Raw genomic sequence first — 103,872 nt, forward strand, 5'->3', positions numbered from 1 at the left:
CATCCTGCAGGTGCTGGCGATCGGCGTTGGGGTTCTGCTTCTGGCCATCGGTGCTGCCTATTACGTGATCCGCAGCATTACCCAGCCGCTGGCTTCGATCCATTCGGCCCTCGAAGCCGTCGCCAACGAAAACACCTCGATCGCCATTCCCCACACCGACATGTCGAACGAAATCGGCATGATGGCGAAGGCGACCAAGGCGCTGCAGGAAAAGGTGCGGGAGCGCCACGCCATGGCCGAGCGCCAGAAGCAGCAGGACGCCGAGTTCGAAGCAGAACGTCGCCGCAACATGAGCCAGCAGGAGCAGGAGGCCGAACAGTCCGCCCATGTCGTCGCCACCGTCGGCAAGGCGCTGGAAGGCCTTGCCAGGGGTGACCTCACGGTCCGCTGCAACGATCTCGGTCAGAAATATATCGGCCTGCGCAACAACTTCAACGAAGCCATCGCCGGACTTGAGGATGCAATGGGTCGCGTCAGCACCAAGGGTGTCGAGATCGGCGCCAGCAAGGACGAGATCCGCCGCGCCTCCGGCCAGCTTGCCCAGCGCACCGAACAGCAGGCGGCAAACCTCGAAGAAACCTCGGCCGCCCTCGACGAACTCAGCGTCGCCGTCCGCCAGACCGCCGAAGGCGCCCATGAAGCGGCCAAGCGGGTCAGCAGCGTCAGCAAGGAAGCCTCGCGCAGCGACGACATCGTTTCCGAAGCCATCGGCGCGATGAGCGGCATCGAAAAGTCTTCCGATGAAATCGGCAAGATCATCGGCGTCATCGACGAGATCGCCTTCCAGACCAACCTGCTGGCGCTCAACGCCGGTGTCGAGGCCGCGCGTGCCGGTGAATCCGGCAAGGGTTTTGCCGTCGTCGCCCAGGAAGTCCGCGAACTCGCCCAGCGCTCCGCCGCCGCCGCGAAGGAAATCAAGGAACAGATTTCCCGCTCGTCCGGCCAGGTGGATGCCGGCGTACGCCTCGTCGGCGAAGCCGGCGATGCGCTGAAACGTATCTCCGACCAGGTGAAGGCAGCCAGCGACATCGTCGTCAAGATCGCCCACAGCGCCACCGAACAGGACACGACGCTGCGCAGCATCTCCGCCTCGCTCAACCAGCTCGACCTCGCCACGCAGCAGAACGCCGCCATGGCCGAAGAAACGACGGCCTCGGCCGAATCCCTGGCAATCGACACGGACGAGTTGCTGGGCCTGATCGGCAGCTTCCGTGTCGGCTCCGGCCAGGCACAGAGCCGTCATGCCGGCTACCAGGCGCCGCTGCGCAAGGCCAGCTGAGAAAGACCGCATCGAGAAACGAAGCCGCCGGGCGTAAGGCCCGGCGGCTTTTTTTGTCGGAAAACCCTTGGCCGCAATTGTCCCGCAAGCGGCGACCCGAAGCCTCCGATCAAGGCCAGGGCGATCGCATATGGCGCGACATCGCCTCTTTCCCCTTCTCCCCAGCGGGGAGAAGGTGGCCCGAAGGGTCGGATGAGGGGGAGCCGAACCGACAGGTCTTGCCGTGTGGCCCCCCTCATCCCGCTGCCGCGACCTTCTCCCCGCTGGGGAGAAGAGAGCAAGCCGGACCCTCTCGTCCCATACGCAATCGCCCTGCGATCAAGGTGGGAGGCGGCAAGGCCCCAGCGGCTGCCTGCTGACCCGATGTGGTTAACAGCCTGGTAATTTCAAAGGTTTAGATTGCGTGAAATCCAACAGGCCTGCGTTTCGGGCCGTATCCGTATTGCGTATCGTTTGGAGTTTCCTTCGTGTTCAAGTCATTGCCTTCATTTGTCTGCGCGACCGTTTTTCTTGCCTCCACGGGTGTCGTTTCGGCACAGGAGGGCCAGGCCTGGTGGTCGGGCGACTGGTATGTCTCGATCGGCGCCGCCGGTTTCGTGGCGCCGCGCTTCGAAGGCGCCGATAGCCGCAAGCTGCAGTTTTCGCCGCTGATCTCCATCGGCAAGGTCGGACCGGCCGTGCGCTTTTCCTCGCGCAACGACAACCCGTCCTTTGCACTTCTTGACAATGGCGGGGTCCGGGCCGGTATTGCCGGCAAGCTGATCACCAAGCGTGACGAAGATACCGATTCCGACTTGGCCGGTCTCGCCGAAGTACCGTGGGGGCTGGAAGCCGGTGCTTTCGTCGAAGTGTACCCGACCGACTGGATCCGCGCCCGTGCCGAACTGCGCCACGGCATCCGCAGCCATCACGGCGTCGTCGCCGATATCGCCGTCGATGCCTTCACCGACATCACCCCGGATCTCAGGCTTTCCGGCGGACCACGCGCCACCTTGGCCAGCGCCAAGTTTTTCGATGCCTATTACGGGGTCAACGCCGCCGAGTCGGCGAAGTCGGGCCTGAGTCAGTATTCGCCCGATGGCGGCGTGCATTCCGTCGGTGCCGGTGCGGCGCTGACCTGGCAGGCGTCAGAGGCGATCACCACCAGCTCCTTCGTCGAATATCGCCGCCTGACCGGTCCGGCCAGCGATTCCAGCCTGGTGAAGGAACGCGGCTCGCGCGACCAGTTGCTGTTTGGCCTGTCCGCCACCTACAAGTTCGGCTTCACCATCGATTGACGCCGCCAGCGGCAAGATTTGGGGTCCAGCATAAATTATCCGTTTCGGCACTCCGCCGGATCGGCTAGAGCATTGTCCGACGCCGGAGCGTTTCCGCTTCGGCTGGAAATGCTCTAGGAATGCGTCATGGAAACGAACAGTCTGACGTCCGGCCGCGTGGCCGATGCGCCCTCCGGCAATTTTGTCTATCAGATCCTGCCGCGGGCCTTGTGGCCCTATGCGCAGCTTGCCCGCTGGGATCGCCCGATCGGCTGGCAGCTCTTGATGTGGCCGTGCTTCTGGTCCGCGGCGCTCGCCGCCAACGTCGCCGCCGGCGAGGGGCATTTTTCGCTTGCCCGGTTCGCCGGCCACCTCGCGCTGTTCCTGATCGGCTCGATCGCCATGCGCGGCGCCGGCTGCACCTATAACGATATCGTCGATCACCGCATCGACATGGAGGTCGCCCGCACCCGCTCGCGGCCGCTGCCTTCCGGTCGGGTCAGCCGCTTGCAGGCCAAGGCGTTCATGGTGGCACAGGCGCTGGTCGGCCTCGTCGTGCTCCTGCAGTTCAATATCTTCACGATCGTCCTCGGCATCCTGTCGCTCGCCGTCGTGGCGATCTATCCCTTTGCCAAGCGTTTTACCGACTGGCCGCAGTTCTTTCTCGGCCTTGCCTTTTCCTGGGGCGCGTTGGTCGGCTGGTCGGCGGTTTTCGGCACACTCTCCTTTTCCTCTGTCGTCTTGTTCATCGGCGCCGTCGCCTGGACGATCGGTTACGATACGATCTACGCCCACCAGGACAAGGAGGACGACGAGCTGATTGGTGTCCGGTCGACCGCGCGCCTGTTCGGGGATGATACGCGCGCCTGGCTGGTCGGGCTCTACGGCCTGACCTTTGCGCTCATCCTCGTCTCGTTCATCGCCGCAGGCGTCGGTTTCGTTGCCTATCTCGGCCTGCTGGCCGCCGCCGTGATGCTCGCCTACCAGATCGCCGTTCTCAACATCCACGACGCGGCTGATTGCCTGGCGCTGTTCCGTTCCAACAACAAGGTCGGCCTCGTGCTGTTCGTCGGCCTGGTCCTGGCGTTGCCCTTCGCCTGAAAACGGCTGGAAGACAAAAAACCCGGCCTCTCGCAAGGCCGGGTTTTGTGTGTCCGAAAGATGGAGATCAGCCGCGTGCGATAATCTCGCGACCCTCGATCTTCATGCTGACGCCGAGCGTACCGGTGCGGCGGCGAACCAGGAAACGCGGGCGGCGGTTGGCGAAGAAGGAATGGCGGCGGCGGCTCTTGACCGGAGTGGCGCGCAACTCGCCGAGATGCTCCTCGAGCGGGCGGGCGACGCCGTCGGCTTCCACCATCAGCATCGGAATGCGGAAGGAGGCGGCCCAACTGCGCCAGTCGGCGGCGATGTCGCAGAGGTCATGGGCAACGAGCAGCGGAATGCAGAGGCTCGGATCGTCGTGATGCAGTTCCAGCGTCACCGTCACTTCGCCGTTGCCATGGTCGATGGCGCGGGCGGCGACGCCCTTGAAGGCGCGGGCCGGCAGGGCGATGGAAAGCGGCAGGCCGCTCGACGGCAGGATCTTGCGCATCACGGCGCCGCGTTCGTCGATGGTTATCGTGACATCACTGGAGGCACCATGCATTGCATAGGTGGCCTGCTGCGGAAAGCGGGCGGGGTCCAGTCGCAAGGTCGTTTCTGCCCAATCGGGCTTCATCACCGTGTTTGTCATCAATTCTTACCCTTGTTTTACCTGAGAGCCGGTTTTCCGGTCTTCCCTCGGGACTTTGCGTCCTCTGATGGCTGCACCATATGCGGCGCACATTCCGGACAGCTTAAAAATCGCAGTTAAAAAAACTTTGCGCTGTCAAATGGTTAGCGAAACCGAACGCGGTAAGGTTTTCAAAAGCTGAAGACCGCTCCCATTTGGCACGGCCGTTATGCCGTTCGGCGAGGGCCTGCCGGTGTAAAGCCCCATGCAAGGCAGCCTTCCTACAACGCTCCGTAGTGCGAATTAAAATGGGAGCAATGCGCGATGGTCTCGACGTATCTCAGCTACGATCTGGTCAACCGGGATATCCGGGCATCGCTGAAGCGTGTCGAACAGGAACAGCAGGTTGCCCGCGAGGCGACCTACTACAAGGAAAAGATCGGCACGATCAAAACTGTCGACGACTTCCTGAAGGACGACCGTCTCTACAACTATGCGATGACCGCCTACGGCCTGGAAGACATGATCTATGCCAAGGCCTTCATGCGCCAGGTCCTCGAAAGCGATCTCACCGATAGCAACTCCTATGCGAACCGTCTGACCGACGAGCGCTACAAGGATTTCGCCGCCGCCTTTTCGTTTGCCGGAAACGCGCCAGCCGCCCAGTCCAGCGTGCAGATCGACGAGATCATCGGCCTCTATACCAGCACCATCGAAAACACCGATGCGTCGATGCACGAGGAAACGGCCTACTACAATGCGATGATGGATCGCATCACCAGCGCCGACGACATCCTCAACAACGACCGCCTGCGCGCCTATGTGTTCAGCGCCTTCGGCATCGACGAAAGCAGCTATTCGCGCGTCACGATCCGTGGCTCCCTGATGAGCGATCTCAACGACCCCGCCAGCTACATCAATACGGTCTGGGGAACGAAGCTCGCCGAATATCAAACCAGGATCGACAACAACAACGCACAAATCACGACCCTGAATGCATCCTATGATGCGGACAAGGTGCAGCGGGACGCTTACATCGAGATGCTGGACGATCCCGGCGCCGACACGGCCTACCTGACGGGGGAAATCAACACCCTCGGCGACAGAATGAACACCAGTCTGACGACGATAAACACGCTGACCGCGTCCGTCGCCAGCGACAGCCGCTCGGTCACCGAAATCGGCAAATATTACGATCTGGCAGCCGCCTACAATTTCAGTGCGGACGGCACCCTTCCGGTAGGGGAAAAGGCCCAGTCGGACGAGATGAAGAAGCTGGTCAACGAGCAGTACATCCTGTCCAATTCGCGCACGACATCGTCGGCCGCCTTGCTCAACCAGGCATATTTCGAGCAGAAGGTTGCCGCGGCGACGAGCGTTGACGACCTGTTCGCCGATCCGTACGACGAACGCATCTACAGCTACATCAAGACGGCGTTCGGCCTGACATCGGCCGCGGTCATGCCGTCGACCATCGAGAATATCCTGACCAGCGACCGCGATCCGGACAATCCCTCCAGTTATGTCAACATGGCGGGCGCCAACAAGGAAGTCTACAAGGCGCTGATGGAGGCTTTCAACTTCAATCAGGACGGCAGCCTCGATGCCGGCGTGTCGGCGCAGACGTCCGATCAGGCGATGCAAATCAAGAACCGCTACATGTCGGGCTACAACGACAAGGACGATGCGGCGGACGAAAAGGCGATCACCCAGTACAAGAACAACATCGAGGCGATCACCACCGTCGACGAGTTTGTCAAAAGCGCCAGCGTCTATCAATTCGCGCTGAAGGCCGTCGGGCTCAATCCGGACAAGGTTTCGGTGCTGACGATCAAGAACGTGCTGAAAAGCGATCTCAACGATCCCAAAAGCTACGTCTATCAGCTGAAGGACGAGCGCTACGTCAAGCTCGCCAAGGCATTCAACTTCGATGCCAAGGGCCTGATCGTCGAGCCGCTGACGGCGCAGTCTTCTGCCGTCGTCACGCAGAACGCCAAGGACTACATCATCCTCAAAACCCGTTTCGTCGACGATAGCGAGGTCGATGCGGTCCGCAAGAAGGCGGAGGAAGAGGCGCAATACTACACGGACAACATCGGCAAGATCGATAACGTCAAGGAATTGCTGGCGGATCGCAAGATCCTGGATGTCGTGCTTTTCGCCAAAGGTCTAGACCCAACGAAGGTCACGGACCAAGATCTCAAGAAGATGTTCGAGTCGGATCTCGACGATCCCAAGAGTTACGTCAACGGACTGGACGACTGGCGCTTTGCCGAGGTGGTCGCCTCGTTCAACTTCGATGCCGCCGGCAACCGTGTACAGTCGGCGCAGGACGGTATCCAGCAGCGTGGCGAAATGCTCGAAACGGCCAACCGTTATCTGAACCAGATTCTCGAAACGGAGCAGGGCGCGGAAAACGCCGGCGTCCGCCTGGCGCTCTATTTCCAGCGCATGGCGGGCTCGATCACCTCCGCCTATGACATTCTCGGCGATACAGCGCTTCTCGAAGTCTTTCGCACCATGTTCAGCCTGCCGACCGAACTCAGCAACATGGACATCGACGCGCAGGCGAAGATCGTCGAAAAGAATCTCGATCTCTCCGAGCTCAAGGACCCGGAGGCTCTGGAGAAGCTCGTCAGGCGCTTCACCATTCTCTATGACCTCGAGAACGGCATCACCAATTCGCCGTCACTCTCGATTCTCCTTGGCGATGGCAGCGCGACGATCAGTGGCGATACGCTGATGGCCATCGCCCAGCTTCGACAGGGATAAGCTGCAAGGGATAACGCGAAAGAAGCGCCGAAACGCAGGCAGTTGAGGTTTCAGCCTTGCTGCCTGCGTTTCGGTCTTGTCTTTTCGTCACCATTGCAGAGGCGCCGCGCGGCTTTGAGCGGCATGGTCAGCCCGCCGCGATCACCTTGCCGGGGTTCATGATGCCGGCGGGGTCGAAGCTGTGCTTGATGCGCCGCATCAGGTCGAGTTCGATGCCGGTGCGGATAGCGGCCAGTTCGTCGCGTTTCAGCTGGCCGATACCGTGTTCGGCGGAAATCGATCCGCCGTAGGACAGCACGATGCCGTGGACGATGTGGTTGATCTCCCGCCAGCGGGCGATAAACGCCTGCTTGTCGGCACCGACCGGCTGCGAGATGTTGTAATGGATGTTGCCGTCGCCAAGATGGCCGAAGGCGCAGATGCGGGCGCCGGGAATGGCCGCGAGCACCGCCTGCCGGGCTTCTTCCATGAAAACGGGTATCTTCGAGACAGGCACCGAGACGTCGTGCTTGATCGAGCCGCCTTCTGGCTTCTGCGCATCCGACATGCTTTCCCGCATGTGCCACAGCGCCGCCTGCTGCGCAACCGAGGCGGCCACGACCGCATCCTCAACCAGCCCTTCCTCGAAACCGTGCTCCAAGAGCGCCTGCATCATGCGCTCGGCAGTCTCGGCGGAATCGGAAGTGGAGATGTCGATGAGCGCATACCAGTCGTGCGGCGAGGCCAGCGGATCGCGGACGCCCGGAATGTGGCGTGTGGTGAATTCCACGCCGAGGCGAGGCATCAGTTCGAAGCCGGTCAGCGCCGTGCCGCAGCGGTTGGAAGCCTCCTGGAACAGCGCAAGTGCGGCATCGGGCGAGGCCAGACCCGCCAGCGCCACCTGGCGGCCGAGCGGCTGGGGAAACATCTTCAGTACCGCGCCGGTGATGACGCCAAGCGTGCCCTCGGCGCCGATGAACAGGTCGCGCAGGTCGTAGCCGGTATTGTCCTTCTTCAGGCGCCGCAGCCCGTCCCAGATCTCGCCGGTCGGCAGCACCACTTCGAGGCCGAGGCAAAGCTGGCGCATGTTGCCGTAGGCGAGAACCGCCGTACCGCCGGCATTGGTCGACAGGTTACCGCCGATGCGGCAGGAACCCTCGGAACCGAGCGAGAGCGGAAACAGCCGGCCGGCATTGTCCGCCGCCCGCTGTACGTCGGCGAGGATGCAGCCGGCATCGACGACCATGACATTGGCAACGGGATCGACCTCCCGGATACGGTTCATCCGCTCCAGCGACAGGAGAAGGTCGCCACCGGTCTCGCGTGGCGTCTGGCCGCCGACAAGCCCGGTATTGCCGGTTTGCGGCACGATCGGGGTTTGGGTTTCGCTGGCAAGTTTGAGGATCGCCGCCACCTCGGCCGTCGAACCCGGCTTGAGCACCATCGGTGATGCGCCACGATAGAGTCCACGGTTCTCCACGAGCCGCGGTGCGATCTCGGCGGGGTCGCGCAGGACGTTGGCCTCGCCGATGATCGCTGCGAAGCGGTCAAGCAGGGCAGGGGACAGCGGCGTGGTCGTGGACATCATTTCCTCCATCCGGGCATCTCCGCTTTTCATCGCACCGCGAAGTTTCCCTATCCTTTTGTTTTCAAGCAGTTCCGCGCGCAAGACCTCTGCGCGCCTTGACGTAAATGCTCTATTCCCGCGGCGCGGCGGCGCGGCGCAGCCGGTCGTTGATCGCTTCGCCGAGGCCTGCTTCCGGAATGGCTGTGAAGGCGATCATGCCGGCGCCGGTGGCATCGGCCTTTTTCATATAGTCGAACAGGTTGGCGGCAGCCTCGGCAAGATCGCCGTCGGGGCTGAGGTCGAGCACGATGCGCGCCCGTTCCAGCCCCTCGACCTCGACGCCGCCGAACCGCACCAGCGCCTCGCCGGCACTGACGGAAACGGCATCCAGTCGCACCGCCGCGCCGGGCGCATAATGAGAGGCGAGCATACCCGGCGCTTCGATGGTGGCGCCTGCGGCAGACCGGATCAGCGGCCGGCCGATCAAGGCTTCGATCTCGGCGGCGCTCAGCCCGCCCGGTCGCAACAACCGCACATCGTCGCCCTCGACCTTGAGGATGGTGGATTCGACCCCGACCGTTGCTGCACCACCGTCGAGGATCAATGGAATTTTTCCACCGAGGTCGGCGGCGACATGCGCAGCGCTGGTCGGGCTGATCTGTCCGGAGGTGTTGGCGCTGGGGGCGGCCAGCGGCCGGCCGAAGGCACGGATGACATCGCCGGCAAATCCCTTGGGCGAACGGATGCCGACCGTATCGAGACCGGCGGTCGCCAGCGCGTGGATGGCGCTTTCGGCGCGGCGCGGAAGGATTAGCGTCAGCGGTCCCGGCCAGAATTTTTCCGCCAGCCGCCGCGACAGCGGATCGAAGACGACATGCCGCTCGGCCATGGCAAGATCGGCCATATGGCAGATCAGCGGGTTGAAGCGCGGCCGGCCCTTGGTTTCGTAGATGCGGGTGATGGCGGTGGGATTGGTGGCGTCGGCGGCCAGTCCGTAGACGGTTTCCGTCGGCAGTCCGATCGGCATGCCGTCGTTGAGGACATCGACGGCGGCGCGAAGGGCTTCCTGCCGGTCGGTTTCGATATGGATCAATCTGGCCATGGTGGTCCGGGCGCGGCTGCGGGCGAAAGGAGGAAGGCAGCAGAGGTTCTGTCTGCGTCCTGCTTTAACCCCTGGACCGTTCAGGATCAAATGGTCTTTGTCGCGATCGCGGAATTGCCTCAGAGCGAGCGGATGACGTCGCGCAGCTTTTCGTTGCGGGCGCCGAGCAGCAGCACGTTCTTCAGCGCCACCTTCGGATCGTTGGTGCGGAAGATGACGCCGTTGCCGCGGATCTTGCGGTCGATGGTCAGCTTCTTCTTCTCGTCGTCCGGCTGCATGGCGACGGCGAAATACATGCGCGAGCCGCGACGGCGCAGGTTGGAGATCATCTTCTCGTCTTCGCCGATATCGGCCATGAAGTTGGCAATGTAGAAGGCCCACTTCACCTCGTCGAATTCCGCAAAGCGGGTCTTCGAGGCCGTGACGTGACAGTAACCGAGATGCGGGCGATCTTCGAGCGTGCGATGAAAGATCATCTTGGGCAGCTGAATGGAGCGATGGAAGCTGTTGAGCCGGTCGTGCGCCTGCTGACCAGCGACTTCCAACCGCCGCCCGGTGCGCTCGGCGACTTCCTGGTAGGAAAGATAACGCCGCTCTTCGGGAACCCAGTTGTCCTTGTGCCGAATGATCCGGCCGGTGCGCAGAAAATCGGAATGGAGGGTTTCGAGAGCCGGAACATTGGGCTTCTTCTGCCCGCTTGCATCGAAATAACGGAGCTTGGACATGCCGGCACTCTTTGTTCGTGACAAGGTCTGCGTTGTGAAAGGCTAACGCAGCCTAGGTTAAGATCAGGTTCTCATGTCTAGAGCATGGTGGTTTCGCGAAACTTGCGTCGGTTATGCTTTCCATCGGTGCAATGCATATTGTTTCATTTGCGACGATCCGGTGCGGAACCCAGATTTATTCTGGCCATAAGACATTGTAATTGCCTAAAAAATAGCCGTATGCTGAAGGCAATTTCCTCCGTCGCAATCGTGTCGTCATTGTCGAAGCCGATGTCGTTTTGCGACCATGCGACATGGCGCGCGGATGCTTTAATGATGGTGTGCTCAAGGTGCCGTCGTGCTCATCCGCGACGGAGAATTGGGAAGCCGGTCGAAATCCGGCGCTGCCCCCGCAACGGTGGCGGAGTGAAGGCATGGCAACGGCCACTGGGAGGAGCCCGGGAAGGCGTCATGCTGCGTCCGATAGGACGGCTCCGGAGCCCGGAAACCAGCCTCGTGCCAGTGATAGAAACTGATCGCGGAGGGCGGTCGGGGGGCAGGAACCACCAGTTTTCGAGCTGGCGTGGCGCTGCGTCCCTGTTTTCCCTTGCGGTCGAATTCAGGCAAGGAAAACGCCATGGATCTCCGCAGCACCGTCTACCGGCAATTGAAGAACCGCCGCGAAGGCTTCAGCCTCGAGCAGCCCTTCTACATCGACCAGGATTATTTCAAGCTCGACATGGAGATGATCTGGTATCGCGACTGGCTGTTCGTCGGCCATGATTGCGAAGTCGCCAAGCCCGGCAGTTATTTCACCGTCCAGATCGGCGACTATCCCGTCGTCGTCGTGCGCGGTCGCGACAAGGCCATCCGCGCCTTCCACAACACCTGCCGCCATCGCGGCCACCGGGTCTGCACCGCCGAGCGGGGTTCTTCCGCCAAGCTGGTCTGTCCCTATCACAACTGGACCTACGAGCTGGACGGCTCGCTGGCCTTCGCCCGCCAGATGGCGGACGGCTTCGACAAGGCCGATTTCGGCATGAAGACGGTGCATTGCCAGAGTGTCGGCGGTTACGTCTTCATCTGCCTCGCCAACGAAGCGCCGGATTTTGCGCCGGTGCGTGCTGCGATCGAGCCCTACATGCTGCCGCATCGCCTTGCCGAGGCCAAGGTCGCCCATCGCACCACCATCATCGAAAAGGGCAACTGGAAGCTCGTCTGGGAAAACAACCGCGAATGCTATCATTGCGCCGCCAACCACCCGGAGCTTTGCCGCACCTACCCGGAAGCGCCGACGGCAACCGGCGTCCAGGGCGCCAAGGACGATCCGGTCATCGCCGCCCACTGGGAGCGCTGCGAGGCCGTCGGCCTGCCGAGCGAGTTCAAGATCTCTGCCGACGGCCAGTTCCGCGTGGCCCGCATGCCGCTGATCGAAGGCGTCGAGAGCTACACGATGAGCGGCCAGAATGCCGTCCGCCGTCCGCTGTCGCCGGATGTGCCCATCAACATGATCGGCACAATGCTGCTGTTCCATTACCCGACCACCTGGAACCACATGCTGGGCGATCATGCGCTATCCTTCCGCGTCATCCCTATCGGCCCGGAAGAGACAGCCGTCACCACCACCTGGCTGGTGCACAAGGATGCGGTTGAGGGCGTCGACTACGATCTCGAAGACCTGACGCATGTCTGGAACATGACCAATGACCAGGACCGATCGATCGTCGAGGAAAATGCCTTTGGCATCCGCTCCCCGGCCTATGAACCCGGCCCCTATTCGGAACTTCATGAAGGCGGCGTGATGCAGTTCGTCGAGTGGTACACCAATTTCATGCTTCAACGCCTGCAGGGCGACAAGAACAAGCTTTCGGCGGTGGCATAAGATGAACATGAACGTCTCCGTGCGCCACCTGGACGAGATGCAGCCTTGGAACGACCGGCAGCATCAACTCGAATGCGTCGCGGTTGCCGAAGAGGCCCCCGATGTCATGACCTTCACCTTCCGCTCCGACAAGGCCAACTGGTTCCGCTACAATGCCGGCCAGTTCGTCACGCTGGAACTGCCGGCCGGCGACGAGCCGCTGATGCGCACCTATACGCTGTCCTCCAGCCCTTCACGGCCGTTCTCGATTGCCGTTACGGTCAAGGCGCAGAAGGGATCGGTCGGCACCCGCTGGATGTTCGAAAATCTCCGGCCGGGCATGCGCCTGCGTGCTTACGGGCCACTCGGCGATTTCTCCTATGCCCGTCACAGCGGCCCGAAATACCTGTTCATCTCCGCCGGTTCGGGGGTGACGCCGATGGTGTCGATGACCCGTGACATGAGCGATCGTGCCCCGGACAGCGATATCGCTTTCCTGCATTGCGCCCGTTCACCCGACGACATCATGTTCCGCCGCGAACTCGATGGGCTGACGCATGTGATGCCAAAACTTTCGCTGGCCTATATCGTCGAGACGGCGCGTCCGCGCGACGGCTGGGCCGGGTTCCGCGGGCGGGTGGATCTCGCCAAGATCGCGTCGCTGGCTCCGGACTTCCTGGACCGCACGGTGTTCTGCTGCGGTCCCGAGCCGTTCATGGCGGCCGTCCGCGCCACGCTGGAAAAGGCCGGTTTCGACATGGGCCGCTTCCACCAGGAAAGCTTCCAGCCGGCGATTGCCGAGCCGATGGTCGTCGATGTCGCCGAGGGTGGCGAGCGTGCCGCGACAATTGGTTTTGCGCTGGCCGGCAAGGACATTCCCTGCAAGCCCGGCCAGACCATCCTGCAGGCATCGCGCGCCGGTGGCGTGCGCATCCCGGCGGCCTGCGAAGGCGGGATCTGCGGCACCTGCCGGGTGCTGAAACTTTCCGGCGAAGTCGAGATGAACCACAATGGCGGTCTTCTCGACGACGAGGTGGAGGAGGGGTACATCCTCGCTTGCTGCTCGCGGCCGAAGACGGATATCGTCATCGAGGCATAAATCTTTTGGCGCGCGCCCTTCCATCCCGCTCCCGCTCCCGCTCCCGCTCCCGCTCCCGGTTTCGTGAAGGGAAGGGCGGTTGCGCCAATCGTCGTAAACATGGTTAACAGGGGATGAACGACAAATTAATGCCGGGTTAATCTCGGCAACCTTAGATTTTTAATCTTGAAATACCCGTTGCCGGCGCGTTTCAGCTCCATTCGGAACCAAATAACGGTCGGCGCGTTAAACGATTATCCAAGAATTACTAGGGAGTCGAAACGCATGAACAAGTGGATGGCAAGGATTGCCACTGTTGGTTTATCCATGGCGGTGGTTTTTTCAAGTATGGTGCCGTCGTCGGCCATGCCGTTGCCGCAGGTTTCTCGCGCCGAGAGCCCGGTGGTCAATGTTGCCGAGCAGGGCGCCCGTGTCTATCCGAACGAATGGCGTCACAATCGCGGATGGCGCCATAATCGCGGTTGGCGCGGTGATCGTGGCTGGCGTCACGACCGAGGCTGGCGTCATGGCCGCAATTGGGACCGTCGCTGGGATCGCCGTCATGGCTGGTACAACGGTCACCGCGGCTATCGCGATTATCGTCGCGGCTATCGCCGGCACGGCGGATACTGGTTCCCGCTGGCAGCCTTCGGCGCTGGTGCCATCATTGGTGGCGCGTTGAGCCAGCCGCGTGTCTATCGCAACGTCGGGTCGGATCACGTCTCCTGGTGCCAAAACCGCTGGCGCTCCTACCGGGCTTACGACAACACCTATCAGCCCTATAACGGCCCGCGCCGCGTCTGCGTCTCTCCGTATAACTGACGAGACCGGAGCCAAGGTTTTCAAGCCCCGTCCGCAGCCGCGGGCGGGGTTTTTCGTTGCCGAAAGGCTTTTTAGAGAATGCCCGCTCGCCGCAGCAGCCACCAGGCGAGCGCAATCGACAGCATGATGAACCCGACGGCATAAAGCGTGCCGCCCACGCCCTCGGCAAACGGCAGGCTCGACGTGTTCATGCCGAAAAAACCGGTGACCAGCGATGGCGGCAGCAGGAAGGCGGTCATCAGCGACAGGATGTAGAGGTGCCGGTTGGTTTCCGAAGACAGTTTTGAATCGATTTCTTCGTGCAGCAGCCGCGCCCTCTCCTGCAGGGCATAGACGTCGTGATCGACCGCTTCCAGCCGGTTGGTCAGCCGCCCGGCAACCTCGTCGAAACCCGGCGGCATGTCCTCGTCGTCGGCCGCCGAGGCCCGGCGCATCAGCGTCAGCACCGTGCGCAGGTGGCGATGCAGGCGCACCACGGTGCGCCGCACCGGCGCCAGCCGCCGGCGTTCGTCGCGCGGCGCATTGTCGTAGACGAAGTCCTCGATGACATTGAGTTCTTCGGTCATTTCGAGAACGAGCGATATCAGCGTCCGCTGGAATTCCGCCACCAGCGTTTCGAACACATGGATCGGCTGGGCATATTTGCCGGCGTTCTTTTCGATCGCCGCCCGCGCCCGGTCGATGCTGCGCAGCGGCTGCAGCCGTGTGGTGATGATGAACGTGTCGGAAACGGCGAAATGCTGCCAGCCGATGTCGCGGGTATCGGCATCGAATTCGCGCTGGAAATCGACAAGCGTGCCGAACAGCAACTGGTCTTCGGCAGCGATGGCCGCATGCGTATCATGCGTCGTCAGCGCCATGCGGGCCTGGTCGGTCAAGCCCGGAAACGTCTCCAGGAAAGCCGGGACGCGGGCATCGGCGAGGTTGAGATGCAGCCAGACGAAACCGTCCTGGACTTCGAGCTGCGAGCGCGAACATTCGTTCGGCATCCGCAGCGCTTTTCGGTTGTCGGGCTGGAAATGATAGGCCCAGACCAGGCCGGGAATATCGGAAGTTTGCAGTACCATGGGCCGGCTTTCGAACACCGTAGGAAATCTCTGTCCCGGCCAATTGGCCGCGGCAGCGCCTCTATCTGCCCCGTATGACACAGACGCTTCAAGCAAAATCGTGCAGTGCAGTATCGACGGTGCGGCTGCAGGATGGCGGGTGTCCGGCAGGCCACAGCAATTCCGGTGGTGCAGCGGCCGTTCCTTCGGCTAAGTTCCAGGTAACGAACACATTTGAGTCGGGAGGAGACCTCATGTACCGGGCACCGGTCGCGGATATCGTATTCACGCTCAACCATGTCGCCGGCCTGTCCGAAGCGCTGGAGAACGGCACTTTCGGCGATCTGAGCGGCGATCTTGTCGAGGCGATCCTGACGGAAGCCGGCCGCTTCGCCAGCGAGGAAGTGGCGCCACTAGCCGAGATTGGCGACAAGCAGGGCGCGCGCCTCTCTGATGGCGCGGTCAAGCTGGCCGATGGCTGGGCCGATCTTTACCGTCGCTGGTCCGCCGGCGGCTGGAACAGCCTGACGGCGCCGGAGGCTTTTGGCGGCCAGGGCCTGCCGCACATGCTCAATGTCGCGGCCTTCGAGATGTGGAACTCCGCCTCCATGGCCTTTGCCATCGGCCCGACGCTCACCGTCGGCGCCATCGAGGCGCTGGAGGCGCACGGTAGCCAGGCGCTCAAGGATACCTATCTCGCCCGCCTCGTGTCCGGCGAATGGACGGCAACGATGAACCTGACCGAGCCGCATGCCGGCTCCGATCTGGGCGTGATGAAGACGCGGGCCGTGCCCCAGGGCGACGGCACCTACCGGATCTTCGGCCAGAAAATCTTCATCACCTGGGGCGAACACGATGCGGCCGAAAACATCGTGCATCTCGTGCTCGCCCGCCTGCCGGATGCGCCGGCCGGCACGCGCGGCATCTCGCTGTTCCTGGTGCCGAAATTTTTCGTCAATGCCGATGGCACGCCCGGTGCCCGCAACGACCTCTTCTGCCATTCGCTGGAGCACAAGCTCGGCATCCACGGCTCGCCCACCTGCACGATGATCTACGGCGACGGCCGCTTCGGCAGCGAGAAGGGGGCCGTCGGCTGGCTCGTCGGCGAGGAGAACAAGGGCCTCAACTGCATGTTCACGATGATGAACAATGCCCGCCTCATGGTCGGCATGCAGGGGGTGGCGATTGCCGAGGCGGCGACGCAGAAGGCGGTGCAATATGCCAAGGACCGCACCCAGGGCAAGGCGCCCGGCTGGCGCGGCGAGGGCATGAGCCCGATCATCGAGCACCCCGACGTCGCCCGTATGCTGCTCACCATGAAGGTGCTGACGCAAGGCGCACGCGCCATCGCCTACAGCTGCGCCCATGCCGGCGACCGGGCGCATCATGCCGAAGGCGAGACCGCCCGCCACTGGCAGGAGCGCTCCGCCTTCCTGACGCCGATCGCCAAGGCTTTTTCCACCGATGTCGGCGTCGATGTCGCCTCACTTGGGGTGCAGGTGCATGGCGGCATGGGCTTCATCGAGGAAACCGGCGCCGCCCGCCTGCTGCGCGACGCCCGCATCGCACCGATCTACGAAGGCACCAACGGCATCCAGGCCATCGATCTCGTCACCCGCAAGCTGCCGTTGTCCGGCGGCGATCACGTCCGTGGTTTCATCAGCGAATTGAAGGCGATTTCCGCCGATGTCCGAGCCTCCAACCATCCGGCCTTCGGGGAGACGGCCGGCCGGCTGGACGTCGCCATTGCCGATCTGGAAACGGCGACGGACTGGCTGTTGTCGCACCAGAAGGATGGCGACGTCACCGGCGTGCTTTCCGGCGCCACGGCCTATCTGCGCCTGTTCGGCCTGGTGCTGACCACGGCCTATCTCGCCAAGGGCGGGCTTGCCGCCGTCGACAATGGCGGGACGGAAAATCGCGTGGCGCTCTGCCGTTTCTCGGCGGAGAACCTGCTTGCCGAGACCCTGGCGCTCAAGGACCGGGTGCTGAACGGCGCCGATAGCCTTGCCGCCGCCCGCAGCCTCCTCGATTGAAAGACAGTCCCATGAGCGACACCCACATTCTCGTCGACCGCCCGCAGCAAGCGCCCGGCGTGCTGACGATCCGCTTCAACCGGCCGGAAAAGAAGAACGCCATCACCACCGCCATGTACCGGCGCATGGCAGCGGCGGTGGAAGAGGCAGGCGCCGACCCGGCCATCCGCGCCGTGCTGTTCCTCGGCACCGAGGGTTGTTTCTCCGCCGGCAACGACCTCGCCGATTTCCTCGCCTTTGCCGAAACCAATCCGACCGAGCCGCCGGCCGCCTTCGTCTTCCTCAAGGCGCTGGCACTCTGCGAAAAACCTGTTGTTTCCGGTGTCGATGGCCTGGCGATCGGCATCGGCACGACGCTGAACCTGCATTGCGACCTGACGTTTGCCTCCGACCGCAGCCTGTTCAAGACGCCGTTCGTCGATCTTGGCCTGGTGCCGGAGGCGGGGTCGAGCCTGCTCGGGCCACAGGCGATGGGCCACCAGCGCGCCTTTGCCCTGCTCGCCGCCAGCGAAGGGTTTTCCGCCGAAGAGGCGCGCGCCGCCGGTATCGTCTGGAAGGTGGTTACGCCGGACCAGGTCGAGCCCCAGGCGCTCGCTGCAGCCGCAAGGCTCGCCTCCCGCCCCGCCGAGGCGCTGCGGATCACCCGCGACCTGCTGCGCGGCGACCGGACCGAGCTGCTGGCGCGTATGGACGAAGAGCTTCACCATTTTACCGAACGGCTGAGAAGCGACGAGGCGCGCGCCGCGTTCCAGACCTTTTTGAAGCGTTAGGCCGTCGCGGATTGTTTTTGGCCGATAAACGTCCTATCGCCAGGGACGGAACGGAGAGTTGAGCGATGACGGACGATGAGGCGCAGCGGCTCGCGAACCTGAAAGAAGCGCTCGAATTCGGCCGTTATGTCGGTATCTGCAATGCCATAGAGGCCCTGCGCACGACCATGCCGCCGGAGCTGGCGAGGGAAACGCTGGACCGCGCCGCCGGTGTCCACGATGAGTGGGACAGGTCGCAGATCCTCCTGGCGCTCGCCCGCCATCTCCCGGACGCGCTGTTTACCGAAGCGCTTGAACTCGCCGCCCGGCTGAGCGATCCGGACATCGGCAATCGCGACCATGTCCTGGTCGCCCTGGCGAAACGGTTTCCCGAAATCCATCATCCGCTTATCGCTGCCGTCGCGCGCCAGACGGAAGGCGCGGATGAGCGGGTTGCTGCATTGACGCGCCTCGTGCCGCTGATGCCCTCGTTGCTGCCGGAAGCCGTCGCTACCGCCAATCTCCCGACCATCCATGCAACCACGCGGGCGTGGGCCTTTACCAAACTTTTGCTTGAGGATGCTTCGCTGGCCGGGCAAACGCTTGAGGCTATTGCCGCCAATGCGGTCGAGACCGAGCGCGCATCGATGCTGACCGGAGTTCTCGACAGCATCGACGATCAGCATATTCCTGCCGTCTCTGCCATTCTCGCCAGCGTCCCCACGGCGACGTTTCGCGAGCCGCTGCTCGGAGCGCTGAAGAAGCGTTTTCCCGGCGTCCTCTGGTTCCCCTGATCCGCCGTTGGAGCAATTCCAGCAAAAGTGCGCAGCGGTTTGCGTATAAACAAAAAGATAGAGTGTTGTCGCGTTTCGGGGAAATGCGGAAATACTCTATTTCTCCAGTGTTGCCACCACTTCGACATGTGATGACCACAGGAACTGATCGATGGGAACAACCCGCGTGATCCTGTAGCCGCCCTCGACCAGCAAAGCGAGGTCACGGGCCAGCGTCAGCGGATTGCAGCTGACGGCGACGAGCTTTTTCACGCTCGACCTCGCCAGTTCCTTCACCTGCGCCTCGGCGCCGGCGCGGGGCGGGTCGAAGACGACCGCGTCGTAGACTTTCAGGTCCTGCATCGTCAGCGGCCGGCGGAACAGGTCGCGCTTTTCCGTCGTCACCGGCTTCAGACCCTGCGCACCGCGGGCGGCAAGATCGAGCGCCTTCAGCGCCTTATCCTCGGATTCCACCGCGTGCACCCGGCCTATGCGGGCGAGCCTGAGCGAAAACGTGCCGGCACCGGCAAAGAGGTCGGCGATGCGTTTTGCCTTGCCGACTTCGGCCAGCACCAGTTCGGCCATCGCATCCTCAGCCGGCTTCGTCGCCTGGGTGAAGGCGGCGGGCGGCGGGGAAACCTTGACGCCGCCGAAATCCAGCTGCGGCTTCTGCGGCTCGACCAGCGCCTCGCCGTTGACCGACACCCGGGCAACACCACGCTCGGCCAGCACCGCTTCGATCGTCGCGCGCCGCTGCTTGTCGGAAACCGCCTTCAGCCCGTCGATGGCGATGTCGAGGCCGGAGAGGGTTTCGAGCACCGTGATGCGGAACGGTTCGGCATTCGCCGCCGCTGCCCTGCCGATGGCCCGGATGGTGCCGAGCCGGGCGACGATGCCCGGCACGGCGATGGGACATTCCTCGATGGCGACGATATGATGGCTTTCCGCCTGGTTGAAGCCGAGCAGCAGGTCTTTTTCGGTCTTGCGCGCCGCCAGCGCCACGCGCCGCCGCTCGCCCGGCCGGGCGATGATCAGATCGTCGACAGCAGGCGTCAGTCCCTTTGCCTGCAGCGCCTCGACCACGAGGTTGCGCTTGAAGGCATGGTAGGGTTCGTCCTTGAGATGCTGCAGCACGCAGCCGCCGCAGGTGCCGTTGACGCCGTCAGGCCCGAAATGCCGGCAGGCCGGCTCCTGGCGCTCCGGCGAGGCCGCGGCAATCGACATGATCGTGCCGTGGCTTTTTATCCGTGCCACCGCCACCGTTTCGCCCGGCAGGGCGAACGGCACGTAGAGCGGGCCATCCTGCGTATGGGCGATGCCGTCGCCCTGGGCGCCGAGCCGGGCGATGGTGACGGTTTCGGTGCTCATGGTTTGGTTCCGGCGAGCAGGAATTCCTTGTTGCCATCACCGCCATCGATGGGCGAGGGGATCAGGCCGAGGCTTTCCCAGCCCATGTCCTCGACAAACCAACGCTCCAGTTCCGCGGCGACATCGGGCGCTGTCTCCGGTTCCTTCAGCAGGCCGGCCTTGCTGATCGCGTCGCGCCCGGCCTCGAATTGCGGTTTGACCAGCAGCACCGCCTTGGCGCCCGGCTCGGCAAGCTCCAGCGCCGGGGCGAGCGCCAGCTTCAGCGAGATAAAGGAGACGTCGGAGACGATGAACTCGATCGGCCGGTCGTCGATGTCTTCAGGCTCGAGGTAGCGGGCATTCAGCCCTTCGATATTCGTCACCTTGTCGTTGGCGAGCAGGCGCGGATGCATCTGGCCATGGCCGACGTCGATGGACGTCACGTGGGCGGCGCCGCGCAGCACCAGCACCTCGGTAAAGCCGCCGGTGGAGGCGCCAACGTCGAGACAGCTGGCATCCTTCGGATCGAGCCCGAAATGATCGAGCGCCGCCACCAGTTTCAAGGCGGCGCGCGACACGTAGTCCTGGGCCGGATCGTCGATGGTGATGATCACGTCGGAGGCGAAGACCAGGCTGGGCTTGGTCACCACCTTGCCGGCAACGGTGACGGTGCCGCGGGCAATGGCGTCGCGGGCGCGAGACCGGCTGGCCACGAGATTGCGGGATACCAGGAGCTGGTCCAGGCGCTGAGGTTCTGATGAGGTCGACATGTGCCGTCAATGACGGTCAAACGCCTTTCTTGCAAGCCTTTTGTTGCAACGCACCGGCTGTGGAACGATTCACGGCCGATGAAAGCGGCAACGCCCGGAAAACCGACCTTCCGGCAACTTTCGGTCGCGGCCGGCGTGCCTGGGCGGATCCAGTTTGCGCTGCGTCAATTTGAGCCGCCAAAATGTTCGAAACCGGTACGGTTTTCAACGCAATCTTAAGGGCTGCGCCTTCTTTTGGGCCGCGGAGGAACGACCCATTCGAATCGAACCGAGCGAACCCTATGTCTCTTAGAAATCTCTCTCTCAACAAGAAGTTGATCGGCACCTTCGCCGCCTTGATGTCGGTCTGCCTTTTCGCGTCCGCGGGGGTTTACTGGCAGGCCGCAGCCTCCCGGGAGGCGTCCCGGCAGCAATATGAAGCCCAGGGTATCCTCGGGCATGTCGACAATGCGCTCGAGGCGATGCTGGAGCAGGCCGTCAACCAGCGCGGCTTCCTGCTGTTCAAGAGCGACAGCACCTACAAGGACGTCTTCGTCAATCGTGAAAAGATGATTGCGGCACTGGACGCCGCAAAGGCGGCTGCGGCCGACCGGCCGGAGATGCTGGAATCGCTCACTGCCATGCGCGAGGCCGCCGACGTCTTCCACAAGGAGCTGACCGAGCCGCAGCTGGAAGCCCGCAAGACGACGGACATGCCGATCGAAGAGGTTGCCAATCTCAACCGCGACAAGTCGCGCGGCCAGCTCGACCGCTTCCGCGAGGCTGCCGCCAAGATCAAGCAGCAGTCGCTCGAATACAGCAACAGCCTGGTCGAGGTGCAGAAGGACGCCTTCCGCGATCTGCTGATGGCACTGCTCGTCGGCGGTGCGTTGGCCGGCGCCATCGCCGTCGCGCTCGTTTGGGCCCTGTCGCGTGCCATCGTCACGCCGATCGTCGGCATGACGGACGCCATGAGCCGGCTTGCCGGCGGCGACAACAATATCGACGTGCCGGCACTCGACCGTGGCGACGAAGTCGGCCGCATGGCGAAGGCCGTCGCCGTCTTCAAGGATGCGGCGATCGAAAAGATCCGCCTGTCCAAGGATGCCGATGCCATGCGCAGCTCCGCCGAGCGCGAGCGCCAGGCCAACGACGAGCAGAAGGCACGCGAGACCGGCGAGATCGAGTTCGCCATCGACGCTCTGGCCCGCGGTCTGTCCAGCCTCGCCAGCGGCGATGTCGCCTCGCGCCTCGATACGCCCTTCGCCGGCCGTCTCGAGCGTCTGCGGGTCGATTTCAACGGCGCCGTCGAGAAGCTGCAGTCGGTGCTGCGTTCGGTCGGCCAGAATGCCACCGCGATCAATTCCGGTGCCAACGAAGTCCGTGCCGCTGCCGACGACCTGGCGCGGCGCACCGAGCAGCAGGCCGCGTCCGTCGAAGAGACCGCTGCCGCGCTGGAACAGGTGACGACCACCGTCAAGGACACCGCCCGCGGTGCCGAAGAGGCCGGCCGCCTTGTCGAGCGCACCCGCGCCGGCGCCGAACGGTCCGGCGAAATCGTCCGCAATGCCGTGCTTGCCATGAATGAAATCGAAAAGTCTTCGGGCGAGATTTCCAACATCATCGGCGTCATCGACGAGATTGCTTTCCAGACCAATCTTCTCGCCCTGAATGCCGGTGTCGAGGCCGCCCGCGCCGGTGAAGCCGGCAAGGGGTTTGCCGTCGTCGCCCAGGAAGTGCGCGAGCTGGCGCAGCGTTCCGCCAAGGCAGCGAAGGAGATCAAGGCGCTGATCACCGCCTCCGGAACCCACGTGGCGACCGGCGTCAACCTCGTCGGCGAGACCGGCAAGGCTTTGGAAGCCATCGTCACCGAGGTGGCAGAGATCAACACCCATGTCAGCGCCATCGTCGTTGCCGCCCGCGAACAGTCGACCGGCCTGCAGGAGATCAACACCTCCGTCAACGCCATGGACCAGGGCACGCAGCAGAACGCCGCCATGGTCGAACAGCAGACGGCGGCAAGCCATTCGCTGGCTCGCGAAGCCCATGCGCTGGACGAGTTGCTGGCACAGTTCAACCTCGGCCATTCCATGCTGTCGGCATCGCGCCCGGTTGCCGCTTCGGCGAACGCCCGGCCGGTGGCGTCGGCCCCGCGCGACATGCGCTCCACCGTCGCCCGCGCCTTTGCTTCGCGCGGCGGTGCTGCGGTGGCGGTGAAGGAAGAGTGGTCGGAATTCTGAGCCATCGTAACCGAGGTCGGCGAGATGCCCCTCACCCTAACCCTCTCCCCGCAAGCGGGGAGAGGGAACTTGCCCCGCTCAATGTCGAGTGTGGCAGAAACGGTGCGGCGCACCCCCGTCTCCCCGCATGCGGGGAGAAGGTGCCGGTAGGCGGATGAGGGGGCCTCGCTCCAACACGACAAAGGCCGCCGGGATCACCGGCGGCCTTTGTCGTTTCAGGCTGGAATCGTCTGCCCTTACAGCCAGATGATCCGGCCCTTGTATTTCATGATGCTCGGCTTCAAGAGCTCGGCCCAGCCGGCGGCTTCGTCGTTTTCCGCCGGCGTCTGCGCCTCGGCGGTCACGTCGTAGCTGCTGCGCAGCTGCGGCAGCTTGGTCTGCAGCCGGGCGATCATTGCCGCTTCGAGCTGACGGTCGTATTTCGGGGCGTCTTCGGCAGCTGCCGAAAATGCTGTGGTCGCGAGAAATCCTCCCGCCAGCAGGATCTTGGTAAGCATTGGTCTGTCCCTGTCATTCTTGTTGTTTTGATGCTTGGAACTTTAGCAACGAGACATTCAAAAACCGCCAAGGAAGATGGTTACACGCCAGCCAACGGCCATGGTTTCGCGAAGGTTTCCAAAGGCGTCGCAGGCTGCGTCGGCGACTTTCTTTGGGCGCATCGCGTGCCGCTCCCGCACCGGTGTCGCCGGTCGCTTGCGTGGCTGCCCCGGCTTGTCTAACGCTTGTTCAGCCGGGGCGGAAACTGCCGTCCCGGCCGATCCTCGAACCGGGACTTGCGACGATGATGACCAGACTTTCTGCGGCACTGGCCGCCTGCCTGTTTGCTGCACCGGCACTCGCCAACGACACCATGGCCGAACTGAAGACCGGCGGCATCATCTATGTCGAGACGCTTGATGTCACCATGGAGGAGGAAGACCTGTTCATCTCGCCGGACGAGGTGCGGGTGAACTATGTCTTCGCCAACGACACCGACCGGGACATCCACACCGTCGTCGCCTTCCCGATGCCGGAGGTCACCGGCGGGCCGGGGCAGAACGTCGCTATCTACGACATGAATTCCGACAATATGTTGGGCTTCACCGTCAGCCAGGACGGCAAGTCGATCACGCCGGAACTGCAGCAGCGCGCCATCGCCAACGGCGTCGATATCACCGGCGACCTGATCGTCCACAAGATCCCGTTGCTGCCGCTGAGCGAAGCGACCAACAAGGCGCTGAACACGCTTCCCGACGACGTGCGCCAGGATTTCTTCGACCGAGGCCTGGCGATGGATTCGAGCTATGACGCCGGCGAGGGCATGCAGCGCGATACCTCGGCTTTGTGGACGATGAGTTCGGTCTACTGGTGGCGCACGACGTTCCCGGCGCATTCGAAGATCAAGGTGGCACACACCTACAAGCCGAGCGTCGGCGGCACGGTGGCGACCACCTATCTGAATGAAAACAACGAGGGCAAGGGCGAGCGCTACGAAGAATACGTCAAGCGTTTCTGCATCGATGACGCCATGGTCAAGATCGCCAAGCAGTCGAACGAGGCAATGGTGAGCGGCAAGCCCTATTTCATGGAAAACTGGATTTCCTATGTGCTGAAAACCGGCGCCAACTGGGGCGGCACCATCAAGAAGTTCAAGCTGACCGTCGACAAGGGCAAACCGGAAAATTACGTCAGCTTCTGCGGCACCGGCGTGAAGAAGACCGGTCCCACCAGCTTCGAAATGACCGCCGAGGATCTTTCCCCGGAAAAGGATCTCGATATCCTGCTTTTGGTGAAGGTGGAGAATACCCTGCAGCCGTAAGGGCTTGGTGCGGCTGAGCTTCTGGTGGTTGCGATTGGAGCCTGCCCCTCATCCGCCTACCGGCACCTTCTCCCCGTTTTGACGGGGAGAAGGGGTTATGCCGCGCCGTTTCTGCCACATTCGACGTAGCATGTGACGCGTCCCCTCTCCCCGCGCGCGGGGAGAGGGTTAGGGTGAGGGGCATCGCCGTATCGTAAAAACTGCCAAATCAGCCAGCGCGCCTGTCACCCCGCAGCGCCAACCTCGATCTGCTTCTGCCCCAGCGCCCGGAACACCGTCGAGACGATGCCGGCGCGGTCGAGGCCCGCCTTGGCGTACATGGCTTCGGGCTTGGCCTGTTCCATCCAGTTATCCGGCAGCACCAGCGGCCGTATCTTCAATCCGTTGTCGAGCAGCCCCTCGGTAGCCAGCAGCTGCATCACCTGCGCGCCAAAACCGCCGATCGAGCCTTCCTCCACCGTCACCAGCACCTGGTGATGGCGGGCAAGCTGGCGGATGAGATCGGCGTCCAGCGGCTTGGCAAAGCGCGCATCGGCAACGGTGGTCGAAAGGCCGGCGGCATCGAGATCTTCCGCGGCCAAGAGACATTCGGCCAGCCGGGTGCCGAAAGAGAGCAGGGCGACGGTCGTGCCCTGCTTCATCACCCGGCCCTTGCCGATTTCGAGGATTTCGCCGCGCACTGGCATCTCGACGCCGACACCTTCGCCGCGCGGATAACGGAAGGAGATCGGGCCTTCGTCATAGGCCGCCGCGGTGCGCACCATGTGCTTCAGTTCCGCCTCGTCGGCCGCCGCCATGACGACGAAGCCGGGCAGGGAGGCGAGGAAGGTGGTGTCGAACGAGCCTGCATGCGTCGGTCCGTCGGCGCCGACGAAACCGGCGCGGTCGATGGGGAAACGCACCGGCAGGCCCTGGATTGCCACGTCGTGAACCACCTGGTCGTAGGCGCGCTGCAGGAAGGTGGAATAGAGCGCCGCAAACGGCTTGTAGCCTTCGGCCGCAAGGCCGGCGGCAAAGGTCACCGCATGCTGCTCGGCGATACCGACGTCGAAGCAGCGGGCCGGAAACAGCTCGGCAAGCTTGTCGAGCCCGGTGCCGGAGGGCATGGCGGCGGTGACGCCGATGATTTTTTCGTCATGCCGGGCTTCCTCGACCAGCGCCTCGGCAAAGACGGAGGTGTAGGCAGGCGCATTCGGTTTGGCTTTTGCCTGCGCGCCGGTGATGACGTCGAACTTGTTGACGCCGTGATATTTGTCGGCGGCGGCTTCCGCCGGCGCGTAACCCTTGCCCTTCTGGGTGACGACATGGATCAGCACCGGCCCCTGCTGGTGGTCGCGGACGTTGCGCAGCACCGGCAGCAGGTGGTCGAAGGAATGGCCGTCGATCGGGCCGATGTGGTAAAAACCCATCTCCTCGAACATGGTGCCGCCGGTGACGTAACCACGGGCATGCTCGACGGCGCGGGTGATCGCCCGGTCGATGTTCTTGCCGAGATAGGCGGTCAGCTTCTTGCCGATCTCGCGAAAGCCCATATAGGTGCGCCCCGAAGCGAGGCGGGCGAGATAGGCGCTCATCGCACCCGTCGGCGGCGCGATCGACATGTCGTTGTCGTTGAGGATGACGATCAGCCGGGCATCCAGCGCACCGGCATTGTTCAGCGCTTCGTAGGCCATGCCCGCCGACATCGCGCCGTCGCCGATGACGGCGATGACGCGGCGGTCGGTCTGGCTGAGCTCCGCCGCTACCGCCATCCCGAGGCCGGCGGAAATCGAGGTGGAGGAGTGCGCGGCGCCGAAGGGATCGTATTCGCTTTCCGCCCGGCGGGTGAAGCCGGAGAGGCCGCCTTCCTGGCGCAGCGTGCGGATGCGGTCGCGCCGGCCGGTGAGGATCTTGTGCGGATAACATTGGTGGCCGACGTCGAAGATCAGCCGGTCGTCCGGGGTGTTGAACACCTTGTGGATGGCGATGGTCAGCTCCACCACGCCGAGGCCGGCGCCGAGATGGCCACCCGTGCTAGATACCGCATCGATCATCTCGTCGCGCAGCTCGCGGGCGAGCTGCGGCAGGTCACGATCATCCAGCTTTCTGAGGTCCACGGGCAGGTCGACCTGATTCAAAAGCGGAGTATCGGGAAGTTTTGTCACGGGCGATCGCCTCTTCTTGGTGTTATGGCAGGCATGCCGCCATACTGCAAAACTATCTGTGGCAAAAGCGGCAGGTTTCAACAAGTCATGTTTTTGTGGTCGAAACGCGGTCAACTCTGCGGCAACGGCACGAATTCTTCCTCGTCTCCCGGCACGATGTCGAAACGGCCGGTGCGCCACTCCTCCTTCGCCTGCTCGATGCGCTCCTTCGAGGAGGAAACGAAGTTCCACCAGATATAGCGTTTCGACGACAGCGCCGCGCCGCCGAATAGCATGATATGACAGCCTTCCTCGCCGCCCTCCAGGGTGATTGGATCGCCCGGCCGGAAGACCAGCAGCTGGTCGGCGGCAAACCGATCACCCGCGACGACCAGCGAGCCGGAGAGGATGTAGATCGCCCGCTCCTCGTGATCGGCAGGGAAGGGGAAGCGGGAAGCCGGTGCCAGCGTCAGGTCGACATAGAGCGTATCGGTAAAGGCCGCCACCGGTGACGACAGGCCCTCGAAGCTGCCGATCACCACGCGGCCGCTGGCGCCGTTGATATCGATCAGCGGCATCTCGCCCCTGGCGGTGTGGGCGAAGGCGGGCGCCATCTCTTCCATCTGGTCCGGCAAGGCGAGCCAGGTCTGCAGCCCCGACATCGACAGCGGCGAGCCACGCAGATTTTCTGGCGTGCGCTCGGAATGCACGATGCCGCGCCCCGCCGTCATCAGGTTGATGTCGCCTGGCCGGATCACCAGCTCGGTGCCGAGGCTGTCGCGATGCTTGATCTCGCCGTCGAACAGATAGGTGACGGTGGACAGGCCGATATGCGGGTGCGGCTTGACGTCGAGCGCCTCGCCGGCACGCAGCACCGCCGGCCCCATGCGGTCGAAGAAGATGAACGGCCCGACCAGCCGCCGCCGCGACGTCGGCAGGGCGCGCCGCACGGCAAAGCCACCGATATCGCTCGAGCGCGGGATGATCAGCTGCTCGATGGCATCGCAGGCAAAGGCATCGCCGGCAACGGGATCGATTCCGGGGAAAAAGGACATGGCATGGTCTCCTGTCGCAAGGGCTTGTGCCGAGCATAGGCCCCTGCGGCGCGCCGCGAAAGTCTTGCCGGTTCAGATCGCCGTGAAGCCGTTGTCGACGAACAGATGGGCGCCGTTCACGAAGCTGGATTCATCGCTGGCGAGATAGAGGGCTGCGCGCGCCACGTCCTCGGGTTCGCCGATCCGGCCCTGCTGGGCGGCGATGGCGGCATCGGACACATCGACGCCCAGCGCCTGCAGTTCGGCGACTTCTTTCAAGCCATGCGGCGTGCGGATGAAGCCGGGGCAGACGGCGTTGCAACGGATGTTGCGATCCCGGAATTCCACGGCGATGGCCCGGGCGAACATGTGCACGGCGCCCTTGGTGGTGTCGTAGAGCACTTCCATCGGCGTGGCGGCGACGGCGGAAATGGAGGAGGTGCAGACGATGGAGCCGCCGCCGGCCTCGATCATCTTCGGAAGAACGGCCTTGGTCATCAAAAACATCGAGCGGACGTTGACCGCATGCAGCCAGTCCCATTCCTCGACCGTCGTTTCGAGGAACGGCTTGATGACGATGGTGCCGGCGTGGTTGAACAGCACGTTGACGGCGCCAAAACGTTCCTGGACGCCGGCAACGGCGGCGTTGACCGCGCCCTCGTCGGAAACATCGGCCGTCCAGAAGTCGGCGTCGCCACCGGCATCGCGGATCGCCTTGACGGTCTCGGCGGCGGCGTCCGCATTGCGGTCGATGATCGCCAGTTTCGCGCCCTCGGCGGCAAACAGTCTTGATGCCGCCCCGCCCATTCCGGTCGCTCCGCCGGAGACGATGGCGACCTTTCCTTTCAACCTGTCCGTCATGATTGCAGTCTCCCCATCATGGATGGGGTTTCACCCGCATCCGTCCCCTCAATCGTATTTTATTCGCCGTCAAGCGCTTCGACGCCCTGCGGCTTGCCGGCGCGGTCGAGGCGGATTTTCTCGATTCTGTTTTCCGCCGCGTTCAGTAGCGTCTCGCAATGCTTCTTCAAGGCTTCGCCGCGCTCGTAGATGGCAATCGACTCGTCGAGGGCGACGTCGCCGCGTTCCAGGCGCTGCACGATGCTTTCGAGCTCAGCCACCGCCTTTTCGAATGTGTAGCTGGAAACCTCGGCCAGTGGGGTGCTCTCGCTCATCGTCAACCTCTCATCAAGCGTGAAATATGCAAACCGGCGGATTCCGCCAATCCTTCCAGGTCGTAGCCGCCTTCGAGGATGCTGACAATGCGATTGCCCGCGGTCCTGTCGGCGATCTCCATCAGCCGTCCGGTTGCCCAGTCGAAATCCTCGCCGATCAGGTTGATCTGTGCCAGCGGATCGCGGTGATGCGCATCGAAGCCGGCGGAGATGAGAATGAGATCGGGCGAAAAATCCTTGAGTGCCGGCAGCACGCGTGACTTGAAGGCCTCGCGGAAATGGTCGCTGCCGTCATTGGCCGAAAGCGGCGCGTTGACGATGTTGCCGCTTGCGCCCTGCTCGTCCTTCTTGCCGGTGCCGGGATAGAGCGGCATCTGGTGGGTCGAGCAAAACAGCACGTCAGGATCGTCCCAGAAGATGTCCTGCGTGCCGTTGCCGTGATGTACGTCCCAGTCGACGATGGCGACACGTTCGGCACCATGCGCCTTCCGGGCATGCCGAGCGGCGATGGCGACGCTGTTGAACAGGCAGAAACCCATGGCGCGGTTACGTTCGGCATGGTGCCCCGGCGGCCGGCTGGCAACGAAAACATTGTCGGCCCGGCCGGTAAACACATCGTCGACCGCCGCCATGGCGCCGCCGATGCCGGTCAGCGCCGCCTGCAGGCTTTTCGGGCTGGCATAGGTGTCGGACTCGATCTGGTTGATCTCGTCATCTTCTTCCGGCATGGCGCGCATGACGGAGAACAGGTGTTCCTCCGGATGCGCCAGCAGCACGGCATCCTCATTCGCCTGCGGTGCCTGCCGGCGTTGCAGGCCGGCAAAATTCTCGTGCCCCAGGGCAATGTTGAGCGAACGCAGCCGGTCGGCCCGCTCCGGGTGGCCGGGGGGCGTGTTGTGCTCCAGAAAAACGGGATGTTCGTAGAGACGCGTCGTCATGCCGGGTTCCTTTGCGGCAAGGATTGAAGCGCAGGCCGCCTTCTGTCCACAGCAGATGGGGCGGAAATCGCTGCTTTTCAACAGGAGATCTTGCCGCAACGGAACCGTTCGCGGGGCAATGCCGCTTGTTCCAAGATGAGAAAAATGCCTTAGATGAATTCTAAAGCATGTCGCGCAAAAGTGTGCAGCGGTTTTGCAGTATCGACATGCGCAAAGACAAGCATAAAGCATGTCTTTTTCCGGGCCGGGGACACGTCCGGAGGCATGATGTCAGGTATTCGGGGGTACGGGATGGCAGAAACGGGACGCATAGACATATCGGAGGTACAGGTTGCCTATCGGGATATAGATATGCACGGCTACCTGCACAGCCATGCCTATCTGGCCTATGCGGAAACCGCACTGCGGCAATTCTGGCGCCATCGGCCGAAGATCGAAGAAGAACCGCTGTTTGTCGTGCGCAAGGTGGAATGCGGTTATCACCGCGGCCTGCAGCTCGACGACCTCGCCCGCCTGACGGTGCGTATCGACAAGATCGGCGGTCGCTCGGTCGGCTTCAACGTGTTGATCGAGGTCGGCAAAGAGCTTGCCGCCGATGTCGAGATGACATGGATGGCCGCCGATCCGGAAAGCCGCGAACCGGCGCCGCTGCCCGAAGAGATCCGCGACTGGCTTTACCAGTTTTTGCCGTAACTGCGGCCTGCCTCAAGCGCGCTGCGGCAGCAGCGGATAACCGGCCATTACCGCCCTGCCGGCAAGCGCTGCAATGACAGCCTTGAGGATATCGCCTGGAACGAAGGCCAACGAGCCGAGGAACGCCTTGGAAATCCCGGTGCCGCCAATGGTGCCGAGATAGAGGATGCCGAAGAGGTAGACCACCACGACACCGCCGATGAAGCTGGCGAGGAAGAAGCTGACCGTTTGCACCAGTCCGGATTGTTCGGCGTTCACAAGCTTTTCGGAGAGGAAGCCGGTGACGAAGGCGCCCACCAGCCAGCCGAGCAAAAAACCCGCTGTCGGACCGGCAAAAACCGCAAGCCCGCCGCGGCCGCCTGACAGCACCGGCAGGCCGATGGCGACGAGGACCAGCACGATGAGAACGGCAGCGCCGGCACGGTAGCCGCCGAGAACCGTCCCGGCCATCATCACGCCGAGAGACTGAGCCGTGATCGGCACGGCAAATACCGCAATATAGATCGGCGGCAGCAAGCCGAGCGCGACGATGATGGCGGCGAAAAGGGACGACAGAACAAGATTTCGGGTGCTCATTGACGTCTCCTGTAGACCAGTTCCGGTATCGACTATTGCCGCCGAAAGCCCCGCGCGTCAATGGCGGCGGCGATGTTGTCGGCATCGCGCAGCGTCAGGATGATCAACGGCGTCAAAACGGTCAGGAAATGCACCTTGAGACCCCTCGCGGCATGGGCTTCGCTGATGGCGGCGTAACGATTGAGGATCTCCGGCACGAAACGAATCACCAGCCCGGCCGCCAGCCCGATATCGGCGGCCTGAAGGATGCCCAACCGTTCCAGCGGCCGGGCAAAAGCGGTAATTTCGTCAATGAAACCGGCAACGGTGACGGTGGCCGTCACCGTTGCCGCAAACAGCATCAGCGCCGTCAGCCGCAGCAGCGTGACGATTGCCTCTTCGGCCGAATTGAATGCGAAGTTGAACACCGCGACGGCGGCGATGGTGGCAAAGACTGGCAACAGCCGCCGAAGTCCTTCCCGGACCGGCAGGCCGACCAGCAGGTAGGAAAACGCTCCTGCCGCCGCTGCCGTTGCCAGCAGAGCGTAGGAACGCGTGAAAAACAACGCGATGCTGATAGCCGCGAGCGCAACGAGTTTTGTCCGCGGCGACAGCCGGTGCAGGATCGTATCGGTTTCGACGTAAAGCGATTTCACGCGGCGGCGATCTCCCGGTAACGGGCAATCGTTTCCGCCGGGCTGCCGTCGGCCACCAGCCGGCCGTCGTGGAACAGCAGCACCCGGTCGAAATCCTCGATCAAGGCGAGGTCGTGGCTGATGACGATCGCCGTTTCGTCGAGACCCGCGATGGTCTTCTCCACCCGCGCCCGGTTCTTCAGGTCGAGCTGGTTGGTCGGTTCGTCGAGGATCAGTACGTCCGGCCCGGTCGCCAGCACGGCGGCCAGTGCGGCAAGCTGCAACTCGCCGCCGGAAAGCTCGTGGGCGCGGCGCCCGGCAAGATGGGCAATGTCCAGCCGCGCCAGAACCGCATCCACTGCTGCCGCAATCTCGGTTTTGGAAAGCCCGCGGTTCTTCAGGCCGAAGCCGATGTCTTCGCGAATGATCGGCAGGATGATCTGGTTCTGTGGATTCTGGAAGATGAAGCCCACCTTGCCGAGCACGGCCTTGGCGTCCTTCACCGTATCCAGCCCGCCGACGCTCACCTTGCCCGTCGATGGCGTGACAAGGCCGTTGATCATCCGCGCGAATGTCGTCTTTCCCGAGCCGTTGAGGCCGATGATGCCGATCCGCCGTTCCTGCAGCGTCACCGTGAGCGGCTGGAGCGCGGTTTTCCCCGCAAAAGCGGCGCCGGCCTCCTGAAAGCGGATGTCCAAGTCATGTCCTCGCAAAAACGTCGTCGTTCTATAACCGAAGCGGCACGCTTTGGGAAACATCTAGCGTGGCGAACCGGATTGAAACTTGGGAATAAAAGCCTATCATCCATCCCATGACGATTCTTCTTTCCAATCGCGAAGCCCGCAGGATCTTCATGGCAAGGCAGGGGCTTTGCCAGCCGCCGAACCGTAGCCTTGACAAGGCCGGGCTGCTGTCGCTGATCGAAGATCTCGGTTTCGTCCAGGTCGACAGCATCCAGACGGTTGAGCGGGCGCATCACCTGATCCTGTTTGCCCGCAACCAGACCTATCGCCGCCAGCACCTGACCGAACTTCTGGAAACGGACGGCGATCTGTTCGAGCACTGGACCCACGACGCCTCGATCATCCCGTCGAGCTTTTTCCGCTACTGGAAACATCGCTTCGTCCGCCGCGAACCGATCCTGCGCGAACGCTGGGCGAAGTGGCAGGGGGAGGGGTTCGCCAGCGCTTTCGAGGATACCTTCCGGCGGATCGCCGAGAACGGCGCAACCATGTCGCGCGACGTCAAGGTCGAGGATCACAAGTCCGGCGGCTGGTGGAACTGGCATCCCAACAAGACGGCGCTCGAATATTTCTGGCATACCGGCAAGCTCGCCATCGCCGGCCGGCAGAATTTCCAGAAGGTCTACGATCTCGCCGAACGCGTTCTGCCGGCGCACCATTACCATCCGGAGGTTCCCAGCGAGGATTTTGTCGATTGGGCCTGCCGTAGCGCCTTGCAGCGGCTGGGTTATGCCACGACTGGAGAGATTGCCGCCTTCTGGGATCTACTGTCGCCGCAGGAGGCCAAGGACTGGGCGGCGGCGCACCGGGACGAACTGGTGGAGGTGTCCGTCGAACCCATCGATGGCGGCAAGCCGCGCGTGTCGTTCGCCTTTGCAACGTTTGCGGACGACATCCGCGATTTGCCCGAACCGCCCGCCCGCCTGCGCGTGCTCAGCCCTTTCGACCCGATGATCCGCGACCGCAATCGCACCGAACGCCTTTTCGGCTTCTTCTATCGCATCGAAGTTTTCGTTCCCGAGCCGAAGCGTGAATATGGCTATTACGTCTTCCCGCTGCTGGAAGGCGACCGCTTCGTCGGCCGCATCGACATGAAGGCCGACCGCAAGCGCGGCACGCTGGACGTCAAGCGCCTGTGGTGGGAAAAGGGTGTCCGGGCCTCCGCCGGCAGGCTCGAAAAGCTGGACGCGGAACTCTCCCGGCTCGCCCGGTTCTCCGGGCTGGAAAGCGTGCAGTATCTCGATGGTTGGCAGGGATAGGCGGCGGCTGGTTACAGCCCGGCCGCCATATGCGAGCAAGCGACTTTGCTTGCCGATTGGATACATCCGGAGACGAAATCCCTTTACCGTACGCGGCCCGTCTGGCCACGATCCCTGAGATAATGATCCGCGATGGCGCAGGCGACCATCGCCTCGCCGATCGGCACGGCGCGGATGCCGACGCAGGGGTCGTGGCGGCCCTTGGTGCGGACATCGACATTGTTGCCGTCGGCATCGATCGACTGGCGTTCGGTCAGGATCGACGAGGTCGGCTTGATGGCAAAACGTGCGACAATGGCCTGGCCGGTGGAAATGCCGCCCAGGATGCCGCCGGCATGATTGGAGAGGAACAGCGGCTTGCCGTCGTTGCCCATGCGCATCTCATCGGCGTTTTCTTCGCCGGTCAGTTCTGCGGCGGCAAAACCTTCGCCGATCTCGACGCCCTTGACGGCGTTGATCGACATCAGCAGGCTGGCGATATCCTGGTCCAGCTTGCCGTAGATCGGCGCTCCGAGACCGGCCGGCACGCCTTCGGCGATCACTTCGACGACGGCGCCGATCGAGGAGCCGGCCTTGCGGATGCCGTCGAGATACTCTTCCCAGACCGGCACGATTGCGGCATCGGGCGCAAAGAACGGGTTCTGGTCGACTTGCCCCCAATCCCAGTTGGCGCGGTTGATCTTGTGCTTGCCGATCTGCACCAGCGCGCCACGCACCGTCACACCCGGAACGACCTTGCGGGCGAGGCCGCCGGCGGCGACACGGGCAGCCGTCTCGCGGGCTGAGGAACGACCGCCGCCGCGATAGTCGCGGATGCCGTATTTGACGTCGTAGGCGTAGTCGGCATGGCCCGGCCGGTAGCGACGGGCGATCTCGCCGTAATCCTTTGAGCGCTGGTCGGTGTTCTCGATGAGCATGGAAACCGGCGTGCCGGTGGTGATCATCGTCTCGCCGTCATCGTCGAACATCACGCCGGAGAGGACCTTGACCAGGTCATCCTCGCGCCGTTGCGTCACGAAGCGCGACTGGCCGGGCTTGCGTTTGTCCAGCCATGCCTGCAGCTCTTCCAGCTTGAAGCGGATGCCGGGAGGGCAGCCGTCGACCACGCAACCGAGCGCCGGCCCGTGGCTTTCCCCCCAGGTGGTGACGCGGAAGAGATGACCGAAGGTATTGTGTGACATGAAACCGACCGATTGATAGCGCGCGGGCGGCGGAAAACGCCTGCCGCGCCGCGGGAAAGGAGCGGCCCACTCATAGTGGAAAACATGGCGAAGAGAAAAGCCTTTCTTTTCTCCCGCTATCAGCTGGCGTCCGAAGCATGTCGCGCAAAAGTGTACAGCGGTTTTGCGCGAACGACATGCGACAAATCAAAGACCTAAAGCGCAAGGAGCGAATCTGAAAGATCGCGGCGCGCTTTAGGAGACCTTGCGCCACTCGGCGGCTTGGACCATCGTGCAGAAATCCTCGAAGGACCGCGGTTTGGAGAAGGCATACCCCTGCAGCAGGTCGCAGCCGAGCTGGCGCAACATGGTCGCATGCTCGAAGCTTTCCACGCCTTCGGCAACCGTATCGACGCCCAGCGAGTGGGCGATCTCGATGATCGAGCGTACCAAAGCCCGCTCCTGCTGCGATTCCAGGATCGGCTGCACCAGCTGCCGGTCGATCTTCAGCCGTTTCGGCCGCAGCTTGAGCAGGCTGACGATCGAGGTGTGACCGGTGCCGAAATCGTCGATCTCGATGTCGATGCCAAGCGATTTGATCCGTTCGAGATTGTGCGAGACGATGGTGTCGCTTTCGTCGAGGAAGATCGACTCGATCAGTTCGAAGGAGATTTCGCCGGGGACGATGGCCAGCGCCGTCAGCGTTTCGAACAGGGCTTCATCGTTCAGCCGGCGCGAGGAAACGTTGACGGACACCTTTGGCACGACGATGCCGCGGGATGCCCATCGCATCTTGTCCTGCAAGGCCTTTTCCAGCACGATGCGGTCGAGCATCGGCACGACATTCAGTTCGTCGGCGATTTTGAGGAAACGATCCGGCGTCAGCACGCCCTTGGTCGGATGGTTCCAGCGCACCAGTGCCTCGACCCCGGTCAGTTCCATCGTCTTGGCGCAGAATTGCGGCTGGTACCAGGCGGTGAACTCGTCGTTTTCCAGCCCGGCGAGAATTTCGTCGGCGATGCGCTTGGTGGTGATGATTTCGGCCTGCAGGTTCTGTGTGAAGAACTCGTAGCAGTTGCGGCCCGTCGCCTTGGCGCGATAGAGCGCGATGTCGGCATTGACCAGCAATTGCCGTGTGTCGATGTTCATGCCATCCCCGTGGGCGATGCCGATGGAGACGCCGCAACGGCACGAAACGCCGTCGAAGGTCACTGGTTGGCGCATCTCCTCGAGGATGCGCCCGGCCAGGGCCGCCATCTTTTCGGGGTCGCAGCTGTCGCGGACGACGATGACGAACTCGTCGCCGCCGATTCGTGCCACGAGGTCGTTCTGGCGAATGTTGGCTTCCAGGATCTTTGCCGCATGGGCCAGCATCGCATCGCCGGCGGCATGGCCCAGCGTATCGTTGATCTGCTTGAAACGGTCGAGATCGATATGCAGCAGCGAGAGTTTTTGCGGTTGCTCGGCGCTGAGGCGCGACAGCATATCAAGTTCGACGTCGAGCTTGCGGCGGTTGCCGAGCATGGTCAGCGGATCGTGCAGGGAATTGTGCTCGATGCAGCTCTTGGCGAACTGCAGCTCGATGTTGCGCATGTCCGCCTCCGCCTTGGCGGATTTCAGTTCCTCCGTCAGCAGCGCATCGGTGGTGATGTCGAAGGCGATGCCGATGATTCGGCGGCTGCCGTCCTTGCCGGTGTGCAGCTTGCCGATGGAGCGGATGTAGTGCAGCGAACCGTCCGGATGAATGGCGCGGACCACCAGCGGTTCCGACATGTCGTGATTGGTGAATTCGGTCTCGCTGGCCTTTGCCGCGGCCCGGTCTTCGGGATGGATGAGCGAATGCCAGCGTTCGGAGGTCATCGGTTCGGTGCTATAGGGCAAGCCGTAGAGCTGATGCATGCGGTCGTCCCAGATCTCCGTATCCGTCGCCAGGTCGACTTCCCAGATGCCGCAGCGATAGGAATCGAGCGCCAGGCTGAGCTTGCGTGACAGCTCCTCCAGAAGCTGTTCGCGGCTGGAAAGCTCCATCAGCGCCAATTCCAGCTCGGCATTCTTGAGGTCGCTGGTTTCCTTGGCGTGCCGCAGGTCGTCGTTCATCAGCACATCGCCGGTGACATCCCAGACGATGCCGATCGTCTGCGTGCCGCTGGCGCCCCTGTAGTGGGATCCGACCGAGCGGAGGTAGCGTTCGAAACCGTTGTCGAAGATGACGCGGTACTGGACGCTGGCGGTGTTGCCGACGATAGAGCAGTTGAAAAAATGCGCTTCGGCGGCGGGCCGGTCGTCGGGATGGACCACGGCGATCCAGTCCGCCAGCTTGTAACCGTGGTCTGAGGGCAGATGGCCGTGCAACTGCGCGGCGCGATCGTCCCAGAAAAGCTGGGCACCGTCGCTGCCCATTTCCCAGATACCGATCTGCGACGTTTCCAACGCCAGGTCGAGGCGTTGCGACAATTCGCTGAGCTGCGTCTCGCGCCGCTCCAATGTCTTAACATTCTGGCTGCGTTCGAAAATCAGCAGGCTCGACATGAAGACGGGGAAGATGATGATGCCGCCGGCAAGAAATATGGCGACCCGCAGGAAGGTCTGGTTCGGCGGCGGCGCATCCCAGCCGACGGACGGCACGGCAGCCAGTTCCCAGGTGCCGCCGGGAAATCCGATCTTACGGCGCACGGGTTCCTTGTCCAGCACGGCGGCATCGCCGAAGAACGGCGTATTGTTGGCGGCCGGCAAGGAAAGGTCGCGGACGGCAAGCGACAGCCTGTCGAGATGCGGGTAGCGTTCCTGGTTTTCGCTGTTGCGAACAGGGCTCAATCCCGTCGCCTCGTAGAATTTGTTCTCGTCGATGACGGCTTCGATCGCGCCCCACAGCTTGTGGCTCCCCTGCTCGCTGCTGACGACCGGATAGAGGATGACGAACCCGCCTGCGCCGCTGGCCGTCGACACCGGTCCGTAGAACTTTGCGGCGAAGCGGTCGGAATTGCGGGCGTCGGACGGTCGCAGCAATTGTGCGCCGCGAACGTCCTGGCCGATGCGCGAACGGCCTTCACCGGCGGGGAACACCTTCTCCACGATAAAGCCCGGCGCGAAGGCGATGCTGGAAAGATGCGGGTTCTGCAGCAGCAGCCGTTCGATCTGCGTGTCCAGTTCCGGGCGAATCTCCCCGGCGGCGCTGATCGTATTGGAAAGATTGCGGACAAGCGCGAAATCGGTGTTGATCTGCCCCATCATCCGGGCGTGGATCAGGGCCGCATCATTGTCCGTGCGGATATGCATCTCGCGGAGATAAAAGGCTTGGTTCTGCTGATCAAGGACAAATCCCAACGTCATGACCATCGCGGCGACGAGAATCGCAGCAACGACCGACATGCGGGTGTCCGCAAGACGGCCGTCTTTCCCGCGGAAAGGCAACTTCCAAAACGTCAAATGGCCCGATCCTTTTCATATTAGAACATGAAGTTAAAGCGCAGAACGTTAATTTAGGATTGGCCTTCATGGAGCGGGCACCGCCGTGCGGTTGTTTACGTTAACTGCCGGATAACGCCACCGAATCCGGCCGAATACTTTGCAAGCCCCGCCCCCTTGATAACGGCAAATTTTCCGTTCATCAATTGGGCCGTAATTGTCACGTTTCAGGGCAAATTTTGCCACATTCGAGGGGCTTATCTTGTTTCAGAAAATCCTTTCCATGTTTCATAGCAGGTCCCGCAAAATGCGTCTGATGATCGCGGCTCTCCTGGCAACCGCCAGTTTCCTTTCCCCCTTGAAGGGTTTTGCGGAAAGCGCCGATGTCGAGGCGACGATCAAGAAGGTCGACATGGGCAATCTCAGCCTGACGCTCGACGACGGCAAGATCTACCAGGCGCCTGAGGAGTTCAATTTCGAAGGGCTGGCAGCGGGCGTGAAAGTGATCGTTTTCTATACGGAAGTCGACGGCCGGCGGGTGATCAACGATCTCGAAGTCGTTCAGTAAGCCGACCAGCAGGCTACGCGGTTGCCCGGCAGGTGAGCCGGGCAGGGGTTAGATCCACTCGATGATGCGGCGGTCCCGCTCCACCCTCAGGATACGATCCTGCGGGATGGCGATTTCGGCTGCTTCTTCCTTCGGCGTGTCGCCGACCAGCCGGAACAGGCTGCGAATGACGCCGCCATGGCTGACGCAGATCGTCGGGCGGTCCACCGACAACAGCCATGAGCCGACACGCCAGGACAGGATCTCGTAACTTTCGGCATCTTCGCCCGGCGGGATGAAATCCCATTTTGCCGCCTTGCGGGCGGCGACGCGTTCGGGCGTGTGGGCCTTGAGTTCTTTCAGCGTCGAGCCTTCCCAGGCGCCGAAGGATATTTCCATCAGCCGGTCGTCGATGCGGTAGTCTTCACGGGGAAGGTCCATGGCGTCGCGGACGCGCTCCATCGTCTCGCGGGCACGCGAAAGCGGGCTGACGACATAATCGTAGCCCGCTGCTTCATTTCCCAGAATGCCGGCCAGCATCTCGCCGTTGCGAGACGCCTGCCCACGACCGACATCGTTGAGCGGAATGTTCTTCTGGCCCTGAAGCCGCGCTTCGGCGTTCCAGTCCGTCTGTCCGTGGCGGATCACATAGATGAGCACGGGAAGCCTTCCGTTGCCGGTATCAGTCCTTGATGACGGAGATATCCGGCGCGTCAACGGCCTTCATGCCGACGACATGATAACCGCTGTCGGCGTGATGCACTTCACCGGTGACCGAACGCGACAGGTCGGAGAGCATGTAGAGGCCGACATCGCCGACTTCCTCGATCGTCACGGTACGGCGCAGCGGCGCGTTGTATTCGTTCCACTTGAGGATGTAGCGGAAGTCGCCGATGCCGGAGGCGGCCAAAGTCTTGATCGGGCCGGCGGAAATGGCGTTGACGCGGATGTTCTTCGGGCCGAGGTCGACGGCGAGATATTTCACGCTTGCCTCGAGGGCCGCCTTGGCAACGCCCATGACGTTGTAGTTCGGCATCACCTTCTCGGCGCCGTAATAGGTCAGCGTCAGCATCGAGCCGCCGTTCGGCATCAGCTTTTCGGCGCGGCGCGCCACCGAGGTAAACGAGTAGACCGAGATCTGCATCGTCTTGGCAAAATTTTCCGCCGAGGTATCGACGTAACGGCCGGTCAGTTCGTCCTTGTCGGAGAAGCCGATGGCGTGCACGACGAAATCGATCGTGCCCCAGCGCTGCTCCAGTTCGGCGAAAACGGCATCGATGGTCGATTCGTCGCCGACGTCGCAATGGCCGGCCAGCACGCCGCCGAGTTCGGCAGCCAGCGGCTCGACGCGTTTCTTCAGGGCTTCGCCCTGGTAGGTGAAGGCGATTTCGCCGCCCTGGGCGTGAATGGCCTTGGCAATGCCCCAGGCGATCGACCGGTTGTTCGCGACGCCCATGATGACGCCGCGCTTGCCCTTCATGAGGCCCGATGCTTCAGCCATGCTTTGCTCCCTCGCAGATCAGATGGATGTTGCCTATGACATAGGCGGCACCCCGGTTCAAGCACAGGGCCTATCATCAACTGTTAGGGAGCGTAACAAAGGGTGCAAACGTCACGAAATATTCACAAAAACAGGCCTTCTCGCATGCTTCTCATGAGATCCGTGACCTTTTCGTCGGGTTTTTCCCAAAGCATCAGCCGGATTTCCACAACCAGGTCGCCACGGCCGCCTTCGGCCTTGGGCAGCCCGCCGTCCGCAATGCGGATCACCTGGTCGGAACCGGACCAGGCGGGCACCGTCACCTCGACGGGACCGGCCGGCGAATCCGCCACGGCGGTGCAGCCGAGCACGGCGTTCTGCAGGTTGACGGGCAGGATCGTGTGAATATCGGCGCCATCGACCCGGAAATGTCCGCTCTGGTCGACCTTGAGGGTGATCACGGCATCGCCGCGCTGCATGCCCTGCAGTTTCAGGCCCTGGCCGGCAAGCCGGATAACCTGGCCGTCGCCGGCGCCCGGCTCCAGCCGGAAGCGGGCTTCGCGGCCTTCCGGCAGCGGCACGGTGATCCAGTTTTCCTTGAGAAGATCGGTGATGGTGACCGGGGCCGTTGCGGCCAGGTCCGGCGCTTTTTCCGGAACGGGTTGGATGCCGCGGATACGGCGCACCAGCGAACTGACGAGATTGATGGCCTGCGCCGGCAGCGATGTGGCAATGCCCTTCGAGGCCTCTTCGGTATCCCGTGCCGAAGCCTCGGCGGCATGGTTTCCCTCGCCCAGAACGCTTGCGGCGGCGGTATGCGTCGCCGCATGGGCGGCGGCTGCCTGGGCGCCGAAAATCCGCGAGATGACGTCCTCCGGTGTTTCCGCGCCGCCGGCTGCCGGGCCAGTTGCTCCCGCAGATGCACCGGCATTGCCCGAGGGGGCTGACGTTGCGCCGGCCGCAGGCTTCTGCGCCTTGGCTTTGGCGGCTTCGGCGCGAGCGAGTTCTTCCATCACCTTTTCGGCGTTGGCCTTGGCCACGCGCGCCTTTTCGGCGGCCTCGCGGGCTGCCTGCCGTTGCTGCTGGATCGTTTGCGCCTGCTGCTTGGCCTCTGCAGCCTTGACGCGTTCGTCATAGCGGCCGCGTTTCTTCGGGTCCTTGAGGATATCGTAGGCTTGCCCGACTTCGGCAAACTTCTTGGTCGCATTCGGGTCTTCACGATTATGATCGGGATGGACCGTCTTTGCGATGTTTCGCCAGGCAGACTTGATCTCGTCGGCACCAGCATCCCGTTTTACGCCGAGCACAGAATAGGGATCGCGCATATCACCACCGGTTAACAACTCTATACGACGCCGCACCTCTTCATTTGGGGCGGGCCGAAACGCAATACAACGAGTGCAATCCGATCCCGGCGAGCAAAATACCACCGGGGGCGCACATACCGGAAGAGTATGGCGGGAACTTACTAATCGGAGGTTACGCTATCGTAAGATTTCGCGCGATGCCGGCACGAATCAGCAGGGGAGGGGCTATTTGTTTTCCTGGAAGCTGAGCAGCTGCCAGTTGCCGTCGCCCGCAAGGCAGGCCTTGCCCTGGAAATTGGCGACGCCGACATAAGAATGACGGCTGGTCTCGAAGGCGCGGCACACGGTGCCGTCCTGGGTCTGCTCGCTGATGGCGCTGATGACGCCGGCGCTGCCGGTCGAGGCATTCGCCCAGGCCAGCGGCTTGCCTTCGAGCTTGGACATGTCGGCCGAAGTCACGGCGTTGCGCACCGTCACTTCGTCGGAAATGACGTCCTTGTTCTTGCCGTCGGCAATGGTGCTTGTCGAAATCGACTGGTCGACCTTCGAGCCGAACAGGTCCATGCCGTTGCCGACACAGCCCGACAGGCCGAGAGCCGCAGCTGCCAGGACAGCCGCCACACCAAACCTCGCGCACAAACCCTTTGTGTGGATGTTCGACTTTGCTATGTCTGTCACCTTGAGATGACCCGGGGATGCGAATCCCTGGGCATTGGTTAAGAAAGTCCGAGGCATTTTAGCTATCATGGCAGACCAGGCGTTAACAACCGGTGACTTCACCGAGGTAAGCGAACCCTTTTCCCTCTTCGAGGCATGGCTGAACGAGGCGCAGGCCTCCGAAATCAACGACCCCAACGCCGTGGCGCTGGCAACCGTCGATGCGGACGGCCTGCCCAATGTGCGCATGGTGCTGCTCAAGGGTTTCGACACGGACGGCTTTGTTTTCTATACGAATTTCGAAAGCCAGAAGGGTCAGGAGATCCTCGGGCAGAAAAAGGCGGCGATGTGTTTCCACTGGAAATCATTGCGTAGGCAGGTTCGCTTGCGTGGGCCTGTGGAAATCGTCACCGACGAGGAGGCGGACGCCTATTACCAGACCCGGCCGCGCGGCAGCCGCATCGGTGCGTGGGCGTCGAAACAGTCACGGCCGCTGGAAAGCCGCTTCGCGCTGGAGAAGGCGGTGGCCGAGTATACGCTGCGATATGCCATCGGCGACATTCCCCGCCCGGTCCACTGGTCCGGTTTCCGCATCCGTCCGCTGTCCATCGAGTTCTGGCACGACCGCCAGTTCCGTCTTCACGACCGCATCGAATTCCGCCGCGAGACGCCGGATGGGTCGTGGTCGAAGGTGAGGATGTATCCCTAACACCGGGACCGTTCGGGCGGCCCCTCATCCCCCTGCCGGGACCTTCTCCCCGCAGGCGGGGAGAAGGGGGTATGCCGCACCGGTTTCTCCGATCTCAACGCTGCGTGGGGCAAGTCTCCTCTCCCCGCCTGCGGGGAGAGGGTTAGGGTGAGGGGCAGCCCGCCAAGCAAGTTGAGGGGCAGCCCGGGAAGGCTAACTCCGCCCCATCAACCTGAACGGAATCCCCGAAGCCAGTGCCGCGACATAACGGCGTTTCTGGAAATGGCCGTTGAGGGACACTCTCGGCAGCGCCGTCAGGCCGGCGAGCGACGTCTCTGAAATCGTCCCGGGATTGGTGGTTACCGCGACCTTGAAGCCGAGCGCTTCCGCCAGTCGAAACTCCCGGGCCGAAGCCGCCGGCGGATCGCCGTAGGGATATGCAAACGTCGTCGGCATCTTGCCGGTGATCGTCTGCAGCCGATCTGCAGAAGCCGCCATTTCCCGCCGTGCCTCGCCCTCGTCAAGCAAGGCCAGCGCCCGGTGGCTGATCGTGTGCGCCCCGAGCGAGGCGAGCGGATGGGCGGCCAGTGACTTCAGCTCCCCTTCAGTCATCGTCGATCGGTCGGGAATGGCCTGCGCATCGATGCCGTGTTCGGCAGCAATCCGGTTCAGTCGCGCAATGGCGTCGGCCTCACCGGGACGGAGGATGAAGCGTGCGATCCTGGCAAACGCGGCCTGCCTGGCGGCGTTGCTTGCAAGGTCGAGCCGTTCCTCGCCTTGGCCGAAGTCGAAGGAGAGGGATGTCCGGGCGGCGAGCAGGTCGGCGGCCGTCTCCCACCACATCGTATGCGTCCGGTCGACATAACCGCCGCTGACGAACACCGTGAACGGCACGCCGTGGGCGGCAAACACCGGCAGGGCATGGGCGGCATTGTTGCGATAGCCGTCGTCGAGGGTGAAGGCGGCGAAGGGCCGCACCGATCGCTCCGCCAGCCGCGCCGGCACGGCGTCGAGCGCGACGAATTCGTAGCCATCCGCCTGCAATTGCCGGATCGCCCGATCGAGAAATTCCGGAGTGATTTCCAGATGGGCGTTGGGATCGAAACTGCGGGGTTGCTTCGGGCGCACATGATGCAGGGTGAAGATCACGCCGCGCCCGCGCGCCGCCTGCATCACGCCGGCACGGGCGAGCAGCCATGACGCCTCGAGGCCGCCGGTGATGGCGGCCCGTTTCAGCCCGGCGCGCAGCCTCTGCTTCAGTCCCATGATCCTTCGTCCCGATTTTTCGCAAGACTATCGGCAAGAGAGTTAAGCCCGGCTGAATCGCCGGGCCGGACAGGCAGCGGATTATCGCAGCAGCGGATCGAGCAGCGGCAGGCCGAGGATTGCCGCCATGGCGATCAGCCCATAGCAGACGCGCCGGAACAGCCGCTCGTCGGCGCGGCCGAACAGACGTGACCCGAGATTGAGGCCAAGCAGGTAAAGCGGTCCCGTCGCCAGCGCCGGCGCGACGACGGCAGTGACGAACAAGCCTCCGACCGCATAACTGACGACGCTGAAAACCGTCGAGACGGCAAAATAGAGAACGATGTTTGCCCGCACGATATGGAAGGGAATGGCGCCGCCGAGCCAGTAGGCGACGATGGGCGGGCCGCCTGCCTGCGCCGTGCCGCTGAAGAGGCCGGCAACCAGTCCGACGACCGCCGTTATCGCATCGGAGGGTTTGCCGTGATAACGCCAGCCGGACATCAGCAGCATGAGCAGCAGGATGACAAGCACGATGATCAGCCAGCGGACGAGCAGCGGATCGGCATAGGCGAGAAAGGCGGCTCCCAGCGGCACGCCGATCACCGCGCCGGCCGCCATCACCACCACGTCGCGCTTGTGAGCCTGCCGCCAGGCGTTCGGGATCATGCCGAGCGCGCCAAAACCGTCGATGACGAGCAGCAGTGGCGCGGCTATCCTGGGGCCGGCGATGGCGCTGGCGAGCGGCATGAAGATCAAGGCCGCTCCGAAGCCGGAAAAGCCGCGCGCCAGGCCGGCGACGAAAGCCGCTATGCCCAGGAAGGCGAGTTGAGCGAAGGTGGTCCCGGCAAACATGGTCTGCAGCATGGCGTTTCCGTTTCAGAAAGGCCCTGCTTGCATCTGCCGGTGGTGGTTCGTCAAGCGGCGGACGCTCAGGTCCGCGTGCCGCCGACGGTGACCTGGTCCATGCGGATATGCGGCTGGCCGACGCCGACCGGCACCCACTGGCCGGCTTTGCCGCAATTGCCGATGCCGGTATCGAGCTTGCTGTCGTTGCCGATCATCGAGACGCGCTTCATCGAATCCGGGCCGTTGCCGATCAGCATGGCGCCCTTGATCGGTGCGCCGATCTTGCCGTTCTCGATCATGTAGGCCTCGGTGCAGCCGAAGACGAATTTGCCGGACGTGATGTCCACCTGGCCGCCGCCGAAGGAGACGGCATAGATGCCGTTCTTGACGGAGGCGATGATCTCTTCCGGCGTCTTGTCGCCGGACAGCATGTAGGTGTTGGTCATGCGCGGCATCGGCACATGGGCGTACCCCTGGCGGCGACCGTTGCCGGTCGGTTTCATGCCCATCAGCCGGGCATTCTGTCGATCCTGCATGTAGCCGACCAGCCGGCCGTTATCGATCAGCACGTTGTAGCCGGAGGGCGTGCCCTCGTCATCGACGGAAATCGAGCCGCGGCGGCTCTCGATCGTGCCGTCGTCGACGACGGTGACGCCGGGGGAGGCGACCATTTCGCCCAGCAGGCCGGCGAAGGCGGAGGTCTTCTTGCGGTTGAAATCGCCCTCCAGCCCGTGGCCGACCGCCTCGTGCAGCATCACGCCCGGCCAGCCGTTGCCGAGCACCACGTCCATGGTGCCGGCCGGCGCCTCGATGGCGTCGAGATTGACCAGCGCCTGGCGCAGCGCCTCGTCGGCGCCCTTGCGCCAGCTTTCGGCGGTCAGGAAGTCGTTGAAGCCGAAGCGGCCGCCGGTGCCGAAGGAGCCGGTCTCCTGCCGGTCGCCGTCACCCACCACCACGCCGATGTTCAGCCGCGTCATCGGCCTTATGTCGCGCACCCGGTGGCCGTCGGCGCGCAGAATGTCGACTGTCTGCCAGCTCGCCGCCACCGATGCCGTCACCTGCCGTACCTTGCCGTCGGCGCGCAGATAAGCGTCGATCTCCTGCAGCAGCGCCACCTTCTCTTCGAAGGTTGGCGCGCCGATCGGGTTTTCCTCGCCGTAAAGCTTGTGGTTGGTGCGCTGCGGCGCTTCCGAATAGGAGCCGGAGTAACCGCGCGTCACGGCGCCCACGGCATCGGAGGCCCGTTTCAGCGCCGCGACGGAAAGATCGCCGGCATGGGCGTAACCCACCGCTTCGCCCGCCACCGCGCGAAGGCCAAAACCTTGTTCCGTGTTGAAGCTGCCGCCCTTGAGCTTGCCGTTGTCGAAGGTCAGCGCCTCCGACTGGGCGTGCTCGATGAACAACTCGCCATCGTCGGCGCCCTTCAGCGCTTCGGCGACGAGGGTGCGCACGGTCGTTTCGTCGGCATCGAAAAGAGTGAGGAGATCGGTGGTCATGGTGTCAGGCTCCATCGGCGCTGCGTCACGGGGCGGCATCGCCGCCCTCCGTGTTCTATATATAATGTCTGCTGCCAGCGATGTAGGCGTCGGGCGTTGCCGGGACAAGAGCCGCGGTCAGGGCAGGGCGTCGTAGCCCGAGGCAAAACCCTTGAGGTCGACCGGGATGCCGATGCCTTCTTCCGGCGACTGGAAGACGATGAAGGTCGCCTGGGCGCCGCTGCGCAGCGTCTTCAGCAGTTCTTCCTCCAGCACCACTTCCGCATAACAGCCGTCCGAGAAGCAGCGCACGAAATAGGCGCGACCGATGTCCTTGCCGTCGATGTTGAGGCCAAGACCGTTGGGCAGGAGCACGCCGAGCGGCGCCAGCACGCGCAGGATGCGCGACTTGCGGTCGGCGGTCTTCAGCACCACGACGGACAGGCCGACTTCCGGGCGGTCCTCGGCGATGACGTTCTGCATCAGCGCGCATTGTTCGGCGCTGGCGCCGGCGGGCTGGTCGCAGACGATCGACCAGGCGCCGTGGTTGGATTTCACCGTGCCCGGCTGGGTCTGCGTCGTCTGGTTCTGGACCTGTTGCTGCTCTACCTTCTGCTGTGCGAAGGCAGGCGCCGCCATCGCGGCGATCAGGCCGGCGGCCAGCATGCCGGGCCGCGCAAGGGGATAAAAACCCATGAATACCTCTAGAATTCGAATCACTGAGCCATTTTTGGAGCCCGGGCCGGCAAATGAAAAGCCCCGCCTGCTTCAATTCCAGCCCAGTGCGGCGGAAATTGGACTGCGGGCCATAACCCATCATCCTGAAATTGTGGAAGGAGTTAACGCCGCGTCACAGGAAAACGGTATTATCTGGGCCAAAATTGAATTTGGGCAAAAATGCCGCACAGGGTTTTTTTGACAGATGTTGCGGCGGGGGGCAAACTGTGGTTTGAAGCGGAAGAATAGCTAGGATTCTGCGTTTGGGTTTGATCCACATCAAGCGCTTGAGGGAGATACGTTGTGAAAAATAAAGCTTATGCAGTTCTGGCCTGTCTGGTCTGTCTGCTGTTTGCTTCCAGCAGTTTTGCCGATCAGCCGCTGGACTGGCAGATGACGCTGCAGCCCGCAGCGACGTCGATCATGCATGAAATCCGCTGGTTCGAGCAGTACACGCTGTGGTTCATCGTTCCGGTCACGCTCTTCGTGCTGCTTTTGTTGATCATCGTGGTCGTCAAGTTCCGCGCCGGCGCCAACCCGGTGCCGTCGAAGACAAGCCACAACACGGCGATCGAAGTCGTCTGGACCGTCGGTCCGGTGCTTCTGCTGCTTTTCCTGGCAATCCCCTCCTTCAACCTGCTTACCGCGCAGCTCACCATCCCTGAGAATCCGGACCTGACGCTGAAGGCGACCGCGACCCAGTGGCAGTGGAATTACGAATACGAGATGGAAACGCCCGTCGCATTCGATTCCTACCTGCTCAAGGATGCCGACCGCGCCGGCCTCGGCAAGGAAGACAAGTCGGTCTATCCGCGCCTGCTCGCCGTCGACAACGAAATGGTCCTGCCGGTCAACAAGGTCGTCCGCCTTCTGGTGACGGCTGCGCCGACCGACGTGATCCACGCCTTCGCGATGCCGTCCTTCGGCGTCAAGATCGATGCCGTACCGGGTCGCCTCAACGAGACCTGGTTCAAGCCGGAGCGTGAAGGCCTGTTCTACGGCCAGTGTTCCGAGCTGTGCGGCAAGGATCATGCCTTCATGCCGATCGCCATCCGCGTCGTCTCCCAGGAGAAGTATGACGCCTGGATCGCGGCGGCAGGCACGGACCTGGCAGGCGCGAACAAGACTTTGATGGCGGCAACCGATGGCAAGAAGTCCGTCGACGTTGCAGCAAACGACGCACAGTAAGGTAGGGGTGAGGACAATGGCTGGACCGTCCGCTCACGATCATTCGCACGATCATCACGACCATTCTCATGGTCACGACGATCATCACGACCACGCGCACAAGCCGCTAAGCTTCTTTGCACGCTGGTTCCTGTCGACGAACCACAAGGACATCGGCACGCTCTATCTGATCTTCGCGATCATCGCCGGTATCATCGGCGGCGCGCTGTCGGTCGCCATGCGCGCCGAGCTGCAGGAGCCGGGCATCCAGATCTTCCACGGTCTGGCCGCCATGGTCTACGGCTTCGAAGGTGACGCTGCCATCGACGGCGGCAAGCATATGTTCAACGTCTTCACCACCGCTCACGCCCTGATCATGATCTTCTTCATGGTCATGCCGGCGCTGATCGGCGGCTTCGCCAACTGGATGGTTCCGATCATGATCGGCGCGCCCGACATGGCGTTCCCGCGCATGAACAACATCTCGTTCTGGCTCATCGTTCCGGCCTTCCTGCTTCTGCTGCTTTCCATGTTCGTGGAGGGTCCTGCGGGTGCATACGGCGTCGGCGGCGGCTGGACGATTTATCCGCCATTCTCGACATCGGGCATGCCGGGACCGGCGGTCGATCTTGCGATCTTCGCGCTGCACGTTTCGGGCGCCTCGTCGATCCTCGGTGCGATCAACTTCATCACCACGATCCTGAACATGCGCGCTCCGGGCATGACGCTGCACAAGATGCCGCTGTTCGCCTGGGCCGTTCTGATCACCGCTTTCCTGCTTCTGCTCTCGCTGCCGGTTCTGGCAGGCGGCATCACCATGCTGCTCACCGACCGCAACTTCGGCACGGCCTTCTTCAATCCTGAAGGCGGCGGCGATCCGATCCTGTTCCAGCACCTGTTCTGGTTCTTCGGTCACCCGGAAGTGTACATCCTGATCCTGCCCGGCTTCGGCATCGTCAGCCACATCGTCTCGACCTTCTCGCGCAAGCCGATCTTCGGTTACCTCGGCATGGCCTACGCCATGGTCGCCATCGGCGCCGTCGGGTTCATCGTCTGGGCGCACCACATGTACACGGTCGGCATGTCGCTCGACACGCAGCGTTACTTCGTGTTCGCCACGATGGTCATCGCGGTTCCGACCGGCGTGAAGATCTTCTCCTGGGTTGCGACGATGTGGGGCGGTTCGCTCACCTTCCGCACCCCGATGGTCTGGGCGATCGGCTTCATCTTCCTGTTCACCGTCGGTGGTGTTACGGGCGTCCAGCTTGCAAACGCCGGTCTCGACCGTTCGCTGCATGACACCTACTACGTCGTGGCCCACTTCCACTACGTTCTGTCGCTCGGCGCCGTGTTCGCCATCTTCGCCGCCTGGTACTACTGGTTCCCGAAGATGACCGGCTACATGTACTCCGAGTTCCTCGGCAAGCTGCACTTCTGGGTGATGTTCGTTGGCGTGAACCTGGTGTTCTTCCCGCAGCACTTCCTCGGCCTCGCCGGCATGCCGCGCCGCTACATCGACTATCCGGATGCTTTCGCCGGCTGGAACTACGTCTCCTCGATCGGCTCCTACATCTCCGGCGTCGGCGTGCTGATCTTCCTCTTTGCCGTCTGGGAAGCCTTCGCCAAGAAGCGTATCGCCGGCGACAATCCGTGGGGTGAAGGTGCGACCACGCTGGAATGGCAGCTGTCTTCGCCGCCGCCGTTCCACCAGTGGGAACAGCTGCCGCGCATCAAGTAAGCCGCACGCCGGTCAAAGCTTGAAGACAAAGGCGCCGCGAAAAAAGACGCGGCGCCGATACAAATAAAAACAGGACGGGTTGAATGACGGTTATCGACGATCACGAAGCGCTGGGAACGAATGGCGGCGTACGCCTTTCGGAAGCAGGCGCACGGGATTTCTTCGAGCTCTTGAAGCCGCGGGTGATGTCGCTCGTTGTCTTCACGGCCTTTGCCGGCCTGGTGCTGGCGCCGGGTCATATCCATCCGGTCCTCGGCTTCATCGCCATCCTGTGCATCGCCGTCGGTGCCGGCGCGTCCGGCGCGCTCAATATGTGGTACGACGCCGATATCGACGCCGTGATGAGCCGCACCGCCAACCGTCCGATCCCGGGTGGCCGCATCCAGCCGAACGAGGCGCTCGCCTTCGGCCTGACGCTGTCCTTCTTCTCGGTTGCCATCCTCGGCCTGGTGGTCAACTGGTTCTCGGCGGGCCTGCTCGCCTTCACGATCTTCTTCTACGCCGTCATCTACACCATGTGGCTGAAGCGCTCGACGCCGCAGAACATCGTCATCGGCGGTGCTGCCGGCTCCTTCCCGCCGATGATCGGCTGGGCTTGCGTCACCGGCGGCGTGTCGATGGAAAGCATCGTGCTTTTCCTCATCATCTTCCTGTGGACCCCGGCGCATTTCTGGGCGCTGGCTTTGTTCAAGATGCGTGACTACGGGTCCGTCGGCGTACCGATGATGCCGAATGTCGCCGGCGAAGCCTCCACAAAGGTCCAGATTTTCATCTACACGCTGCTGACCGCCGTCATCGCCGTGGTTCCCGCCCTTGCCGGCTGGTCGAGCCTCGGTTACGGCGTCTTCGCTGCTCTGCTCGGTGTCGTCTTCCTGTACTGTTCCATCGCCGTCTGGCGCATGCCGGATGGCGATCAGAAGATGGTGCCGGCGAAGAAGATGTTCGCCTTCTCGATCCTTTATCTCTTCGCCATCTTTTCCGCCCTGATGATTGACGCCTTCGTGGCGCCGCTGCTTTCGCTGATCGGAGGTGCCGCATGATCGACAAGATCACGCTGACCGACAAGCAACAGAAATCCCGCCGCGGCCGCAACATCGCGCTCGGTTTTGCGCTGGCCGGCCTTGTCGTTCTCTTTTACGTCGTGACGCTGATCAAGTTCGGCGGCGGGATGCAGGGGTGAACCGATGACCGAACAATCGCCGCAGACCAGCCGCAATACCCCGCGCAACAATGGCGTCGTCGTTGCCGCCTGTCTTACCTTCGTCGGCGCGATGGTCGGCGCAAGTTTTGCCGCCGTGCCGCTCTATGACATGTTTTGCCGCGTCACCGGCTACAACGGCACGACCCAGCGCGTCGAGCAGATGTCGCAGGTGGTGCTGGATCGCAAGATCACCGTCGGTTTCGACGCCAACGTTGCGAGCGGCCTGCCGTGGGATTTCAAGCCGGTGCAGCGCAATATCGAGGTGAAGATCGGCGAGACGGTGCAGGTCGAATTCACCGCGACGAACATTTCGAACAAACCGACCAAGGGCCAGGCGATCTTCAACGTCACGCCGATGGTCGCAGGTGCCTATTTCAACAAGGTCCAGTGCTTCTGCTTCACCGAAACGGAGCTGAAGCCGGGCGAAACGATGACCATGCCGGTGGTGTTCTACGTCGATCCGGAAATCGTCAATACGCCCGAGACCAAGAGTATCGGGACGATGACCCTGTCCTACACCTTCTATCCGCATGAGAGCGAAAAGCCGGTGGCTTTGCGCGCGGATGAGGACAAGGGTCCGGAACAGAAATTGTGAGAGGTATGTTATCGGTTTTCCGGTAACATTTTGGAGAAAGACATTCGGGGATCGCTGACATGGCCGATGCACACCAGAAAAATCACGACTACCACATCATCGACCCTAGCCCGTGGCCGCTTCTGGCCTCTGTCGGTGCATTCTTCCTGACCTTCGGGGGCGTCGGCTACATGCGTTACCTGAACGGTGGTTCGTTCCACCTGTTCGGTCTTGAGCTGGCTTCCCCATGGCTCTTCTACATCGGCCTCGCACTGGTGCTCTACACCATGTACGGCTGGTGGGCGGATACGGTGAAGGAAGCCCATGAGGGCGCCCATACCCGCGTCGTCTCGCTGCACCTGCGCTACGGCATGATCATGTTCATCGCTTCCGAAGTGATGTTCTTCGCCGCCTGGTTCTGGGCCTTCTTCGACGCCAGCCTGTTCTCCAATGAGGCGATCCAGGCGTCCCGCTTCGAATTCACCGGTGGTCACTGGCCGCCGAAGGGTGTCGAAGTGCTCGATCCGTGGCACCTGCCGCTCTACAACACCGTGATCCTGCTGCTCTCCGGCACCACCGTCACCTGGGCGCACCACGCGCTGCTGCACGGCGACCGCAAGGGCCTGATCAACGGCCTGGCGCTTACCGTCGTCCTCGGCCTGTTGTTCTCCTTCGTGCAGGGCTACGAATACGCCCACGCTCCGTTCGCCTTCAAGAGCTCGATCTACGGCGCGACCTTCTTCATGGCGACCGGCTTCCACGGCTTCCACGTCATCGTCGGCACCATCTTCCTGCTCGTCTGCCTGCTGCGGGCCATCAAGGGCGATTTCACGCCGAAGCAGCATTTCGGCTTCGAAGCTGCCGCCTGGTACTGGCACTTCGTCGACGTCGTCTGGCTGTTCCTGTTCTTCAGCATCTACATCTGGGGCAGCTGGGGCGCGCCGATCGCGCACGGCTGATCTGGTCCGAGCGAATGAACAATTTGGAAAGGCGGTTGCGCGAAAACGCAGCCGCCTTTTTGCATGAAAAGCCGTTGGTCGGCCGCATGGAAGCCAGCCCGCCGGCACTTTGCACTGGCCTGCGGCGAAGTGCCGGCTTATGGAATGGCCTTGCGGCGTTTAAGCCGTGATATGCTTAATTGAAACGGCGAGGCAGCCCGCCGAAGACAGAAGCCGACTAGGATTATACCATGAACCAGGACAGCGCCCATTATCCGCCCGTCGACCCGTTCAAGACCGGGCTTGCCGCCTGCTGCCCGCGTTGCGGCCAGGGCAAGCTCTTCGACGGTCTGGTGAAGGTAAAGCCCCGCTGTGTCAATTGCGGCCTGGACTATTCCTTCGCCGATTCCGGCGATGGCCCGGCCGTCTTTGTCATCCTGATCATCGGCTTCCTGGTGGTCGGCCTGGCCTTGTGGGCGGAGGTGAATTTCGCGCCGCCGGTCTGGCTGCACATCCTGCTGTGGGGACCGCTGACCATTGTCCTGTCGCTGTTTCTGCTGCGCACGCTCAAGGGTGTCCTGATTGCCCTGCAGTTCCGCAACAATGCCGCCGAAGGCAAGCTCGATCGTGACTGAAGCGCAAGCCGAGCGGCCCGCCGCCATCGCGTGGAGCGGCCGCAAGAAGATCGCGACCGGCATCCTGTTCCTGCTGGCGCTCGCCATCCTGCTGTCGCTCGGCACCTGGCAGGTGCGGCGGCTGCACTGGAAGGAGCAGTTGCTGGCCGATATCGCCGAGCGCCGTGCCGCAAAACCGGCATCGCTGGCCGAGATCGAGGCGCTGGCCGCGCGTGGCGAGGACGTCGATTACCGCGCCATGACCGTCAGCGGCCGGTTCGTCAACAACAAGGAACGGCACTTCTTCGCCACCTATCGCGGCCAAACGGGCTTTTACGTCTATACGCCGCTTCTGATGGCCGATGGTCGCTTCCTGTTCGTCAACCGCGGCTTCGTTCCTTACGAGAATAAGGAACCCGAAATGCGCATGCAGGGACAGTTGACCGGCCAGGTGACCGTCAACGGCCTGGCCCGCGCCAAGCTTGCGGAAAAACCCTCGTCGATCGTGCCGGACAACGATCCGGCGAAGAACATCTTCTACTGGAAGGATCTCGACGCCATGGCCGCCACCACCGGGCTTTCCAGCGCCGAGGTGGTGTCGTTCTTCATGGATGCGGATGCGACACGCAACCCCGCCGGCATGCCGATCGGCGGCGTTACCCAGTTCGAACTGCCCAACAATCACCTGCAATATGCGCTCACCTGGTACGGTCTGGCGGCGGCGCTGGTGGCGGTTGCGGGCACGATGTGGCTGCGTCGCCGCAAGGACTGACGCGCCGAAAGGCCGCGCCTCGCTGGCCGGCCCGTAACGGCAGATTTACCGGGATCGGCGGCTTTGCCGGTTTCCTGCCACGGAATTTGTGGTAAACCCGCAGCCGAATTGCCATATCTGAAGCAGTTCCGGCAGAAGCCCGTCCGCGGTTTTGCGTCCGGAATTGCCCGATCGCACACCCGAAGCCAGGGACGAGGAATGAACATCGCCGTTTCCAAACCGCCGTTGACGATAAGGCTTTGCGGCCCGCGCGGTTTCTGCGCCGGGGTCGACCGCGCCATCCAGATCGTCGTGCTGGCGCTGAAGCGTTATGGCGCGCCGGTCTATGTCCGCCACGAGATCGTCCATAACCGTTATGTCGTCGAGGGACTTGAAGCCAAGGGCGCCGTCTTCGTCGAGGAACTGAACGAGATCCCCGCCGAGCATCGCGAGCAGCCGGTGGTGTTTTCCGCCCACGGCGTGCCGAAATCCGTGCCCGCGGATGCCGAGGCCCGCAATCTCTTTTATCTGGATGCCACCTGTCCGCTGGTATCGAAGGTGCACAAGCAGGCGATGCGTCACCAGCGCCTCGGCCGCCACGTGGTGCTGATCGGCCATGCCGGGCATCCGGAGGTCATCGGCACGATGGGGCAGCTGCCGGAAGGTTCGGTTTCGCTGATCGAGACGGTCGAAGATGCCGATGCCTACGAGCCGGTCGATGCCGACAATCTCGGTTTCGTCACGCAGACGACACTTTCCGTCGACGACACGGCCGGCGTCATCGCCAGGCTGAGCGAGCGTTTTCCCAATTTGACGGCACCGGCGGCCGATTCCATCTGCTATGCCACCACCAATCGCCAGGAGGCCGTGAAGGCTGCGGCGCCCGGCTGCGATCTGTTCCTGATCGTCGGCGCGCCGAATTCGTCGAATTCCAAGCGGCTGGTGGAAGTGGCGCTCAGGGCGGGGGCGAAAAAATCCATTCTGGTGCAGCGCGCCTCGGAAATCGACTGGTCGGATCTTGGCGATCTCGCCACGGTCGGCCTGTCCGCCGGCGCGTCGGCGCCGGAAGTGATCGTCGACGAAATCATCGCCGCCTTCCGCGATCGTTTCGATGCCCGTGTCGAACTGGCGGAGACGGTACAGGAAAACGAACATTTCCTCGTCAACCGCGAACTGCGCGACATCGCGCTCGAAGCCGCCGATATGGCGTTTGTGAATGGGTGAGACGCGGTTCGGCGCGAAAGCTCAGGGCTGAGTCCAGAGTTTTCGCACATGGAATGAAAGAGTGCCTCCTGCCCCTTCTCCCCCGCGGGGAGAAGGTCGCGGCAGCGGGATGAGGGGGGTGCCACAGGCAAAAGCCTCACCGGGTCTCGCCCCCTCATCCGACTCTTCGGGCCACCTTCTCCCCGCGGGGGAGAAGGGGAAAGAGGGCTACGGCTGCCGGACCCACTTGCCTTGTCGCTATCGCGATGCCAAAGCATGTCTCATCCCACCTGAGTTCCATCCGCGAGTCATCACCTTGGCAGTCTACACCGATATCACCGAAGACGACCTCAAGCGCTTCCTCACCGAATATGAGGTCGGCGAGTTGACCTCCTACAAGGGGATTGCCGAGGGCGTGGAAAATTCCAATTTCCTGCTGCACACGACCCGCGACCCGCTGATCCTGACGCTCTACGAAAAGCGGGTGGAAAAATCCGACCTGCCGTTCTTCCTCGGCCTGATGCAGCATCTCGCCGCTCGCGGCCTGTCCTGCCCGCTGCCCTTGCCGCGCCGGGACGGCGCATTGCTCGGCACGTTATCCGGCCGGCCGGCGGCGTTGATTTCCTTCCTCGAAGGCATGTGGCTGCGCAAGCCGGAAGCACGCCATTGCCGCGATGTCGGCGTGGCGCTGGCGAAGATGCACATTGCCGGCGAGGGTTTTGCCATGACGCGCCCCAACGCCCTGTCGCTCGACGGCTGGCATACGCTGTGGGAAAAGTCCGAGGCGCGCGCCGACGAGGTGGAGAAGGGGCTGCAGGCGGAGATCCGCGGCGAACTCGCCTTCCTTGCCGCCAACTGGCCGAAGGACCTGCCGGCCGGAGTCATCCATGCCGACCTCTTCCCGGACAACGTGTTTTTCCTCGGCGACGGGCTCTCCGGCCTGATCGATTTCTATTTCGCCTGCAATGACCTGCTGGCCTACGACGTCTCGATCTGCCTCAACGCCTGGTGCTTCGAAAAGGACGGCTCCTACAACATGACCAAGGGCATGGCGCTGCTGGAAGGGTATGAAAGCGTGCGGCCGCTGAGCCAGGCGGAAGCCGCTGCCCTGCCGATCCTGTCGCGCGGTTCGGCGCTGCGTTTCTTCCTGACGCGTCTCTACGACTGGCTGACGACCCCGCCGGATGCGCTGGTGGTCAAGAAGGATCCGCTCGAATATCTGCGCAAGCTGCGCTTCCATGCTGCCGTCTCTTCGGTCGGCGAATACGGGCTGTCCCGGCCATGAAACACGTCGAGATCTATACCGACGGCGCCTGCTCCGGCAATCCCGGTCCCGGCGGCTGGGGCGCGGTGCTGCGTTACGGCGATACGGAAAAGGACCTTTCCGGCGGCGAGGCGACGACGACCAACAACCGCATGGAATTGATGGCGGCGATTTCGGCACTCAATGCGCTCAAGGTGCCCTGCGAGATCGACCTGCACACCGACAGCAAATACGTCATGGATGGCATCTCCAAGTGGATCCATGGCTGGAAGAAGAACGGCTGGAAGACCGCCGACAAGAAGCCGGTGAAGAACGGCGAGTTGTGGCAGGCGCTCGACGAGGCGACCAAGCGCCACAAGGTCACCTGGCACTGGGTCAAGGGCCATGCCGGCCATCCGGAAAACGAGCGCGCCGACGAACTTGCCCGCATGGGCATGGCACCGTTCAAGAAGGGCGGCGCCGAATAGCGGCGCTCGATTGTCCGACGCTCCGGCCGGCGGCGAATGCCGGCTTGCGGCGAGCCGGTTTGCCGTTATTGTGCGGCGAGGATAAGGGGAGAGACAGATGATCCTGCATTGCGTGTTCCTGCGTTTCAAGGCGGCGCTCCAGTCCGCCGACAAACAGGCGATCTTCGAGGCGGTTGCCGCATTGAAGGATGTCATTCCGGGGATCGTTGACGTCAAATACGGACCGAATGTTTCGCCGGAAGGCCTGAATGGCGGCTTCGTGGACGGTTTCACGGTGACGTTCGAAGACGCCGCGGCCCGCGATACCTATCTGGTCCACCCCGAACACGTGGTGGTCGGCGAGCGCATCGTCAATGCGACCGATGGCGGCCTGGCCGGCATCCTGGTTTTCGACCTGCTGATCTGAGCCAGGTCTGCTGCAGGAGAAAAAACCGCCGCCGGCAACCTGACCAGCCCCTCACTGAAATGTGGAGCCGAAGTATTGATCGAAGACGAACCGCCTGCGCGACATGCTTCAACGGACAAGTTGGCACGGGCCGAGGCGGAGAAAGACTCGCCATGCCATAAGGCCGCCGCGGATTTCTTCGATCAAAAAACAACCGGCAGGTCATCCAAGATGATCTGCCGGACCAAAATCATGCGTTTGGATGATTCCGTTTAGAAATCAATCTCAAGCCCGCTTTCGCAGAAATCGAATTTGGCGGGTTCCGACTCGCTGCCGTCTGCATACGCGGCTTTGAGCCACTGCTCGCATTTTTCGCCGTTCGTGCTCTGGTTCCAGACAAGGTTGACAGTCGCACCTGGCTTGATGCCTTCGCCGATATCAAAACCACCCCAATCAGCTTTGTTTTCGGACACCAGTACCTTGGTAATGGCTGAAGAGGCGGTGTTGGTCGCTGTGAAAGAGAATTCTTGCGCATGTGCGGCGGTTGCGATCATTCCGTGGGCCGCCATTCCCAAAGCGATTGTTGTAAGACCAATGCGAATACTGCTGAAAATCATGTTCTTTCCTCAAATAAATTTTGGTTGGATGCCGAACTTCATGATTGTCCTGGAGGCCTCCAAGCAAAGTCGGCTATTGTAGGTTTGGCTGGCGTCCCCCAACGCGTCACATATAAAGTGCTTTCGCCTTGCGAACGGAGCAAGGCATCTCTTAAACTCGGCGAGTTAAATAATCGTAATGTATCGAGCGGCTCTTGAACTCCAGAGTTTGTTTTAACAAGTTTGATTGCACGCGGTGACTTCGCACCATCCGTCTGTAGACGTCTGTTTGACGTATTCGGCCAGGCATCCCAATGCAGAAGCGCATGGCGATCTTTCAGATTCGCACCTTGCTGTTTAGGTATGTGGCTTTTTGCATATCGGTAGAGCAATTCCACCAAAGTGCGTAGCGGTTTTGCGTCCGGAATTACGCATAAACAAAAGGATAGAGCGTTTTCGCGTTTCGGAGAAAAGCGGAAATGCTCTAGCGCAAAACTGCTGCACACTTTTGCGCAACATGCTGAGGCGCATGTCACGCAAGCGTTGTGGTTGCCATCGTGGGGAAGTAAGTATTCTAGATCTTGGTGAGGGGCTGGGCAACCGGGCGGTTTTTCTTAGCGCCCTGTATGGGATCAGAGCTGCTCGAGCATGGTGGCGGCGGCGGAAACCGTCGCCTGGCCCGGATTTTCCTCGACGTTCAGCGATTTCACCACGCCGTCTTCCACCAGCATCGAATAACGCTTGGAGCGCAGGCCGAGGCCGCCGGCGGAAAGATCGACATCGAGGCCGAGCGCCTTGGTGAAGGCGCCGTCCCAGTCGGCGAGGAAGTGGATCTTGCCCATGCCGCCGGAATTCTGCGCCCAGGCACCCATGACGTGCCAGTCGTTGACGGCGACGACGGCGATGTCGTCGACGCCCTTGGCGAGGATGGCATCGCGGTTTTCGAGATAACCCGGCAGATGGTTCAGCGAGCAGGTCGGCGTGAAGGCGCCGGGCACGGCGAACAGCACGACGCGCTTGCCCTTGAACAGCTCTTCCGTGGTGATTTCGTGGGGACCGTCAGCGGTCTTTTCCTTGAATTTCGCCTGCGGTATCTGGCCGCCAATCGATATGGTCATGAAATCTCTCCTCAAAACGGGGCGTATCCGGTCGCCCGGGTCGCTGGCGAATATATGTGCCGCTCACTCAAAGGCAAGCGTGGTTTCCATCGCCCGGCCGCCGCTCTTGACCAGCAGGCCCCAGTGGGCGGTCTCGGCCTTGAAACTCTTCGGCAGCTTGGGAATGACGATATCGGTCGTGAAGGTCTTGGCCTCCCGGCGGGCGTTCTGCTGCTTGGTGAAAACATAGCCGGCCGGGCCGGTGACGATGATCTCGGGCATGTCGCCGCCTTCGGGCAAGGTCAGCGAAAGGCGCAGTGTCTTGTGGTCGGCGGCAAGGCTGGAACCGGTCACGGCGAAGTCGGCGCTTGGTGCTTCCGGCAGGCTGGCGTGGGCGGTTTCGAGGATCATTGTTTCTTCAGCTGCCGATTGCGCCGCCTTCGGCAAAGTCAGCGAAAAATCCGCCTGGAAGGGGATGCAGATGTTCTTGCACAAGCCGATGAACACCTGGGCGTCAAAGCGCGACTCGGCGTTGCTGTCCGTCAGCGTCAGGTCGAGCGGCAAGGCAACCGGACCGTCGTAGCCAAAGTCGCGAAGCGATCCGGCCTCGATGTGTTTGGGCACCGGATAGGCGACACCGGCCAGCGAAACATTGCTGCCGGGCATGATGCTGATCTGGGGTGGAATGCCGCTGTCGCCCGGTTCGCGCCAGTAGGTGATCCAGCCGGGTGCCGGCTCGATCTGCAGCGCCGCACTGATTTTTCCGTCGGCATCCGGGGGCAGGGCGACAAGGCGCACGCGCCCGCCCTCGCTCTCCGCCCAGGCTGTCATGGCAGCCGTTGCAGGAGCGGTCATCATGCCGACGAGCGCGACAATGCCGAAAATTTCGGCGATGAAATGTGTGGATCGAAAAAATCTCTTCATCTTGCATGGATTTAACCGATGCCTGAAAAGTCTTCCAGAGGCCGTCGTTTTTTCTTCATCATTTCCAGTTGATTGATTTGTGACTATACCCCATGTTTCTCAGGTCGAAGCATTCACACGTTCCTCCTGCGCCGGCCGGAGGACGTTACGCTGGAGGACCACATGTCACTATCGACACTGAAGGATAAGCGAGAGCGCGGGTTCCTCGATGGTCATTTCCTCATCGCCATGCCCGGTATGTTCGACAGCAATTTTTCCCGCACGGTGGTCTACATTTGCGCCCATTCCGACGCTGGTGCGATGGGTTTCGTCATCAACCGCCCGCAGGCGCTCACCTTCACTGAAGTGCTGCTGCATCTCAACATGATCGACCAGACGGATGCGATCATGTTGCCGCCGCAGGCACGGGATTTCCCGATCCGCAATGGCGGACCGGTGGAAAGCGGCCGCGGTTTCGTGCTGCATTCCGACGATTACCTCAGCGAATCCAGCATTCCGGTCAGCGACGACATTTCCCTGACGGCGACGCTCGATATCGTCCGGGCGATTTCGAGCGGCAGCGGGCCGCGCCGGGCGACCATGATGCTCGGTTATGCCGGCTGGGGCGCCGGTCAGCTGGAGCGGGAGATCGGCAACAACGGCTGGCTCAATTGCCCCGCGAGCGAAGAGCTGATCTTCGACGACAGCCTGGAGGACAAGTACGAGCGGGCCCTGGCCCTTCTGGGGGTGACGCCCGCCATGTTGTCCAGCGATGCCGGGCACGCCTGAAGACTGAAAATATTGTTTGTTTCCCGGAACGAATGTCCCGGCATGCCGTTCTACTCCTTGCCAGGGCGAACATACGGTTCGCTCGAAAGAGCTCAAGGAGTACCCAATGGGAAGCACCAGCGACAAGGTTTCCGGTTACGCCAACCAGGCTGCCGGCAAGATCAAGAAAGCTGCCGGCGACGCCATGGACGATCATGAAATGAAGGCCAAGGGCACCGCACAGGAAGCCAAGGGCAAGGTCCAGGTTGTCAGCGGCAAGGTCAAGGACGCGGTGAAGAACCACGTGGATCGACTGTAACCCGGCCCTCCACGCTATCGGACGCCTGCAAATGAAAAACCTGCCCGGCAAAGCCGTGGCGGGTTTTTTCAGGAATGATCATCATCGGGGACACAGCACATGAGACTTTATGCCTGCGACCATTGCGGCCTTCCCGTGCATTTCGACAACCGTTCCTGCGTCAGCTGCGGCCACCGTCTCGGCTTCGTGCCGGAAGTGATGGCGATGCATGCGCTGGAACCGGCCGAGGATGCCTGGCAGGTCGTTGCCGATCCAGGGCGTCAGGTGCGGTTCTGCGCCAATGCGGAACTGGATATCTGCAACTGGACACTGCCTGCAGGATCTGAAAACAGCTTTTGCCCGGCCTGCAGCCACAACCGGCTTGTCCCCAATATCAGCACCGCCGAGGGCGTGGATCGCTGGCGGCGTATCAGCCAGGCGCAGCGGCACCTGTTCTATTCTTTCCTGCGCTGGAACCTGCCGCATCCCGATCGCAACCAGGACCCCGAAGGCGGTCTTGTCTTCGATTTCCTCGAGGATATCGTCAATCCCGATGGCACGGTCGTGCCGGCCATGACCGGGCATGAGGAGGGCGTCATCGTTATCCGCGCCGCAGAGGCGGACGACGTCACGCGCGAGCAGACACGGACGATGATGAACGAGCCGTACCGCACGCTGCTCGGCCATTTCCGCCACGAATCCGGTCATTTCATCTGGAACAAGCTGGTGCGCGATCGCGACCGGTTTGCGCCCTTCCGTGCTGCCTTCGGCGACGAGCGCGAGGATTATGCCGCCGCCTTGCAGCGCCACTATGAAAACGGCCCGCAGCCGAACTGGCAGAACGAGTTTATCAGCGCCTACGCCAGCACCCACCCCTGGGAAGATTTCGCCGAATGTTTTGCGCATTATCTCCATATCGTCGATACGCTGGAAACGGCGCGCTCCTTCGGCATCGCCATCGATCCGAAAGGTCATGACGAGATGGCGACCGAGGTGACGTTCAATCCGTACGCCGCCCGCAATGCCGAGCAGCTTGCCAATGCCTGGATTCCGCTCAGCGTCGCGCTCAACAGCATCCACCGCAGCATGGGGCAGCCGGACCTCTATCCTTTCGTGCTGTCGCCGGTGGTGGTCGCCAAACTGGAATTCATCCACGCGCTGATCCGTACGGCCACCGCCAAGGATGCCAGTGTCGAAAAGGCTTCCGCGCCGTCGCTGGCTTCGATCAGGACCGCCTGACTCTCTCAGGCATAGCCGCACCAAAAACAAAGGCCAGCCATCGAATGCGATGACTGGCCTTGAGTTTTCTGCCGGCTGCCGACCATGTCGGGATCAGCAAGCCTTGGTGTTGTTGGCGAGATCGTTGTTGGTCGGCGCCGTGCCATCGACACCATCACCGGCACCGCCGGAATTGCGGGTAATGCAGTCAGGATTGGTAGAGCCGTCCATCGAGTTGTTGGTGATGCCCTGTGTCGTGGATGGGTCCACGGCGTCGGGCGTCATCACCTTGCCGTCCTGGGTCGTCGAACGGTTTTGCGGAATGGTCTTGGAGCCATCGTCGGCATTGCCCTGCTGGGCGAAGGCGCTGGTGGCCATGCCGAGGCAAAGCGTTGCGATGGCGATTTGTTTGATAAACATGTGTTTCTCCTCGTGTGTCATTCTCGATCTTATCGGTGTTACGAGGACAGAACCGCTCCGGCCAGGCATTGTTCCCGCCCGGTGCGCTCACGAAAACACGATCAAACGTGAAGAAGCCGCAGGGAACATTCTTTCCTCGCGGCTTTCAGACTCCAGTCAGGCGTGGCCGGTCAGGCCCGCTTAGTCAGGGGAAACCGTTCCTTGAGGAGACGCAGCACCGACTCGCCGCCGATTGGCGCGCCGAAGAAATAGCTCTGGCCGAAATTGCAGCCGAGCTTGCCGAGTTCGATGGCATCCTCTTCCGTCTCGATGCCTTCTGCGACGACCTGCATGTCGAGGTCGCGGGCCATGGAGATGATCGAGCGCAGCAGGATCGGCCGCTTGGCGCCGCCGTCGCGCAGCAGCGTCTGGTCGATCTTGATGGTATCGAAGGGGAAGCGGGTGAGATAGGCAAGCGAGGAGTAACCCGTGCCGAAATCGTCGAGCGCCAGGCCGAGGCCAATCTCCTTCAGCTTGTCGAGCACCAGGCGGGCCTGCTCCGGATTTTCCATCACCATGGATTCCGTCAGTTCCAGCTTGATCTGCGATGGCACGCACTGCGTCTTGGCGAGGATCGCCCGCATGTCGCTGTAGAGTTCGTTGTTGAGCAGCTGGGCACTGGAGAGGTTGACGGAGACGAAGATCGGCACGTCGCCGGCATATTGCTGCCAGTGCACCAGATCTGAGGTCGCCCGTTCCAGCGCAAAGATGCCGAGCGGGCCGATGAGGTCGGAGGTTTCGGCAATCGGGATGAACTCCGTCGGCGGCACCGTACCGCGCTTCGGATGGTCCCAGCGCATCAGCGCCTCGAAGCCGGCGATCTCGGCATCGGCCAGCCGGACGATCGGCTGGTAGACCAGTGTGAGTTCCTTGCGTTCGATGGCGCGGCGCAGGTCGGTTTCGAGCTGCAGGCGGTCGGCGCCAAAGCTGCGGAAGGCCGGTTGGAATGGTTCGACGCGGTTGCCGCCGGCGCGCTTGGCCCGGTACATGGCAAGCTCGGCATCGTTGAGCAGGCTGGTGGCGCTTTCCTGCTGGTCGACCCAGGAGGCAAGGCCGATGGAGGCCGTCAGGATGATCTCGCGGTTGGCGAAGTTGAGCGGCACCATGATCGCCTTGCTGACCGCATCGGCGAAATCGGCCACCTTGGCCGGGTCGCGCTCGGAAACGAGGATGATGCCGAATTCGTCGCCGGAGAGCCGCGCCAGCGTATCCTGTGGCTTCAGGAGGCGGCGCAGGCGGCGGGTGAGCGCAATCAGGATGTTGTCGCCGGCGGCGATGCCGAGCGCGTCGTTGACCTGCTTGTAGCGGTCGATGTCGATCGCCATCACCGTCGGCCGGACGATGTCGCCGGTCGGCGCCAACGTCAGCACCGATTGCAGCCGGTCGAGGAACACCTGGCGGTTCGGCAGGCCGGTCAGATTGTCGTGCATGGCGTCATGCAGCAGCCGGTCGACGGAATTCTTTTGCTCGGTTACGTCGATGATCGTGCCGACACAGCGGATGATTTCGCCGTTGGAGCCGAGCACCGGCCGGGCGCGGATCGCCAGCCAGTGGAAATGCCCGTCTTCGGCGCGGATGCGGAATTCGTGGTTCAGACGGCCGCGGCGGTGTTCGAGTAGCACGTCGAGCGTGGCGCGGAAGCGGTCGCGGTCGTCAGGGTGCAGCCGCGGCAGCCAGTTGCGCGCCGGGCCGTGCATCGAACCCGGCGGCAATCCGAGCTTTTGCGAAACGTCGGGAATGGTGACGACGCGGTCGCGTGCCACGTCCCAGTCCCAAACGGTGTCGCCGGAGCCGGTGAGCGCTAAGGCCTGCCGCTCGAGATCCGAAAACAATCCCTGCTGATAGGCGCCACCGGCAAAGGCGTGCTGCATGACGGTGAAGCCGATGAGCAGAACGATCAGAACAAGGCCGCCGCCCAGCGCAGGCTGGATGATGTCGTTGTCGAGCTGGCCGGTGATCGTCAGCCAGGCGCCGAAGATCCAGACGAGGATCAGCGCCCATGCCGGTATCAACAGGATGGCGCGGTCATAGCGGTTGAAGCCGAGATAGACGATCAGAATGATGCCGACCGAGGCTGTCAGCGCGAAGGAAACGCGCGCGATGCCCGATGCGACCGACGGATCGTAGATGGCGACGCCGAATAGCACGCCGAGACCGAGCACCCAGGCAAGCGTCACATAGCCCAGATGCACATGCCAGCGGTTGAGGTTGAGATAGGTGAACAGGAAAATCACCAGGCTTGACGCCAGCGCCACCTCGGCACAGGCCCGCCATATGCGCTGGTCTCCCGAGGTCAGGCTGATCAGCTTTTCGAGAAAACCGAAATCGACGCAGATGTAACCCAGCACCGCCCAGGCCAAGGCCGCCGTCGCCGGCAGCATCGACGTGCCCTTGACGACGAACAGGATGGTCAGGAACACCGCCAGCAGGCCGGCGATGCCGAGCACGATGCCGCGATAGAGCGTGAAGGCGTTGACCGTATCCTTGTAGGCATTCGGCTCCCACAGATAGATCTGCGGCAGTTCTGGCGTCGAAAGCTCGGCGACGAAGGTGATGACGGCGCCGGGGTTGAGCGTGATGCGGAAGACGTCGGCCTCCTCGCTCGGCTGCCGGTCGAGCGCAAAACCTTCGCTCGGCGTGATCGAGATGATGCGTTGCGAACCGAGGTCCGGCCAGAACAGTTTTGAATCGACGAGGCGGAAATGCGGGGCGACGATGACGCGCTCCAGCTGCTCTTCCGAGACGTTGGCGAGCGCGAATACCGCCCAGTCGCCCTGGTGGTTTTCCGAGCTCGCACGCACTTCGATGCGGCGGCGGATGCCGTCGGCGCCGGCGGCGGTGGAAACCTGGAAGGCCTCGCCCTGGTTGGTGTAGATCTCCGTGGTGCTGGTCAGGTCCAGCGCCGTGTCGTCGCGGGAAATCTTGATCGGCTCGGCGGCATGGGCGCCCGTCCAAGTCGTCAACAGCAAAGCTGCCGCCAGGATAGCCACAAGGGCGATCAGCCGGCGGGCCGACGACAAGAGCATCGTACCGTTCAAAGTCATGGGGTGCGTATTTTCCCGTCCATGTCACCGTCCGTGGCCAATCTGGAAAACATCACATGATCGCGCCACTGTCCGTTGATTTTCAAATATTCCCTCAAATGCCCTTCGCGGCGAAACCCGGCTTTTTCCAGAAGCCGGATACTGCGTGTGTTATCCGGAATACAGGCTGCCTCGATCCGGTGCAACTGAAGCCCCGAAAAGATGTAAGGTATAACGAGGCGAAGTGCGGCGAACATATGGCCCTGACCGGCATATTTCTCGCCCATCCAATACCCGATCATGCAGCTTTGCGATGCGCCGCGGCGTATATAACCGATGGTCATGCCGCCGAGCAGTGCACTGTCCGTCTTGCGGAACAGGAAAAACGGCACGGATTGCCCGGAGGCATATTCCTGTTCATTGCGTTGCACCCGGCGGCGAAAGGCGCTTTCGGTCAGTTCGTCGTGCCGCCAGGTGGGCTCCCAGGGTTCGAGGAACGGACGACTTTCGACCCGCAACTGGTGCCACTGCCGGAAATCGCCGTATCGCGGAAGCCTGAGAGTGAGCGTGTCGTCAACGAGTTCGACCGTCTCCGGCTGCCGCGACAGAAACCGAAAAACCGATCGTGCCATCAGATACTCCCGGCTGGGCCGGCCGGACGGATCCGGCGGGGTAAAGGTTAAGGTCGACGATGCCGGAACGGCCGCTCAGCCCTTGGCTGAGAGCGGTTTCGGGGCGGGCGTCGACAGGGATGCGATGATGTCTTGCATGGGTGCCAGTTGTTCCAGCGGCCCGATCGCCGAGAGTGTCGGCGCCTTGTCGAAGAACAGCCGTCCGGCGAGATCGGTCAGGCGCTCGGTGGTGATCCCGGCCAGGCGTTCCATCAGTTCCTGGTTGGTGATCAGCCGGCCGTAAAGCATCATCTGCCGCGCCATCTGGCCGGCGCGGGCAGCCGGGCTTTCCTGGCCCATCAAAAGCTGGGCGCGGATCTGGGCGCGGGCGCGCTCGATTTCCTGCTGGTCGATGCGTTCTGACGACTTGCGCAGCTCATCGATGATCACAGGTACCAGTTCCGGCAGGTTCTCGCCGCCGGTAGCAGCATGCACGCCGAAGATGCCGGTATCGGAGAAACCCCAATGGAAGGCATAGACGGAATAGCAGAGACCGCGGTTCTCGCGCACTTCCTGGAACAGCCGCGAGGACATGCCGCCGCCGAGAATGTTGGCGAGGATCTGCGAACAGTAGAAGTCGCGGGCGTGGTAGGCCTTGCCTTCGAAGCCCAGCAACACCTGCGCATCCATCAGGTCGCGGTCTTCACGCACCTCGCCGCCGGTATAGATCGCCGGTTCGAAGACCGGCGGGGCCGAAGGCGCGGTCGGCAGGCCGGAAAAGCGCTGCTCCACCTGCCGCACGAAGGCATCGTGATCGACGGCGCCGGCGGCAACGACGAACATGCGGTCCGTGGTGTAGTTGCGGCCGAGATAAGCGCGGATGTCGTCGGGCGAAAAGCCCATCACCGTCTCGGGCGTACCGAGGATCGGTCGGCCGATCGTCTGGTTCTTGTAGGCCATGCCGGAGAACTTGTCGAAAACGACGTCATCGGGGGTGTCGTCGGCGGCGCCGATTTCCTGCAGGATGACGTTCTTTTCGCGGTCGAGTTCTTCCTCGTCGAAGGCGGATTCGGTGAGGATGTCCGCGAGGATATCCACCGCCAGCGACGTATCGTCCTTGAGGACGCGGGCATAATAGGAGGTCGTTTCCGTCGAGGTGGCGGCATTCACCTCGCCACCGACATTCTCGATCTCCTCGGCGATCTGGCGCGCCGTCCGGCGCGCCGTGCCCTTGAAGGCCATGTGCTCGAGAAGATGGGCGATGCCGTGCTCGGATTCCGTTTCGTTGCGCGAGCCCGATTTGATCCATACGCCGAGAGCTGCGCTCTCCAGATGGGGCATGTTTTCGGTAACGACCGTCAACCCGGACGGAAGCCGGGTGCACTCAACATTCATCGTTTGTCTTTCTGCGCCGTGCTAGTCTGTGATCCGGGCATGTTTGTCGATAAAGCTTTCGACGGTCTTAAGCTCCGGCTCCAGAATGTCAAAGCGCTCCTCCCTGTCCATCAAGTCAGCAAGCCATGCCGGAAGCTTCGGGTCAATACCGGAGGCCGATTTTACGGCGTCCGGGAATTTCGCCGGATGGGCGGTGGCGAGCGTTACCATCGGACTATTGGCCTTTTCATGCTTTTTGGCAACATGCACGCCGATGGCGGTGTGCGGGTCGAGCAGGTAGCCGGTTTCGGCAAGCGTGTCGCGGATAGTGTCCTTGACCTGCTTTTCACTGGCGCGGCCGGCGCGGAATTCGCGGCGGATCGCCTTCAGGGCCTCGTCCTTGATCTCGAAGGAGCCGGACTGCTTCAGGCTGTCCATGGCCGAGCGCACGGCACCGGCATCGCGGCCATAGGCCTCGAACAGCAGCCGTTCGAAGTTGGACGAGATCTGGATATCCATCGACGGCGAGGTGGTGGCCTTGACCGCCTTCATCTCGTAGCGGCCGGTCTTCAGCGTCCGCGCGAGGATGTCGTTCTCGTTGGTGGCGATGACCAGCCGGTCGATCGGCAAGCCCATTTTCTTGGCGACGTAACCGGCGAAGATATCGCCGAAATTGCCTGTGGGCACGGTGAACGAGATCTTGCGGTCCGGACCGCCGAGCGTCAGCGCAGTGGTGAAATAATAGACCACCTGGGCCATGATGCGCGCCCAGTTGATCGAGTTGACGCCGGACAGTTTTACGCGGTCGCGGAAGGCGCCGTCGTTGAACATGCCCTTCACCAGCGTCTGGCAATCGTCGAAATTGCCCTTGATCGCCAGCGCGTGGACGTTCTTTTCCTTCGACGTCGTCATCTGGTGCTGCTGCACCGCCGAGACCTTGCCGTGCGGGAAGAGGATGAAGATGTCGGTGCGCTCGCGGCCGGCAAAGGCGTCGATGGCAGCCCCGCCCGTATCGCCCGAGGTGGCGCCGACGATGGTGGCGCGCTGGTTGCGTTCGGTCAGAACATAGTCCATCAGCCGGCCGAGCAGCTGCATCGCCACGTCCTTGAAGGCGAGCGTCGTGCCGTGGAACAGTTCGAGGATGAAGGAGTTCGGCCCGGTCTGCACCAGCGGCACCACGCCCGGATGGCGGAAGGTGGCATAGGCTTCATCGATCATGGCGCGGAATTTTTCGGCCGGGATCTCGCCGCCGGTGAAGCGGTAGAGCACCTCGAAGGCGACTTCCTGGTAGGACTTGCCGCGCAGCGCCCGGATTTCCCGCTTCGACATCGTCGGCCATTCACGCGGCACGTAAAGCCCGCCATCCTTGGCAAGGCCCGCCAGCAGCGCATCGCTGAAGCCGAGGGAAGGGGCCTCGCCCCGGGTTGAGATATAATCCACGACGGTCATCCTTGGTCTTGAAGAGCGGAAGAGAATTCTGTGGCGCAGAGCCCGAAGCCTAGGGGAGGAAACGCAACGGCATCCGTCATTTTGCGCCAAAAGCGGCGCGCACGTTTCGCAACTGCGTCAATCGCCGACCTTGCGAGCAGGGTCGCGGACACCGCACCTCTTTGCGGCAAAAGCGAAAATTGCACCAAAACGCGCTTACCCAATCGATTTTTCTCTGCGTCGCTGCTATAGACCATCGCCGCGGGTCATGAAAGACCCGGCATAAAGGTTTAAAGCCGGCAAACGGCGGAATGCAGGGAGTGGCAGTATCGTGTCAGCTTATGTCTCGCGGCCTATCGTTTTTGCGGCTGCTCTCACCCTCCTTGCGGGTTGCAACACGCAAAAGACGCTGGAAACGGCTGACAACAAGTCCGCCGCCGCCGCTCCGACGGACACCATGCCGGTCGTCGAGGGAACCTGCCCGCAGATCTTCCTGCGCGACGGCACGTCCTACTACCGGACCTACGCAAAGGGCGGCAAGGACGATCCGGCCAAGGTGGTCTACCAGGCCTCGCTGGCAGAAACCTCGCGCAGCTGCACGATGAGCGCCAGCGCCATGAACATCACCGTCGTCGCCCAGGGCCGCCTGGTCACCGGCCCGCAAGGTTCGGCCGGCAACCTGGTCATGCCGATCCGCGTCGCCGTGACTGACGGCGAAACCACGCTCTATTCGGAACTCGTCAAGTTCGAAGCCGCCATTCCGGCCGGCGGCAGCTCGGCGCAGTTCGTCTTCCGCAAGGACAATGTCAGCATTCCCGGCGGCGCCGGCAAGCTTGCCAAGATCTATATCGGCTTCGACGAAGGCCCGTACAACACCAAGTGACGGCCGGCGTTTCGGGATCGTGCCCGTGACAGGCGGACGGCTTGACCGAGAGGCAGTCGCGTGAAAGTCGGCATCATACGCAATCCGGTGGCGGGTCCCGTTCTGGTGCGGGCACGTTGGGCACAGCTGCTTGCGGCGATCCAGCGTAATGCAACGGTTGTCGATATCCTCGAAACCAGGGGGCCGAGGCATGCGACGAATCTGGCCCGCATGCTGTGCGACAGCGATGTCGATCTGTTGCTCGCCGTTGGCGGCGACGGCACGGTCGGAGAGGTGGTCGATGGTCTTTTGACCTCATCGAGACCGCAAACGCCGCTCGCATTCCTGCCGCAGGGAACCGGAACGGATTTCGCCCGCAATTTTCCGTCGGCTGCGAACCCCGAGGCCATGGTGGCGGCACTGCTTTCGGCGCCCACCCGGGTCATCGACATCGGGCTGACGCATTGCCGGGCGGATGACGGTTCGCCTGTCGAGCGGCATTTTGCCAATATTGCCAGCTTCGGCGTGCCGGGTCCGATCGGCCGGGCTGCGAACAGGGTCAAACTCGGCAGCAACATACCGGGACCGCTGCGCTTCTTCTATCATTCGGTGATGGAAATCCTGCGCTACCGGCCCGAGCCTATCCGGCTCGTTCTCGATGGCGAGGTGGTTTACGAAGGGCCGATTACCGCCGTCGCCGTCTGCAACGGTGCCTGGTTCGGCGGTGGCATGCACGTCGCCCCGGAGGCGCGGCTTGATGACGGGCTTTTCGATGTCGTCGTGATGCGGGGAGCGCCGACGCTAAAAGTGTTCAGCCTGCTCAACAAGATCTACAGCGGTGCCCATGTGCGCAGCCCGCTTGTCAGCTGTTTCCGAGCCCGCGTCGTCGAGGCGGAGCCGCTTGGCGCCGGGCCTGTGATGGTGGATGCCGATGGCGAGGCGCCGGGTATTCTCCCCGCCCGCTTCGAGCTGCTGCCCCGCCGTCTGCATCTCAAGAGTCTCTAGAGCAATTCCGGAGGCAAAACTGCGCAGCGGTTTTGCGTCCGGAATTGCGTCAAAAAGATCGAGCATTTTCTTGAGGCCGGCCTGTGGTGCCGGCCAGCCGGAAAATTCAGATCGCCCCTTCCCATTCCGCGAGCGCCGCGACCACGGCCGGAAGGTCGACCATGCGTGAAATCACCGTTTCGGCGCCGGCATCGGTCAACCGGTCGGCATGGGCGGGGTAGGTGTGCGAACCGCCGGTAAAGCCGACGACACGCATGCCGGCGGCCCGCGCCGCATGGATGCCGTGGACGGAATCCTCGATCACCAGCGTCCGCGCCGGTTTGACGCCGAATTGCTCGGCGCCGTGCAGGTAGATGTCCGGCTTCGGTTTCGCCCGGTCGGCGCCGAGATCCTTGGCGGAATAGATATGGGGTGCGAAATACTCGCGCAGACCGACCTTGGTCAGCATCATGTCGAGACGATGCGACGAGGAATTGGAGCAGATGCCGCGCGGCTGCGTCAGGCGCGACAGGGCGAATTTGACGCCCTCGATGATCTTGACCTCGCGCTCCAGCCGCGCATCCAGCAGCTTTTCCGATTTGTCGAGCAGCGTTGCCGAAAACGGGATGTCTGCTTCCTTCTCGACGGCGAACAGGATGTCGCGCCAGGTCAGGCCGGCGAAACGCTCGTTCATCTCCTCGACGGTAATGGGATAACCGGCTTCCGTCAGCAGCGAGGATTCCACTTTGGCCGAAATGATTTCCGAATCGACGAGCACGCCGTCGCAATCGAAGAGAAGAAGGTCGAAGCCGCTCATGACAAATACCCTGTTTCGAGTTGTCGGCGCTTTACACGATGGCTCGGCCAATCTCAACCGGAAGCGCGCATGGCTGCGATGCGCGCTGCGGGCGGCTTTGGCCGCGGTGCCCGGATTTGCCTTGAGGGCGGCGCCGTTCTCAGCATTTCCGGTGAACGCAGGTTCAACGGAAATGCTCCAGCGTCTTGTTTTGCCGCATTGTCCGACGGCGAAGCGATTCCGCTTCGGCTGGAAATGCTCTAGCTTCGGCACGGCGATTCCCGCCGGTGGTAAGGTTTGATGAGCAAAGACGTCGAAGACACAATCGCTGGACGGATCAGCCGTGTGCTGGCCGACCGCATCGTGCGTGGCGAACTTGCGCCCGGCGCCCGCCTGCGCCAGGATCATATCGCCGAGGAATTCCAGGCGAGCCACGTGCCGGTGCGCGAGGCCTTCCGGCGGCTTGAGGCTCAGGGGCTGGCGATCAGCGAGCCGCGCCGCGGCGTACGCGTCGCTTCCTTCGACATTGCCGAGGTGCGCGAGGTGGCGGAAATGCGGGCGGCGCTGGAGGTGCTGGCGCTGAAACATGCCGCCCGGCACCTGACCCCCGCCATCTTCGATGCCGCCGAAGAGGCGACGCGGGAGGGGGATGCTGCCGCCGACGTGCAGGCCTGGGAAGAGGCCAACCGTCGTTTTCACCGGCTGATCCTGGCGCCCTGCGCCATGCCACGCCTGCTGGCGGCCATCGACGACCTGCATGCCGCCAGTGCCCGTTTCCTGTTTTCCGCCTGGCGTTCCGGATGGGAAAAACGCACCGACCACGATCATCGGGCCATCCTTGCAGCGTTGCGGCAAGGCCGTACCGACGAGGCCGTCGCGGTGCTGCAGAAGCATGTGCAGTGGATCGGTCGCGCCCCGCGAGCCGCTCAAAGCGATGACGAATCCGGTGCATTCGCGATCGTCGGGTGATTTTTTCTGGGAATTATAGATAATTTTTTGACGCAGCGGCTGCTTTGCCATGAGTGCCGCGCCAAACTCCATCCAAACGCCGCGCACCGTCATCCTCGGGCTTGTCCCGAGGATCTAAGCACGTAGATATTATCGATTATTATCAAGGCTTTATCCACCCAAGGCAGATCCTCGGGACAGGCCCGAGGATGACGGCGCGAGGGTGGTCGCGTGTGGTGGCGGATCGAGCCGTCGTCTTCCAATGCTCGGATTTTGTGCCGATTTCCACGATGCTGCGCGCAGCAATATCGCAATCTCGCGCACATATCCCTTGCAACGTCGAAATTTTTCCCTCAAAAAATAGATGAAATTCAAAAATTATCTATAATTTAACGAGGAGAGATCCATGCAGATATCCAACCCATCCCGCTCCCTGGCGTTCGATCCGTTGAACCTCGCAAGTCGGCCGGTGGCGGTGAAGCTTGCTTTTGTGTTCGCCGGCACGCTCATCCTGGCGCTCGCGTCGCAGATCGCCGTGCCGATGCTGCCGGTGCCGATCACCATGCAGACCTTCGCGGTCACCATGATCGGTGCGCTCTATGGCTGGCGGCTGGGGGCACTCACCGTGTTGGCCTGGCTGGGCGAGGCGATGCTTGGCGCACCGGTTCTGGCCGGCGGTGCGGGCGGCCTGGCGCCTTTCGCCGGTCCGACCGCGGGTTATCTGGCCTCCTTCCCGCTGGTCGCTGCCGTAGCCGGCCTTCTCGCGGAACGTGGCTGGACGGGCAACCGGGTGATCCGCAGCTTCGCGGCCCATCTCCTTGCCAACCTGCTGTGCCTCGTCCTCGGCGGTCTTTATCTCGCGGCACTGATCGGTGCGGAGCAGGCCTGGCTGCTCGGCGTTGCCCCCTTCGTGCTCGGTGCCGTGCTGAAATCGGCGCTGGCAGCGGCCGTGCTGAAGGCGATGCGCCGGTTCGGTTGACCGTCCAGCTGAACGCCGATCATCATGCTGCGCATGCCGACCTTTGTCGGTGAGGGCCCGGCCGTCACCGACAATTATCGCCGCGCGTCTTTCAGGCCGCCTCCGCCAGCGGAAACAGCGCCAGGAACTGCCGCTCTCCTTCCGGGCTGAAAACGATGGCGCGGCTTTCCGCACTTCGTTTCGCCCATCCCCTTTCGATGAAACGGTCGAGCAGGGCCTTGCCGAGCGTGCCGGCCAAATGGGCGCGGCGTTCGCTCCAGTCGAGGCAGGAGCGGCAAAGCGGCCGGCGTGAGGATCGCTTGAGTTGCACGGCATCGATGCCGAACGCGGCAAGCCGCTCTTCCCCCGTCGCCGTCAGCGCCAGCACATCCTCCGCCACGTCGATGGCGCCGCCGGCGACCAGGCTGTCGAGCATGCGCACGCCAAAATCGCCGGCGAGATGGTCGTAGCAGATGCGCGCCTTGCGCAAGGCGGGTTCTTTCGGCCCGGTGCGATGGCGCAGATGGCCGCGGTCGGCGGCAAATCCCATGAGGTTTTCGATCAATCGCCCGACAGCCGCATCCGCCAGCGTAAAATAGCGATGCCGGCCCTGCTTGCGCTGGGCGACGAAGCCGCCGGCTTCCAGCTTGGAGAGATGCGAACTCGCCGTCTGCAGCGTGATGCCGGCCGCCCCGGCAAGCTCGGTCGCGGTCAGCGCCTGCCCGCTCATCAGCGCGGTCAGCATGTTGGCGCGGGCGGGATCGCCGATGAGCGCGCCGATCTGGGCGATGTCAGGTCCTTCTTTCATACTTCGATCGTAACCGAAGCATCGGCGACGTGCAACATGGCATAAGCAGGCATCGTTCCATCAAGGAGACACGCATGATCACCTGTTTCATCCGCTACGAGATCGACCCTTTCAAACGCGAGGCCTTTTGCGACTATGCCCGCAACTGGGGCCAGGCGATCCCGCGCTGCGGCGCCGACCTGACCGGCTATTTCGCTCCCCACGAAGGCTCTGCGACCACGGCCTATGGTGTCTATAGCATCGAAAGCCTCGCTGCCTACGAGACCTATCGCAGCCGGCTGGCCGCCGATCCGCTGGGGAAGGAAAACTACGATTTTGCCCGGCGCGAACGTTTCATTTTGAAGGAGGATCGTATCTTCTTGCGCAACGTTTCCCTGCCGCACGCGAAAAGGATCGAACCATGATCGCCGTGATCTTCGAAGTGACGCCGGCCGACGACCGCCGCTCCACCTATCTGCAGATGGCCGCAGCCCTCTGGCCCGAGCTTGAGAAAATGGACGGCTTTCTCTCCGTCGAGCGTTTCGAAAGCCTGTCGAAACCCGGCAAGCTGCTCTCCCTGTCTTTCTGGCGCGACGAGGAGGCAATCCGCCAGTGGCGCAACATCGCCGAGCATCGTGTCGCCCAGCATGCCGGGCGCAATGGCGTCTTTGCCGGATACCGCCTGCGCATCGCCGGCGTGCTGCGCGACTACGGGCTTGACGAACGCGAACAGGCGCCGGACGATAGTCGCGCTTTTCATGCCGACGGGTGAGGCTTGAACAAGGACGCCGCACCCTAGGGAGTGCGGTTGAACAGGGGCCAGTGCGGCGACTTCCCCTTCTCCCCAGCGGGGAGAAGGTGGCCCGAAGGGTCGGATGAGGGGGAGCGGAACGGACAGGTTCTGCCGTGGGGCACCCCCTCATCCCGCTGCCGCGACCTTCTCCCCGAGGGGAGAAGGGGCAGGGGGCACCCTCTCTTCCCGTTTACGGGGGGAAGGCAGCGTTCCCGCCTATTCCACCGTCACCTCGGCTCTCTCGCCGGCCTTCACGGTGACCGGTTTTTCCTTCGGCGCGATATCGCCTTCGTAGGTCACCTGGACGATGTAGTCGCCCGGCGGCACCGTATCCTGGAATTGCCGGTCGAAGCTGTAGGTGATCTCCTTCTGGTTGCCTTGGATGTCCTTCTTGCTGTCCAGCACGACGATCTTGTAGGCATTTGGCGCAGTGATCGCCACGACGCCGCCGTTGATGTTGACCGACACTTCCTTGCGCTCGCCGGCGCCGATGGAGAAGGGCGTTTCGCCGCTCGCCTTGCCCAGCGTCGCCTTGAGGATGAACTCGCCGGTGGGCACGTCCAGCTTGGTGCCGTTGCCATAGGTGTAGCCGAAGGATTTGCGGCTGCCGTCGATGCTCTTGGTCGCCGACAGCACTTCGAAGAACAGATCGTTGGATTCGACGTCCGGCCCGCCCTCGGTATAGATCGCCTTGTTGTCGATGATGCCGGAGCCGATGATGAGGTCCTTGGTCAGCGTTTCGCCCGCCTTGACCGTCAGCGTTTCCTCGATGGTGGACGGGCCGATCGACGCCTTGATATTTGCCGTGCCGGCGGAGATGTAGACCGTTCTTTGGCCGTATTCGGTGGTCGTGTAGGGGCCGAACTTCATCTCGATGACGGCATTGCTGTCCGCCTCGCCATCGGCCGAGCGTTTCGGCACCAGCGTCACGGTGGCGGCATCGAAGTTGACGAAGGGTTTGGCGACCTCGCCGTCCTTCACTTCGAAGGGCACCCGCTGCACGATCAGGCTGCGCAATGTCGCCTCGCCGATGTATTTGCCGGGCGGAATGGTGACGGAATAGTGAGCCTTGTAGGTCAGGTCGACATAATCGCCGGCCGGCTGGCCATCGGCGCCGGCGGGGAAGAGTTTCCACTGCACGTCGTTATTCTCGCCGAGCGAAGGCCCGCCTTCGGAAAGGACAGCGTCCGGCTCGACATTGAAGGCAGGCGCCACCGCCTGTTCTTCCGGCTCCGGCTGCGGTTCCTCGATTGCCTGTCGCGGCGCGTCGATGACAGTTTCCTTGAGGGCGGCCACCAGTTGCGGCGCATCGGAGGCCTCGAAATATTTGCCGCCGGTGTTTTCGGCCAGGCATGCCACCTGCTTGCCTTCCTCCGGCGTCAGGCCGAAGCCAACGACATGAGCGGTGAAATCCACACCCTGCTTTTCCAGGGCGCTGGCCAGCGCGCACGGGTCGGCCTCGCAGGTTTCCAGTCCGTCGGTGACGAGGATGACGGTTGCCTTTTCCTCGGTGTATTTCAGCGCTTCCGCCGCCTGCTGCACGGCGGCGCTGAGCGGCGTCTTGCCCTTCGGGTTGATGCCGTCGACGAAGGCGGCGATCTTGTCGGCATTGCCGACGCCCGGCGGCACGGCAAGTTCGATGTCGGCGCAGGAACCCTTCTCGCGATGGCCGTAGACCATCAGGCCAAGCGGATTGTCGGCGGGCATCGATTGCAGCACCTGGTGCAACGTTTCGCGCGCGATCGACATTTTCGTCTTGCCGTCGATCTGCCCCCACATTGAGCCGGATGCATCGAGCACGATGATCGACTGTTCGGCGGCGATTGCGGGGCGGAAAAGGGTGGAGAGACAAAGAAGCACTGCCATGACGAAAAATCGCACCGGAATTTCCTCCATCAGTCGTTTCGGCCTGCACGTTTGCATGGCGCTTGCCAGGGTGCAAGCGCCATGCCGGAGCAAAGGCGGCTTGAGGACCGCGCTTTCCCATTAACGCACGAGCCTCCTGAATTATTTTGGCATTTACCGTTCCGCTTCAGCTTTTGGTAACCAACTTCGGTAACCATAAGAGCGTTATCAGTTCTGCGTAAGCGTATAGCGAGTATCACATGGCGTCAGTTCTTCCGCTTGCCGGTCTCCGTGAGACCGGGCAATCCCGCATCTGGCTCGACACGATCATCAAGGGCGATTGCGTCGCCGCGCTCGAAGCGCTTCCCGATCATTCCGTCGACGTTATTTTTGCCGATCCGCCGTACAATCTGCAGCTCGGTGGCACCTTGCACCGCCCGGACCAGTCGGTGGTCGATGCCGTCGACGACGAATGGGATCAGTTCGCCTCCTTCGAGGTCTACGATGCCTTCACCCGCGCCTGGTTGCTGGCCTGCCGCCGCGTCCTGAAGCCCACCGGCACGCTGTGGGTGATCGGCTCCTACCACAACATCTTCCGCGTCGGCGCCATCCTGCAGGATCTCAACTTCTGGATCCTCAACGACATCGTCTGGCGCAAGACCAACCCGATGCCGAATTTTAAGGGCCGCCGGTTCCAGAACGCCCATGAAACGATGATCTGGGCAGCGCCGAACGCCAAGGCCAAGGGCTACACCTTCAACTACGACGCCATGAAGGCGGCGAATGACGACGTGCAGATGCGCTCCGACTGGCTGTTCCCGATCTGCTCGGGCGGCGAACGGTTGAAGGGCGACGACGGCAAGAAGGTGCATCCGACCCAGAAACCGGAAGCGCTGCTCGCCCGCGTGATCATGGCTTCCACCAAGCCGGGCGATATCGTCCTCGATCCCTTCTTCGGTTCCGGCACCACCGGCGCCGTCGCCAAGCGCCTCGGCCGCCATTTTGTCGGCATCGAGCGCGAGCAAGCCTATATCGATGCCGCTTCCGAGCGCATCGCTGCCGTCGAGCCGCTCGGCAAGGCGGTTCTCACGGTCATGACCGGCAAGAAGGCGGAGGCCCGGATCGCCTTCAACGTGCTGGTCGAAACCGGCCTGGTGAAACCCGGGCAGGTGCTGACGGATGCCCGGCGGCGCTGGAGCGCCATCGTACGCGCCGACGGCACCGTCGCCTCCGGCGGAGACGCCGGCTCCATTCATCGCCTTGGCGCCAAAGTCCAGGGCCTTGATACCTGCAACGGATGGACCTTCTGGCATTTCGACGACGGGAAAACCCTGCGCCCGATCGACGAGCTGCGATCGATCGTCCGCAGTGACCTGGCGAAAGCGATGGATTGATCCACCCATCGGCCAGTTCCCCTACGGCTTTCCGGTTTTTTGTACCTTCAGTCCCGGAAAGTTGCTTGGCGCCCAGGGAAGAGAAGCCCTGGGTGCCATTTTTACTTGCGGGCATGGCTGCCATATCAGGACTTCAGGATATTCCAGCCTGAGGCAAGACAGTGCCGCTAGACCGTGCCCGAAGACGAGGGCAGATCGAATGGCGTCACTGCTGGATAAAGCCAAGCAGCAATATAATCGCGGCGACTACAAGATCGCGCTTGCTACGCTGCGCCGTCTGATCCAGCAGGAGCGCCGCAATGCCGACGCCCATATCCTGACCGCGACGATCCACGAACAGCAGGACAACCGGGAACTGGCTGCGGATTTTTACGCTAGCGCCGTGCCGCTGACTGCCAATCTCAAGCGTGAAGTCGGCTTTCGCGCCGCCTCGCATTATCTGGCCGTCGGCCGCAGCGAGAAAGCGCTGTCGACGCTCCTCGCCGTGCACGGCTTCTTTCCTGATGACCCCGGCGTCAACCACAGCATCTGCTCGATCCTGCGGGAAGCGGGGCGCTACGACGAGGCGGCGCCGTTTGCCGTTAAGCTTGCCAGTGTCGGCAATGGTTTCGAAAATGCGCTGAACGCCGGCATCGTCCTCTCCGGGCTCGGCCGCTACGAAGACGCCTATCCGGCACTGCTGAAATCGCAGCAGGAGCGGCCGGACGAACGCCTGGCCGTCAGCGAACTGTTCTGGTGCGCCAGCAATCTCTGCGATTTTCCGGTTGCCGACGCCATGCAGGCCAAGCTGGAAGCCGCCTATGCCGCCGAAGGCGACAATGCCGATATCCGCGAAAATGCCTTTCGCGCCCTGACCTGGTCGGGCGACGAGGCCTACCACGCCAGAACGGCGCGCTTGACGGCGAAAACCCTGCTGCCGCCGGTGGCGCCGAAAGCGGCTTCGGTGGAGCCTGTGCCGGGCAATCGCCGCATCCGCATCGGTTATCTGTCTTCGGATTTCCGCGACCATCCGGCGATGACCTTCATCGGCGGCGTGCTGGAGGCGCATGATCGCGACGCTTTCGAAGTCTTTGCCTTCTGCCACACGCCGGAAAGCCACCGCCAGGGGCCAATGCGTGAAAAGTTCCTGGCCAATATCGAACACTTCGTCGATATCCGTCCGCTCGACGATAACCAGTCGGCCGAGCTGATCCGCAGCAAGAACATCGATCTTCTGGTCGATCTGCAGGGGTTCACCAGCGGCAGCCGGGTCGGCATCTTCTGCCGGCGGCCGGCGCCGCGGCAGGTCACCTATTTCGGCACGCCGGGCAGCGTCCAGGGCGCCGGCATCGATTATGCCATCACCGACGAGATCATCACCCCGGACAGCAGCCAGCCGCATTACGAAGAAAGCCTGCTTCGGCTGCCGCGCAACTATTTCTGCTATGCCAGCCCTTCCGGCCGGGTGGAGCGTGAAGGCGAGCGCGGCGATCACGGCCTGCCCGAAACAGGCGTGGTCTTCAGCTCTTTCAACCAGGCGCAAAAAATCCGCTCGAACGTCTTTGCCGCATGGATGCAGATCCTGCGCCAGGTCGACGGATCGGTGCTCTGGCTGCTGGAACAGCTGCCGGCGATCCAGAACAACCTGCGGAAACATGCGGCAGACGCCGGCGTCGATCCGGCCCGGATCGTCTTTGCGCCGCGCGTTTCCATGTCCGCCCACCTACCGCGTCTGGCACAGGCGGATATCGGTCTCGATACGGCCCCCTATAACGGCCACACCACCACCGCCGATGCCCTGTGGAGCGGCGTGCCGGTCCTCACCTGGAAGGGCACGAGTTTCGCCAGCCGCGTCAGCGAGAGCCTGCTGCGCTCCGTCGGGCTGCCGGAGCTGGTGGCGGAAGATTTGAACGGTTTCGTCCGCCTGGCGGTCGAACTGGCGCAGGATGGGGCCCGCCTGTCCCGCCTGCGCCAGCATCTTTTTGCCGCGCGCGACACCGCGCCGGTCTTCGATACGGTCGGCACGACGCGCGCCATCGAGGCGCATTTCGAGCGCATTTGCCGCGCTTAAGCGAGGGCGGCAAGCTCGGCCGACATCTGACGTAGGCCGATGACCTCGACATCGGATGAAACCGGATAACGATCCTCCCCGGAATAGACGATGAACGATTTTTCCGGCTGGAGATCGGCGCATGCGGTGTGGAAGCCCTTGCCGATGGTGACCGTCAGTCCCTTCTTGATCTCGATCGCCCAAGGTGCTTTACGGCCCGGTATTTCCAGAAGGAGATCGATTTCTGCGCCCGCTGCGGTGCGATAGAAACTCGCGACGGTCCGCGGCGGCGCGGCCGCAAGCAGATTCTCTATAACGAATCCTTCCCAGCTGGCGCCTACGACCGGATGGCCGAGAAGCGTGTTGTGGTCGTCTATGCCGAGCAGCGTGTGTACGAGGCCGCTGTCGCGGACATAGACCTTCGGCGATTTCACCAATCGCTTGCCGATATTGGCGTGGAACGGCCGCAAGCGTCGAACCAGCAGAAGATCGACAAGCAGGTCGATGTAGCCGGTCACCGTCGGAGCACTGACGGACAGGCCCATGGCGAGCTTGGAGGCATTGAGAAGTCCACCCTGATTGTGGGCCAGCATCGTCCAGAGACGTTCCAGCGTTTCTGCCGGAATTCGGCCGCCGAACTGGGCGACGTCGCGTTCCAGATAGGTGCGGATGAAACTCCGGCGAAAGGCGGTGCTTGCCGCATCGGATGCAGCAAGGAAGCTGTCGGGAAAGCCGCCACGCAGCCACAGGCGTGTCATGTCCTGCGTGCTTCCCACGGCTTCGAGGACATCGAAGGGATGCATCTCGACATATTCGATTCGGCCGGCCAGACTCTCCCCCGACTGTTTCAGAAGGTCAACCGAGGCCGATCCCAGAATGAGGAAACGCCCGGTTCGCTTGCCGCGGCGACGCCCCTGGTCGATAAGCCCCCGCAGTTCCTGAAACAGCTCCGGCAGCCGATGGATTTCGTCGAGGATGACGAGGCGATCCTCATAGGCCTGAAGAAAGAGCGCCGGATCCGCCAGCTTGCTCCGATCGGCGCCCGCTTCGAGGTCGAGGTAAAGCGCATCGGCCGCGTCGCCGATTTCCAGCGCAAGCGTCGTCTTGCCGACCTGTCGCGGCCCGATAAGGGCGACGGCAGCCTGGCGATGAAGAGCTTCTCTGACGAGGTGTGCGGCGCGTCGTTCAATCATCCTTGCAATTTAAAAGCGCCGATTTCAATTTGCAAGGATGATGGACAATAAACCATGCAAATCGAAAGTGCCACTTTCAATTTGCATGGTTGAATTCCTTCAGACCTCGATCCCCAGCCCGCGCAGATCCGCCCTCAGCGCATCCGCTCCGGTAAAATGGATCGCCTCGCGCCAGCCGGCATCCTTGGCGCCGGAGACGTTGATCGCGGTATCGTCGATGAACAGCGTCGCTTCGGGATCCAGCCCGAAATTGTCCGCATGCAGATGATAGATAGCGGCATCCGGCTTGATCAGCCCGATATCGCCCGAAACTGTCACGCCACGCGGCCGGTTGAGGAAGGAAAAGCGCTGCTGCGCCTCGCGAAACGTGTCGGAGGCGAAGTTGGTGAGCATCGTCACGTCGTGGCCCTCGTCGATCAGCCGTTCCATGATCGCGACGCTGCCCTCGTAGGGATGCGGCACCATTTCGTGCCAGTTCTTGCGGAAGGCGCGGATATGCTCCTCGCGTTCCGGATGGTCGGCGATCAGCAGCGCTTCGGCATCGCCCCATGTGCGGCCGCGATCCTGCTCGATGTTCCAGTCGTGGGTGCAGACATTGGCGAAGAACCAGGCGCGCTCGGCATCGTCGGGGATCAGCCGCCGGTAGGGCAGGCTGGGATCGTAGTGGATCAGCACCTTGCCGATGTCGAACACGATGTGGCGAATTTCCGAGGCCATGGTCTATCCCTGTCGTCTGGATTTGAATGCGTCGGGAATAGCCTGGGCGATGACTTTTTTCATGACGGTCGGCAGGGCTTCCTGGTCAAGATTTGCAACGGCACGCCACCATCCGTCATTGCGCTCCCGCCGCTCGATCCGGGCGCTGTAGACGGAAAGCCTCAACTCGAAATGGGTGAAGACATGCACGATGGAACCCTTCGCCTGCCATACGGCGGGGAAGGGGGCGGCCTCGGCCGAGGTCTCGCCGTCGACGCGCGCCGTCCAGCCGGTGGTTGGCACTTCCGTCATGCCGCCGAGCAGGCCCTCCTCTTGGCGGCGGCGCAGGAAGATGTTTTCGTTCTCGTCGATGCCAACGAAGGCAGCGCCACGGCGAACGGGCTTTTCCTTCTTTGCCGCCTTGACCGGAAAGGTTTCGGGATCGTGCCCGGCCAGCGCCCGACAGTCCTCCCTGAGCGGACAGAGGGCGCAGGCGGGGCGTTTTGGCGTACAGATCGTCGCGCCGAGATCCATCATCGCCTGGGCGAAATCGCCCGGCCTGTCCTCAGGCGTGATCTCGGCAACATTGGCGCGGATCAGCGGTTTTGCCGCCGGGAGCGGCGTATCGATGGCGTAGAGCCTCGACACCACCCGCTCGACATTGCCGTCCATGACGGCAGCCCTCGCGTTGAAGGCGATCGCGGCAACGGCGGCGGCCGTATAATCGCCGATGCCGGGCAGGGATTTCAGGCCATCCTCTGTTCGTGGGAAAACCCCGCCATGCAGCCGGGCGACAGCCTCGGCGCATTTCTTCAGGTTGCGCGCCCGGGCATAATAACCGAGGCCCGCCCACGCCGTCATCACCGCTTCGGACGGCGCGTCGGCAAGGTCGTTGACCGTCGGCCACAGGTCGAGAAACTTGGCGAAATAGGGTTTGACCGCCTGGACGGTGGTCTGCTGCAGCATCACCTCGGAGAGCCAGATGTGATAGGGATCGGCCTTCACGCCGCGCCGCGCCATGGCCGGCGAAATCCGCCACGGCAATTCCCGATGGTGGCGGTCGTACCATTCGAGCAGTTTCTTTGCGAGGGTGAACTGTGCTATGGGCGGGGAATCTGTTTGCATTGGGGCCTGAGAAAAAAGAATGACGCTGCACGAGTCAAGCCAGCCTTCCCCGCTCTCGCCCGAAAGCTTCGACATGCCGCCTCAAGAGTTGCCCGTCTACGTCGTCAACATCGATCGTGCCGCTGCCCGTATGGCGGCGCTACGGGCTGTTGCCGAGACCCATGGCGTCGTTCTGGAGCGGGTCGCCGGCGTCGACGGCACGCTGCTTGCCAAGGCGGACCGGGTCGATGTCGACGAAGACCAGTTCTACACCTGGAACGGCCGGCCGATGCTGCCCGGCGAATATGGCTGCTACCGCAGTCACCTGCTGGCCTTCGAGCGGCTGGTGGCGAGCGGCGAACCGGCGGCGATCGTCGTCGAAGACGATATTGCCTTCGACGGCGGTTTCCTGCGCCGCGCCCGCGCGCTTCTGGATGCTTTGCCGTCTGCCGACGTCATCAAGCTGGTCAACCATCGTGCATCGGGTTTCCGGCCCTTCGCGCAGAGCCGTTTCGGCGATCGCGTCGGTCGCTGCCTCTGGGGGCCGCAAGGCTCGGCGGCCTGCTACCTGATTACCCGCAAAGGCGCGGAAAAACTCCTGCCGACCCTGAAAGTCATCGCCCTGCCGTTCGATGTGGCGCTGGAGCGCGGCTGGGCGAGCGACGCGGAAATTTTTACGGCTGAAAAGAACATCCTGCCCTTCGGCGACATGCGCGAGGCAACGGTAATCGCCACGCGGGCCGATTATCGCTCGGTGAAACCGTCGCACTGGCGGCGCCTGCCGGCCTATCTCTTCCGCCTGAAGGAAAGCGTCTCCCGTTTCCTCTATGCACGCCGGCCGGCGCCGAAGTCCTCTGTGGGAAGCAAGGTCGGCCCCTCATGAACGGCAGGATGCGGGAAAAGCCGGGTTTCAAGAGGAAGGGCGCCCACCAGATCGCCGAGGTCGCCAATGGCCTGCTCGATCCCGTGCTCGCCCGCCGCGCCGGCATTTCCACCGCGCTGCTCGGTTCCTGGGACGAGATCGCCGGCGAGGATTTCGCCGATTGCACCCGGCCGGAAAAGATCACCTGGCCGCGCCGCGACCATGCCGACGATCGCGGCGGCGGATATCAGCCCGGCGTTCTGACCATTGCATGCGAAGGGGCGAGGGCGCTGTTTCTCACCCATGCCCAGGGCGAACTGATCAGCCGCATCAACGGCTTCTTCGGTTTTCCCGCCGTGCGCCAGATCCGTATCGTCCAGAAGCCGGTTTCGGCCGGCCCGCCGCGCAGCCGCAAACCGTTGCCGCTGAAAGGCGAACCCGCCCGCCGTCTGGCAGCGATGATGGACGGCATCGAAAACGACAAGCTGCGCCAGGCGATCGAGCGGCTGGGAACGGCCGTGCTGTCGAAGAAAACCCGCCCTTGAAGCCTTTGCGTCCGCAGCGGCGCGATTGTTACGAAACTTTCATCGAAGCCGCCAACAGCCGGTCACAATTCTTTGAAGAAATCGGCTCGCTCGTGCCTTGTCCGCGGCACCGGCTGCATATATCGACTATGACGGTTTCAAGCGAACTTTCCGACCATTTCCATCGATACGGGTGATTGAATGCCGACGTCCGAAATGAACATCACGAAGCGCCAACTTCTCGCCGGTATCGCCACCGTTGCCGTCGCTGGGCCGCTCTTTGCCTCGAGCGCGTTTGCCGCTGCCGAACTCCCCACCGCTGACGCCGATGTCGACATGGCCGAAGTTCTGAAGCCCGGCGCCCTGCCGGAACAGGCACTCGGCCCGGAAGACGCCAAGGTCACCATCGTCGAATACATGTCGATGACCTGCCCGCATTGCGCCCACTTCCACAACACCACTTTCGACGAGATCAAGAAGAAGTACATCGACACCGGCAAGGTGCGCTTCATCATTCGCGAATTCCCGTTCGATCCGCGTGCCGCCGCCGCCTTCATGCTGTCGCGCTGCGCGCCGAACAACGGCTATTTCCCGATGGTCTCGATGCTCTTCAAGCAGCAGGAAGCCTGGGCTGCGGCTCCGGACGGCCGCGAGGCGCTGCTGCAGATGTCGAAACTCGCCGGTTTTACACAGGAGAGCTTCGAAGCCTGCTTGACGGACCAGAAGCTTCTGGATGATGTGAACAGCGTTCGCGAACGCGGTGCCAAGGATTTCGGCGTCAATTCCACGCCGACCTTCATCGTCAACGGCAAGCGTTATTCTGGAGACATGTCGGTTGAAATCATGTCGGCGCTCATCGACAGCCTGCTCTGATCGTCTTCCGCGATCCGGAGACGGCTGCGTTGCGCACGCAGCTTTCCCCTTCTCCCCTTGGGGAGAAGGCGGCGCGCAGCCTCCGATAACGGGGGCTGCCGGCGCATGAAATTCAACCGCCTGCGCCTGCTCGGCTTCAAGTCTTTCGTCGAGCCGACCGAATTTGTCATCGAACCCGGCCTGACCGGCGTCGTCGGCCCGAACGGCTGCGGCAAGTCGAACCTCGTCGAAGCGCTGCGCTGGGTGATGGGGGAAAACTCCTACAAGAACATGCGCGCCTCCGGCATGGACGACGTGATCTTTTCCGGATCCGGCAATCGTCCCGCGCGCAACACCGCCGAAGTCGGCCTCTATCTCGACAATGCGGACCGTACGGCGCCCGCCAGCTTCAACGACAGCGACGAAATCCAGGTGACGCGCCGCATCGAGCGCGAGCAGGGTTCCGTCTACCGCATCAACGGCAAGGAAGCTCGCGCCAAGGATGTGCAGCTTTTGTTCGCCGACGCCTCGACCGGCGCCCGCTCGCCGTCCATGGTCGGCCAGGGCCGCATCGGTGAACTGATCCAGGCCAAGCCGCAGGCCCGCCGCCAGCTTCTCGAAGAAGCGGCCGGCATTTCCGGCCTGCATTCGCGCCGCCACGAGGCGGAACTGCGCCTGCGCGCCGCCGAGACCAACCTGGAACGTCTGGAAGACGTCACGACGCAGCTCGATAGCCAGATCGAAAGCCTGAAACGCCAGGCGCGGCAGGCGAACCGCTTCAAGGCGCTGTCTGCCGATATCCGTGCCCGCGAGGCGATGCTTTTGCATATCCGCTGGGTTCAGGCGAAGGCTGCGGAAGGTGAGGCCGACAGCGCCCTCAACCAGGCGACCGTCACCGTCGCCGAAAAGGCGCAGGCGCAGATGGAGGCGGCGAAATCGCAGGCCGTCGCCAGCTTGAAACTGCCGGAACTGCGCGAGCAGGAGGCCCGCGCCGCCGCCGCGTTGCAACGTCTGCAGATCGCCCGCACGCAGCTTGAGGAAGAAGCAAGCCGCATCCTCAAGCGCCGCGACGAACTGAGCCGTCGCCTGTCGCAGCTTTCCGAAGACATCCGCCGGGAGGAGCGGTTGGTGGCCGACAATGCCGAAATCCTCGCCCGGCTCGATGCCGAGGAAGAGGATCTGCAGGCAACCTTGGCCGATTCCGGCCGCTTCTCCGAAGAAATTCTCGCCGAACTGCAGGGCGCCACAGCCAAGCTCGCCGACAGCGAAAAGGAGCTGGCGAGCCTGACGGCCCAGCGCGCTGAAGTTTCGGCTGCCCGCAACCAGCTGGAACGGGCGATCCGTGATCTTGCCGACCGCAAGATGCGTCTCGAAAAGCAGCTGACGGACGCGCACAGCGAACTGGCCGCCATCGACGAAAAGATGGCCGGCCTGCCGGACCCGTCGGAGAAGCGTGCCATGGTCGAAGCGGCCGAAGGCGGGCTTGCCGATGCCGAACTCTCTGTCGAAGCCGCCGATGGCGCGCTGGCCGAGGCGCGGCGGGCGGAAGCTCTTTCGCGCGCTCCCGTCGAAGCTGCCCGCTCGAAACTCAATGCCTTGCGCACGGAAGCCCGCACCATCGAGAAGATGCTGGCGGCGGGCGCCTCCGCCGGCCGTTTCGCGCCGGTGGCCGAAGACCTCAAGGTCGATCGTGGTTTCGAAACGGCACTCGGTGCTGTGCTGGGCGACGATCTGGAAAGCGCGCTCGACCACGAAGCACCCTCCTACTGGTCGCAGAATGGCGACGGTGCCGGCGATCCGCCGCTGCCGGCAGGCGTCGTGCCCCTGATCGGCCACGTCAAGGCGCCTGCAGAGCTTGGCCGCCGGCTGCGGCAGATCGGCATCGTGTCTTCCGAAGACGCCATCAGGCTGATGGCGCTGTTGAAACCCGGCCAGCGGCTGGTGACCCGCGAAGGCGCCGTCTTCCGCTGGGACGGCCATGTCACCGGCTCCGAAGCGCCGAGTGCTGCCGCGCTGCGACTGGCCCAGAAGAACCGCCTTTCCGAACTCACCGCCGAAATCGACGAGGCGAACGATCTGCTTGGTGAGGCCGAGGAGCGTCAGGCGGAAGCCGCAGAAGCGATCCGCGCCGCCGAGCAGAAGCTTGCCGACGCCCGCGATCTCGCCCGCCTCGCCACCCGCCATCTCGGCGATGCCCGCGAGGCGCTGGCCCAGGCCGAACGCGCCTCCGGCGAACTGATGCGCCGCCGCGACGTGGTTGCGGAAGCCGCCAGCCAGCTGTCGCAGCAGCTCGAAGATCTGGCGATCCAGGAGGAAAACGCCCGCATCGAGATGGAGGATGCGCCCGATATCGCCGACCTTGATCTGCGTCTGCGCGAAGCCCAGGCCGAGGTGCTGGCCGATCGCGGCGCTCTGGCCGAGGTGCGGGCGCGCTACGAGGGCTTGTCGCGTGAAAACGAGGCCCACCGCCGTCGCCTCGTGGCGATCGGGCAGGAGCGGGCGGGCTGGCAGTCGCGCGCCGCCGGCGCCGAGCAGCACATCGCCACCCTGCGCGAGCGCGAGGAAGAGGCCCGCGAGGAAGTCGCCGACCTCGACATGGCCCCGGACGCCTTCGACGAGCGGCGCCACGCGCTGATGAACGAACTCTCCAAGGCGGAGGAAGCGCGCCGCGCCACCGCCGACCAGCTGGTCGCAGCCGAGACCCGCCAGCGCGAGGCTGACCGCACCGCCACCATCGCGCTTTCCGAACTGGCCGAAAGCCGCGAGCAGCGCGGCCGCGCCGAAGAACGCCTCGTTTCAGCCCGCGAAAAACGCATCGAGAGCGAGGCGCGCATCCGTGACGGGCTGAACGTTGCGCCGCACGAGGCGATGCGCCTCACCGGCCTTGCCAGCATCGAGGCGATCCCCGACCTGCGCGATGTCGAGCGCGAACTCGACCGGCTGAAGATCGAGCGCGAACGCCTCGGCGCCGTCAATCTGCGCGCCGACGAGGAACAGCGGGAACTGTCCGAAAAGCTCGGCGTGCTGGTCAAGGAGCGTGACGACATCATCGATGCCATCCGCAAGCTGCGGGCGGCGATCCAGAGCCTGAACCGCGAGGGACGCGAACGCCTCGTCGCCGCCTTCGACGTCGTCAATGCCCAGTTCCAGCGGCTGTTCACCCATCTCTTCGGCGGCGGTACGGCCGAGCTGCAGCTGATCGAATCGGAAGATCCGCTGGAAGCGGGCCTGGAAATCCTCGCCCGCCCGCCCGGCAAGAAGCCGCAGACCATGACGCTATTGTCTGGCGGCGAACAGGCGCTGACGGCAATGGCGCTGATCTTCGCCGTCTTCCTCACCAATCCGGCGCCGATCTGCGTGCTGGACGAAGTGGACGCGCCGCTCGACGACCACAATGTCGAGCGCTACTGCAACCTGATGGACGAGATGGCCGCCTCGACGGACACGCGCTTCGTCGTCATCACCCACAACCCCATCACCATGGCCCGCATGAGCCGCCTCTTCGGCGTCACCATGGCGGAGCAGGGGGTCTCGCAGCTGGTGTCCGTCGACCTGCAGGCGGCCGAGCGCCTGCTCGACGTCGGCTGAGCACGCACATCGCTCCGCACGGCTTTTCGCCACACGATTTCCGCTTGCTGCTCCCGGGCTTGACGCGCCCGTTTTTTTGGCTCATGCGAGGGCCTGCCGCGGCGTTTGCCGACGGCATTTTCCGAGGACATGAAAATGGACCCTGACAGTCGACAATCGACAGATTTTGACCGAACCGTCCGGTAAGGGTTCCCCGTGTTCCTGCTCCGGATGGCGAAAGCCTTGAAGGAGTTATGCCATGCTGCGCATCTATTGCCGCGAAGCAGAACGTCTCGTGCTGCACAATGACGCTGAAGCCTTTTCCGCCGCCGATCCCGTGCTGTGGTACGATCTCGTCAATCCCACCACCGGCGAAAGCCGCCAAGTCGAGCAGGCGCTGGGCATCTCCATGCCCACCCGCGACGAGATGGAGGAAATCGAGCTTTCCGCCCGCCTCTATCAGGAGGACGGCGCCGAGTTCATGACTCTGACGGCGCTCACCAAACTCGACGGCGACGAGCCGGTCAAGACGCCGGTGACCTTCATCCTCAAGGGGCTGACGCTCGTCACCGTGCGTTACGCCGATCCGAAACCCTTCGCGATCTTCTCCAGCCGTGCGTTGAGGCCGAATGGCCACGGCAATTCCTGTGGCGAGGAGATCATGCTCGGCATCATGGAGGCGATCGTCGACCGGCTGGCCGACGTGCTGGAGCGCATCGGCAACGATATCGACGGCATCTCCCGCGAGGTGTTCCGCGGCAAGTCGAAGACATCCGCCAAGAAGACCAACGACCTGCAGTCTTTGATCGAGCAACTCGGCCAGAAGGGCGATTTCCTCAGCGGCGTTCGTGAAAGCTTGGTCAGCATTTCCCGCCTGGTGGCCTACCATGCCGCCCTGGAGAATGCGGCCCGCAAGCCGAGCAAGGAAACCCGCCAGCTGATCAAGATGCTGCAGCGGGATGCCTCCTCGCTCGGCGACCATGCCACCTTCCTGTCCGGCAAGATCAATTTCCTGCTGGATGCGACGCTGGGCCTGATCAACCTCGAGCAGAACCAGATCATCAAGATTTTTACCGTCGCCTCGGTGGTCTTCCTGCCGCCGACGCTGGTGGCTTCGGTCTACGGCATGAACTTCGAGGTGATGCCGGAGCTGAAATGGGTCGGGGGTTATCCTTGGGCGGTGCTGCTGATGATCCTCTCTGCCGCCCTGCCATTCCTCTATTTCAAGCGGCGCGGCTGGTTGTGATCCAACCGGGACGAGGGGCCTGGCCGCCCCTCGGCAACGGCGGTTTTGTGCGGTTCGTCACATAACCGCCCACAAATGTTCCCGGCCGGGGCCACTCGTCCCAATAATGGTAAGACAGCAGCGGCGTCGGTTCAGCTATGACATCTTCAGCCTTCCGCGTGCCTGCGGGAGCAACCGTCGTCGGCCGGCGTCGCGCCGACTGAAATGACCCCATGGAGGATGTTATGAAACTTGCCGTTTCCGCTTTCTTTGCCGCCTCGTTGCTGTTTTCCGTCGCGCCGGCCTTCGCCAATGCCGATGACGATGCCTGGATCAAGCAGTGCGTCGAGGACAATGACGACCAGAAGCAGGCCGATGGCACGGTTGCCGTCTATTGCGCCTGCATGAACGAGAAGATGAGCTCGGGCGAAACCAAGACGGTCACCGAGTGGGAAAAGCTGAACCCGGCCGAAAACGACGAGTGCTCGGCGCGCGCCGGCTGGAAATAAGCCTTTGCGGCGGCCGCGCCTGCCCTTGCGGGCGCGGCTGATCCGGCTGCTGGTTCCGGCAGTCCCAGGGTTTCTCCCTTTTATCAGCGCCGGCTGTTGCAGCCGGTGGTGGTGTTTTTTTTTCTCTGTGCCTGCCGCTTTGCTATCGGGCATGCTTCGGTGGCAGGATGGCGGAATGCTTTGCCGGCAAAGGTTGCAATTGCAGCACGGTTCGTAACGATTCCTTTTCTCCTCCTGCAGTATGAAAAAGGGTCAGGGGAGATATCTGGCCCCGGAAACCCGGGTGCGAGCGAAAGGGAGACACGGTGAGGACATTTGGCGCAGATGATGCGTTGAATTTTTTCGAGGCCTGTCCGTTTGCCGCCCTGTGCATCGGACCGGACGGCCTCGTCGTCGCCGCCAATAGCGCTGCCGCCGCGATGGCCGGCGGAACGCAGGCCCTGACCGGCCAGCCGATCACCGATGTCCTGCCGGAATGGTCTCTCTCCCCGTCTTCATCGCCTGCACCGCGCCGCGAAATGGCCCTCGTTCGTGAGGATGGCACCAAGGCGAATGTCGAGGTCTCGATCGTCCGGCTCGGCGACGGAGGGTTGGTCTGCGCCGTCATCCGCGATATCGGCCGCGAAAAGATGATCGCCGCGCTTCAGACGGAACTGCAGCGCCAGTCGGAAAAGGCGCTTCTCGACGCCGGCGCCGCCACCCGGCGGCTGGAATATTTCATCGACATGCTGCCGCAGGCCGCCTGCATCTTCGATGCCCAGGACCGCTATGTCCTGTGGAACCGCAAATATGCCGAACTCTACCCGGAGATCGCGCCGCATCTGCGCCCCGGCATTCCGTTCGAGCAGATCCTGCGCATGAGTGTCGACAGCGGTCACATGCCCGAAGCGACGGAAGATCCGGAAGCCTGGTTCACCGCCCGCATGAAAAAGCAGCGGATGACGGTGTCGCCGCAGGAAGAGCAGAAGCTGAAGGATGGCCGCTGGATGCTGCACGACGACCGGCGCACGCCGGACGGCGGCGCCATCGGCATGCGTATCGATATCACCGACCTCAAGCGCCGCGAGGAGGCGCTTCGCCAGCTTTTCGACGCCAATCCGATGCCGATGATGCTCTGCGATGCCGCCACGCTGGAGATTTCGTCGGTCAACCGCGCTGCCGTGGTGCTGTACGGTTTCGCCAGCGAGGTCCTGGTCGGTCGCAACGTCGCCAGTCTTTGCGCGCCCGAGGATGCCGGGCGTTTTGCCGCCGGCCTGCGATCGATGAAGGGCGACAACGAGGCGCGAACCATCTGGCGGCAGAGGAGCGCCGACGGGTCCGAACGCGCCGTCATGGTCTATGTGCGCTTCCTGGAAGAAGGCCCGCAACGCCGGCTGTTGCTCGCCATTGCCGATGTCACCGACCGGGTGCGCGCCGAAGCGCATGCCAACCATCTGGCCCATCACGATGCGCTCACCGGCCTGCCGAACCGCATGTATTTCTTGTCTGCGCTGGAATCGGCGCTGGCGATCCGCGATTCCAAGACGCAAATCGCCGTGCATTACCTCGATCTCGACGGTTTCAAGCCGGTCAACGACCGTCTCGGCCACGCCGCCGGCGATGCGCTGCTGGTCGAGGTCGGCCGGCGCTTGCGTGCGGTAGCCGACGAGCCGACCCTGGTTGCCCGTCTCGGCGGCGATGAATTCGCCATCATGCAGCCGATCGGCAGTACGGCGCCTGCCGTGCTTGCCCAGCGCTGCATCGCCGCCATGGCCCGGCCCTTCCACATCCATGCGGAGACGGCGACCATCGGCGTCTCTGTCGGCATCGCCGTTTCGCCCTTTGCGGCGCTCGATCCGGACGGGTTGATGCGCGCTGCCGACAAGGCACTCTACCGCGCCAAGGCCGCCGGCAAGAACACCTGGGTCGAAACGGAAGTCGCCTACGTCTGACCGGAAGGGGCCGCGTGTGCCGCCGTTTGCGCGGCGCTTAAGGAAACAATCCTGTTGCGTGTCGCAGTTTTATTGTGCAATGCAACATTTCGGCCGTATTTATCAATTTTCATCCTTGATTAAGTGACATAAGCTTTGGCAAATGAATGCCGGGGGCGGGGAGCAGGCATGACCAGGTGGGTTTACACGTTCGGCAACGGGGCAGCGGAAGGCCGCGCCAGCGATGTCGACATTCTCGGCGGCAAGGGAGCCAATCTCGCCGAGATGGCAAGCCTCGGCCTGCCGGTGCCGCCCGGCCTCACCATCGTCACCCAGGCCTGCACATGGTTTTACGAAAACGGCCGCACCCTGCCTGCCGACCTCAAGCTGCAGGTGCAGCAGGGCCTGCGCGCCATGGAGGACATGACCGGCCGCCGCTTCGGCGACAAGCGCCAGCCGCTGCTCCTGTCGGTTCGTTCCGGCTCGCGCGCCTCCATGCCCGGCATGATGGACACCGTCCTCAATCTTGGCCTCAACGACGAGACGGTGCAGGCGCTCGGCCATGATGCCGGCGATGCACGTTTTGCCTGGGACAGCTACCGCCGCTTCATCCAGATGTACGGCGCCGTGGTGCTCGGCCTCGATCACGAGGTCTTCGAGGAAATCCTTGAGGACGAAAAGGCGCGGTTCGGCCACGAATACGATACCGAACTCTCCGCCGTCGAATGGCAACACGTCATTTCGCTCTACAAGGCGACCATCGAGGAAGAGCTGGGCGAGCCTTTCCCGCAGGATCCGCATGTGCAGCTCTGGCGCGCCGTCGCGGCGGTCTTCGCCAGCTGGCAGAATGCCCGCGCCACCATCTATCGCCGCCTGCACAATATTCCCGAAGCTTGGGGAACCGCCGTCAACATCCAGGCCATGGTCTTCGGCAATCTCGGCAACGGCTCGGCTACCGGCGTTGCCTTCACCCGCAACCCTTCGACCGGCGAACGCGAACTTTACGGCGAATTCCTCGTCAACGCCCAGGGCGAGGATGTGGTCGCTGGCATCCGCACGCCGCAAAGCATCACCGAGGCAGCCCGCATCGCGTCCGGCTCGGACAAGCCGTCGCTGGAAAAGCTGATGCCGGAAGCCTTCGCCGAGTTCAAGGCGATCTGCACCCGGCTGGAAGCGCATTACCGCGATGTGCAGGACGTCGAATTCACCATCGAGCGCGGCAAGCTGTGGATGCTGCAGACCCGTTCGGGTAAGCGCACCGCCAAGGCGGCCATGCGTATCGCCGTCGAGATGGCGCTGGAGCGGCTGATTTCCGAAGAGGAAGCCGTGGCGCGCATCGAGCCCGCGTCACTCGATCAGTTGCTGCATCCGACCATCGATCCGCGGTTTGATCGCACCGTCATCGGCTCCGGCCTGCCGGCCTCGCCGGGAGCGGCGACGGGGGCGATCGTCTTCACCTCCGAACAGGCGGTCGAGGCGGAAAGCGAAGGCCGCAAGGTCATCCTCGTGCGCATCGAGACCAGTCCGGAAGACATCCACGGCATGCATGCCGCCGAAGGCATCTTGACGACGCGCGGCGGCATGACCAGCCATGCGGCGGTTGTCGCCCGCGGCATGGGTATCCCTTGCGTCACCGGCGCCGGCACCATGCGCGTCGACCTGCGCGGCGAGCGGCTGATCGGGCTCGGCGGCCTGACCTTGGAAAAGGGCGATATCATCACCATCGACGGCTCCTCCGGCCAGGTGCTGAAGGGCGAGGTGCCGATGCTGCAGCCGGAGCTTTCGGGCGACTTCGGCCGTATCATGGAATGGGCCGACCGCGCCCGGCGCATGACGGTGCGCACCAATGCCGATACGCCGCAGGATGCCCGCGCCGCCCGTTCCTTCGGGGCGGAAGGCATCGGGCTGTGCCGCACCGAACACATGTTCTTCGAGGGCGACCGCATCCACGTGATGCGCGAAATGATCCTCGCCGAAGGCGAGGAGGGACGCCGGGCGGCGCTCGCCAAGCTCCTTCCGATGCAGCGCTCGGATTTCGCCGCACTATTTACCATCATGCACGGCTTGCCGGTGACCATCCGCATGCTCGATCCGCCGCTGCACGAGTTCCTGCCGAAGAGCGACGCCGAGATTGCCGAAGTGGCTGTCGCCATGGGCATGGAGCCGGCGCTGCTGCGCCAGCGCGTCGATGCGCTGCACGAATTCAACCCGATGCTCGGCCATCGCGGCTGTCGCCTGGCGATATCTTATCCCGAGATCGCCGAGATGCAGGCGCGCGCCATCTTCGAGGCTGCCGTCGATGCGGCGCGGGAAACCGGTGCGGCCGTCGTTCCGGAAATCATGGTGCCGCTCGTCGGCCTGCGCTCGGAGCTTGACTACGTCAAGGGCTGCATCGACCGCGTCGCCAGCGACGTCATGGCCGAAGCCGGCATGCGGATCGACTATCTCGTCGGCACGATGATCGAGTTGCCGCGGGCGGCACTGCGCGCCCACATCATCGCCGAGGCCGCCGAATTCTTCTCCTTCGGCACCAACGACCTGACGCAGACCACCTTCGGCATTTCGCGCGACGATGCCTCCGCCTTCCTGACGACCTACCAGCGCAAGGGCATCATCGAGCACGATCCGTTCATCTCGCTCGATTTCGACGGGGTGGGCGAACTGATCCGCATCGCCGCCGAGCGTGGCCGCCGCACCCGCAACGACATGAAACTCGGCATCTGCGGCGAACACGGCGGCGACCCGACCTCGATCCATTTCTGCGAAGAAATCGGCCTGGATTATGTGTCCTGCTCGCCGTTCCGCGTGCCGATCGCGAGGTTGGCGGCGGCGCAGGCGGCGATCAAGGGACGTCTGGCGGCGGAATAGCCGTTCGTCGCAAGGACGCGATCACTCGCGAATGATCACGCGCCGTTCGATGACCAGCGGCGCTCCCCACGGATACCAGGGATCCATGGCGGTGTTTTCGCGAAAACTGCGGCGTTCGGCGCGCCGGTCCAGCTCCAGGTTCATCAGGCAGTTGGCGAAACTTTCGGTCCGGGCGCGAAAACCGTAGTCGCGGCATTTCGCCTCGTCGGCGGCGCGGCGCTCTTCCGGCGTCATCGTCTGGCAGGCGGTGAGCAGGAGGCCGGTCAGCAGCAGGAAGACAAGTCTGGTCGACAGCATAACGAACTCCAGGCGCCGGCATGATCGGCCGGCTGACAGCATCCAAAGGCCGCAGCTTCGGATTCGTCAAGTCTTTACATGCGCTTCAGCACATCCACGAAAGCTTCCGCCAGCCGCACGAGGCCTTCGGTGGCTTCCGTCGGCTCCTCGAGCCGGATCGTCTTGTCGGTATCGAGCACCGCCAGCACGATGCGTTTTCCCTGGCCCGCTTCCTGAGGCACGTGCAGGACGGCGATCTTGTGGCAATCGGGCAGCAGGCCGGAGGCCGGCAATTCGAAGAGAAGCTCGCCGCCCGAGGCCTGCGCCGCGATACGAACCGTGCGCCCGAAACTTTCCGCGTCGCCATCGAAGGCGGCAAGCGACAGTTCCAGTTCCAGCAGGGTGACGGGCAGCGTTAGCTCGCCTTTCTCGATCACCGGCGGTACGAGGGCGGTCTTGGCGACGTGGGCTTCGACGGAGGCAGTCATTGCTCTTCTCCTTCACGGATCCGTATCCGTTGAGACCTGCCGCAAAAGCATGGCGAATTTGCGACCTGGCCGTTCAGGCGGTCCCATGTGGATTCTTCCGCGTGTACCGCACGCCGCTTGTCTCGAATTGAACCACAGACTAGAGTAGCTGGCGCAGGAATGCGGCACGCGGTTTTGCGTCCGGAATTGCGTAAAAACGGGTTGGAGCATTTTCGCTTTTCGGGGAAAGGCGGATGTGCGCAAGAAAAATCGATGATGCCGGCGATCACCGGTTCTGTGTTCCGGGTGCCGCCTGATGACCATTCGCTACGACCGCCCAGTCTCCCACGCGGCCTATCTTTCCGGCCGCCTCGGGCAGTTCGCCTTCCTGCTGTTTGTCGTGGTTCTGGTCGCTCACCGCTTCGGCTTCATGGTCACGCCCTATTTCGTGGCGCTGATGCTGATGTCGGTGGCCTTTGCGGTGCTGGCGATCCTTTTCGCCGTCATCGGGCTGGCGCGCCTCTGGCAGGTGGCAGCCAAGGGTGGCGGCGCGGCGGTCAAGGGTATCGTCTACGCGCTGCCGCCGCTGCTGCTCTTCGGGTTCGCCACCTATGATTACCTGCGGTATCCGCCGATCCATGATATCTCGACCGATGTCATCGACGCGCCGCCATGGCTGGAAACCGCCGCCGTCGATCAATTGTGGCTACGGCGCCCTGCCGAAGTCGGGCCGGAGGATCGCGAAGCGCAGATGCTCGCCTATCCGGCACTGACCGGCCGGCGCTACGACGGCGCCCTCGACCGCGTCTACCAGGCGGTGAGCAAGGTGGCGCAACAGCAGGGCATCGGCATCGTCAAGACCGAAGGCGTGGAGAAGACCGAGGCCGATATCGGCGATCTTCCGGCCAAGACAGAAGCCAAGGATGGCGAGGAAGAAGCCGTCGCCGATACGCTGGACAACGTGCCGGTGCCGTTGCCACGTCCCGAACTGGAGGAGGAGGCGCCGCTCTTCGGCCGCGACAGCGATGTGCTTTTGCAGGGCGAGATCCGCACGCTGGTGCTCGGCTTGCGTTTCGATACGATCATCCGCCTGCGCGAAGAGGCGGAAACGACGCTGGTCGACATCCGTATTGCCTCGCGCTACGGCCCGCATGATCTCGGTATGGGCGCCGATCTCGCCGAAAGTTACCTGAAGGCGCTCGACGCCGAATTGCTGGGGATTGCCGGCGACTAAGCAATTCGAGCAAAAGTGCGTGGCGGTTTTGGTCCGGAATTGCATTGCAGGAAATGCTCTAAACGCCAAACGCTTCGGCCAGCCAATCGGCAAGAATACGGGCCGCCGGCGGCAGGCGGCGAAAATCCCGCGCCACCAGAAAATAGCCGCCATGCAGCAGCACCGTGTCGAAAAGCCGGATGAGCCTGCCGTCCTCCAGCTCGGCTTGCGCCATGGCAAGATCGACGATGGCGATGCCCTGGCCGCGGATCGCCGCCTGCAGCACCAGCGCCGCATCATCGAAGATCGGCCCCCGCTCGAAACCGCCGCCGCGCACGCCGGCCGCCGAAAACCAGCGCGCCCAGAGATCGCGGTTTTCCTCATGCACCAGCGGAAACCGCAGAAGATCGGCCGGCGCCTCCGGCATGGTGCTTGAGGCAAGCAGTGTCGGCGCGGCAACGGCTGCCATCTCGCAATCGTAAAGATGCCGCGCTTCGACCCGTGGCCAACTGCGCGCGCCGGCGCTGTAACGCACCGCCAGCACCGGCCCCTTGCCGCGAAAGCCGACGAGGCGCGAATCCGATTCCATCTGCACGTCGATGTCGGGATTTCTGTTCGCAAAATCCGGCAGCGCCGCCAGCAGCCGGCCGGAGGCGAAGGAGGGTTCGACGCTGATATGCACCAGATGCCGCACCTCGCCCACCACGGTGGCACCAAGCGCATTCTCCATGCGGTCGAAACAGGCGGTCAGCACGTCGAGCAGCGTTCGCCCGGCAGGTGTCAAAACCACGCGGCGATGCTGCCGCTCGAACAATGGCCGCCCCATCTCCGCCTCCAGGCCGCGGATCTGCCGGCTGATCGCCGCCTGCGACACGAACAGCTCTTCGGCGGCCAGCGTAAAACTCTCCAGCCGGCCGGCGGCCTCGAAGCTGCGCAGCGCCGTCAGCGGCAGGCGTCCCCGTTTCATTCGCATAACCTCAAGTCATTCGAAGGCGACCATAAGCTCGTTTGCGCCCGGCCCGCAAGCGCGCAAGAAGATAAGGCCTGCCGAACAGAGAAAGGAGGGCAGGCCATGACCGAGATAATGCAGATTTTCCTTGAAGTGATCCGGCTGATGACGTTGCAGCCGGACCCGCGTCCCGTCAGGCGACGGGATGAAACACCGTGGCCAGAGACGGAGGGCCGTCTCCCGTCACCAGCCCCTTCTCGACCAGGTCCTCGATATGCGCCAGCACCGAAAGCGCTGCTGCGCCATGCAGCCTGGGATCCGTGTCACGATAGATCGCCTTGACCATGTCGGCGATCAGCCGGTCGCCGGCCTTCATCCGCTCCAGCACCGCCCGCTCGCGCATGCGCCGGTGGGTGCGCAAGCCGCGGACGAAGGCCTGCGGCTCGTTGACCGGTCCGCCATGGCCGGGAAAATAGATCCGGTCTTCGCGCACAAGCAGTTTTTCCAGCGAAGCCATGTAATCGCTCATCGCGCCATCCGGCGGGGCGACGACAGAGGTGGCCCAGGCCATGACGTGATCGGCGGAAAACAGGATGCCGGTGTTTTCGAGCGCGAAGGCGGCATGGTTGGCGCAGTGGCCGGGCGTCAGCACGGCGCGCAGCGCCCAACCGTCACCCTCGACAAGCTCGCCATCGCCCAGCGCAATATCGGGCACGAAATCGAGATCGGAACTTTCGCCGAACGGGTTGACCTCGCCTGCATGCAGCGGCCGGGCAGCACGATGCGGCCCTTCCGCCACGACGATCGCCCCGGTCGCCTGCTGCAGCCGGCGAGTGAGCGGCGAGTGGTCGCGATGCGTGTGGCTGACGGCGATATGCGTCACCTCGCGACCTTTCAGCGCCGCCACCAGCGCCTCGAAATGCGCGTCGTTGTCCGGACCGGGATCGATCACCACCACGGACTGGCGGCCGACGATATAGCTGTTGGTGCCGTGGAAGGTGAAGGCGCTCGGATTGTTGACGGTGATGCGCTCGACGCCTTCGGCAACGGGCACGGCTTCGCCGTAATGCGGCTCGAAACTCATATCGAAGACGGGAGGCGCTGTTTCGTTCACTTGTACTCGATCTCGATGAAGGACATGAACTCGCTGCCGCCATTGACGACATTGTGGGCGATGCCGGCTTCGCGGCGATAGGGCGCGCCCTTGGCGACATCGACCCGGCGGCTGCCGCTCTCGTCCTCGATGAGGAAATGGCAATCGGTCATCGGCACGACGACGTAACCCAGCCCATGCACATGATGGCCGGTATCGGCACCCGGCTCGAAATCCCAGCGGATGATCCGCACCATCTCGTCATCGAGCAGCGTGGTGGGGATGGCGGGCGGGCGGGCACGAAACTGGCTCATAAATCTCTCCGATGCTGATTTCAAGGCGGTCAGGCCTGTGCGCGCTCTCCCTGGGCACAACGGGGAAAAGGCGCGTTTTTGACCTAGCACGGAAGGATGGACGACGCACAGAAAACTTGAAGCGCCACGAAGTTAATGATTGTCGCATCCCCGAAGCTTTGATAAGCAGGCGACGATTTCGCGAAGCAGTCATGCGCGCGTCATGGTGGGGCGTCGCCAAGCGGTAAGGCACCGGTTTTTGGTACCGGCATTCCCAGGTTCGAATCCTGGCGCCCCAGCCAAGTTCTTCTGTTTTTCGTAAATGCCCCGGATTTCAAGGCTTCCAGCACAGCTGGGAATCTAAAATTCGCGATTGTCATACAGGAATGTCATATTCCATTGTCTGACACGAATTGCCCTTGAGCGCCTGCTTACCCTCCAAAACAGGGTTTTCGCATGGCAGTGGCTCAAAATGTTTTCAAGCGTGGTGCAATCTACTGGTGGCGTCGCCGTTTACCGGATGGAACAAGTTCGCGTGCTTTGGTGCTGGTCGAAATCAGCCTGCGCACAAAAAGCGTTGAGCTGGCGAAACTGCTCGCTGCGGAAGTGACGCTTGTTAGCGAGCATCTCATTCGGGACATTCGGCGCGAGATGATCAACCCTGAAGACGCAAAACAAATACTCGTCACTGTGGCCAAAAGGCAAAGTGCCAAATTGGACGCCATTGCAGCAGCAGATGTAGCTTATGGAGATGATGTCGAGGCGTCTCGATTGGCCGATGTGGTGGCTGGATGGACGAATCGAATTTTTGCAGCGCATGGTGACGCGGCAAGCATCGGGGAACATGAAGAACGCGAGATGAAGGCTGCCGGTCTTGATCAAACGGTGATCGACACAGTCAAGCAACACCTGGATTTCTATCGACTGCAAGGTATTTATCCGCCGCCGCCAGGACGTATCTCGGACCTGTTAGAAGAGCGCGGAATTCCTGACACGAAAGTCAATTTTCAGCAGGCTCAGCAACTCTACCTTCGAGGTGTATCCGCCGCATTGCTGGATACTCGTAGGCGATGGACTGGCATCCGGCCAGACGATGACGCGCTTCTTCAGGCTGCGCTTGTTGCTGATGCAGGTGCCATAGCGCCACCCGCACATCTGCGTCCTTCATCCGCACCTTTACCTGCGAGGCAAATGCCGGAATTCCAGCAGGAAGAAGATGATTTCGATGTCGAAGATGAAATCGAAGAGGATGATGACGATCTGGAGGAACCCACGAGAGGCCTGGTCGAGATCGTAGAAAGGGCAGCCGGTCAAAATGTAAAATCTGACGATTGGACGGAGAAAACGGCAAAGCAGCATGTCGCGCTGGCAAAGCTATTCGTACGTTTTGTCGGACATGATAATCCCGCGAAGATGCGGCAGTCCCATATTTCGGACTTCAAGGTAACGCTGTCCGAAATGCCCAAAAATTACGGCAAGTCGCCGCGAGACCACGTTATCCCCCTTATCGACATTTTGACACGCGCCAAGGATATGCCGCCGGAACAAGTTGGTTTGGCGCAGGGAACGTTGAACCGGCACATGACGCAGATGGGCAACATTGCCGACATTTGCAAACATGCTGGTTTCCCGTTCGGGAATTTTGAGGGCGTTTCCGGTTTGCGGTCGAAAAAGAAAGGCAGCGGGCGGGGCGAACGGGCTCGCTTTTCGACCGACGAACTTCGGTTGCTTTTCAACCTGCCCATCTGGAATGGATGTGACGGCGAGGACAGCCGGTTGTCGCCCGGAGATTCGACATTCCATGACGCGAGCTACTGGGTTCCGATGCTGGCCCTCTATCACGGCCCGCGTAGGGAGGAATATTGCGGATTACTGGTTTCCGAAGTGGAGGCGGATGCTGAAGTTCCCGCTATCATCATCGAGCCGAATTTCGTTCGCGGCTTGAAGAATACAGATTCCAAGCGCCGCGTTCCGGTTCACCCTGAATTGATCCGATTAGGTTTTCTGGAATACGTCGCCGCGCTCAAGGACATCGGGCATGTTCTGCTATTCCCGGAACTCAGAGCGGCAGCGCCATCCACGCCGATGGGTGACGTTTTCGATGAAGCTTGGCAAGACATGCGGGTAGCAGCCATTCCATCTGCGAAGGAGGATGGCAAGGTGCTGCATTCGCTTCGACATTGGTGCAATAACGAAATGAAGCAGGTCGGCGTGGCTGCGGAAATCAGGAAGGATATTCTCGGGCATACCAACGACGACACCAATGAAGGACGCTATTCTGATGCCGCCCGACTGCGCGTCATGGCTGAGGCTCTGGCTCAGTTGCCTCAACCGACCGCTCACCTTTCGCGGTTTCCAATTCGTCTGATCGAGCGAGTTGAAAAACATCTGGCACCGCCGACCAAAGCTAGAAAGTCTGCTCCATGACCGCCGCGCAATCTCCATTTGCCAACGCGATGGCAGTAGCCAGACGTCTCGTCTCGCTAGGAATAAATCCCTTTCAATCGGACGCTGAGCGTTACGTCGTCTTGCTAGATGGCGGCGGTGGGGAAATCCTCGACTGGGGAAAGCCCCTGCGCGGTAGCCGCTTTTTCGAGCCAAATGCCATTCGCAAGGATCGGCCAATGGTCGCCGATTTCGAGGCCTTCGCAAAGCGATATGGGCTCAAGGATTGTGTTTACTGGGGCGTGGGGCTGACGGGGGCCAAGGCCGATCCTGAAGACCTGGATGCGGCACTGAAAAGCTTCAACGAGAAGCTAAACATCGAATTCAGCGAACTCCGAAAAAGCGGGAAGTTCGAAATGCTTCTCCTTGTCATCCACCCTCGCTATGACGATTTTTCAGGCCTTTTTGATTTGCATGCGCACTTTGTCGCAAGAGTTCCCCCGGAACACAGAGAAGCAGTCAAGCTTCGACTGCGGATAAAGTTCAGTAAGACGGATTTCCCTGATCGTGCGATCCGCAATGCGGCTGCTGTGGCGACCTATATGCTTTGGGGCGTCTTCCGAAATGACATCATGGTGCAGTGGCCGGATAACGCGCTACGAGCCGCCTGGAAGCTCACACAGAGCCGTTTTCATTTCGTAAGGACCGGCGGCTCATTTCGGCAATGGAGAGCTTCCACAGTGCCTGTGAAGGACAAGGCCGGGTCTATGGTCGATGATGCTCGGAAGCGTAGCAATCGCGCGGAAACGGCTGATACGCGACAACAGGTTGCAAATAGCGACCGGCTGCTTTCAAA

Annotated in this window: 97 protein-coding genes, 1 tRNA gene and 1 riboswitch (1 of these 99 only partly in view); of the genes, 53 read left to right on the forward strand and 45 right to left on the reverse strand. The window is 62.6% G+C overall.

Features of this window, described 5'->3' with window-relative positions:
- From ACSQ3I_RS21410 to ubiA, 3 genes are all read left to right on the forward strand, one after another.
- A protein-coding gene (locus ACSQ3I_RS21410) for a methyl-accepting chemotaxis protein (protein ID WP_436002224.1) crosses the window boundary here: on the forward strand, positions 1 to 1,279 show its 3' portion. Its footprint begins 557 nt before the window's first position; the window shows 1,279 of its 1,836 coding nt (coding positions 558–1,836); its start codon lies off the left edge, out of view; it ends in the stop codon at positions 1,277 to 1,279.
- A gap of 467 nt (positions 1,280 to 1,746) precedes the next feature.
- Positions 1,747 to 2,556 carry a MipA/OmpV family protein gene (locus ACSQ3I_RS21415; RefSeq protein WP_436002226.1) on the forward strand — a complete coding sequence of 270 codons (810 nt, stop codon included), beginning with the start codon at positions 1,747 to 1,749 and terminating at the stop codon, positions 2,554 to 2,556.
- A gap of 126 nt (positions 2,557 to 2,682) precedes the next feature.
- Positions 2,683 to 3,636, forward strand: a complete 954-nt coding sequence (gene ubiA / locus ACSQ3I_RS21420; RefSeq protein ID WP_436002228.1) for a 4-hydroxybenzoate octaprenyltransferase — start codon at positions 2,683 to 2,685, stop codon at positions 3,634 to 3,636.
- Positions 3,637 to 3,703: 67 nt separating this feature from the next.
- On the opposite strand, the gene ACSQ3I_RS21425 is transcribed toward ubiA, so the two are convergent.
- Positions 3,704 to 4,270 carry a DUF6101 family protein gene (locus ACSQ3I_RS21425; protein ID WP_436002230.1) on the reverse strand — a complete coding sequence of 189 codons (567 nt, stop codon included), beginning with the start codon at positions 4,268 to 4,270 and terminating at the stop codon, positions 3,704 to 3,706.
- Between the two features lie 303 nt (positions 4,271 to 4,573).
- Between ACSQ3I_RS21425 and ACSQ3I_RS21430 the strand changes: the two genes are divergently transcribed.
- On the forward strand, positions 4,574 to 7,021 hold the full coding sequence (locus ACSQ3I_RS21430) for a DUF1217 domain-containing protein (protein ID WP_436002232.1): 2,448 nt from the start codon (positions 4,574 to 4,576) through the stop codon (positions 7,019 to 7,021).
- Between the two features lie 127 nt (positions 7,022 to 7,148).
- Here ACSQ3I_RS21430 and ACSQ3I_RS21435 read toward each other — a convergent pair whose 3' ends face one another.
- The 3 genes from ACSQ3I_RS21435 to ACSQ3I_RS21445 all read right to left on the reverse strand — a co-directional run bounded on the left by ACSQ3I_RS21435 (position 7,149) and on the right by ACSQ3I_RS21445 (position 10,394).
- On the reverse strand, positions 7,149 to 8,585 hold the full coding sequence (locus ACSQ3I_RS21435; protein WP_436002402.1) for an FAD-binding oxidoreductase: 1,437 nt from the start codon (positions 8,583 to 8,585) through the stop codon (positions 7,149 to 7,151).
- A gap of 112 nt (positions 8,586 to 8,697) precedes the next feature.
- Positions 8,698 to 9,669: an L-threonylcarbamoyladenylate synthase gene (locus ACSQ3I_RS21440; RefSeq protein ID WP_436002234.1), complete on the reverse strand. Its 972-nt coding sequence runs from the start codon at positions 9,667 to 9,669 to the stop codon at positions 8,698 to 8,700.
- A gap of 119 nt (positions 9,670 to 9,788) precedes the next feature.
- Positions 9,789 to 10,394, reverse strand: coding sequence for a DUF6656 family protein (locus ACSQ3I_RS21445; RefSeq protein ID WP_436002236.1), 606 nt, complete (start codon positions 10,392 to 10,394; stop codon positions 9,789 to 9,791).
- Positions 10,395 to 10,704: 310 nt separating this feature from the next.
- Positions 10,705 to 10,904: riboswitch (cobalamin riboswitch) on the forward strand.
- A gap of 106 nt (positions 10,905 to 11,010) precedes the next feature.
- Between ACSQ3I_RS21445 and ACSQ3I_RS21450 the strand changes: the two genes are divergently transcribed.
- The 3 genes from ACSQ3I_RS21450 (at position 11,011) to ACSQ3I_RS21460 (ending at position 14,134) form a co-directional block, all read left to right on the forward strand.
- Positions 11,011 to 12,255, forward strand: coding sequence for an aromatic ring-hydroxylating oxygenase subunit alpha (locus tag ACSQ3I_RS21450; protein ID WP_436002237.1), 1,245 nt, complete (start codon positions 11,011 to 11,013; stop codon positions 12,253 to 12,255).
- A gap of 1 nt (position 12,256) precedes the next feature.
- Positions 12,257 to 13,333, forward strand: coding sequence for a 2Fe-2S iron-sulfur cluster-binding protein (locus tag ACSQ3I_RS21455; protein WP_436002238.1), 1,077 nt, complete (start codon positions 12,257 to 12,259; stop codon positions 13,331 to 13,333).
- 264 nt (positions 13,334 to 13,597) lie between these two features.
- Positions 13,598 to 14,134 carry a BA14K family protein gene (locus tag ACSQ3I_RS21460; RefSeq protein ID WP_436002239.1) on the forward strand — a complete coding sequence of 179 codons (537 nt, stop codon included), beginning with the start codon at positions 13,598 to 13,600 and terminating at the stop codon, positions 14,132 to 14,134.
- A 71-nt stretch (positions 14,135 to 14,205) separates the two neighbouring features.
- Here the strand turns inward: ACSQ3I_RS21460 and ACSQ3I_RS21465 are convergent, their stop codons facing one another.
- Positions 14,206 to 15,201 carry a transporter gene (locus tag ACSQ3I_RS21465; protein WP_436002241.1) on the reverse strand — a complete coding sequence of 332 codons (996 nt, stop codon included), beginning with the start codon at positions 15,199 to 15,201 and terminating at the stop codon, positions 14,206 to 14,208.
- A 233-nt stretch (positions 15,202 to 15,434) separates the two neighbouring features.
- On the opposite strand from ACSQ3I_RS21465, the gene ACSQ3I_RS21470 reads away from it, so the two are divergent.
- From ACSQ3I_RS21470 to ACSQ3I_RS21480, 3 genes are all read left to right on the forward strand, one after another.
- Entirely contained in the window at positions 15,435 to 17,216 is a 1,782-nt protein-coding gene (locus ACSQ3I_RS21470; protein ID WP_436002243.1) for an acyl-CoA dehydrogenase, read from the forward strand.
- A gap of 11 nt (positions 17,217 to 17,227) precedes the next feature.
- Positions 17,228 to 17,986, forward strand: a complete 759-nt coding sequence (locus ACSQ3I_RS21475; RefSeq protein WP_436002245.1) for a crotonase/enoyl-CoA hydratase family protein — start codon at positions 17,228 to 17,230, stop codon at positions 17,984 to 17,986.
- A 65-nt stretch (positions 17,987 to 18,051) separates the two neighbouring features.
- Positions 18,052 to 18,759 (forward strand): hypothetical protein, encoded by a 708-nt coding sequence (locus ACSQ3I_RS21480; protein ID WP_436002247.1) that lies wholly within the window; start codon positions 18,052 to 18,054, stop codon positions 18,757 to 18,759.
- Between the two features lie 96 nt (positions 18,760 to 18,855).
- Here ACSQ3I_RS21480 and ACSQ3I_RS21485 read toward each other — a convergent pair whose 3' ends face one another.
- Together ACSQ3I_RS21485 and ACSQ3I_RS21490 are read right to left on the reverse strand one after the other, a co-directional pair.
- Positions 18,856 to 20,106, reverse strand: a complete 1,251-nt coding sequence (locus tag ACSQ3I_RS21485; RefSeq protein ID WP_436002249.1) for a class I SAM-dependent RNA methyltransferase — start codon at positions 20,104 to 20,106, stop codon at positions 18,856 to 18,858.
- Complete coding sequence (locus ACSQ3I_RS21490) at positions 20,103 to 20,855, reverse strand: TlyA family RNA methyltransferase (RefSeq protein ID WP_436002251.1); 753 nt, start codon at positions 20,853 to 20,855, stop codon at positions 20,103 to 20,105. Before ACSQ3I_RS21490 ends, ACSQ3I_RS21485 begins: the two co-directional genes overlap by 4 nt.
- Positions 20,856 to 21,136: 281 nt before the next feature.
- On the opposite strand from ACSQ3I_RS21490, the gene ACSQ3I_RS21495 reads away from it, so the two are divergent.
- The gene (locus ACSQ3I_RS21495; RefSeq protein ID WP_436002253.1) at positions 21,137 to 23,074 is read left to right on the forward strand and encodes a methyl-accepting chemotaxis protein; all 1,938 of its coding nucleotides are present in this window, start codon (positions 21,137 to 21,139) and stop codon (positions 23,072 to 23,074) included.
- A 236-nt stretch (positions 23,075 to 23,310) separates the two neighbouring features.
- Here ACSQ3I_RS21495 and ACSQ3I_RS21500 read toward each other — a convergent pair whose 3' ends face one another.
- Positions 23,311 to 23,571 (reverse strand): hypothetical protein, encoded by a 261-nt coding sequence (locus ACSQ3I_RS21500; RefSeq protein WP_436002255.1) that lies wholly within the window; start codon positions 23,569 to 23,571, stop codon positions 23,311 to 23,313.
- A gap of 287 nt (positions 23,572 to 23,858) precedes the next feature.
- On the opposite strand from ACSQ3I_RS21500, the gene ACSQ3I_RS21505 reads away from it, so the two are divergent.
- Positions 23,859 to 24,872: a DUF4424 domain-containing protein gene (locus tag ACSQ3I_RS21505; RefSeq protein WP_436002404.1), complete on the forward strand. Its 1,014-nt coding sequence runs from the start codon at positions 23,859 to 23,861 to the stop codon at positions 24,870 to 24,872.
- Between the two features lie 224 nt (positions 24,873 to 25,096).
- Here the strand turns inward: ACSQ3I_RS21505 and dxs are convergent, their stop codons facing one another.
- The 5 genes from dxs to ACSQ3I_RS21530 all read right to left on the reverse strand — a co-directional run bounded on the left by dxs (position 25,097) and on the right by ACSQ3I_RS21530 (position 30,142).
- Positions 25,097 to 27,016 carry a 1-deoxy-D-xylulose-5-phosphate synthase gene (gene dxs, locus ACSQ3I_RS21510; RefSeq protein ID WP_436002257.1) on the reverse strand — a complete coding sequence of 640 codons (1,920 nt, stop codon included), beginning with the start codon at positions 27,014 to 27,016 and terminating at the stop codon, positions 25,097 to 25,099.
- 110 nt (positions 27,017 to 27,126) lie between these two features.
- Positions 27,127 to 28,050 carry a pirin family protein gene (locus ACSQ3I_RS21515; protein WP_436002259.1) on the reverse strand — a complete coding sequence of 308 codons (924 nt, stop codon included), beginning with the start codon at positions 28,048 to 28,050 and terminating at the stop codon, positions 27,127 to 27,129.
- Between the two features lie 72 nt (positions 28,051 to 28,122).
- Entirely contained in the window at positions 28,123 to 28,890 is a 768-nt protein-coding gene (locus ACSQ3I_RS21520) for an SDR family NAD(P)-dependent oxidoreductase (RefSeq protein ID WP_436002261.1), read from the reverse strand.
- Positions 28,891 to 28,949: 59 nt separating this feature from the next.
- The gene (locus ACSQ3I_RS21525) at positions 28,950 to 29,204 is read right to left on the reverse strand and encodes an exodeoxyribonuclease VII small subunit (protein ID WP_436002263.1); all 255 of its coding nucleotides are present in this window, start codon (positions 29,202 to 29,204) and stop codon (positions 28,950 to 28,952) included.
- Positions 29,205 to 29,206: 2 nt separating this feature from the next.
- Entirely contained in the window at positions 29,207 to 30,142 is a 936-nt protein-coding gene (locus tag ACSQ3I_RS21530) for a histone deacetylase family protein (protein WP_436002265.1), read from the reverse strand.
- Between the two features lie 291 nt (positions 30,143 to 30,433).
- Between ACSQ3I_RS21530 and ACSQ3I_RS21535 the strand changes: the two genes are divergently transcribed.
- Positions 30,434 to 30,835, forward strand: a complete 402-nt coding sequence (locus ACSQ3I_RS21535; RefSeq protein ID WP_436002267.1) for an acyl-CoA thioesterase — start codon at positions 30,434 to 30,436, stop codon at positions 30,833 to 30,835.
- 12 nt (positions 30,836 to 30,847) lie between these two features.
- Here ACSQ3I_RS21535 and ACSQ3I_RS21540 read toward each other — a convergent pair whose 3' ends face one another.
- From ACSQ3I_RS21540 to ACSQ3I_RS21550, 3 genes are read right to left on the reverse strand one after another with little or no spacing between them, the layout of a single operon-like run.
- Positions 30,848 to 31,411 (reverse strand): biotin transporter BioY, encoded by a 564-nt coding sequence (locus tag ACSQ3I_RS21540; protein WP_436002269.1) that lies wholly within the window; start codon positions 31,409 to 31,411, stop codon positions 30,848 to 30,850.
- Between the two features lie 32 nt (positions 31,412 to 31,443).
- The gene (locus tag ACSQ3I_RS21545; RefSeq protein ID WP_436002270.1) at positions 31,444 to 32,046 is read right to left on the reverse strand and encodes a CbiQ family ECF transporter T component; all 603 of its coding nucleotides are present in this window, start codon (positions 32,044 to 32,046) and stop codon (positions 31,444 to 31,446) included.
- Positions 32,043 to 32,723, reverse strand: a complete 681-nt coding sequence (locus ACSQ3I_RS21550) for an energy-coupling factor ABC transporter ATP-binding protein (RefSeq protein ID WP_436002271.1) — start codon at positions 32,721 to 32,723, stop codon at positions 32,043 to 32,045. Before ACSQ3I_RS21550 ends, ACSQ3I_RS21545 begins: the two co-directional genes overlap by 4 nt.
- A gap of 113 nt (positions 32,724 to 32,836) precedes the next feature.
- Between ACSQ3I_RS21550 and ACSQ3I_RS21555 the strand changes: the two genes are divergently transcribed.
- On the forward strand, positions 32,837 to 34,027 hold the full coding sequence (locus tag ACSQ3I_RS21555; protein ID WP_436002273.1) for a winged helix-turn-helix domain-containing protein: 1,191 nt from the start codon (positions 32,837 to 32,839) through the stop codon (positions 34,025 to 34,027).
- 83 nt (positions 34,028 to 34,110) lie between these two features.
- Here ACSQ3I_RS21555 and aroC read toward each other — a convergent pair whose 3' ends face one another.
- Positions 34,111 to 35,208: a chorismate synthase gene (gene aroC, locus ACSQ3I_RS21560; RefSeq protein ID WP_436002274.1), complete on the reverse strand. Its 1,098-nt coding sequence runs from the start codon at positions 35,206 to 35,208 to the stop codon at positions 34,111 to 34,113.
- Positions 35,209 to 35,442: 234 nt separating this feature from the next.
- On the reverse strand, positions 35,443 to 38,556 hold the full coding sequence (locus tag ACSQ3I_RS21565; protein ID WP_436002276.1) for a bifunctional diguanylate cyclase/phosphodiesterase: 3,114 nt from the start codon (positions 38,554 to 38,556) through the stop codon (positions 35,443 to 35,445).
- Positions 38,557 to 38,899: 343 nt separating this feature from the next.
- Here ACSQ3I_RS21565 and ACSQ3I_RS21570 point away from each other — a divergent pair, with 343 nt between their 5' ends.
- Complete coding sequence (locus tag ACSQ3I_RS21570; RefSeq protein ID WP_109456916.1) at positions 38,900 to 39,160, forward strand: DUF1344 domain-containing protein; 261 nt, start codon at positions 38,900 to 38,902, stop codon at positions 39,158 to 39,160.
- A 48-nt stretch (positions 39,161 to 39,208) separates the two neighbouring features.
- Here ACSQ3I_RS21570 and ACSQ3I_RS21575 read toward each other — a convergent pair whose 3' ends face one another.
- The 4 genes from ACSQ3I_RS21575 to ACSQ3I_RS21590 all read right to left on the reverse strand — a co-directional run bounded on the left by ACSQ3I_RS21575 (position 39,209) and on the right by ACSQ3I_RS21590 (position 42,547).
- A complete protein-coding gene (locus ACSQ3I_RS21575; RefSeq protein WP_436002278.1) occupies positions 39,209 to 39,799 on the reverse strand; it encodes a histidine phosphatase family protein in 591 nt (196 codons plus the stop codon).
- Positions 39,800 to 39,821: 22 nt separating this feature from the next.
- Positions 39,822 to 40,640, reverse strand: coding sequence for an enoyl-ACP reductase FabI (gene fabI / locus ACSQ3I_RS21580; protein WP_436002280.1), 819 nt, complete (start codon positions 40,638 to 40,640; stop codon positions 39,822 to 39,824).
- Between the two features lie 122 nt (positions 40,641 to 40,762).
- Positions 40,763 to 41,944 (reverse strand): DnaJ C-terminal domain-containing protein, encoded by a 1,182-nt coding sequence (locus ACSQ3I_RS21585; protein WP_436002282.1) that lies wholly within the window; start codon positions 41,942 to 41,944, stop codon positions 40,763 to 40,765.
- A 207-nt stretch (positions 41,945 to 42,151) separates the two neighbouring features.
- Positions 42,152 to 42,547, reverse strand: coding sequence for an RT0821/Lpp0805 family surface protein (locus ACSQ3I_RS21590; RefSeq protein ID WP_436002284.1), 396 nt, complete (start codon positions 42,545 to 42,547; stop codon positions 42,152 to 42,154).
- Between the two features lie 124 nt (positions 42,548 to 42,671).
- Between ACSQ3I_RS21590 and pdxH the strand changes: the two genes are divergently transcribed.
- The gene (gene pdxH, locus ACSQ3I_RS21595; RefSeq protein ID WP_436002286.1) at positions 42,672 to 43,292 is read left to right on the forward strand and encodes a pyridoxamine 5'-phosphate oxidase; all 621 of its coding nucleotides are present in this window, start codon (positions 42,672 to 42,674) and stop codon (positions 43,290 to 43,292) included.
- Between the two features lie 192 nt (positions 43,293 to 43,484).
- On the opposite strand, the gene ACSQ3I_RS21600 is transcribed toward pdxH, so the two are convergent.
- From ACSQ3I_RS21600 to ACSQ3I_RS21615, 4 genes are all read right to left on the reverse strand, one after another.
- Entirely contained in the window at positions 43,485 to 44,537 is a 1,053-nt protein-coding gene (locus tag ACSQ3I_RS21600; RefSeq protein WP_436002288.1) for a polysaccharide deacetylase family protein, read from the reverse strand.
- Positions 44,538 to 44,618: 81 nt separating this feature from the next.
- Complete coding sequence (locus ACSQ3I_RS21605; protein ID WP_436002289.1) at positions 44,619 to 45,383, reverse strand: sulfite exporter TauE/SafE family protein; 765 nt, start codon at positions 45,381 to 45,383, stop codon at positions 44,619 to 44,621.
- A 65-nt stretch (positions 45,384 to 45,448) separates the two neighbouring features.
- Entirely contained in the window at positions 45,449 to 46,861 is a 1,413-nt protein-coding gene (gene tldD, locus ACSQ3I_RS21610; RefSeq protein WP_436002406.1) for a metalloprotease TldD, read from the reverse strand.
- Positions 46,862 to 46,978: 117 nt separating this feature from the next.
- Positions 46,979 to 47,536 (reverse strand): invasion associated locus B family protein, encoded by a 558-nt coding sequence (locus tag ACSQ3I_RS21615; RefSeq protein WP_436002291.1) that lies wholly within the window; start codon positions 47,534 to 47,536, stop codon positions 46,979 to 46,981.
- On the opposite strand from ACSQ3I_RS21615, the gene ACSQ3I_RS21620 reads away from it, so the two are divergent.
- The 13 genes from ACSQ3I_RS21620 to ACSQ3I_RS21680 all read left to right on the forward strand — a co-directional run bounded on the left by ACSQ3I_RS21620 (position 47,535) and on the right by ACSQ3I_RS21680 (position 57,880).
- A complete protein-coding gene (locus ACSQ3I_RS21620; RefSeq protein ID WP_436002293.1) occupies positions 47,535 to 47,759 on the forward strand; it encodes a hypothetical protein in 225 nt (74 codons plus the stop codon). The genes ACSQ3I_RS21615 and ACSQ3I_RS21620 overlap by 2 nt on opposite strands.
- A gap of 101 nt (positions 47,760 to 47,860) precedes the next feature.
- Positions 47,861 to 48,745 carry a cytochrome c oxidase subunit II gene (coxB, locus tag ACSQ3I_RS21625; protein ID WP_436002295.1) on the forward strand — a complete coding sequence of 295 codons (885 nt, stop codon included), beginning with the start codon at positions 47,861 to 47,863 and terminating at the stop codon, positions 48,743 to 48,745.
- A gap of 16 nt (positions 48,746 to 48,761) precedes the next feature.
- Complete coding sequence (ctaD, locus tag ACSQ3I_RS21630; RefSeq protein ID WP_436002296.1) at positions 48,762 to 50,462, forward strand: cytochrome c oxidase subunit I; 1,701 nt, start codon at positions 48,762 to 48,764, stop codon at positions 50,460 to 50,462.
- Between the two features lie 83 nt (positions 50,463 to 50,545).
- Positions 50,546 to 51,502 (forward strand): heme o synthase, encoded by a 957-nt coding sequence (locus tag ACSQ3I_RS21635; protein WP_436002298.1) that lies wholly within the window; start codon positions 50,546 to 50,548, stop codon positions 51,500 to 51,502.
- The gene (locus ACSQ3I_RS21640) at positions 51,499 to 51,642 is read left to right on the forward strand and encodes a hypothetical protein (RefSeq protein WP_165823326.1); all 144 of its coding nucleotides are present in this window, start codon (positions 51,499 to 51,501) and stop codon (positions 51,640 to 51,642) included. Before ACSQ3I_RS21635 ends, ACSQ3I_RS21640 begins: the two co-directional genes overlap by 4 nt.
- A gap of 4 nt (positions 51,643 to 51,646) precedes the next feature.
- Positions 51,647 to 52,258 carry a cytochrome c oxidase assembly protein gene (locus ACSQ3I_RS21645; protein ID WP_436002300.1) on the forward strand — a complete coding sequence of 204 codons (612 nt, stop codon included), beginning with the start codon at positions 51,647 to 51,649 and terminating at the stop codon, positions 52,256 to 52,258.
- Between the two features lie 59 nt (positions 52,259 to 52,317).
- Positions 52,318 to 53,196, forward strand: a complete 879-nt coding sequence (locus ACSQ3I_RS21650; RefSeq protein WP_436002302.1) for a cytochrome c oxidase subunit 3 — start codon at positions 52,318 to 52,320, stop codon at positions 53,194 to 53,196.
- Between the two features lie 230 nt (positions 53,197 to 53,426).
- Complete coding sequence (locus tag ACSQ3I_RS21655) at positions 53,427 to 53,810, forward strand: DUF983 domain-containing protein (RefSeq protein ID WP_436002304.1); 384 nt, start codon at positions 53,427 to 53,429, stop codon at positions 53,808 to 53,810.
- A complete protein-coding gene (locus ACSQ3I_RS21660) occupies positions 53,779 to 54,561 on the forward strand; it encodes an SURF1 family protein (RefSeq protein ID WP_436002306.1) in 783 nt (260 codons plus the stop codon). The genes ACSQ3I_RS21655 and ACSQ3I_RS21660 overlap by 32 nt, the downstream gene beginning before the upstream one ends.
- Before the next feature lie 198 nt (positions 54,562 to 54,759).
- The gene (gene ispH, locus ACSQ3I_RS21665; RefSeq protein WP_436002308.1) at positions 54,760 to 55,764 is read left to right on the forward strand and encodes a 4-hydroxy-3-methylbut-2-enyl diphosphate reductase; all 1,005 of its coding nucleotides are present in this window, start codon (positions 54,760 to 54,762) and stop codon (positions 55,762 to 55,764) included.
- 295 nt (positions 55,765 to 56,059) lie between these two features.
- A complete protein-coding gene (locus ACSQ3I_RS21670; RefSeq protein WP_436002310.1) occupies positions 56,060 to 57,028 on the forward strand; it encodes a homoserine kinase in 969 nt (322 codons plus the stop codon).
- A complete protein-coding gene (gene rnhA / locus ACSQ3I_RS21675) occupies positions 57,025 to 57,474 on the forward strand; it encodes a ribonuclease HI (RefSeq protein ID WP_436002312.1) in 450 nt (149 codons plus the stop codon). The genes ACSQ3I_RS21670 and rnhA overlap by 4 nt, the downstream gene beginning before the upstream one ends.
- Before the next feature lie 97 nt (positions 57,475 to 57,571).
- Positions 57,572 to 57,880 carry a Dabb family protein gene (locus ACSQ3I_RS21680; protein ID WP_436002314.1) on the forward strand — a complete coding sequence of 103 codons (309 nt, stop codon included), beginning with the start codon at positions 57,572 to 57,574 and terminating at the stop codon, positions 57,878 to 57,880.
- Between the two features lie 251 nt (positions 57,881 to 58,131).
- Here ACSQ3I_RS21680 and ACSQ3I_RS21685 read toward each other — a convergent pair whose 3' ends face one another.
- The 3 genes from ACSQ3I_RS21685 to ACSQ3I_RS21695 form a co-directional block, all read right to left on the reverse strand.
- Entirely contained in the window at positions 58,132 to 58,476 is a 345-nt protein-coding gene (locus ACSQ3I_RS21685) for a hypothetical protein (RefSeq protein WP_436002316.1), read from the reverse strand.
- A gap of 611 nt (positions 58,477 to 59,087) precedes the next feature.
- Positions 59,088 to 59,573 carry a peroxiredoxin gene (locus tag ACSQ3I_RS21690; protein WP_436002318.1) on the reverse strand — a complete coding sequence of 162 codons (486 nt, stop codon included), beginning with the start codon at positions 59,571 to 59,573 and terminating at the stop codon, positions 59,088 to 59,090.
- A 63-nt stretch (positions 59,574 to 59,636) separates the two neighbouring features.
- Positions 59,637 to 60,476: a protein-disulfide reductase DsbD domain-containing protein gene (locus tag ACSQ3I_RS21695; RefSeq protein WP_436002319.1), complete on the reverse strand. Its 840-nt coding sequence runs from the start codon at positions 60,474 to 60,476 to the stop codon at positions 59,637 to 59,639.
- Between the two features lie 162 nt (positions 60,477 to 60,638).
- Here ACSQ3I_RS21695 and ACSQ3I_RS21700 point away from each other — a divergent pair, with 162 nt between their 5' ends.
- The 3 genes from ACSQ3I_RS21700 (at position 60,639) to ACSQ3I_RS21710 (ending at position 62,760) form a co-directional block, all read left to right on the forward strand.
- Positions 60,639 to 61,244 carry a YqgE/AlgH family protein gene (locus ACSQ3I_RS21700; RefSeq protein ID WP_436002321.1) on the forward strand — a complete coding sequence of 202 codons (606 nt, stop codon included), beginning with the start codon at positions 60,639 to 60,641 and terminating at the stop codon, positions 61,242 to 61,244.
- A gap of 106 nt (positions 61,245 to 61,350) precedes the next feature.
- Positions 61,351 to 61,542 carry a CsbD family protein gene (locus ACSQ3I_RS21705; RefSeq protein WP_436002323.1) on the forward strand — a complete coding sequence of 64 codons (192 nt, stop codon included), beginning with the start codon at positions 61,351 to 61,353 and terminating at the stop codon, positions 61,540 to 61,542.
- A gap of 99 nt (positions 61,543 to 61,641) precedes the next feature.
- A complete protein-coding gene (locus ACSQ3I_RS21710) occupies positions 61,642 to 62,760 on the forward strand; it encodes a zinc-binding metallopeptidase family protein (RefSeq protein ID WP_436002325.1) in 1,119 nt (372 codons plus the stop codon).
- Positions 62,761 to 62,853: 93 nt separating this feature from the next.
- Here ACSQ3I_RS21710 and ACSQ3I_RS21715 read toward each other — a convergent pair whose 3' ends face one another.
- From ACSQ3I_RS21715 to thrC, 5 genes are all read right to left on the reverse strand, one after another.
- Entirely contained in the window at positions 62,854 to 63,159 is a 306-nt protein-coding gene (locus ACSQ3I_RS21715) for a hypothetical protein (RefSeq protein WP_436002327.1), read from the reverse strand.
- A gap of 170 nt (positions 63,160 to 63,329) precedes the next feature.
- Positions 63,330 to 66,242, reverse strand: coding sequence for an EAL domain-containing protein (locus ACSQ3I_RS21720; RefSeq protein WP_436002329.1), 2,913 nt, complete (start codon positions 66,240 to 66,242; stop codon positions 63,330 to 63,332).
- Positions 66,239 to 66,853 carry a GNAT family N-acetyltransferase gene (locus ACSQ3I_RS21725; protein ID WP_436002331.1) on the reverse strand — a complete coding sequence of 205 codons (615 nt, stop codon included), beginning with the start codon at positions 66,851 to 66,853 and terminating at the stop codon, positions 66,239 to 66,241. Before ACSQ3I_RS21725 ends, ACSQ3I_RS21720 begins: the two co-directional genes overlap by 4 nt.
- A 75-nt stretch (positions 66,854 to 66,928) precedes the next feature.
- Complete coding sequence (locus tag ACSQ3I_RS21730) at positions 66,929 to 68,227, reverse strand: M16 family metallopeptidase (protein ID WP_436002333.1); 1,299 nt, start codon at positions 68,225 to 68,227, stop codon at positions 66,929 to 66,931.
- 21 nt (positions 68,228 to 68,248) lie between these two features.
- The gene (thrC, locus tag ACSQ3I_RS21735) at positions 68,249 to 69,655 is read right to left on the reverse strand and encodes a threonine synthase (protein ID WP_436002335.1); all 1,407 of its coding nucleotides are present in this window, start codon (positions 69,653 to 69,655) and stop codon (positions 68,249 to 68,251) included.
- 310 nt (positions 69,656 to 69,965) lie between these two features.
- Here thrC and ACSQ3I_RS21740 point away from each other — a divergent pair, with 310 nt between their 5' ends.
- Together ACSQ3I_RS21740 and ACSQ3I_RS21745 are read left to right on the forward strand one after the other, a co-directional pair.
- Positions 69,966 to 70,517: a hypothetical protein gene (locus ACSQ3I_RS21740; RefSeq protein ID WP_436002337.1), complete on the forward strand. Its 552-nt coding sequence runs from the start codon at positions 69,966 to 69,968 to the stop codon at positions 70,515 to 70,517.
- Between the two features lie 60 nt (positions 70,518 to 70,577).
- Positions 70,578 to 71,501: a diacylglycerol/lipid kinase family protein gene (locus ACSQ3I_RS21745; protein WP_436002339.1), complete on the forward strand. Its 924-nt coding sequence runs from the start codon at positions 70,578 to 70,580 to the stop codon at positions 71,499 to 71,501.
- Positions 71,502 to 71,607: 106 nt separating this feature from the next.
- Here ACSQ3I_RS21745 and ACSQ3I_RS21750 read toward each other — a convergent pair whose 3' ends face one another.
- On the reverse strand, positions 71,608 to 72,297 hold the full coding sequence (locus ACSQ3I_RS21750) for an HAD-IA family hydrolase (RefSeq protein WP_436002341.1): 690 nt from the start codon (positions 72,295 to 72,297) through the stop codon (positions 71,608 to 71,610).
- On the opposite strand from ACSQ3I_RS21750, the gene ACSQ3I_RS21755 reads away from it, so the two are divergent.
- The 3 genes from ACSQ3I_RS21755 to ACSQ3I_RS21765 all read left to right on the forward strand — a co-directional run bounded on the left by ACSQ3I_RS21755 (position 72,296) and on the right by ACSQ3I_RS21765 (position 74,203).
- On the forward strand, positions 72,296 to 72,577 hold the full coding sequence (locus ACSQ3I_RS21755; RefSeq protein ID WP_436002343.1) for a hypothetical protein: 282 nt from the start codon (positions 72,296 to 72,298) through the stop codon (positions 72,575 to 72,577). The two genes, ACSQ3I_RS21750 and ACSQ3I_RS21755, sit on opposite strands and share 2 nt — an antisense overlap.
- Positions 72,577 to 73,245: a GntR family transcriptional regulator gene (locus ACSQ3I_RS21760; protein ID WP_436002345.1), complete on the forward strand. Its 669-nt coding sequence runs from the start codon at positions 72,577 to 72,579 to the stop codon at positions 73,243 to 73,245. Before ACSQ3I_RS21755 ends, ACSQ3I_RS21760 begins: the two co-directional genes overlap by 1 nt.
- Positions 73,246 to 73,630: 385 nt before the next feature.
- The gene (locus tag ACSQ3I_RS21765) at positions 73,631 to 74,203 is read left to right on the forward strand and encodes a biotin transporter BioY (RefSeq protein ID WP_436002347.1); all 573 of its coding nucleotides are present in this window, start codon (positions 73,631 to 73,633) and stop codon (positions 74,201 to 74,203) included.
- A gap of 91 nt (positions 74,204 to 74,294) precedes the next feature.
- Here the strand turns inward: ACSQ3I_RS21765 and ACSQ3I_RS21770 are convergent, their stop codons facing one another.
- Positions 74,295 to 74,990, reverse strand: a complete 696-nt coding sequence (locus ACSQ3I_RS21770) for an ArsR/SmtB family transcription factor (protein ID WP_436002349.1) — start codon at positions 74,988 to 74,990, stop codon at positions 74,295 to 74,297.
- 74 nt (positions 74,991 to 75,064) lie between these two features.
- On the opposite strand from ACSQ3I_RS21770, the gene ACSQ3I_RS21775 reads away from it, so the two are divergent.
- Both ACSQ3I_RS21775 and ACSQ3I_RS21780 read left to right on the forward strand, forming a co-directional pair.
- Positions 75,065 to 75,394: an NIPSNAP family protein gene (locus ACSQ3I_RS21775; protein ID WP_436002351.1), complete on the forward strand. Its 330-nt coding sequence runs from the start codon at positions 75,065 to 75,067 to the stop codon at positions 75,392 to 75,394.
- Complete coding sequence (locus tag ACSQ3I_RS21780) at positions 75,391 to 75,741, forward strand: antibiotic biosynthesis monooxygenase family protein (protein ID WP_436002353.1); 351 nt, start codon at positions 75,391 to 75,393, stop codon at positions 75,739 to 75,741. Before ACSQ3I_RS21775 ends, ACSQ3I_RS21780 begins: the two co-directional genes overlap by 4 nt.
- A gap of 237 nt (positions 75,742 to 75,978) precedes the next feature.
- Here ACSQ3I_RS21780 and ACSQ3I_RS21785 read toward each other — a convergent pair whose 3' ends face one another.
- Complete coding sequence (locus tag ACSQ3I_RS21785; protein WP_436002355.1) at positions 75,979 to 77,628, reverse strand: vWA domain-containing protein; 1,650 nt, start codon at positions 77,626 to 77,628, stop codon at positions 75,979 to 75,981.
- 239 nt (positions 77,629 to 77,867) lie between these two features.
- Between ACSQ3I_RS21785 and ACSQ3I_RS21790 the strand changes: the two genes are divergently transcribed.
- Both ACSQ3I_RS21790 and ACSQ3I_RS21795 read left to right on the forward strand, forming a co-directional pair.
- Positions 77,868 to 79,001: a site-specific DNA-methyltransferase gene (locus ACSQ3I_RS21790; RefSeq protein ID WP_436002357.1), complete on the forward strand. Its 1,134-nt coding sequence runs from the start codon at positions 77,868 to 77,870 to the stop codon at positions 78,999 to 79,001.
- Between the two features lie 199 nt (positions 79,002 to 79,200).
- A complete protein-coding gene (locus tag ACSQ3I_RS21795) occupies positions 79,201 to 81,051 on the forward strand; it encodes an O-linked N-acetylglucosamine transferase family protein (RefSeq protein ID WP_436002359.1) in 1,851 nt (616 codons plus the stop codon).
- Here ACSQ3I_RS21795 and ACSQ3I_RS21800 read toward each other — a convergent pair.
- The 3 genes from ACSQ3I_RS21800 to mutY form a co-directional block, all read right to left on the reverse strand.
- Positions 81,048 to 82,223, reverse strand: coding sequence for an ATP-binding protein (locus ACSQ3I_RS21800; protein ID WP_436002361.1), 1,176 nt, complete (start codon positions 82,221 to 82,223; stop codon positions 81,048 to 81,050). The two genes, ACSQ3I_RS21795 and ACSQ3I_RS21800, sit on opposite strands and share 4 nt — an antisense overlap.
- A 99-nt stretch (positions 82,224 to 82,322) precedes the next feature.
- Positions 82,323 to 82,940, reverse strand: coding sequence for an HAD family hydrolase (locus tag ACSQ3I_RS21805; RefSeq protein WP_436002363.1), 618 nt, complete (start codon positions 82,938 to 82,940; stop codon positions 82,323 to 82,325).
- A 3-nt stretch (positions 82,941 to 82,943) separates the two neighbouring features.
- Entirely contained in the window at positions 82,944 to 84,044 is a 1,101-nt protein-coding gene (gene mutY, locus ACSQ3I_RS21810; protein ID WP_436002365.1) for an A/G-specific adenine glycosylase, read from the reverse strand.
- Between the two features lie 19 nt (positions 84,045 to 84,063).
- Between mutY and ACSQ3I_RS21815 the strand changes: the two genes are divergently transcribed.
- From ACSQ3I_RS21815 to ppdK, 8 genes are all read left to right on the forward strand, one after another.
- On the forward strand, positions 84,064 to 84,906 hold the full coding sequence (locus ACSQ3I_RS21815; RefSeq protein ID WP_436002367.1) for a glycosyltransferase family 25 protein: 843 nt from the start codon (positions 84,064 to 84,066) through the stop codon (positions 84,904 to 84,906).
- Complete coding sequence (locus ACSQ3I_RS21820) at positions 84,903 to 85,430, forward strand: DUF721 domain-containing protein (protein WP_436002369.1); 528 nt, start codon at positions 84,903 to 84,905, stop codon at positions 85,428 to 85,430. Before ACSQ3I_RS21815 ends, ACSQ3I_RS21820 begins: the two co-directional genes overlap by 4 nt.
- Positions 85,431 to 85,610: 180 nt before the next feature.
- A complete protein-coding gene (locus tag ACSQ3I_RS21825) occupies positions 85,611 to 86,282 on the forward strand; it encodes a DsbA family protein (protein ID WP_436002371.1) in 672 nt (223 codons plus the stop codon).
- A 105-nt stretch (positions 86,283 to 86,387) separates the two neighbouring features.
- Positions 86,388 to 89,849, forward strand: a complete 3,462-nt coding sequence (locus tag ACSQ3I_RS21830; protein WP_436002373.1) for a chromosome segregation SMC family protein — start codon at positions 86,388 to 86,390, stop codon at positions 89,847 to 89,849.
- A 238-nt stretch (positions 89,850 to 90,087) separates the two neighbouring features.
- Entirely contained in the window at positions 90,088 to 91,074 is a 987-nt protein-coding gene (locus ACSQ3I_RS21835; RefSeq protein WP_436002375.1) for a magnesium transporter CorA family protein, read from the forward strand.
- Between the two features lie 224 nt (positions 91,075 to 91,298).
- Positions 91,299 to 91,562, forward strand: a complete 264-nt coding sequence (locus ACSQ3I_RS21840) for a hypothetical protein (protein WP_109456606.1) — start codon at positions 91,299 to 91,301, stop codon at positions 91,560 to 91,562.
- Between the two features lie 305 nt (positions 91,563 to 91,867).
- On the forward strand, positions 91,868 to 93,493 hold the full coding sequence (locus ACSQ3I_RS21845; RefSeq protein WP_436002378.1) for a diguanylate cyclase domain-containing protein: 1,626 nt from the start codon (positions 91,868 to 91,870) through the stop codon (positions 93,491 to 93,493).
- Positions 93,494 to 93,661: 168 nt separating this feature from the next.
- A complete protein-coding gene (gene ppdK, locus ACSQ3I_RS21850) occupies positions 93,662 to 96,340 on the forward strand; it encodes a pyruvate, phosphate dikinase (protein ID WP_436002380.1) in 2,679 nt (892 codons plus the stop codon).
- 21 nt (positions 96,341 to 96,361) lie between these two features.
- Here ppdK and ACSQ3I_RS21855 read toward each other — a convergent pair whose 3' ends face one another.
- Together ACSQ3I_RS21855 and ACSQ3I_RS21860 are read right to left on the reverse strand one after the other, a co-directional pair.
- Positions 96,362 to 96,637, reverse strand: a complete 276-nt coding sequence (locus ACSQ3I_RS21855) for a hypothetical protein (RefSeq protein WP_436002382.1) — start codon at positions 96,635 to 96,637, stop codon at positions 96,362 to 96,364.
- A gap of 74 nt (positions 96,638 to 96,711) precedes the next feature.
- On the reverse strand, positions 96,712 to 97,104 hold the full coding sequence (locus tag ACSQ3I_RS21860) for a hypothetical protein (RefSeq protein ID WP_436002384.1): 393 nt from the start codon (positions 97,102 to 97,104) through the stop codon (positions 96,712 to 96,714).
- 295 nt (positions 97,105 to 97,399) lie between these two features.
- On the opposite strand from ACSQ3I_RS21860, the gene ACSQ3I_RS21865 reads away from it, so the two are divergent.
- Positions 97,400 to 98,317 (forward strand): DUF1499 domain-containing protein, encoded by a 918-nt coding sequence (locus ACSQ3I_RS21865; RefSeq protein WP_436002386.1) that lies wholly within the window; start codon positions 97,400 to 97,402, stop codon positions 98,315 to 98,317.
- Between the two features lie 58 nt (positions 98,318 to 98,375).
- On the opposite strand, the gene ACSQ3I_RS21870 is transcribed toward ACSQ3I_RS21865, so the two are convergent.
- The 3 genes from ACSQ3I_RS21870 to ACSQ3I_RS21880 all read right to left on the reverse strand — a co-directional run bounded on the left by ACSQ3I_RS21870 (position 98,376) and on the right by ACSQ3I_RS21880 (position 100,652).
- Positions 98,376 to 99,263: a LysR substrate-binding domain-containing protein gene (locus ACSQ3I_RS21870; protein ID WP_436002388.1), complete on the reverse strand. Its 888-nt coding sequence runs from the start codon at positions 99,261 to 99,263 to the stop codon at positions 98,376 to 98,378.
- A gap of 175 nt (positions 99,264 to 99,438) precedes the next feature.
- Entirely contained in the window at positions 99,439 to 100,329 is an 891-nt protein-coding gene (locus ACSQ3I_RS21875) for an MBL fold metallo-hydrolase (RefSeq protein WP_436002408.1), read from the reverse strand.
- 26 nt (positions 100,330 to 100,355) lie between these two features.
- Positions 100,356 to 100,652, reverse strand: coding sequence for a cupin (locus ACSQ3I_RS21880; protein WP_436002390.1), 297 nt, complete (start codon positions 100,650 to 100,652; stop codon positions 100,356 to 100,358).
- A 206-nt stretch (positions 100,653 to 100,858) separates the two neighbouring features.
- Between ACSQ3I_RS21880 and ACSQ3I_RS21885 the strand changes: the two genes are divergently transcribed.
- From ACSQ3I_RS21885 to ACSQ3I_RS21895, 3 genes are all read left to right on the forward strand, one after another.
- Positions 100,859 to 100,933 (forward strand) — tRNA-Gln (locus ACSQ3I_RS21885).
- A gap of 154 nt (positions 100,934 to 101,087) precedes the next feature.
- Entirely contained in the window at positions 101,088 to 103,058 is a 1,971-nt protein-coding gene (locus ACSQ3I_RS21890) for a hypothetical protein (protein ID WP_436002392.1), read from the forward strand.
- Positions 103,055 to 103,872, forward strand: an 818-nt coding sequence (locus tag ACSQ3I_RS21895; protein ID WP_436002394.1) for a hypothetical protein, incomplete at its 3' end; no start/stop codon positions are given. The genes ACSQ3I_RS21890 and ACSQ3I_RS21895, both read left to right, overlap by 4 nt.

The sequence above is a fragment of the Rhizobium sp. LjRoot30 genome, from assembly GCF_964253915.1.
GTDB lineage: Bacteria > Pseudomonadota > Alphaproteobacteria > Rhizobiales > Rhizobiaceae > Metarhizobium.

Bases quoted from the DNA above. Each gene is read 5' to 3' on its own strand.
- ACSQ3I_RS21690 (WP_436002318.1), bottom strand. From the start codon at position 59,573: ATGACCATATCGATTGGCGGCCAGATACCGCAGGCGAAATTCAAGGAA.
- ACSQ3I_RS21515 (WP_436002259.1), bottom strand. From the start codon at position 28,050: ATGTCCTTTTTCCCCGGAATCGATCCCGTTGCCGGCGATGCCTTTGCC.
- ACSQ3I_RS21615 (WP_436002291.1), bottom strand. From the start codon at position 47,536: ATGGGTTTTTATCCCCTTGCGCGGCCCGGCATGCTGGCCGCCGGCCTG.
- ACSQ3I_RS21430 (WP_436002232.1), top strand. From the start codon at position 4,574: ATGGTCTCGACGTATCTCAGCTACGATCTGGTCAACCGGGATATCCGG.
- tldD (WP_436002406.1), bottom strand. From the start codon at position 46,861: ATGACCACCGATCTCCTCACTCTTTTCGATGCCGACGAAACGACCGTG.
- ACSQ3I_RS21450 (WP_436002237.1), top strand. From the start codon at position 11,011: ATGGATCTCCGCAGCACCGTCTACCGGCAATTGAAGAACCGCCGCGAA.
- ACSQ3I_RS21650 (WP_436002302.1), top strand. From the start codon at position 52,318: ATGGCCGATGCACACCAGAAAAATCACGACTACCACATCATCGACCCT.
- ACSQ3I_RS21535 (WP_436002267.1), top strand. From the start codon at position 30,434: ATGGCAGAAACGGGACGCATAGACATATCGGAGGTACAGGTTGCCTAT.
- ACSQ3I_RS21715 (WP_436002327.1), bottom strand. From the start codon at position 63,159: ATGTTTATCAAACAAATCGCCATCGCAACGCTTTGCCTCGGCATGGCC.
- ACSQ3I_RS21435 (WP_436002402.1), bottom strand. From the start codon at position 8,585: ATGTCCACGACCACGCCGCTGTCCCCTGCCCTGCTTGACCGCTTCGCA.
- ACSQ3I_RS21750 (WP_436002341.1), bottom strand. From the start codon at position 72,297: ATGAGCGGCTTCGACCTTCTTCTCTTCGATTGCGACGGCGTGCTCGTC.
- ACSQ3I_RS21540 (WP_436002269.1), bottom strand. From the start codon at position 31,411: ATGAGCACCCGAAATCTTGTTCTGTCGTCCCTTTTCGCCGCCATCATC.
- ACSQ3I_RS21685 (WP_436002316.1), bottom strand. From the start codon at position 58,476: ATGATTTTCAGCAGTATTCGCATTGGTCTTACAACAATCGCTTTGGGA.
- ACSQ3I_RS21700 (WP_436002321.1), top strand. From the start codon at position 60,639: ATGTCACTATCGACACTGAAGGATAAGCGAGAGCGCGGGTTCCTCGAT.
- ACSQ3I_RS21755 (WP_436002343.1), top strand. From the start codon at position 72,296: ATGACAAATACCCTGTTTCGAGTTGTCGGCGCTTTACACGATGGCTCG.
- ACSQ3I_RS21840 (WP_109456606.1), top strand. From the start codon at position 91,299: ATGAAACTTGCCGTTTCCGCTTTCTTTGCCGCCTCGTTGCTGTTTTCC.
- ispH (WP_436002308.1), top strand. From the start codon at position 54,760: ATGAACATCGCCGTTTCCAAACCGCCGTTGACGATAAGGCTTTGCGGC.
- ACSQ3I_RS21825 (WP_436002371.1), top strand. From the start codon at position 85,611: ATGCCGACGTCCGAAATGAACATCACGAAGCGCCAACTTCTCGCCGGT.
- ACSQ3I_RS21500 (WP_436002255.1), bottom strand. From the start codon at position 23,571: ATGCTTACCAAGATCCTGCTGGCGGGAGGATTTCTCGCGACCACAGCA.
- ACSQ3I_RS21655 (WP_436002304.1), top strand. From the start codon at position 53,427: ATGAACCAGGACAGCGCCCATTATCCGCCCGTCGACCCGTTCAAGACC.
- ACSQ3I_RS21870 (WP_436002388.1), bottom strand. From the start codon at position 99,263: ATGAAACGGGGACGCCTGCCGCTGACGGCGCTGCGCAGCTTCGAGGCC.
- ACSQ3I_RS21680 (WP_436002314.1), top strand. From the start codon at position 57,572: ATGATCCTGCATTGCGTGTTCCTGCGTTTCAAGGCGGCGCTCCAGTCC.
- ACSQ3I_RS21860 (WP_436002384.1), bottom strand. From the start codon at position 97,104: ATGACTGCCTCCGTCGAAGCCCACGTCGCCAAGACCGCCCTCGTACCG.
- ACSQ3I_RS21600 (WP_436002288.1), bottom strand. From the start codon at position 44,537: ATGGGACTGAAGCAGAGGCTGCGCGCCGGGCTGAAACGGGCCGCCATC.
- ACSQ3I_RS21805 (WP_436002363.1), bottom strand. From the start codon at position 82,940: ATGGCCTCGGAAATTCGCCACATCGTGTTCGACATCGGCAAGGTGCTG.
- ACSQ3I_RS21705 (WP_436002323.1), top strand. From the start codon at position 61,351: ATGGGAAGCACCAGCGACAAGGTTTCCGGTTACGCCAACCAGGCTGCC.
- ACSQ3I_RS21495 (WP_436002253.1), top strand. From the start codon at position 21,137: ATGTCTCTTAGAAATCTCTCTCTCAACAAGAAGTTGATCGGCACCTTC.
- ACSQ3I_RS21425 (WP_436002230.1), bottom strand. From the start codon at position 4,270: ATGACAAACACGGTGATGAAGCCCGATTGGGCAGAAACGACCTTGCGA.
- ACSQ3I_RS21760 (WP_436002345.1), top strand. From the start codon at position 72,577: ATGAGCAAAGACGTCGAAGACACAATCGCTGGACGGATCAGCCGTGTG.
- ACSQ3I_RS21725 (WP_436002331.1), bottom strand. From the start codon at position 66,853: ATGGCACGATCGGTTTTTCGGTTTCTGTCGCGGCAGCCGGAGACGGTC.
- ACSQ3I_RS21865 (WP_436002386.1), top strand. From the start codon at position 97,400: ATGACCATTCGCTACGACCGCCCAGTCTCCCACGCGGCCTATCTTTCC.
- ppdK (WP_436002380.1), top strand. From the start codon at position 93,662: ATGACCAGGTGGGTTTACACGTTCGGCAACGGGGCAGCGGAAGGCCGC.
- ACSQ3I_RS21890 (WP_436002392.1), top strand. From the start codon at position 101,088: ATGGCAGTGGCTCAAAATGTTTTCAAGCGTGGTGCAATCTACTGGTGG.
- ACSQ3I_RS21765 (WP_436002347.1), top strand. From the start codon at position 73,631: ATGCAGATATCCAACCCATCCCGCTCCCTGGCGTTCGATCCGTTGAAC.
- ACSQ3I_RS21730 (WP_436002333.1), bottom strand. From the start codon at position 68,227: ATGAATGTTGAGTGCACCCGGCTTCCGTCCGGGTTGACGGTCGTTACC.
- ACSQ3I_RS21880 (WP_436002390.1), bottom strand. From the start codon at position 100,652: ATGAGCCAGTTTCGTGCCCGCCCGCCCGCCATCCCCACCACGCTGCTC.
- ctaD (WP_436002296.1), top strand. From the start codon at position 48,762: ATGGCTGGACCGTCCGCTCACGATCATTCGCACGATCATCACGACCAT.
- rnhA (WP_436002312.1), top strand. From the start codon at position 57,025: ATGAAACACGTCGAGATCTATACCGACGGCGCCTGCTCCGGCAATCCC.
- ACSQ3I_RS21780 (WP_436002353.1), top strand. From the start codon at position 75,391: ATGATCGCCGTGATCTTCGAAGTGACGCCGGCCGACGACCGCCGCTCC.
- ACSQ3I_RS21525 (WP_436002263.1), bottom strand. From the start codon at position 29,204: ATGAGCGAGAGCACCCCACTGGCCGAGGTTTCCAGCTACACATTCGAA.
- ACSQ3I_RS21775 (WP_436002351.1), top strand. From the start codon at position 75,065: ATGATCACCTGTTTCATCCGCTACGAGATCGACCCTTTCAAACGCGAG.
- ACSQ3I_RS21710 (WP_436002325.1), top strand. From the start codon at position 61,642: ATGAGACTTTATGCCTGCGACCATTGCGGCCTTCCCGTGCATTTCGAC.
- ACSQ3I_RS21770 (WP_436002349.1), bottom strand. From the start codon at position 74,990: ATGAAAGAAGGACCTGACATCGCCCAGATCGGCGCGCTCATCGGCGAT.
- ACSQ3I_RS21645 (WP_436002300.1), top strand. From the start codon at position 51,647: ATGACCGAACAATCGCCGCAGACCAGCCGCAATACCCCGCGCAACAAT.
- ACSQ3I_RS21720 (WP_436002329.1), bottom strand. From the start codon at position 66,242: ATGACTTTGAACGGTACGATGCTCTTGTCGTCGGCCCGCCGGCTGATC.
- ACSQ3I_RS21695 (WP_436002319.1), bottom strand. From the start codon at position 60,476: ATGAAGAGATTTTTTCGATCCACACATTTCATCGCCGAAATTTTCGGC.
- ACSQ3I_RS21520 (WP_436002261.1), bottom strand. From the start codon at position 28,890: ATGACGGACAGGTTGAAAGGAAAGGTCGCCATCGTCTCCGGCGGAGCG.
- ACSQ3I_RS21555 (WP_436002273.1), top strand. From the start codon at position 32,837: ATGACGATTCTTCTTTCCAATCGCGAAGCCCGCAGGATCTTCATGGCA.
- ACSQ3I_RS21640 (WP_165823326.1), top strand. From the start codon at position 51,499: ATGATCGACAAGATCACGCTGACCGACAAGCAACAGAAATCCCGCCGC.
- ACSQ3I_RS21585 (WP_436002282.1), bottom strand. From the start codon at position 41,944: ATGCGCGATCCCTATTCTGTGCTCGGCGTAAAACGGGATGCTGGTGCC.
- mutY (WP_436002365.1), bottom strand. From the start codon at position 84,044: ATGCAAACAGATTCCCCGCCCATAGCACAGTTCACCCTCGCAAAGAAA.
- ACSQ3I_RS21815 (WP_436002367.1), top strand. From the start codon at position 84,064: ATGACGCTGCACGAGTCAAGCCAGCCTTCCCCGCTCTCGCCCGAAAGC.
- ACSQ3I_RS21455 (WP_436002238.1), top strand. From the start codon at position 12,257: ATGAACATGAACGTCTCCGTGCGCCACCTGGACGAGATGCAGCCTTGG.
- ACSQ3I_RS21440 (WP_436002234.1), bottom strand. From the start codon at position 9,669: ATGGCCAGATTGATCCATATCGAAACCGACCGGCAGGAAGCCCTTCGC.
- pdxH (WP_436002286.1), top strand. From the start codon at position 42,672: ATGGCAGACCAGGCGTTAACAACCGGTGACTTCACCGAGGTAAGCGAA.
- ACSQ3I_RS21475 (WP_436002245.1), top strand. From the start codon at position 17,228: ATGAGCGACACCCACATTCTCGTCGACCGCCCGCAGCAAGCGCCCGGC.
- ACSQ3I_RS21445 (WP_436002236.1), bottom strand. From the start codon at position 10,394: ATGTCCAAGCTCCGTTATTTCGATGCAAGCGGGCAGAAGAAGCCCAAT.
- ACSQ3I_RS21465 (WP_436002241.1), bottom strand. From the start codon at position 15,201: ATGGTACTGCAAACTTCCGATATTCCCGGCCTGGTCTGGGCCTATCAT.
- ACSQ3I_RS21490 (WP_436002251.1), bottom strand. From the start codon at position 20,855: ATGTCGACCTCATCAGAACCTCAGCGCCTGGACCAGCTCCTGGTATCC.
- ACSQ3I_RS21480 (WP_436002247.1), top strand. From the start codon at position 18,052: ATGACGGACGATGAGGCGCAGCGGCTCGCGAACCTGAAAGAAGCGCTC.
- ACSQ3I_RS21785 (WP_436002355.1), bottom strand. From the start codon at position 77,628: ATGGCAGTGCTTCTTTGTCTCTCCACCCTTTTCCGCCCCGCAATCGCC.
- ACSQ3I_RS21795 (WP_436002359.1), top strand. From the start codon at position 79,201: ATGGCGTCACTGCTGGATAAAGCCAAGCAGCAATATAATCGCGGCGAC.
- ACSQ3I_RS21460 (WP_436002239.1), top strand. From the start codon at position 13,598: ATGAACAAGTGGATGGCAAGGATTGCCACTGTTGGTTTATCCATGGCG.
- ACSQ3I_RS21660 (WP_436002306.1), top strand. From the start codon at position 53,779: ATGCCGCCGAAGGCAAGCTCGATCGTGACTGAAGCGCAAGCCGAGCGG.
- ACSQ3I_RS21830 (WP_436002373.1), top strand. From the start codon at position 86,388: ATGAAATTCAACCGCCTGCGCCTGCTCGGCTTCAAGTCTTTCGTCGAG.
- ACSQ3I_RS21875 (WP_436002408.1), bottom strand. From the start codon at position 100,329: ATGAGTTTCGAGCCGCATTACGGCGAAGCCGTGCCCGTTGCCGAAGGC.
- ACSQ3I_RS21565 (WP_436002276.1), bottom strand. From the start codon at position 38,556: ATGTCGGTCGTTGCTGCGATTCTCGTCGCCGCGATGGTCATGACGTTG.
- ACSQ3I_RS21570 (WP_109456916.1), top strand. From the start codon at position 38,900: ATGCGTCTGATGATCGCGGCTCTCCTGGCAACCGCCAGTTTCCTTTCC.
- ubiA (WP_436002228.1), top strand. From the start codon at position 2,683: ATGGAAACGAACAGTCTGACGTCCGGCCGCGTGGCCGATGCGCCCTCC.
- ACSQ3I_RS21530 (WP_436002265.1), bottom strand. From the start codon at position 30,142: ATGACGACGCGTCTCTACGAACATCCCGTTTTTCTGGAGCACAACACG.
- aroC (WP_436002274.1), bottom strand. From the start codon at position 35,208: ATGTCACACAATACCTTCGGTCATCTCTTCCGCGTCACCACCTGGGGG.
- ACSQ3I_RS21835 (WP_436002375.1), top strand. From the start codon at position 90,088: ATGCTGCGCATCTATTGCCGCGAAGCAGAACGTCTCGTGCTGCACAAT.
- fabI (WP_436002280.1), bottom strand. From the start codon at position 40,640: ATGGCTGAAGCATCGGGCCTCATGAAGGGCAAGCGCGGCGTCATCATG.
- ACSQ3I_RS21820 (WP_436002369.1), top strand. From the start codon at position 84,903: ATGAACGGCAGGATGCGGGAAAAGCCGGGTTTCAAGAGGAAGGGCGCC.
- ACSQ3I_RS21620 (WP_436002293.1), top strand. From the start codon at position 47,535: ATGAATACCTCTAGAATTCGAATCACTGAGCCATTTTTGGAGCCCGGG.
- ACSQ3I_RS21635 (WP_436002298.1), top strand. From the start codon at position 50,546: ATGACGGTTATCGACGATCACGAAGCGCTGGGAACGAATGGCGGCGTA.
- ACSQ3I_RS21605 (WP_436002289.1), bottom strand. From the start codon at position 45,383: ATGCTGCAGACCATGTTTGCCGGGACCACCTTCGCTCAACTCGCCTTC.
- ACSQ3I_RS21800 (WP_436002361.1), bottom strand. From the start codon at position 82,223: ATGATTGAACGACGCGCCGCACACCTCGTCAGAGAAGCTCTTCATCGC.
- ACSQ3I_RS21790 (WP_436002357.1), top strand. From the start codon at position 77,868: ATGGCGTCAGTTCTTCCGCTTGCCGGTCTCCGTGAGACCGGGCAATCC.
- thrC (WP_436002335.1), bottom strand. From the start codon at position 69,655: ATGACCGTCGTGGATTATATCTCAACCCGGGGCGAGGCCCCTTCCCTC.
- ACSQ3I_RS21505 (WP_436002404.1), top strand. From the start codon at position 23,859: ATGACCAGACTTTCTGCGGCACTGGCCGCCTGCCTGTTTGCTGCACCG.
- ACSQ3I_RS21855 (WP_436002382.1), bottom strand. From the start codon at position 96,637: ATGCTGTCGACCAGACTTGTCTTCCTGCTGCTGACCGGCCTCCTGCTC.
- ACSQ3I_RS21470 (WP_436002243.1), top strand. From the start codon at position 15,435: ATGTACCGGGCACCGGTCGCGGATATCGTATTCACGCTCAACCATGTC.
- ACSQ3I_RS21485 (WP_436002249.1), bottom strand. From the start codon at position 20,106: ATGAGCACCGAAACCGTCACCATCGCCCGGCTCGGCGCCCAGGGCGAC.